109 protein-coding genes and 2 pseudogenes are annotated in these 112,157 nt (G+C 62.9%); 54 read left to right on the forward strand and 57 right to left on the reverse strand.

Annotated features, from left to right (window positions below; all coding sequences use genetic code 11):
• The 3 genes from NCS02_RS11085 to NCS02_RS11095 all read right to left on the reverse strand — a co-directional run.
• The coding region (locus tag NCS02_RS11085; RefSeq protein ID WP_250523091.1) for an IS630 family transposase at window positions 1-830 on the reverse strand (830 nt) is incomplete at its 3' end.
• A gap of 699 nt (window positions 831-1,529) precedes the next feature.
• Window positions 1,530-2,636: a class I SAM-dependent methyltransferase gene (locus tag NCS02_RS11090; RefSeq protein WP_250523092.1), complete on the reverse strand. Its 1,107-nt coding sequence runs from the start codon at window positions 2,634-2,636 to the stop codon at window positions 1,530-1,532.
• A 441-nt stretch (window positions 2,637-3,077) separates the two neighbouring features.
• A complete protein-coding gene (locus NCS02_RS11095; protein WP_250523093.1) occupies window positions 3,078-3,341 on the reverse strand; it encodes a hypothetical protein in 264 nt (87 codons plus the stop codon).
• Window positions 3,342-3,795: 454 nt separating this feature from the next.
• On the opposite strand from NCS02_RS11095, the gene NCS02_RS11100 reads away from it, so the two are divergent.
• The 14 genes and pseudogenes from NCS02_RS11100 to NCS02_RS11165 all read left to right on the forward strand — a co-directional run bounded on the left by NCS02_RS11100 (window position 3,796) and on the right by NCS02_RS11165 (window position 18,709).
• Window positions 3,796-4,869, forward strand: a complete 1,074-nt coding sequence (locus NCS02_RS11100; protein WP_250523094.1) for a hypothetical protein — start codon at window positions 3,796-3,798, stop codon at window positions 4,867-4,869.
• Window positions 4,866-5,705, forward strand: a complete 840-nt coding sequence (locus NCS02_RS11105; protein ID WP_250523095.1) for an acyltransferase family protein — start codon at window positions 4,866-4,868, stop codon at window positions 5,703-5,705. Before NCS02_RS11100 ends, NCS02_RS11105 begins: the two co-directional genes overlap by 4 nt.
• Window positions 5,706-6,173: 468 nt before the next feature.
• Window positions 6,174-6,578, forward strand: a pseudogene (locus NCS02_RS11110) (helix-turn-helix domain-containing protein); the annotation flags it as partial.
• Between the two features lie 283 nt (window positions 6,579-6,861).
• Entirely contained in the window at window positions 6,862-7,044 is a 183-nt protein-coding gene (locus NCS02_RS11115; RefSeq protein WP_250523096.1) for a hypothetical protein, read from the forward strand.
• 109 nt (window positions 7,045-7,153) lie between these two features.
• Entirely contained in the window at window positions 7,154-7,639 is a 486-nt protein-coding gene (locus NCS02_RS11120; protein ID WP_250523097.1) for a hypothetical protein, read from the forward strand.
• 73 nt (window positions 7,640-7,712) lie between these two features.
• Window positions 7,713-8,555 (forward strand): glycosyltransferase family 2 protein, encoded by an 843-nt coding sequence (locus tag NCS02_RS11125; RefSeq protein ID WP_250523098.1) that lies wholly within the window; start codon window positions 7,713-7,715, stop codon window positions 8,553-8,555.
• Window positions 8,542-9,456 (forward strand): lysylphosphatidylglycerol synthase domain-containing protein, encoded by a 915-nt coding sequence (locus tag NCS02_RS11130; protein WP_250523099.1) that lies wholly within the window; start codon window positions 8,542-8,544, stop codon window positions 9,454-9,456. Before NCS02_RS11125 ends, NCS02_RS11130 begins: the two co-directional genes overlap by 14 nt.
• Window positions 9,453-10,928 (forward strand): capsular biosynthesis protein, encoded by a 1,476-nt coding sequence (locus NCS02_RS11135; RefSeq protein ID WP_250523100.1) that lies wholly within the window; start codon window positions 9,453-9,455, stop codon window positions 10,926-10,928. Before NCS02_RS11130 ends, NCS02_RS11135 begins: the two co-directional genes overlap by 4 nt.
• 10 nt (window positions 10,929-10,938) lie before the next feature.
• A complete protein-coding gene (locus NCS02_RS11140; RefSeq protein WP_250523101.1) occupies window positions 10,939-11,337 on the forward strand; it encodes an HAD family hydrolase in 399 nt (132 codons plus the stop codon).
• Between the two features lie 2 nt (window positions 11,338-11,339).
• Complete coding sequence (locus NCS02_RS11145) at window positions 11,340-12,077, forward strand: glycosyltransferase family 2 protein (RefSeq protein ID WP_250523102.1); 738 nt, start codon at window positions 11,340-11,342, stop codon at window positions 12,075-12,077.
• 40 nt (window positions 12,078-12,117) lie between these two features.
• A complete protein-coding gene (locus tag NCS02_RS11150; RefSeq protein WP_250523103.1) occupies window positions 12,118-15,072 on the forward strand; it encodes a hypothetical protein in 2,955 nt (984 codons plus the stop codon).
• A 1-nt stretch (window position 15,073) separates the two neighbouring features.
• Window positions 15,074-15,448 (forward strand): GtrA family protein, encoded by a 375-nt coding sequence (locus NCS02_RS11155; protein ID WP_250523104.1) that lies wholly within the window; start codon window positions 15,074-15,076, stop codon window positions 15,446-15,448.
• A 47-nt stretch (window positions 15,449-15,495) separates the two neighbouring features.
• On the forward strand, window positions 15,496-16,698 hold the full coding sequence (locus NCS02_RS11160) for a class I SAM-dependent methyltransferase (RefSeq protein ID WP_250523105.1): 1,203 nt from the start codon (window positions 15,496-15,498) through the stop codon (window positions 16,696-16,698).
• 4 nt (window positions 16,699-16,702) lie between these two features.
• Window positions 16,703-18,709, forward strand: a complete 2,007-nt coding sequence (locus NCS02_RS11165) for a glycosyltransferase (RefSeq protein WP_250523106.1) — start codon at window positions 16,703-16,705, stop codon at window positions 18,707-18,709.
• Window positions 18,710-18,770: 61 nt separating this feature from the next.
• Here NCS02_RS11165 and NCS02_RS11170 read toward each other — a convergent pair whose 3' ends face one another.
• The 5 genes from NCS02_RS11170 to NCS02_RS11190 form a co-directional block, all read right to left on the reverse strand.
• Window positions 18,771-20,954 (reverse strand): glycosyltransferase, encoded by a 2,184-nt coding sequence (locus tag NCS02_RS11170; RefSeq protein WP_250523107.1) that lies wholly within the window; start codon window positions 20,952-20,954, stop codon window positions 18,771-18,773.
• Window positions 20,955-20,965: 11 nt separating this feature from the next.
• Window positions 20,966-22,969, reverse strand: a complete 2,004-nt coding sequence (locus NCS02_RS11175) for a methyltransferase domain-containing protein (protein ID WP_250523108.1) — start codon at window positions 22,967-22,969, stop codon at window positions 20,966-20,968.
• Between the two features lie 84 nt (window positions 22,970-23,053).
• Window positions 23,054-25,231: a glycosyltransferase gene (locus NCS02_RS11180; protein ID WP_250523109.1), complete on the reverse strand. Its 2,178-nt coding sequence runs from the start codon at window positions 25,229-25,231 to the stop codon at window positions 23,054-23,056.
• 46 nt (window positions 25,232-25,277) lie between these two features.
• On the reverse strand, window positions 25,278-25,991 hold the full coding sequence (locus NCS02_RS11185; protein ID WP_250523110.1) for an ABC transporter ATP-binding protein: 714 nt from the start codon (window positions 25,989-25,991) through the stop codon (window positions 25,278-25,280).
• Between the two features lie 3 nt (window positions 25,992-25,994).
• Window positions 25,995-26,813, reverse strand: a complete 819-nt coding sequence (locus NCS02_RS11190) for an ABC transporter permease (RefSeq protein WP_250523111.1) — start codon at window positions 26,811-26,813, stop codon at window positions 25,995-25,997.
• A gap of 725 nt (window positions 26,814-27,538) precedes the next feature.
• Here NCS02_RS11190 and NCS02_RS11195 point away from each other — a divergent pair.
• Window positions 27,539-29,386, forward strand: coding sequence for a glycosyltransferase family 2 protein (locus tag NCS02_RS11195; protein WP_250523157.1), 1,848 nt, complete (start codon window positions 27,539-27,541; stop codon window positions 29,384-29,386).
• A gap of 20 nt (window positions 29,387-29,406) precedes the next feature.
• Here the strand turns inward: NCS02_RS11195 and NCS02_RS11200 are convergent, their stop codons facing one another.
• The 5 genes from NCS02_RS11200 to rfbB are packed head-to-tail and all read right to left on the reverse strand — an operon-like array spanning window position 29,407 to window position 33,734.
• Window positions 29,407-30,342, reverse strand: coding sequence for a glycosyltransferase family 2 protein (locus NCS02_RS11200; protein WP_250523112.1), 936 nt, complete (start codon window positions 30,340-30,342; stop codon window positions 29,407-29,409).
• Window positions 30,324-31,235 (reverse strand): dTDP-4-dehydrorhamnose reductase, encoded by a 912-nt coding sequence (rfbD, locus tag NCS02_RS11205; protein WP_250523113.1) that lies wholly within the window; start codon window positions 31,233-31,235, stop codon window positions 30,324-30,326. Before rfbD ends, NCS02_RS11200 begins: the two co-directional genes overlap by 19 nt.
• The gene (gene rfbC / locus NCS02_RS11210; protein WP_250523114.1) at window positions 31,232-31,783 is read right to left on the reverse strand and encodes a dTDP-4-dehydrorhamnose 3,5-epimerase; all 552 of its coding nucleotides are present in this window, start codon (window positions 31,781-31,783) and stop codon (window positions 31,232-31,234) included. Before rfbC ends, rfbD begins: the two co-directional genes overlap by 4 nt.
• Complete coding sequence (rfbA, locus tag NCS02_RS11215; RefSeq protein WP_250523115.1) at window positions 31,768-32,661, reverse strand: glucose-1-phosphate thymidylyltransferase RfbA; 894 nt, start codon at window positions 32,659-32,661, stop codon at window positions 31,768-31,770. Before rfbA ends, rfbC begins: the two co-directional genes overlap by 16 nt.
• 11 nt (window positions 32,662-32,672) lie before the next feature.
• A complete protein-coding gene (gene rfbB, locus NCS02_RS11220) occupies window positions 32,673-33,734 on the reverse strand; it encodes a dTDP-glucose 4,6-dehydratase (protein ID WP_250523116.1) in 1,062 nt (353 codons plus the stop codon).
• Window positions 33,735-34,074: 340 nt separating this feature from the next.
• Between rfbB and NCS02_RS11225 the strand changes: the two genes are divergently transcribed.
• Window positions 34,075-34,911, forward strand: a complete 837-nt coding sequence (locus NCS02_RS11225) for a symmetrical bis(5'-nucleosyl)-tetraphosphatase (protein ID WP_250523117.1) — start codon at window positions 34,075-34,077, stop codon at window positions 34,909-34,911.
• On the opposite strand, the gene NCS02_RS11230 is transcribed toward NCS02_RS11225, so the two are convergent.
• From NCS02_RS11230 to NCS02_RS11255, 6 genes are read right to left on the reverse strand one after another with little or no spacing between them, the layout of a single operon-like run.
• On the reverse strand, window positions 34,880-35,680 hold the full coding sequence (locus NCS02_RS11230) for a lysophospholipid acyltransferase family protein (RefSeq protein WP_250523118.1): 801 nt from the start codon (window positions 35,678-35,680) through the stop codon (window positions 34,880-34,882). The genes NCS02_RS11225 and NCS02_RS11230 overlap by 32 nt on opposite strands.
• A gap of 2 nt (window positions 35,681-35,682) precedes the next feature.
• Window positions 35,683-36,960: a dihydroorotase gene (locus NCS02_RS11235; RefSeq protein WP_250523119.1), complete on the reverse strand. Its 1,278-nt coding sequence runs from the start codon at window positions 36,958-36,960 to the stop codon at window positions 35,683-35,685.
• 10 nt (window positions 36,961-36,970) lie between these two features.
• A complete protein-coding gene (locus NCS02_RS11240; protein WP_008342662.1) occupies window positions 36,971-37,981 on the reverse strand; it encodes an aspartate carbamoyltransferase catalytic subunit in 1,011 nt (336 codons plus the stop codon).
• A gap of 43 nt (window positions 37,982-38,024) precedes the next feature.
• Complete coding sequence (pyrR, locus tag NCS02_RS11245) at window positions 38,025-38,540, reverse strand: bifunctional pyr operon transcriptional regulator/uracil phosphoribosyltransferase PyrR (RefSeq protein ID WP_250523120.1); 516 nt, start codon at window positions 38,538-38,540, stop codon at window positions 38,025-38,027.
• Window positions 38,527-38,973, reverse strand: coding sequence for a Holliday junction resolvase RuvX (ruvX, locus tag NCS02_RS11250; RefSeq protein WP_175980440.1), 447 nt, complete (start codon window positions 38,971-38,973; stop codon window positions 38,527-38,529). The genes pyrR and ruvX overlap by 14 nt, the downstream gene beginning before the upstream one ends.
• Complete coding sequence (locus tag NCS02_RS11255; protein WP_008342667.1) at window positions 38,970-39,548, reverse strand: YqgE/AlgH family protein; 579 nt, start codon at window positions 39,546-39,548, stop codon at window positions 38,970-38,972. Before NCS02_RS11255 ends, ruvX begins: the two co-directional genes overlap by 4 nt.
• 30 nt (window positions 39,549-39,578) lie before the next feature.
• Here NCS02_RS11255 and NCS02_RS11260 point away from each other — a divergent pair, with 30 nt between their 5' ends.
• A complete protein-coding gene (locus NCS02_RS11260; RefSeq protein WP_250480650.1) occupies window positions 39,579-41,075 on the forward strand; it encodes a cryptochrome/photolyase family protein in 1,497 nt (498 codons plus the stop codon).
• Here the strand turns inward: NCS02_RS11260 and NCS02_RS11265 are convergent.
• Complete coding sequence (locus NCS02_RS11265) at window positions 41,072-42,466, reverse strand: hypothetical protein (protein WP_250480651.1); 1,395 nt, start codon at window positions 42,464-42,466, stop codon at window positions 41,072-41,074. The genes NCS02_RS11260 and NCS02_RS11265 overlap by 4 nt on opposite strands.
• Window positions 42,467-42,818: 352 nt before the next feature.
• The gene (locus tag NCS02_RS11270; RefSeq protein ID WP_008342674.1) at window positions 42,819-42,989 is read right to left on the reverse strand and encodes a rubredoxin; all 171 of its coding nucleotides are present in this window, start codon (window positions 42,987-42,989) and stop codon (window positions 42,819-42,821) included.
• A gap of 309 nt (window positions 42,990-43,298) precedes the next feature.
• Here NCS02_RS11270 and thiD point away from each other — a divergent pair, with 309 nt between their 5' ends.
• Together thiD and NCS02_RS11280 are read left to right on the forward strand one after the other, a co-directional pair.
• A complete protein-coding gene (gene thiD / locus NCS02_RS11275) occupies window positions 43,299-44,174 on the forward strand; it encodes a bifunctional hydroxymethylpyrimidine kinase/phosphomethylpyrimidine kinase (protein ID WP_034471621.1) in 876 nt (291 codons plus the stop codon).
• 31 nt (window positions 44,175-44,205) lie between these two features.
• A complete protein-coding gene (locus NCS02_RS11280; RefSeq protein WP_250480652.1) occupies window positions 44,206-44,985 on the forward strand; it encodes a DUF72 domain-containing protein in 780 nt (259 codons plus the stop codon).
• Between the two features lie 298 nt (window positions 44,986-45,283).
• Here the strand turns inward: NCS02_RS11280 and NCS02_RS11285 are convergent, their stop codons facing one another.
• A complete protein-coding gene (locus NCS02_RS11285; protein WP_250523121.1) occupies window positions 45,284-46,225 on the reverse strand; it encodes an RNA-guided endonuclease InsQ/TnpB family protein in 942 nt (313 codons plus the stop codon).
• A 54-nt stretch (window positions 46,226-46,279) separates the two neighbouring features.
• Window positions 46,280-46,672, reverse strand: a complete 393-nt coding sequence (locus NCS02_RS11290) for a helix-turn-helix domain-containing protein (protein WP_250523122.1) — start codon at window positions 46,670-46,672, stop codon at window positions 46,280-46,282.
• A 122-nt stretch (window positions 46,673-46,794) separates the two neighbouring features.
• Here NCS02_RS11290 and NCS02_RS11295 point away from each other — a divergent pair.
• Window positions 46,795-47,007 (forward strand): annotated as a pseudogene (locus NCS02_RS11295) (hypothetical protein); the annotation flags it as partial.
• A gap of 96 nt (window positions 47,008-47,103) precedes the next feature.
• On the opposite strand, the gene groL reads toward NCS02_RS11295, so the two are convergent.
• Window positions 47,104-48,744, reverse strand: coding sequence for a chaperonin GroEL (gene groL / locus NCS02_RS11300; protein WP_008342681.1), 1,641 nt, complete (start codon window positions 48,742-48,744; stop codon window positions 47,104-47,106).
• Between the two features lie 95 nt (window positions 48,745-48,839).
• Complete coding sequence (locus tag NCS02_RS11305) at window positions 48,840-49,130, reverse strand: co-chaperone GroES (RefSeq protein WP_006999126.1); 291 nt, start codon at window positions 49,128-49,130, stop codon at window positions 48,840-48,842.
• 384 nt (window positions 49,131-49,514) lie between these two features.
• Between NCS02_RS11305 and NCS02_RS11310 the strand changes: the two genes are divergently transcribed.
• Complete coding sequence (locus NCS02_RS11310) at window positions 49,515-49,865, forward strand: DUF4148 domain-containing protein (RefSeq protein WP_034471613.1); 351 nt, start codon at window positions 49,515-49,517, stop codon at window positions 49,863-49,865.
• A 171-nt stretch (window positions 49,866-50,036) separates the two neighbouring features.
• On the forward strand, window positions 50,037-50,795 hold the full coding sequence (locus NCS02_RS11315) for a DUF2242 domain-containing protein (RefSeq protein ID WP_250523123.1): 759 nt from the start codon (window positions 50,037-50,039) through the stop codon (window positions 50,793-50,795).
• A gap of 4 nt (window positions 50,796-50,799) precedes the next feature.
• Here NCS02_RS11315 and NCS02_RS11320 read toward each other — a convergent pair whose 3' ends face one another.
• Both NCS02_RS11320 and NCS02_RS11325 read right to left on the reverse strand, forming a co-directional pair.
• Window positions 50,800-52,947 (reverse strand): D-(-)-3-hydroxybutyrate oligomer hydrolase, encoded by a 2,148-nt coding sequence (locus NCS02_RS11320; protein ID WP_250457461.1) that lies wholly within the window; start codon window positions 52,945-52,947, stop codon window positions 50,800-50,802.
• Between the two features lie 226 nt (window positions 52,948-53,173).
• A complete protein-coding gene (locus tag NCS02_RS11325; RefSeq protein ID WP_061162774.1) occupies window positions 53,174-53,545 on the reverse strand; it encodes a BON domain-containing protein in 372 nt (123 codons plus the stop codon).
• A gap of 628 nt (window positions 53,546-54,173) precedes the next feature.
• Here NCS02_RS11325 and NCS02_RS11330 point away from each other — a divergent pair.
• The 4 genes from NCS02_RS11330 to NCS02_RS11345 all read left to right on the forward strand — a co-directional run bounded on the left by NCS02_RS11330 (window position 54,174) and on the right by NCS02_RS11345 (window position 58,548).
• On the forward strand, window positions 54,174-55,649 hold the full coding sequence (locus NCS02_RS11330) for a TAXI family TRAP transporter solute-binding subunit (RefSeq protein ID WP_250523124.1): 1,476 nt from the start codon (window positions 54,174-54,176) through the stop codon (window positions 55,647-55,649).
• A gap of 140 nt (window positions 55,650-55,789) precedes the next feature.
• Window positions 55,790-56,449 (forward strand): 2-hydroxychromene-2-carboxylate isomerase, encoded by a 660-nt coding sequence (locus NCS02_RS11335; protein WP_008342696.1) that lies wholly within the window; start codon window positions 55,790-55,792, stop codon window positions 56,447-56,449.
• A gap of 133 nt (window positions 56,450-56,582) precedes the next feature.
• On the forward strand, window positions 56,583-57,569 hold the full coding sequence (locus NCS02_RS11340; RefSeq protein WP_250523125.1) for a LysR family transcriptional regulator: 987 nt from the start codon (window positions 56,583-56,585) through the stop codon (window positions 57,567-57,569).
• 58 nt (window positions 57,570-57,627) lie between these two features.
• The gene (locus NCS02_RS11345) at window positions 57,628-58,548 is read left to right on the forward strand and encodes an AraC family transcriptional regulator (RefSeq protein ID WP_250480654.1); all 921 of its coding nucleotides are present in this window, start codon (window positions 57,628-57,630) and stop codon (window positions 58,546-58,548) included.
• Between the two features lie 14 nt (window positions 58,549-58,562).
• On the opposite strand, the gene xdhC is transcribed toward NCS02_RS11345, so the two are convergent.
• From xdhC to xdhA, 3 genes are read right to left on the reverse strand one after another with little or no spacing between them, the layout of a single operon-like run.
• On the reverse strand, window positions 58,563-59,069 hold the full coding sequence (gene xdhC / locus NCS02_RS11350) for a xanthine dehydrogenase accessory protein XdhC (protein ID WP_250507491.1): 507 nt from the start codon (window positions 59,067-59,069) through the stop codon (window positions 58,563-58,565).
• Window positions 59,066-61,429 carry a xanthine dehydrogenase molybdopterin binding subunit gene (xdhB, locus tag NCS02_RS11355; protein WP_034471603.1) on the reverse strand — a complete coding sequence of 788 codons (2,364 nt, stop codon included), beginning with the start codon at window positions 61,427-61,429 and terminating at the stop codon, window positions 59,066-59,068. Before xdhB ends, xdhC begins: the two co-directional genes overlap by 4 nt.
• Before the next feature lie 18 nt (window positions 61,430-61,447).
• Complete coding sequence (gene xdhA, locus NCS02_RS11360) at window positions 61,448-62,971, reverse strand: xanthine dehydrogenase small subunit (protein WP_250457458.1); 1,524 nt, start codon at window positions 62,969-62,971, stop codon at window positions 61,448-61,450.
• A gap of 335 nt (window positions 62,972-63,306) precedes the next feature.
• On the opposite strand from xdhA, the gene NCS02_RS11365 reads away from it, so the two are divergent.
• From NCS02_RS11365 to NCS02_RS11380, 4 genes are all read left to right on the forward strand, one after another.
• Window positions 63,307-64,521 carry an MFS transporter gene (locus NCS02_RS11365; protein WP_250523126.1) on the forward strand — a complete coding sequence of 405 codons (1,215 nt, stop codon included), beginning with the start codon at window positions 63,307-63,309 and terminating at the stop codon, window positions 64,519-64,521.
• Window positions 64,522-64,747: 226 nt separating this feature from the next.
• Window positions 64,748-65,494 (forward strand): GntR family transcriptional regulator, encoded by a 747-nt coding sequence (locus tag NCS02_RS11370; protein ID WP_008342704.1) that lies wholly within the window; start codon window positions 64,748-64,750, stop codon window positions 65,492-65,494.
• A gap of 8 nt (window positions 65,495-65,502) precedes the next feature.
• Window positions 65,503-66,936: a multidrug transporter subunit MdtD gene (gene mdtD, locus NCS02_RS11375; protein ID WP_241814291.1), complete on the forward strand. Its 1,434-nt coding sequence runs from the start codon at window positions 65,503-65,505 to the stop codon at window positions 66,934-66,936.
• Between the two features lie 227 nt (window positions 66,937-67,163).
• Window positions 67,164-68,435, forward strand: a complete 1,272-nt coding sequence (locus NCS02_RS11380) for an EAL domain-containing protein (RefSeq protein WP_241814292.1) — start codon at window positions 67,164-67,166, stop codon at window positions 68,433-68,435.
• Between the two features lies 1 nt (window position 68,436).
• Here the strand turns inward: NCS02_RS11380 and NCS02_RS11385 are convergent, their stop codons facing one another.
• From NCS02_RS11385 to xseA, 4 genes are all read right to left on the reverse strand, one after another.
• Window positions 68,437-68,589 carry a hypothetical protein gene (locus tag NCS02_RS11385; RefSeq protein ID WP_033537310.1) on the reverse strand — a complete coding sequence of 51 codons (153 nt, stop codon included), beginning with the start codon at window positions 68,587-68,589 and terminating at the stop codon, window positions 68,437-68,439.
• A 79-nt stretch (window positions 68,590-68,668) separates the two neighbouring features.
• Window positions 68,669-69,799 (reverse strand): acyltransferase family protein, encoded by a 1,131-nt coding sequence (locus NCS02_RS11390; RefSeq protein ID WP_250523127.1) that lies wholly within the window; start codon window positions 69,797-69,799, stop codon window positions 68,669-68,671.
• 217 nt (window positions 69,800-70,016) lie between these two features.
• Window positions 70,017-70,598: a superoxide dismutase [Fe] gene (gene sodB, locus NCS02_RS11395; protein WP_008342714.1), complete on the reverse strand. Its 582-nt coding sequence runs from the start codon at window positions 70,596-70,598 to the stop codon at window positions 70,017-70,019.
• 209 nt (window positions 70,599-70,807) lie between these two features.
• On the reverse strand, window positions 70,808-72,175 hold the full coding sequence (xseA, locus tag NCS02_RS11400; protein ID WP_250523128.1) for an exodeoxyribonuclease VII large subunit: 1,368 nt from the start codon (window positions 72,173-72,175) through the stop codon (window positions 70,808-70,810).
• A 494-nt stretch (window positions 72,176-72,669) separates the two neighbouring features.
• Here xseA and lpxK point away from each other — a divergent pair, with 494 nt between their 5' ends.
• The 5 genes from lpxK to NCS02_RS11425 all read left to right on the forward strand — a co-directional run bounded on the left by lpxK (window position 72,670) and on the right by NCS02_RS11425 (window position 76,594).
• Complete coding sequence (gene lpxK, locus NCS02_RS11405; protein ID WP_250435112.1) at window positions 72,670-73,686, forward strand: tetraacyldisaccharide 4'-kinase; 1,017 nt, start codon at window positions 72,670-72,672, stop codon at window positions 73,684-73,686.
• Entirely contained in the window at window positions 73,667-73,873 is a 207-nt protein-coding gene (locus tag NCS02_RS11410) for a Trm112 family protein (protein ID WP_008342720.1), read from the forward strand. Before lpxK ends, NCS02_RS11410 begins: the two co-directional genes overlap by 20 nt.
• A 10-nt stretch (window positions 73,874-73,883) precedes the next feature.
• Window positions 73,884-74,675 (forward strand): 3-deoxy-manno-octulosonate cytidylyltransferase, encoded by a 792-nt coding sequence (gene kdsB, locus NCS02_RS11415; RefSeq protein ID WP_250435114.1) that lies wholly within the window; start codon window positions 73,884-73,886, stop codon window positions 74,673-74,675.
• Window positions 74,676-74,971: 296 nt separating this feature from the next.
• The gene (adk, locus tag NCS02_RS11420; protein WP_008342724.1) at window positions 74,972-75,637 is read left to right on the forward strand and encodes an adenylate kinase; all 666 of its coding nucleotides are present in this window, start codon (window positions 74,972-74,974) and stop codon (window positions 75,635-75,637) included.
• Between the two features lie 198 nt (window positions 75,638-75,835).
• Window positions 75,836-76,594, forward strand: a complete 759-nt coding sequence (locus NCS02_RS11425) for a 3-hydroxyacyl-CoA dehydrogenase (RefSeq protein ID WP_239295099.1) — start codon at window positions 75,836-75,838, stop codon at window positions 76,592-76,594.
• A gap of 27 nt (window positions 76,595-76,621) precedes the next feature.
• Here NCS02_RS11425 and NCS02_RS11430 read toward each other — a convergent pair whose 3' ends face one another.
• Both NCS02_RS11430 and murJ read right to left on the reverse strand, forming a co-directional pair.
• Window positions 76,622-77,464 carry a SirB1 family protein gene (locus NCS02_RS11430; RefSeq protein ID WP_239295100.1) on the reverse strand — a complete coding sequence of 281 codons (843 nt, stop codon included), beginning with the start codon at window positions 77,462-77,464 and terminating at the stop codon, window positions 76,622-76,624.
• Window positions 77,464-79,014: a murein biosynthesis integral membrane protein MurJ gene (murJ, locus tag NCS02_RS11435; RefSeq protein WP_249798771.1), complete on the reverse strand. Its 1,551-nt coding sequence runs from the start codon at window positions 79,012-79,014 to the stop codon at window positions 77,464-77,466. The genes NCS02_RS11430 and murJ overlap by 1 nt, the downstream gene beginning before the upstream one ends.
• A 369-nt stretch (window positions 79,015-79,383) precedes the next feature.
• Between murJ and rpsT the strand changes: the two genes are divergently transcribed.
• The gene (rpsT, locus tag NCS02_RS11440; RefSeq protein ID WP_008342733.1) at window positions 79,384-79,662 is read left to right on the forward strand and encodes a 30S ribosomal protein S20; all 279 of its coding nucleotides are present in this window, start codon (window positions 79,384-79,386) and stop codon (window positions 79,660-79,662) included.
• Window positions 79,663-79,825: 163 nt separating this feature from the next.
• On the opposite strand, the gene NCS02_RS11445 is transcribed toward rpsT, so the two are convergent.
• Window positions 79,826-80,164 (reverse strand): DUF3579 domain-containing protein, encoded by a 339-nt coding sequence (locus NCS02_RS11445; RefSeq protein WP_008342735.1) that lies wholly within the window; start codon window positions 80,162-80,164, stop codon window positions 79,826-79,828.
• Between the two features lie 518 nt (window positions 80,165-80,682).
• On the opposite strand from NCS02_RS11445, the gene argF reads away from it, so the two are divergent.
• Together argF and NCS02_RS11455 are read left to right on the forward strand one after the other, a co-directional pair.
• On the forward strand, window positions 80,683-81,612 hold the full coding sequence (argF, locus tag NCS02_RS11450; protein WP_008342737.1) for an ornithine carbamoyltransferase: 930 nt from the start codon (window positions 80,683-80,685) through the stop codon (window positions 81,610-81,612).
• Between the two features lie 163 nt (window positions 81,613-81,775).
• A complete protein-coding gene (locus NCS02_RS11455; RefSeq protein ID WP_250523129.1) occupies window positions 81,776-83,005 on the forward strand; it encodes an argininosuccinate synthase in 1,230 nt (409 codons plus the stop codon).
• Window positions 83,006-83,060: 55 nt separating this feature from the next.
• Here NCS02_RS11455 and murB read toward each other — a convergent pair whose 3' ends face one another.
• Complete coding sequence (gene murB, locus NCS02_RS11460; protein WP_239295101.1) at window positions 83,061-84,077, reverse strand: UDP-N-acetylmuramate dehydrogenase; 1,017 nt, start codon at window positions 84,075-84,077, stop codon at window positions 83,061-83,063.
• 103 nt (window positions 84,078-84,180) lie between these two features.
• On the opposite strand from murB, the gene NCS02_RS11465 reads away from it, so the two are divergent.
• Entirely contained in the window at window positions 84,181-84,666 is a 486-nt protein-coding gene (locus NCS02_RS11465) for a YajQ family cyclic di-GMP-binding protein (protein WP_008342740.1), read from the forward strand.
• Between the two features lie 60 nt (window positions 84,667-84,726).
• Here the strand turns inward: NCS02_RS11465 and plsY are convergent, their stop codons facing one another.
• From plsY to queG, 5 genes are all read right to left on the reverse strand, one after another.
• Window positions 84,727-85,353, reverse strand: a complete 627-nt coding sequence (gene plsY / locus NCS02_RS11470) for a glycerol-3-phosphate 1-O-acyltransferase PlsY (protein ID WP_008342743.1) — start codon at window positions 85,351-85,353, stop codon at window positions 84,727-84,729.
• Between the two features lie 36 nt (window positions 85,354-85,389).
• The gene (gene ybaK / locus NCS02_RS11475; RefSeq protein WP_239295102.1) at window positions 85,390-85,881 is read right to left on the reverse strand and encodes a Cys-tRNA(Pro) deacylase; all 492 of its coding nucleotides are present in this window, start codon (window positions 85,879-85,881) and stop codon (window positions 85,390-85,392) included.
• Window positions 85,882-85,978: 97 nt separating this feature from the next.
• Window positions 85,979-86,908 (reverse strand): site-specific tyrosine recombinase XerD, encoded by a 930-nt coding sequence (gene xerD, locus NCS02_RS11480; RefSeq protein ID WP_250507498.1) that lies wholly within the window; start codon window positions 86,906-86,908, stop codon window positions 85,979-85,981.
• Window positions 86,905-87,381, reverse strand: coding sequence for a methylated-DNA--[protein]-cysteine S-methyltransferase (locus NCS02_RS11485; protein WP_250523130.1), 477 nt, complete (start codon window positions 87,379-87,381; stop codon window positions 86,905-86,907). The genes xerD and NCS02_RS11485 overlap by 4 nt, the downstream gene beginning before the upstream one ends.
• On the reverse strand, window positions 87,378-88,619 hold the full coding sequence (gene queG / locus NCS02_RS11490) for a tRNA epoxyqueuosine(34) reductase QueG (protein WP_250523131.1): 1,242 nt from the start codon (window positions 88,617-88,619) through the stop codon (window positions 87,378-87,380). The genes NCS02_RS11485 and queG overlap by 4 nt, the downstream gene beginning before the upstream one ends.
• Before the next feature lie 18 nt (window positions 88,620-88,637).
• On the opposite strand from queG, the gene tsaE reads away from it, so the two are divergent.
• Both tsaE and NCS02_RS11500 read left to right on the forward strand, forming a co-directional pair.
• Window positions 88,638-89,210 carry a tRNA (adenosine(37)-N6)-threonylcarbamoyltransferase complex ATPase subunit type 1 TsaE gene (gene tsaE, locus NCS02_RS11495; protein WP_250435130.1) on the forward strand — a complete coding sequence of 191 codons (573 nt, stop codon included), beginning with the start codon at window positions 88,638-88,640 and terminating at the stop codon, window positions 89,208-89,210.
• Entirely contained in the window at window positions 89,192-90,694 is a 1,503-nt protein-coding gene (locus tag NCS02_RS11500; RefSeq protein WP_250523132.1) for an N-acetylmuramoyl-L-alanine amidase, read from the forward strand. The genes tsaE and NCS02_RS11500 overlap by 19 nt, the downstream gene beginning before the upstream one ends.
• A gap of 19 nt (window positions 90,695-90,713) precedes the next feature.
• Here NCS02_RS11500 and NCS02_RS11505 read toward each other — a convergent pair whose 3' ends face one another.
• Both NCS02_RS11505 and NCS02_RS11510 read right to left on the reverse strand, forming a co-directional pair.
• Complete coding sequence (locus tag NCS02_RS11505; RefSeq protein WP_008342753.1) at window positions 90,714-91,592, reverse strand: O-acetylserine/cysteine exporter; 879 nt, start codon at window positions 91,590-91,592, stop codon at window positions 90,714-90,716.
• Window positions 91,593-91,757: 165 nt separating this feature from the next.
• Window positions 91,758-92,024, reverse strand: a complete 267-nt coding sequence (locus NCS02_RS11510) for a hypothetical protein (protein WP_008342754.1) — start codon at window positions 92,022-92,024, stop codon at window positions 91,758-91,760.
• 180 nt (window positions 92,025-92,204) lie between these two features.
• On the opposite strand from NCS02_RS11510, the gene NCS02_RS11515 reads away from it, so the two are divergent.
• Window positions 92,205-93,104, forward strand: coding sequence for a pirin family protein (locus tag NCS02_RS11515; protein WP_250523133.1), 900 nt, complete (start codon window positions 92,205-92,207; stop codon window positions 93,102-93,104).
• Between the two features lie 68 nt (window positions 93,105-93,172).
• Window positions 93,173-94,021, forward strand: a complete 849-nt coding sequence (gene trxA / locus NCS02_RS11520) for a thioredoxin (protein ID WP_175980465.1) — start codon at window positions 93,173-93,175, stop codon at window positions 94,019-94,021.
• A gap of 64 nt (window positions 94,022-94,085) precedes the next feature.
• Here the strand turns inward: trxA and NCS02_RS11525 are convergent, their stop codons facing one another.
• Window positions 94,086-94,931 carry a tRNA threonylcarbamoyladenosine dehydratase gene (locus tag NCS02_RS11525; RefSeq protein ID WP_250523134.1) on the reverse strand — a complete coding sequence of 282 codons (846 nt, stop codon included), beginning with the start codon at window positions 94,929-94,931 and terminating at the stop codon, window positions 94,086-94,088.
• 286 nt (window positions 94,932-95,217) lie between these two features.
• Between NCS02_RS11525 and pdxH the strand changes: the two genes are divergently transcribed.
• Together pdxH and NCS02_RS11535 are read left to right on the forward strand one after the other, a co-directional pair.
• Entirely contained in the window at window positions 95,218-95,859 is a 642-nt protein-coding gene (pdxH, locus tag NCS02_RS11530) for a pyridoxamine 5'-phosphate oxidase (protein ID WP_250523135.1), read from the forward strand.
• A 101-nt stretch (window positions 95,860-95,960) separates the two neighbouring features.
• Window positions 95,961-97,175, forward strand: coding sequence for a class I SAM-dependent methyltransferase (locus tag NCS02_RS11535; protein ID WP_008342762.1), 1,215 nt, complete (start codon window positions 95,961-95,963; stop codon window positions 97,173-97,175).
• A gap of 60 nt (window positions 97,176-97,235) precedes the next feature.
• On the opposite strand, the gene NCS02_RS11540 is transcribed toward NCS02_RS11535, so the two are convergent.
• Window positions 97,236-97,667 (reverse strand): DUF29 domain-containing protein, encoded by a 432-nt coding sequence (locus NCS02_RS11540; protein WP_250523136.1) that lies wholly within the window; start codon window positions 97,665-97,667, stop codon window positions 97,236-97,238.
• A 127-nt stretch (window positions 97,668-97,794) separates the two neighbouring features.
• Here NCS02_RS11540 and NCS02_RS11545 point away from each other — a divergent pair, with 127 nt between their 5' ends.
• Window positions 97,795-98,904, forward strand: coding sequence for a DUF72 domain-containing protein (locus NCS02_RS11545; protein ID WP_250523137.1), 1,110 nt, complete (start codon window positions 97,795-97,797; stop codon window positions 98,902-98,904).
• 14 nt (window positions 98,905-98,918) lie between these two features.
• Here the strand turns inward: NCS02_RS11545 and msrA are convergent, their stop codons facing one another.
• Complete coding sequence (gene msrA, locus NCS02_RS11550; protein ID WP_008342768.1) at window positions 98,919-99,467, reverse strand: peptide-methionine (S)-S-oxide reductase MsrA; 549 nt, start codon at window positions 99,465-99,467, stop codon at window positions 98,919-98,921.
• Between the two features lie 323 nt (window positions 99,468-99,790).
• Between msrA and NCS02_RS11555 the strand changes: the two genes are divergently transcribed.
• Window positions 99,791-100,303: a flavin reductase family protein gene (locus NCS02_RS11555; protein ID WP_239295111.1), complete on the forward strand. Its 513-nt coding sequence runs from the start codon at window positions 99,791-99,793 to the stop codon at window positions 100,301-100,303.
• 1 nt (window position 100,304) lies between these two features.
• Here the strand turns inward: NCS02_RS11555 and NCS02_RS11560 are convergent, their stop codons facing one another.
• On the reverse strand, window positions 100,305-100,808 hold the full coding sequence (locus tag NCS02_RS11560) for an Lrp/AsnC family transcriptional regulator (RefSeq protein WP_008342772.1): 504 nt from the start codon (window positions 100,806-100,808) through the stop codon (window positions 100,305-100,307).
• 133 nt (window positions 100,809-100,941) lie between these two features.
• On the opposite strand from NCS02_RS11560, the gene kynB reads away from it, so the two are divergent.
• From kynB to kynA, 3 genes are read left to right on the forward strand one after another with little or no spacing between them, the layout of a single operon-like run.
• A complete protein-coding gene (gene kynB / locus NCS02_RS11565) occupies window positions 100,942-101,568 on the forward strand; it encodes an arylformamidase (protein WP_250523138.1) in 627 nt (208 codons plus the stop codon).
• 26 nt (window positions 101,569-101,594) lie between these two features.
• Window positions 101,595-102,845 (forward strand): kynureninase, encoded by a 1,251-nt coding sequence (kynU, locus tag NCS02_RS11570; RefSeq protein ID WP_250523139.1) that lies wholly within the window; start codon window positions 101,595-101,597, stop codon window positions 102,843-102,845.
• A gap of 13 nt (window positions 102,846-102,858) precedes the next feature.
• Window positions 102,859-103,734 (forward strand): tryptophan 2,3-dioxygenase, encoded by an 876-nt coding sequence (gene kynA / locus NCS02_RS11575; protein ID WP_008342777.1) that lies wholly within the window; start codon window positions 102,859-102,861, stop codon window positions 103,732-103,734.
• Window positions 103,735-103,738: 4 nt separating this feature from the next.
• Here kynA and NCS02_RS11580 read toward each other — a convergent pair whose 3' ends face one another.
• Entirely contained in the window at window positions 103,739-104,524 is a 786-nt protein-coding gene (locus NCS02_RS11580; RefSeq protein WP_239295113.1) for an IclR family transcriptional regulator, read from the reverse strand.
• A gap of 134 nt (window positions 104,525-104,658) precedes the next feature.
• On the opposite strand from NCS02_RS11580, the gene NCS02_RS11585 reads away from it, so the two are divergent.
• The 4 genes from NCS02_RS11585 (at window position 104,659) to NCS02_RS11600 (ending at window position 107,539) form a co-directional block, all read left to right on the forward strand.
• Window positions 104,659-105,849 carry an acyl-CoA dehydrogenase gene (locus NCS02_RS11585; protein WP_241814132.1) on the forward strand — a complete coding sequence of 397 codons (1,191 nt, stop codon included), beginning with the start codon at window positions 104,659-104,661 and terminating at the stop codon, window positions 105,847-105,849.
• Between the two features lie 296 nt (window positions 105,850-106,145).
• A complete protein-coding gene (locus NCS02_RS11590; protein WP_008342781.1) occupies window positions 106,146-106,448 on the forward strand; it encodes an ElaB/YgaM/YqjD family protein in 303 nt (100 codons plus the stop codon).
• A 182-nt stretch (window positions 106,449-106,630) separates the two neighbouring features.
• Window positions 106,631-107,011, forward strand: coding sequence for a phage holin family protein (locus NCS02_RS11595; protein WP_034471543.1), 381 nt, complete (start codon window positions 106,631-106,633; stop codon window positions 107,009-107,011).
• Window positions 107,012-107,032: 21 nt separating this feature from the next.
• Complete coding sequence (locus NCS02_RS11600) at window positions 107,033-107,539, forward strand: DUF3318 domain-containing protein (RefSeq protein ID WP_008342783.1); 507 nt, start codon at window positions 107,033-107,035, stop codon at window positions 107,537-107,539.
• Between the two features lie 8 nt (window positions 107,540-107,547).
• On the opposite strand, the gene NCS02_RS11605 is transcribed toward NCS02_RS11600, so the two are convergent.
• From NCS02_RS11605 to glyA, 7 genes are all read right to left on the reverse strand, one after another.
• Window positions 107,548-108,000: a type IV pilin protein gene (locus NCS02_RS11605; protein WP_239295115.1), complete on the reverse strand. Its 453-nt coding sequence runs from the start codon at window positions 107,998-108,000 to the stop codon at window positions 107,548-107,550.
• Between the two features lie 8 nt (window positions 108,001-108,008).
• Window positions 108,009-108,488, reverse strand: a complete 480-nt coding sequence (locus NCS02_RS11610; protein WP_034471539.1) for a pilus assembly PilX family protein — start codon at window positions 108,486-108,488, stop codon at window positions 108,009-108,011.
• The gene (locus NCS02_RS11615) at window positions 108,485-109,273 is read right to left on the reverse strand and encodes a PilW family protein (protein ID WP_239295116.1); all 789 of its coding nucleotides are present in this window, start codon (window positions 109,271-109,273) and stop codon (window positions 108,485-108,487) included. Before NCS02_RS11615 ends, NCS02_RS11610 begins: the two co-directional genes overlap by 4 nt.
• The gene (locus NCS02_RS11620) at window positions 109,270-109,653 is read right to left on the reverse strand and encodes a type IV pilus modification PilV family protein (protein ID WP_051996481.1); all 384 of its coding nucleotides are present in this window, start codon (window positions 109,651-109,653) and stop codon (window positions 109,270-109,272) included. Before NCS02_RS11620 ends, NCS02_RS11615 begins: the two co-directional genes overlap by 4 nt.
• A complete protein-coding gene (locus NCS02_RS11625) occupies window positions 109,650-110,198 on the reverse strand; it encodes a GspH/FimT family pseudopilin (RefSeq protein ID WP_239295117.1) in 549 nt (182 codons plus the stop codon). Before NCS02_RS11625 ends, NCS02_RS11620 begins: the two co-directional genes overlap by 4 nt.
• A 159-nt stretch (window positions 110,199-110,357) precedes the next feature.
• A complete protein-coding gene (nrdR, locus tag NCS02_RS11630) occupies window positions 110,358-110,840 on the reverse strand; it encodes a transcriptional regulator NrdR (RefSeq protein ID WP_250496991.1) in 483 nt (160 codons plus the stop codon).
• An 18-nt stretch (window positions 110,841-110,858) separates the two neighbouring features.
• The gene (gene glyA, locus NCS02_RS11635; RefSeq protein WP_250523140.1) at window positions 110,859-112,106 is read right to left on the reverse strand and encodes a serine hydroxymethyltransferase; all 1,248 of its coding nucleotides are present in this window, start codon (window positions 112,104-112,106) and stop codon (window positions 110,859-110,861) included.
• Between the last annotated feature and the right edge of the window lie 51 nt (window positions 112,107-112,157).

Here is a 112,157-nt window from a genome sequence, read left to right on the forward strand (position 1 = left end):
TGCGCGTTGAGGAAGGTGGCCACCCGCTCCGTCTTATGGCTACTCACGTTGTCACAGATGACATGGATTTCTCTGCGTTTGGGCTGGCTGGCCACGACGTCGGTTAGGAAGGCCACAAACTGTTCGCTGGTGTGGCGCGGCGCTGTTTTGCCCAGCACCTCGCCGGTCGCAGTATTGAACGCCGCGAACAGGCTGAGCGTGCCGTTGCGCTTGTACTCGAAGCCGTGACTCTCGGCGCGCCCCGGCGACAGCGGCAGCATCCGGTCCTTGCGCTCGAGTGCCTGAATCGCGGTCTTCTCGTCCACACAGAACACCGCTGCGTGCGCCGGCGGGTTCAGGTAAAGCCCGATCACGTCGGCTGCTTTGGCCTCGAAGTCCGGGTCGTTGGAGACCATGTGCCGCTCCAACTTCTGCGGCTTGACCCCATGCTTGCGCCAGATGCGCTGCACGGTCGAGACCGACACGTCGCCGAGCTCTGCCGCAAGCTTATAGCTGCTCCAGTGTGTCGAGCCGTCGGCGGGTTTGTGCTTGAGAGTACGGTTGAGCACACGCGCCTCAAGTCTGGCTGGCGGCTGCTTGGGAGCGCGCCCGGGATGTCGGGCGTACATGCCAGACAGTCGCTCGCTAAGAAAGCGCCCCGACCAGCGCGCGATGAAGCGCGAGTCGCAACCCAGTGTGCGCATGATGCTGTCGCGCGATTCGCCGTCCTCGAGCATCAGGATCAACTTCGCGCGTCGTACGTCCGCCGCACGCACCGTTCGGCTGCGCGCCGCCGACAGCAGTTGCTCGCGTTCGGTATCGGTCAGATTCATTTTGCCCATGACCTGCATCTGAACACACTTGGGGTGCCAATTCAATGATGCAATGCACTAGTCCGTTCATAGCGACGCCCGAGCCGGTCGCGAAGGACATCGTGCGCGCGGTCCAAAGGAAGCGGAGCACGCTTTATACGCCGCGGTTTCGGTGGGGCATCATGCTCGTGATTCGCTGCGTGCCGCGGATCGTGTTCAAGCGGGTGACGCTATAGGTAGACGCGCGGCGACGTACGGAACACCTAGTGCTAGCCGAGCCGATGCTTAACGATGTAGCCGATCGCAAAGCCCATGCATCCACCGATGTAGCGCGTTCGCACCGTCCGGAAAGCGACAGTCGCAGCAGAGCTTTATAGCTAATAACTTCGTTATCGCGAAGAGGCCGATCGTCATGGAGAGCGTGAGCACGGCCGCGTCGTGGCGCGCGCTTCGACGTGGACGAGAAATATTGTCGGTGCTATCGAGTAAATCGCATTGCTCATTTACCCGCCTCGCGTGATGCCCGGCGGCGGCCCCCGCGGTTATGATGAGCGCGACGATCTCGTACGGCGCCCAGATTTGAAGAGGCGGCTGATGGCGATCCCGAGGTCGAGCGAACACTCAGCTCACGAGGCTAGCACCCTGTTTAGAACTCGGGCATCTAGTTTCTACTCGAAATTTCGCAAGTCATACGGACATAGAAGAGCCGCACGGAAGCGGCTCGGCGGATAAGCCGAGTTACTGGAAATGGCCAGGTTTGCGCATGACAAAATGAAGATTGTGACGCGTGAAAGCGCGGTGCGCCGGTATATTGTAGCGATCGAAAGCAAGTCGAAGCAATGCATCGTCCGTTCGATCATAGAAACGCGCGAGAATGGCCTCCTCATACCCGTCGAGCACAATGTAGTCGTGGCAATCCCGACCTATCGCAAGCTCGAAATCGTGATAAGAAATGCCAAAACCCCAGCGCGCAAGTGTTTCGCCGATCTTCTCGGGCGCCGTAGACCCGATCGAATTCCGGAAGTCTGCACGCGGCGAGAACTGCGCGTAGTCGCGCTGGATTTCTAGTGGAAGCGCCGAATAGAAATGCATGAGGCTCGTGTGATCTTCGAGCACATTGAATCGGTTAGGCGTATCCGCCACGGCGAGCAGGCCGCCGGGCGCCAGCGTTTTCCACGATGCGCGCAAAGCCTCGATACGCTCCCCGTACGTCATATGTTCGAGCACAGCGCACAGCACAACGAGATCGATTTGACCGACGAACGCCTGGGCTTTTTCTTCCGTCAGTTTCTCGTTGACGAACTGGACATTGTCGTATCCGAAGAAACGCAGTCTCTCCGCTGCGGCGGCGCTCGCCTTTAGGTCGATCTCGAAGCTGGCGACGCTCTTGACTCGACTTGCGACGGCGAGCGTGGAACTGCCTGTCCCAGATCCGATTTCAATGGCCCTCAACTTGCTCATGTCTGGGACGATCTGTGCAAGCCATTTGCAAATCCAGTATTCGAAATCGCGGAAACGATGCACGACATGGGCATCCAAATCTCGTTCGAAGGACTCATCTTGCGTAACATTAGCCCTATAAAACGTGCGAAGCAGTACGTCCTTGAAGAACGGCCTAAAGTCGTCCGGGATTGGCAAGGGTGAGAACGCTGGAAGATACGATACAGCAGGAGATATCGGAGTTCTGAGAGCGCTGAATTGCTGAGCTTCCGAGATCAGCCTGATATTTTCCTCCTCGAGAGCCTGACAGCGCGCCAGAGCCGCGTCGAGGTCGGCCGAGTTTGGATTGTCGACCGGCTTGGCGACTGGAACACGAATGCCGCGCAGCGCCTGAAAGATCTTCATCTTTCACCCGTTCGTTAGCTCGAAGGATCAATATATCAGCGCCGCGTGTTGGCGCAACAAGATCTGCGTCAATTTGCACCCAGCGGGGCGGCAGGTTAGCTTGTCGCGTTCTTGCCTTAGGTCGAGGCAATTAACGGCCACACGATATTGTTTCCGCTGTTTTAGCCGGGCGGTTTCCCCTGTCAGTCAGACTGTCGACTTCCACAGCATCGTGAAGAGGGGCTGAAGCTGTCGCTCCCGGTCAGCACCTGATAGTCCAACAGATGGCGTGCCGGACCCCCGATGCAGATATCGTAGCAAGCTTTTGAATGCTAAGGCCTTTTGCGGTCCTGCGGTCCGGCCAAATCGCTACTCAGCAGGCTGATCATTGCGAACTCCGATAGGGGCACGAAAGCGTGTATGCGTTTCGCGCGCAACGTCGCACCTAGAAGCAGTGATGCCCTACACCGACGACTTGCGACATTCGATGCTCAGTAGTGTGCTATGAAGGCGCGATAGTGCGAGGCCCGGTCGACGTTCGGCGGCAAATAACCTTCCAAATGCCAGCCCGTGCTTCAGCTCTGGACTGGCGTCGAAATTGCGTTCCAATACATGGAGCAACATCATCACTTTCCTGGAAGAAAAATCCGTCTCCATTGCCGCTGACTCGTCGCGATAGCCCGTTCGCAATGAGTCGAGCAGTAAAAGCGCCTCGGAGGTCTTCATCTGAAAGATTGGACGCGTAAGCGGTTGACGCGCGCACGATGGTTCGATGCAATCGAACACGCGACTTCTGTCCAGAATTTGAATCCGTTGCAGTGTAAATCGTTTCGAACGAGCGGACAACAGGGGTCATGAAGGGCCAGCTACGCCTGCTCTCTCGACGGCTGGTGACGGGTCATACCGGCACGATGCATCGGCGGCGCAAGCGCTCGATGAAATTCAATGACACATTCGGCGGAATCAGACTTCTTGGAACTCTGCCATCGACCCGCCCTTTTGGACGTATAATAATACAAAAGACGTAAATTCTGCTGGCGCAGCAACGTGGTAATCCTTCGCGGTCACGTAGTCATTGCGATCCCGACCTGCAGCGATCGGAGAGGATCCACCACGACGGCTGCGCGGCGACATTCTAATGCCGCGGCATTAACGGGTAAATATTACTGTGAACATCTTGATGTCCGCGTTCACTAACCGCTGCTTGATGAACTGGATCCCAATCGCAACGAAGATCAGAGCTAGCGGCGGCACGTGCAATTTCCTTCTGTTTCCCCGACTCTCTGATCCGGACCATAAAGGCCTTTACAGCCACGAGATCCAGTCGCATGCCGTGCTCACCGCACCGATCGACGCATCATTCGAACTCTGCGAGACGACGGAAGCCGACTGCAAAGCCGCCATCCAGCACATCGTCAAACGGAAGCGATACGACGGAGTGCTGATGACGACTTGCCATCTCGGGCCGGAACTGACACTGCGCAGTTGGGTGCAGGCCGTATCGCCAGCGACCCAGTTCGTCGGACTGCAGCATGGATTCGTTCAACAGTGGCCGAATTTCGAAGCCCGATTCAGCTCGTACGACTATCTCGGCGTTTTTGGACGGGCGTTCAGGCATCGCCTCGTTCCCGAGTTTCGGAAGCGAACGGTGGCGCTTTCTCTTCCCATCCTCGACTCTTACGCGTCGAACGCGCGGCCTGAGGGCAACAGAATACTGTTTGCGCTGCAAAGGGATATCTCGCCGGGAGAGGTGCAACGACTTGCTCAGGACATAGAAATTTTGTCGGGCAGGAAGATGGTGCTTCGCGCTCATCCGGAACACGTGTCGCACTATGATGTGCTTCGCCCGACCTTCGAGTTTTCCGATCCAGCCGAGCCGCTTTCGCGCGCGCTGGCGCGTACCTCTGCCGTGATCACGTCCGGAAGCACGCTCGCACTCGCATCGCTCGCGATGAAGCGGCCGACAGCGATATTGCGTCATCTGGGCGGCGAGGAATATGAACCGTTTGGAATCGTCGCCGACGCCATGGAGGCTGAACCGATACTGCAAATCCTCGATCGATTTCGAGAACCGTCCTTCTGGCCGGGGATGGACGAGATTTTGGAAAACTACGCGGGCCGAGCGGGTCGACGTGTCGACGATGCCTACGAGACTCTGGGCACGTTGTTTGTTCGGTCGAAGATGGACGCAAAAAACGCAGCGAAAACGATCAACGGGTGGTTTCGGCGCGTCGTTGGCGGGTTCAGTGCATGAGGCAGCTGTATGCCTTCGGCGCCAGAACCAGCCCGTCGATGGGAGCGATACCTGAACGCGTTCATTTTCTGGATGGCATGAGGGGCTGGGCGGCGCTTGCCGTCGTCCTCTACCATCTGGCGCCGACCTTCCTGATTCCGCCACACTATCTGAAAAGCATTGGCTGGTTGATGTTGCCAATGGACGGCGCTCTCGCGGTATACGTTTTCTTTGTCGTTTCCGGCTTCTCGCTCTCGATAGGTTTTGTGCGACGTCGCGAGCGATCCGGCCTGTTTTCGCTCGCCATACGACGATATCCGAGACTTGCGATCCCGGTTTTGGCGGCCACTCTAATCACACTTGTCATGCTGCTCACGGGCGCCAATCGAGCGCCGAATGCTGCGGCACTTCTGGGCCGAACGAATTGGCCCGCTAGCGCCTTTCGATTCGAGCCGGGCTTAATAGACGCGCTGAAGTTCGGTCTGTTCGACGTCTTCTTCCACTACCGCTGGGACCACAGTTACAACCCGGTCCTATGGACCATGAGTTATGAACTGATCGGAAGCGTCATGGTGTTCGCGCTTCTGATCGTGATGGGCACGTCGCGCATCCGCTGGGCCGCATATGGGCTCGGCTGGCTGGCGCTTGCGCATTTCGATAGTCCGCTCTCCTCGTTCATTGCGGGGACAGTGCTGGCTGAATGCCACGGTTCAATTTGGATTCGCGTGCTTCGTAAGCCAGCGACCGCATGGCTGATCTCAACGACACTCTTTTCATCGTTTTCTATGTTGTCAGCTTCGAGCGGCAGGCGTACGACAGTTTTACCGTGCGCTCCTTATGCGGGACAGCGTTGGTGATCGCGGTGGTCGTCAACCTTGCATGGTCCCGTGCGATGGAGTTGCCGATATCCCGCTTTCTCGGGCAAATTTCCTTTCCGCTGTATCTGACGCATATTCCTGTCATTTGCACCCTCGGCGCGGGCACAGCGCTAATGCTCCATGACAAGGGGCTTTCGTTCCCTTGGATTACGCTAATCGAACTGGCGATCTGCGTCCCCGTCGCTGTGGCAGTGGGCGTCATTTTTTCTCCCATCGAGACCGCGTCTATTACATTCGGTCAGTGGCTCGCTCGAGTGCTCCTGAAACCGGTCTGCCGCTCTCACGTTTAGGTCAGGTGAAAGCGGCGGGTGTGGTCTCTAACGACCCGGACCTCAAGACCGAAGCACCCGACGTGATCGGGCTTACTTAATCGCGCCGGCGCAGGCAGCGGTGTTCTGTGTCGACTAGTCCATTGCGTCATTGAAAAAGCACCCGATTTGGTATTCAATGAAACGCATGGAAAAGATGAATTTGAGCGCGCTCGAGCGCGAACAATTGCTGTCAGCAACTCGTAGCCAGACGGTGCGCGCAGCTGACGCCCGGCGCGCTCGGCTGATTCTGATGCTTGACAACGGCGAAACACGCGAGGCGATCATGCAGCGGCTACGATGTGACTCGCGCTTCATTTCGCGATGGTCGAGTCGGTTCTTGGCCGAGCGGCTGGCAGGCCTGTATGCGCGCCATCCTGGACGAGCTCCCGTGCATCCGCCTGATAAGCTCGAGGCGCGCGTGCTAAAGCTCACGCTCACGCGCCGGCCCTCGGACTTGTCGCGCTGGCCTGCGCCGTCGCGGCCTGGACCATGGAACTCGGCGGCATCCGCTTCGCGCAGCAGAATCTCGGCTTCAGCGATTCCCCACGCTCGGGCCGGTTCAACCGAACGACGGTTCATACTTCGGCATCGCGTCGGTCAACTACAACGACCTGCCCCCTTCGAAGGCGTGGGCCTACTATGTCACTGCGCATCTTGTCTCGCGCAGCGATCGGGCCGGCCCGAGCGCAGCCGACAGCCTCATTGCCAACCTGGACGCCTATCGTCGATTCGGCGCGCGCTATGTCCTCGTGCCGCGAAACTTTTGAAGGAAGTCCCGCCTTTGCATCGTTCATACAGCAGTCGGGGAGCCACACGCGCGGCTCGTGCAGGTTTTCGCCGATGACGGCATGCGATCGGCGGACATATCCCCGTTCAACAATAAATCCGCCGACAACACGGACGAAGCCGCGCGCGCCGCCGGCGCCCAAGTGACCGACGTACCGCTGCACGGCAAGGGGAACGTGGTGTGCACCGCATGTTCGCGGACGTTGCCGATGTCGACGTGATGGTGGACGGCGACGCGACCTACGACGCGCGGCCGCGCCAACGCTGATCGACGCGCTCGTCTAAAACCGTCTCGATATGGTCGTGGGGTCGTGCCTCAGCGACGAAGAGATGGCATACCGGCTCGGACATCGCTTCGGCAACGTATTGCTAACCCAATGCGCCGCAACCATCTTCGCCCGCACGCTCAAGGACATCTTTGTCGGGCGACCGAGTTTTTTCCCGGCGCTATGCAAAGACCTTTCCCGCGCACTGGACCGGCTTCGAGATCGAAACCAGGCTCGCCGCGTATGCTCTCAGCATGCGCATGCCGGTGGTCGAGACCGAGGCCGACTACAAATCCCGCCCCAAGGGCTCGAAAGCAAGCTGGATACATATCGCGACGGACTTCCGCGCTTGCCGGCTACGCCCGCGCTCGCGGTCGCTGCCGGATCCATCGCCGGCATGTTCATTAATTTTCTTTCCGCGAAGCTGTGGTATTCCGCAATGGGCGCGCGAATTCCCGCCGATGACGGTACGTTTCTCGACTCCGCCATTAATGCTGCGGAGTCGTTTGGGTTAGACCGATGGGTTAAAATGCGGCTCATAATCCGCTAGACGCCCGTTCCGAGCCTGTCCGGCACGGCCCCGAGCAGCGGCACTCAGCACCTTTCCCGAGGCATCCAGCAAGATGGGCACAATACCGAATCGCGAGGACATCCTCGTCTTCATCCCTGCATATAACTGCGCGCGACAGATCGGCCGCACACTATTGCAACTCAAAGGATGCGAGGCGCTCTTTCGCGAAGTGATCGTCGTCGATAATCGCAGCACCGACAATACAGTCGACGTCGCCATTTCAGCCGCGGCGCAACTGGCTTTGCCGACGCGGGTGGTGCGGAACTGGGATAACCTGGGGTTGGGCGGATCTCACAAAAGCGCGTTCGCCTATGCGGCGCGTGAGGGATTTGACTATCTCGTAGTCCTCCACGGCGATGATCAGGGCAACATACGCGAGCTCGTGCCCCAAATCGAGCGCGGCGAACATCGTACTGTTGACTGTCTGCTCGGCGCCCGGTTCATGCCTGGCTCGCGGCTCGAAAACTATTCGACGTTCCGGACCCTCGGCAACGAAGTGTTCAATCTGCTGTTCTCTGCAGCGAGCGGAAAGCGCCTTTACGACCTGGGCTCAGGCCTCAACATGTATCGCGTCAATGCGGTGAAGAAACTGCGTTATCAAGGCTTCGCAGACAACCTCACGTTTAACTACTATATGATTCTGGCGACCGTCTGGCACCGCTGGAACATCCGTTTTTTCCCGATCAGCTGGCGCGAAGACGATCAGGTATCCAATGTCAAACTGACGCGCCAGTCGTTCCAGGTCCTGAAGCTGCTCGCAACGTTCGTTTTCCGCCGCCGTTACTTCCTCGACGGGCAGCACACCCCCCGCTCGCCTGAAGACTACCGTTTCGATACCGTGTATGACAGCACGGCGTCGGCACAGCCACTGGGGCAGCCGGATGTCCCTCGTTAATCAAGCGCGGCTGTTTCTTTGGGCATTTGGTGTTTCGGCCGTCCTGTTCATCGGCTCCCTAGTGCTCTGGCTTCCGGTCGGCTGGTCGCGCATGGGCTTCCCGACGGGCAGCGCCCTTGTCTGGCCGGTCGTCCTCTATGCGATGGCGCACGGCGCCCGCATGTTGCGGCTCGGTCTGCTTCTCGGCAGCATCCGGATTCGCAAGCTTCTGGGACTCTATCTCTATACCGCCGCCTGTTCGGCGGTCGTTCCCTTCAAGCTCGGCGAGCTGGTGCGAGTCAATGAATTCGCATGGCAACAATCTGGAAGCCTCGCACGGGGCGTAGTGATCGTCTGGGTCGAGCGTGTGTTCGACATGGTCGCGCTCGGCGCCATCATTCTCGTCATCCTGACGCGCTCGGATGTGGAAGTCGCGCCCATCGCTCCTGTGCTCTGGCTCAGCACGGCATTCGTGCTGACCACGCTGCTGTTTTTCTTTGTGCTGCCGGAACAGTTGGCCACCTTGAACCTGCACGTGATCCGGACCTATCGCGATGAAAAGGCGGTGCGCGTACTGAAGATTCTGGAGCGCATCAACGATTTGTCGCATATGGCGAGACCGCTGCTGAACGGCCGAATCCTGACGCTCGCCTTCATCACCCTCTTCATCTGGTGCTTCGAACTCCTCGCGCTGGGCTTGCTCACGCGCGAATTGGACAGCTGGAACCCGCTTTACAGGCTCGTCAGCCAGTTCGCCGACATCATCATCCATCGGTCGGCGCATGGGGCATCGAATGACGCGTTGGTTTCCGTATTCGATCAGTGGAAGGTTCTGATTTTGTGTGCACCCGGCCTTATCGCGCTTGTGCTCTTTCGCAAATGGCGCCGCACCACATCTCAAGCTGAAGGAATCACGCGGTGAAGAAGATTCTGCTCTACGACAACACTCAACCTCCGCCGAGTGACGTCTGCAACCTGCTGGGTATCGAACGATTCTCGGACGTTTACTACCGCAAGCGCTCGCTGGACCGCTGGATCTCGGACCTGGCCGCGCAGGCGGATCTCACTTTCGTTGATCTGGAATCGCTCACGCATTCTGACACGCTGGCGAAGCCGCCGCTGTCCGGCCCCGGCAGGCAGACGCTCATCTACATCCCGGCGTGGGTCGCTTTCGGATGCGCGGAAAAAGAGGCCGCACTTTTTCTTCAGAAGCTCAGTCTGACGCGCAACAACCTGCGCGTGACGACCGACGCTCACCAGTTCGATCCCCTCGCGCCGCATATGATGGTGCTGGTGGACGATCTGGCCCAGTCATTCATGCGGACGATCGCATCCGGAGAGTCGGCGGAGTCGTTCTTCCGGGAGGTGGGCGAGCAACTGCAACCCGTGCCCGATCATGCCGGCATGATCGACTTGCGCGATCCGCTTCGCTTCACGGATTACCTGACCAGCAATTTTGACGCGCGTTTCTTCAACTCCGTTCAGACGGTCAACGATTTCGTTCTGCTGAAGCGGTCAACCGACGCGGCCAAGCTGAAGCGCGAGCATGACTTCTATCATCTGCTGCCTGCGTCGATGCAGATGTTCTTCGTGCAGCCTTACGACTTCAAGCGCGAGGCACAAGGCGCGAGCTACAAGATGGAACGCCTGTTCGTGCCCGACATGGCGCTGCAATGGATTCACGGATCGCTCAACAAGATCCATCTCGAGCGCTTCCTCGACAAGGTGCTTTTCTTCGTGCGATCGCGCCCGACCCGGGCGGCGCCGCGCGAAGTCGCCGCTCGCGCACGAGACGAAGCGTACCGCTCGAAACTGCTCGCTCGTCTGGAGCAACTCGAAGCGCTTCCCGCCTATGCGTCGATCGAGCCGTATGCACGCGCGACCTTCGGCGGCATCCGGTCTCTGCTGGATCGCTATCTGGCGTTGTTGAGCAGGTCGAAGCCGGCAGAGATCGAGAAAAGCCTGTGCATCGGACATGGGGATCTGTGCTTCTCGAACATTTTGTACAGCAAGACGACCGGGCTCATGCGTTTCATCGACGCGCGAGGCGCCGAGACCGAGGACGAGCTGTACGTGAATCCCTACTATGACATAGCCAAGCTGTCGCACTCGGTCGTCGGCAACTACGACTTCATCAACTACGGCCTTTTCCGGCTGGACATCGACACGGACCTAAAGGTTCGGCTGCACATCGATGCAAAACCCCAGCCGTGGGCCACCGGGATGTTCATGGAGAAGCTCGCGGACAACGCTTTCGATCCGTGGTTGACGCGACTCTACGAGGCTTCGTTATTCATCAGCATGGCGCCGCTGCACATCGACGTTCCGAAGAAAGTCATTGCCTTTCTCGTTAACGCGGCGGACATCCTCGACGAACTCGAGCGCAATTACTGAGGAGGCTCAGATGCTGGTAAAGCAAAAGTGCATTGTGATGGACATCGACGGTACGTTGTGTCCCAAGAAGCTTCCCGACGAATCGTATGGCGATCTGCTGCCGATTCCAGAGATGATGGAGCAACTCGTGCGCTATCGGGAGCAGGGCTTCTACGTGATCCTGTTCACCTCACGCAACATGAACACGCACGACGGCAACATCGGGCGCATCGTCGCGAATACGGGAAAGCTGCTGATGGAATGGCTCGACAGGCATCAGGTGCCCTATGACGAACTGCATCTCGGCAAGCCGTGGCCGGGACGCGGAGGCTTCTATGTCGACGACAAAGCCATTCGTCCCGACGAATTTCTCAAGCTCTCTTACAACGAGATTCTCAAACTTGTCGGCGACGAGCCGGGCGGAGAATGACAATGGTGAACGTGATTATCACGATGGGCGGCCTCGGCAAGCGCTTTCGGGATGCCGGCTACACAGTGCCCAAGTATCAAATCGAGGCGCACGGCAGGACACTCTTCACCTGGTCGATGCTCAGCCTTTCGAGCTTCATAGCGCAAGGGGCGCGGTTCATCTTCATCGTCCGCAAGGAAGATGGCGCGCGCGAGTTCATCGAGAGCGAGGCCACGCGGCTCGGCATCGCCAACCGACAGGTGCTCGAAATCGGCTATCTCACGGACGGACAGGCAACCACCGCGACGCTCGCGCGCGATCTCATCGCCGATCCGTCGCAGCCGATCCTCGTATACAACATCGACACTTTCGTGCATCCGTCGTCGCTGCAGGCAGACGCGACGCGCGGCGACGGCTGGGTACCGTGCTTCCCCGGCGAAGGCGACGGCTGGAGTTTTGCCGCAGCGGAGCCGGACGGCCGGATCACGGAACTGCGCGAAAAGGTGCGCATCTCGCCCCATGCGACGATCGGCCTGTACTGGTTCTCGTCGTTCTCGCTGTATCGCGACGCCTACGAGCGCTATTACAGCGATGCGAGTCGCATGGAAAAGGGTGAGAAATACATCGCGCCGCTCTACAACGAGCTCATCTCCGCCGGCCGCCCGGTCTATCTGCATGAGGTGCCCAAAGGCGCCGTTTATCCGCTAGGGACACCCGCGGAAGTCGAACGATTCCTGCAGGACGAGCCGCCATCGCTCTGACACGTTGCACCCGTCCCACGTTTCCACCCGGGCTCTTCATTTGATCTCCGATCCGCCATCCGTGCGCACTGGCCGTCCGATTCTGGCTCCGGTCCTTGCCGGCGTGTTCACCGCGCTGTTGACCGCGCTCGTCGTCGCGTTGTTTCTGCGGGCGCACGTCCTGCCTCGTGTCGCCTGGTTCACGACGCCGGTCGGGCTCGCGTCGGGTGCGTCGATGGCGTTGTTCGTGCGCCGCGGATGGCGTTCCGTTCGGATGTGGGAGCTGGCTGCGCTCGTCGTCGGCGCAGCGTTCGTGGCCGCGCTCGTTCATCCGGTAGCGCAGCATTATCCAAAGATCAGTGTCACGGCGACGGGACAAAAAAATCCTGCGGCGGCTTCGTCGGAAGTCTGGGTTGGACTGGAGTCCGGCGCGCAGCCGGTCGAAGGTCACTGGTCCGGCGGCGGCGATGCGTGGGAGCCGCGCGGTCAGCGCTACGTGTCCTATCGAAAACAGCCCGCGACACTGGCCTGGGACGGCACCTGGGGTGACGGCGCGAGGCTGGAACTCGCGCGCCATCCGTGGTCGGGCATCGCTCGGGTGGACATCGGCGGACGGGAACAGACACTCGACCTCTATGCGCCCGTCGCGAGCACGTGGACCATTCCGTTGCCCAGTCCTTCCCCCTCGTGGAGGGACAAGGCGCTGTGGGCAGCGTTCGCGGCCTCAGTCGTTTTGGCTGTTTCGGTGCTCGTTCACTTCCTCCCGACGTTGCCGGCACCCTGGTCCGGCAGTCTCGCCATCGCGTTTCTCGCGGCCTGTCTAACGCTCTTTGCCGTCCGCGACCGATCGTACGCGGGCGATTTCAATGTCGTCGCCTTCGAAGCGGGCGCGCCGGTGACCACGGTAGAGCTGAACGCGGGGCAAGGCTTCGCTCCCGAGTTGAATCACGCTTTGAGAGCCAGCGCGCCGGGCCAGTTCGAGACCGCCGCTGCGTCCGACGCCAGGTGGAACATCGAGGCAACGGACGGTACGCTCATCGACGTTCCGATCGCCGCCGACGCGGCGCCGCACGACGCCGCCGGCCCGAGCGAGCCCCGGTCCATCGATGACCCTCCGAACGGGGTTCAGGTCGGCCACACCTCGCTGTACATGCTCGAGGGGAAGAACAATCCGACGCTGGCGATCATCGGTCCCGACTCGCGGAAACACGCGCTTCCTGTCCCGCAACCGGGATCGGACCAGATTTTCGTGCTCGTTCAACGCGATGCCGCGACTCTGCGCGTCGCGGTGAGTCGGTCGTTCGCGTCATTGCCGATCGGCTCAGATTTTTCGGGGCATGTCACGAAGGTGCGGATGCGCGCCGCAAATGGCGATGCCGCCGCCAGGCTCTTTCGAATCTCCTTCGGGGCCCCCCTTCAGGCATTCGAATTGAGGCCGGACGGCAGTCACGCCTATGCCGTCGCCGGCGTCAGTCGGCCCGACAACCGCATGTTCATCGCCGTCAAGCTCGTGGCCGCGGCAGAGATCTTTCTGCTCACCATGCTGATACCGGTCGCCGCATGGACGGTCCGATCGCTGACGCAACTGGCGAGGGCCGGCAGGCCTGTCAGCGTTGTACTCGGGATTGTCGGCATCCTGGGCTCGATGGGACTCGCCGCGCTGATCACATGGCCCGCCGTCGTCGGCTGGGACGGCACCATGCCTTACGTCGTATTCGACGCCGGATCCTACGACACATGGTATGGCGTCGGATACCCACTCCTGGTCAGCGGACTGCTCCTTTTGCAAGGACCCGGACTCGTCACGGCGATTGGCGTCGCAGGCACGACGCTTCTGTTGCTGGTCGCGCTCGCCATTGGACTCGGCGCGGCGCGCCGGGGCGTTCGCGCGCTGATCGCCGCTCTTTGCCTGGTGTGGCTGCCGCTGACGATCATTCCCTATGCAAGCGCCGTACACCTGCGCGACGCAATGAACGGCCTCGTCATGGCAGCTTCTGCCGTAACCGCGTTCGTGATGCTGCGCAAATGGAGCGGTTGGTCGACCGGTCAGCGATGCGTCGTCGTCGCGGCGCTCGTTGCGAACGGACTCGTGGCAGCGCTGCTTCGCGTCGACAACGTTCCTACGCTCGGCATCTGGATCGCCGGCGCGTGTTTGCTTTTGAGCGGCAGCCGCGCGCGACGGCTCGGTATCGCAGCGATCGCCGGGGCGGCGTGGCTGTCGATCAATCCGCTGGCCGAGCGAGTCCTCTTTCCCGATCAGGCTGCGCTCACCGCGGCGAAGCGGTTGTACGCCAGCACGGCGCTCGTCAACCCGATCACCGGCGTGCTCAAGCTCGGGCAGGACCGCCTGCCGGCGAGCACGGCGGCACAAACGCGTGAGGTGCTGGACCGGCTGGTCGATGCGGACTACTCACTCGCGCGTTGGTCGCCCTACGATATCGTCTACTGGCATCAGACATTCTCCCAACGGCCCGCTCCAACGGATGCCGCCGTGCGAAACCTGCAGAAGACCTACGTGCGGCTGGCGCTCGAGGCCCCCGCGCTATTCGTCAAGGTTCGCCTCGCAACCTTTGCATCCAATCTCGGTTTCCGGGGCTCGGTCGGCGGTCTGGAGATGTCGCGGGGGGACTTCGAATCTCAGTCGTTCTACGATCATCTGACGGATCCGGGCAGCTCATTCAGGAAGTTCCGGTGGCTCTATGGCTTTGCTCCCGACGGCCATCGCTGGATGGAGAGCGCCCGGCTCCTGCGTCACTGGACGGCAACCGTCGCCACGCATATTCCGCAGTTGATCGTCTGCCTCGTTGCACTTGCCTGGTGTCGGCGCTATCCGCCCTGCGCGGTGCTCGCCGCAGGGGTGGTCGCGCGCGCGTGCGTGTTCTTCCTTTTCGCGCCGGCGTCCGTCTTCCTCTACCTCTACGACCTGCAACTGATCGGGTTCTGCCTGCCTTTCCTGATGGCGGGCTGGCCGAGCCAGCAGGAGTCGCTGCCCAACCCTCTTTCTGGAGCCGCCTAGCATGCTGATGCGTTTCGGAGTCGTATCCGGTCTTGGTTGGCTCATTGATTTCTGCCTGTTCGCTACGCTGAACGTGTTGAAATCACCCGTATGGCTTGCCAACACAGTGAGTGCGACCGCCGCGGTCCTGTTCGTTTTCTTCGTGTCGGTGCGGCGCGTCTTTCAATATCACGGCCACTACCTGCTCGGGAAACTGCTGCGCTATGCCGTCTATCAGGCCATCGCGATTCTGAGTGCTTCGATCGCCATCGACCTGATCACGCGTCATTTGGGTTTCGCGCCCATCGTGTCCAAGATCATCGTCACGCCAGTCACGTTCTATTGCAATTTCCAGTTCATGTCCTTCATTACAACAGGCCGGTTGCGGCTGCGGTAAGCAGGTAACCCGGCACAGCCAATTCACGGAGATATCCGAGGCATCAGATGGAAAGACTCGCATTGTTTGAGGAAAGCGCACCTTACAGCGCACTCGAGGCATCCATTCATATGGCGCGCTATCTGTCCGCCCGCGAAGCATGCAAAGGTCAGGATGTGCTAGACATCGCCTGCGGCGAAGGCTACGGCTCCTGGCTCATGCGGCAATGGGGCGCCGTCTCGGTGCTCGGTATAGATGTTTCCGACGATGCGGTGCGGCGCGCGCAGACTCGTTTCAAGGACGCCGCGGTAACCTATCGCGCGGCGCAGGCCGAAGATCTTCAGGCGATCGTCGGCGAGAAGCGATTCGGACTGATCGTCTCGTTGGAGACGATCGAGCACCTGAAGGATCCGCGGGCGTTCCTGGAAAATCTCAAGGCGGTTGCGGCTCCCGGCGCGACTATCATCGTCTCCGCACCTAACGACCATTGGTATTTCAAGGACGGTGGGACGAATCCGTATCATCTGCACCGGTTCACGCGGGAAGAGTTCCAGCAGCTCGCGGAAGACGTGCTCGGACCGGCCACCTCGTGGCACCTGGGCACGCTTGCCGTCGGTTTCGGGATGTTCGATGAAGCGGGCGGAGCGAGACTCGCGCGTCGCGACGACAAACAGGATCGCATGCTCGAATATGTTGATCTGGCGCCGGGCATCTTCGTGCCGATGCAGGAGGATGTCGCGCCGGTTCCCGAAGAGACGTCCTATTACGTCGGTGTTTGGGGGCCTTCGAAAATTGGACCCGCGCTGTTCGCGGGCTATCCGGTGTCGATGGACATCGGCAAGCAGGAGCTCTTTCCGGGCGACGGATTGTGGGGAGCGCGAATCAGCGCTGACCGCTCGCGCATGGCGATCACCGCTCAGTTCCAGAAGAGCCTGGAAACGGCCGAGAACAACCGCGCGCAGCTTCAGACGTTACTGGAAACGGCCGAGCAGTCGCGAAGCGCGATCGAGGCGCAGCTTCACTTCTGCGAGCACGAGAACGAAGCGCTGCGCGTCGGCGTTCGCGCAGCGAAAGCCGAGAATCAGCTCCTTTGGGACGCGATCGCGCGCCACGAAGACCAGAATCGTATCCTGCAGGATGCGCTGGCTCAGACGAACGAGCGGTTAGCCGCGGTCCCGTGGCGTATCGTCCGCATCTGGCTCGCGATTCGCCGCCGCCTGCCGAAGCCCCTGCTTCGCTTCATCGGTGCCGTGCTGGCAAGAGGGCGTTAATACGATGAACACCATTTCAGCGCTCGAACTGGAACTCGAGACGCGCGCGTACCTCGGCCACCGTCTGCACGAGTTCCTGGCGGCCGATTCGGGAAAGCCGGACGGCGCCAATATCGGCGAAAACGGGCTCCATCTCACCATCGCCATGTGCATCGACGGCGACAGCGCACCAGCGCTCGCGCTTTGTCAATCCATCGCCCAGCATTTGCCCTACTTCGCGGGCAAAGTGTTGATCCTGGTCAACGGCGAAGATGCTGCGGCGCTCGACAAGTTGCAGCAGTTCCGGAGCGAATCCAGCCTAAAGTCCCGCGTGGAATTCACAGGTGCGAAGATGAACAGGGCCGCGTGCCGGAACCGGATGGCGAGCATCGCGCAAACGGGCTGGATCATGTTCGTCGAGCGCGGCGTGTCGTTCACGCGCGACTTGATGCGCGACGCGCAGCGCGACATCGCGAGCCTTGGATGCCACTTCCTCGCAATGTCGGCCGCCGACAAGACCACCGAAAACGGCAGAACGGGCATCGGCTATCTGGTGCCCCGGATCGCGCCTGGCCGGCTCGAGATCGCGCGCGAGATGCTGCTCTCGACGAGGCCGCACATGCACGGCGGCGGCTTTCTCGTTACGCTGCTGTCGGGACCGGCGGTGTTCGTCAGGATTGCCTCGTTGCAGGCACTCGGCGGATATGACGAAGCGCTGTCGGAGGGGCTCGACGAAACCGACTTGTCGCTGCGACTTTTTGAGGACGGTCGGAAGGTCGGAATGAGTGATGCGCCAGGCCTGACGCTGACGCGCACTCCCGCACCCGCGCATTCCGCCGATGCCGATTCCAACGTTCTGCGCGCAGCAAGCATCCATTTTGATTGCAAGCATCATCTTCGCGCGCCGTGGGTCGAGCCTGCTTCTGCTCAGGCAGCGCCTCAAGCCGCGGTCGTTGCGCCACCCGCCGTGACGACGGACGCGACGCCGCGGCCGCGCATCGCGCTGATGGTCGATACGGGCACCTGGGCGCTCGCCAACATTGCACGTCAGATCATGCGTTATACGTCGGACGAGTTCGAGTTCGACCTGATCACGCTCAAGGACATAGGCAATCCGGTCCTCGTCCTCGAGATGACGCGCGCGCACGACCTGGTGCACATGTTCTGGCGCGAGCCGTTGCATCATCTGGACAAGGACTGGGGACTTCCGTACGTCGAACGCCTGTGCGGCGGCTGGGAGCCGTTCGTCGAGCGGCTCGTCGCGCCTCGTCCGATTACGTTCACCGTGTTCGATCACCTGTTCCTTAGCCAGGAGGAAACGCTGGCGCGCGCGCCCATGTATCACCTGGCAAGCGGATACACGGTCAGCTCCGATATTCTCAAGCGCATCTACGAGAACATTCCTCACTACCCCAAGCCGCAAGGCGAAACGCCGGACGGTGTTGATCTAACGCGCTTCAGCCCGTCGAATCTGGCGCGTTTTTCCGGCGCGAGTACACGCGATCTGCGCATCGGCTGGTCTGGCAACAGCGCCTGGGGGAGCGCCGGCGCGGGCGGCGAGCGGCTGGACCCAAAGGGGTTCCATACCATCCTGAAACCCGCGCTCGAGATCCTGCGCGCGAAAGGTCTTCAAGTCAGCGAGCACTTCGCCGATCGTCAGGTGCGGCACATTCCTCACAGTCAGATGCCGGCTTACTACAACTCGCTGGACGTTCTGGTCTGCTGCTCCGAAGCCGAAGGCACGCCGAACCCGGTTCTCGAAGCAATGGCCTCCGGCGTTCCGGTTATTTCGACGAACGTAGGGATCGTGTCGGAAGCGCTCGGACCGCTTCAGCGGGAGTTCATCTTGAAGGAGCGGTCGGCCGTCTGCCTCGCGGAGGCAATCGAGAAGCTCATCGTCGACCGATATCGTTTGCAGCAGTTGTCGGCCGAGAATGTGAACAGCATCAAGAACTGGGACTGGAGTGTCCGAACACAAGCGTATCGCAAGTTCTTCCGCGAAACGCTCCTACGGTTCAAGGCTCAACGTTGAGACACGGGCTGGACATTCGGGCTGGTGTGCCCAGCCTAGCCAGCCATGCTCGCTGGCCCCGTTATACGCGCAAACGCCGCCTGACTGCACGAGCCACCCTCGTCCCCATCGACAGCGCAAACACCGCCCACGGCGCGACCCGACGCAGCTTCTCGTTGAGTCGCACCGCGATAAACACCGCGCGGCTCCGCTCGAAGTAAGCGAGCCGCGCGCGCGCCGCGTGAAGCTCTTCCTGCAACGCCTCCGCATCCCCGCTGGGCGACGCGCCGGCCTCGACGACATAAAGTGGCAGTTGGGCCTGTCCCAGTTTGAACGACTTTTTGCGCAGAAGATCGTGGTAGAGCGTGCGATGTCGGGCCAGTCGCTCGGGTGAATGAAACATCGATTCGCTGCGCCGACGGTAGAAGAAATGGATGCCGCTCGTCACGATGAAGCGCTTGCCCGCCATCACGGCGCGCATGTAAAAATCCCAGTCCTCGTACGCTTCCAGTTCTTCGCGATATCTCAACTCACGCAGCACGCGTGTGCGGGTCATGCATGTCGCCGTCGAGAAACGATTTTCGAACGTGCCGACCGCGCGCGCCTCGCCGTAGAACACTGCGTAATCCGCGAATGCAACTTGTTGTCCAATCTGGCTTTCCTCCGAATCGTGGAAGAATCCGGTCTGCGGCACGACGAAGTCGTAATCCAGCTGATTCTCCAGCGCGCGCACCGACAGCTCGATGAAGCCAGGGCCAATCAGATCGTCCGCATCGAGCGTCAGCACGTAATCGCCGCGGACGTGCGCGAGCCCGGCGTTGCGCGTCGCCGCAAGACCCAGGTTCATCGTATTGCGCACGATGCGCAGACGTTCATGCACGCCTTCCAGGCGCTCGATCGTGAGTCGGCTAAAGCCGTCCGTCGAACAATCGTCGATTACGATGATCTCGACGTTTTCATATGTCGACGCAAGGACGGAATCGACCGTCCGGAGAAGGTAGTCGCCGAGGTTGAAGTGAGGCACGATGACGGACACGAGCGGCCGGGTCGCCTGATTCGTTCGCGCGCTTCCGCGCCCACGCATGCCGGCAGTCCACGGGGCCGGCGTCTCAGGAACCCGGACGACTTCGCGCGCACCGCCCTTAACCGCACGCACGAGCGCTGCCGCAAGGCTTTCCGCGCTGCCGTCGAACTTGACGCAGTTGACGTCGTCGATCCATGGCGAGTTCTCGCCGAACGCGGGATTCGATCCGTTGAGCACGCTGATCGAGCCGGCCAACGAGGCTTCGTAGGCGGAAAGGCAGAACGATTCGAACGATGACGCCGTCACGCACACTGCGCGAGACACGACGGCGTGGCGCTCGGTCACGCTGAGGTCGTTCAGGAAGCTGAAGCGGCTCTTTAGGTTTTCCGGAATCATGCGCCTGATGCGCGCAAGGAACTGCGGGTCTGTCGCATGCGCAGCGAGGATGACCGAGCCTCGATAGTCCGGCGTCGCGCGAAGAAAGCCGCAGCATCCGCGGATGAAGAGCTCTGGTCGCTTGAGATGCTGGATCTTCGACGAAAATACGATGTTCACATCGAGCGAAGGCTCGATGGAGCGTGTGGCGACCGTGCCTGCGTCGAGCAACACGGGCGACGCGTGCAGATATAGGCGCTGCGACCACGCTTCGTCGGAGAACGAAAAAAAGGTTTGAATAGCCTTCGCGACCTCGGGCAACTGGGCAACGATCAGATCGCAATCGGCCAGCGCCTTGCGCTCGAGATCGAATACCACCAGCGTTTGCTTGTCGGCCGGCCGGTTGTCGACGTCCGCCAGCAAGCTATCCGCCGTATGCAGTCGGACCGCAAGCACGGTGTCTTGGAACGCAGATCCGAGCAGCTTTTCCTGGATGCTCGCAAAGCCTAGACCGCCCCAATCGTGAAACTCGACGTAATCGAGTTGTCCCACTTCATCAGCGAGCCGTCGCAGCCCTTGCATCGCCCGCACGGAATGCCAGTGCCATTCGGAGTCCGTGAATGCCCATTCGGGCGGATAGCTCGTGCCGTCGCGGTCCGACAGGCTGTAGTTCTGCCGAGACGCGATGACCAGCCGGACCTTCGGATAGAGCATCGCGAAGGAGCCGGTGTCGAACTCGTCACCCACCCAGACGATGGCCGTGCTGTTCAACTCTGCTTCTGTCGACACCGACAGCATGTTTGCGATGGAACGGCCGATACCGCCATGCGTGAAAGGGAACAGTTCCCTAGTAACGAATACTCTCATTGGCACCGGCTTCAGAGTTCAAGAAATTCCAGATAGCGCTGACGCGACAACTCGAGCAAGCCGCTCTTGTAATCGGACATCATGGCGTCCAGTGTACGCGTCTCAATGTTCAGCACTCTTTCGATGCACTGACTGATGTCTTCCACACTCATCGGATTGTCGACGGAGGTCGCCCGCACGTATTCGTGATCCTCGAGCCCGTCGAGGAACAACGGTCCACGCACGCAAGGCGTGCCGACCGACATCGCTTCGAGATCGACCATCGGATGACAGTCGATCGTGGTAACGTTCAGCACGATGTCCATCGACGCCATCATTTCGAGCATGCCGGTGTGATCGCGATATCCCACCTTTGTCAGCTTCGTCGTGAGCCACTTCGGCAGGTCGAAGTCCTTCGCGACGACATGGACCTTGCCGATGCGATCGACACATTGCGCCGCAAGCACATTGGTCGCGAGATTCTTGCGCAAGTCGTTCCATGAAGGCGCGAGCGCATGGCAATCCTCGCGTCGCGGCGAGCGGCGCGCGAGCGTGCGATGCGAGAACAGCGGCGGCATGTTGAGAAGCTGCGGCGCAAAATTGCGCTCCCCGACGACTGGTCCGAGGCCCCGTCGTATCGCGCTGAAGCGCCGGACCTTGCCTTCGCGCGCCATTTGGATGGCGCGATGCGCGAAGCGGCGCTCGTCTTCCCAGACCCATTGCGTCGTGGTACCGTGCCACACGAGGTATTGCCGGTCAAAACCGACTCGTGCTAGCGCGAGAGACAGCGCGTACATCGGATCCGAAATGCCGTGCAGCACGAGCTTGCGAATGCCATGCTGCTGGAGGAGCGTGACGATGCGCTCGATGTCTGGCACAGGGATGCCATGCGCGGACGGAATCGAGAGTTTCCGGCCGGGCAAGGCGCCAACTGCCGAGCGCATGCCCATCCAGTCATGATGGAACACGTGGCAGACCTGATCGAAGCGTGCGTCCTGATTGGCATACATGGTGTCGCGCGCGGCCTGCCACTCGAATGAGTGTTCGGGCGGGAACGCGCGAACGAAGCTCTTCTGTGCGAGGTCATCGCCAGCATCCGGAAGAACGTGAACGGCCTGCGACTCGGCATGGACCTGCGCGAGCGTCTGATGGATACGCGCGCGCAATTGCTGCACATTCCTGAGCGTATCCCGCTCGGCGCTCATCTCGTCGATGATGCGTTGCCGTGCATCAAGCGCGCGGCGCTGCTCTTCAATGACTCGCGCCTGCGTAGCGTTCGTTTCGACTGCATCGCCATATTCCCGCTCGCTTTGCCGCCCTTTCAACGCCGCCTGCACGCGAGGAAGGCTCATGAGCAACCGCTCGTCGTCGGCGAGCGGACGCGCTACACCGTTGCCCTCGACGAGCGTCACGGTTCGCTGCGCGCCGCGCATGGTCCGCACGAGATAGATGTCGTGACCCGAAATGCGCTCGCGGATCACTTCGACATCGAAGTCGCGGGCCAGGTCGCCCGCAAAATCGTGCAGCCAACAACCGCCGTGCCCGGCATGCTCCCTGAGTTCAAACGGAACCAGTTGATTCTCGATCAGCACGAGGTATCCGTCGGGGCGCAGCACTGAAATCATGTCGGACAACAGTTGCGCCGCGGCCTCGGGCGGATGGTGGATCAGCGTGGAAACCGTGAAGACGATGTCGAAGCGGCGATCCGCGGACGCCTCAGGCGCACTCAGCGCCGCACGACCGCGTCTCTCGGTCGAGCCGGGACCGTAAGCCGGACCGTCCAGCATGCCCCTCACCGTCGCGTCCGAAGCGTCGTAGCCCTGGTACACAACCGACGGGCAACTCGCGAGCACGCCCGCCATGCGCCCAAAGCCGCATCCGACATCGAGGACTTCCACCGGCCGGCCCAGGGACTCGCTGCGCTGCTTCAAATGGGCGACGAGCCAGAGCTCCTGCTCCCGATGTTCCATGTCGCCGTGTCGTCCCTTCGGTTCAGCGTCCTGACGCTGCCCATAGTCCTGGTTAAAGCGTGACATTTCGATTTCCCGTGCCGGGCGCAACTGTATTTCGAAGGTCGCGCCCGGAGTGTTTTCCAACGAAGCGCCGCTCAAGTCGCTGCTTCACACTCCGCGGCGTATCGCGCGCATCGAGCGAATAACGTTGACGAGCCGTCTCAGAGGCGAATGCATCCAGTCCGGAAGGCTATTCAGTCGCGCGCGAACCGCGAGCGCGGCCTGCACGAGCGTGCTGTTGTCGTAGTTCGCAAGGCGTGCGCGCAAATGATCCACAGATTCGCCGTGACCGATTCCGCTTACCGCCCCTTCCAGCAGATAGAGCGGGAGTTGATTGTCGCCGACTGTAAGTTCTTTACCGCGAAGCACGTCGTGATAAAAAATGCTCATTCGCTTAATTGCTGACTCATTGTGAATCATCGAGTCATGCCGCCGGCGATAGTGAAAATGCACGGCATTGGTTACGACGAACCGATGGCGCTGCATCGCCGCGCGCATATACAGATCCCAGTCTTCATACGCGCGCAATGACTCGTCGTACCGCAGCGACCGCAGAAGCGCCGTGCGCGTCATCATCGTCGCGGTCGAAAAGCGATTGATGAAGAACCCCGAAACGCGCGCCTCGCCGACAAAGGTCATATAGCGCGGCAGACCGACGACGCTAGGGCCGTCATCGAAATACGCCGTCTGAGGCACGACGAACGATACCTCTGGATGCCGCACCAAGGCTTTCGCTCCGATGCCGATGAACCGGGGTTCGATGAGATCGTCCGCATCGAGCGTCAGAGCGAATTCACCGCGCGCGTGCGACGCCGCGACATTGCGCGCGCCGGCCAATCCGACGTTATTCCCGAGTCTCACGATACGCACCCGAGGGTCGCCGCCCGACTCCCATCCGGCAATGACATCGATGCTTGCCGGATCCGTCGAAGCATCGTCCACAATCACGACTTCCAGAGGAGTGTAGTCGGAGGCCAAAACACTCCTGACTGTTTCGTTCAAATATGAGCCGAGGTTGTAATGCGCGATAAGCACACTCACGAGTGGCGCGGCGCCATCGTCCACGTTCGCCGGACCAGCTGGCGGGGGGCTCTGCCAGGAAGGCGGCGCGGACAGATCCAGAGAAACCGGCCGAAGGGACTGGGTCGTCGTGAACGCCCGCGTCAACGCGCCGCTCAACCCGCTCGCGCTGCCATCGAACTTCACGCAATTTATCGCGTCGGCCCATGCGGAGTCTCGGGAGAACGCGGGATTGGAAGCGTTTAGGATGCATAGTGCGCCCGCCATGGAGGCTTCGAATGCCGCGAGACAGAACGATTCGAACGAACCCGGAAATACGCAAACCGAAACGCCGATCACCTTTGCGCGCTCCTCTGGCGTCGCTTCCTGCAAGAAGCTGAACCGTTCAGCGAGATCGGGCGGCACGAGGCGCTTGATTTCCTCGAGATAGTTGACGTCCTCGGCAACGGCGGCGAGGACGATCTTACCGATATAAGCGGGGTTGGACTTGACGAATTCGCAGCATCCGCGCACAAAGACATCGGGCCGCTTGATGCGCTGAATCTTCGACGAAAAGACGATCGGCGTGTTCGCGTTCGGAACGATCGATGCCGCGGCCAGCGCGCCATGCTCTAGATTCACGGGCGGCGGCCGGATGCGAAGACGTGGTAGCCATTCCGGATCGGAGAAGTCGAAGAAGCGCTGCATCCAGCGAGCAGTGGCAGGCACCTGCCCGATCAGCAGATCGCAATCCGCGAGCGCCTTGCGTTCCAAGTCAAAGAGGATCAACGAAGGCTGATCGACCGGCTTCGACTCCGTCGCGCTCAGCACGCTATCGGAAGTATGCAGCCTAATGGCCAGGGTCGTGTTCAAAAACGCGAGACCGAGCCGCTTTTCCTGCAACGACGCGAAAGCCACGGCGCCCCAGTCGGAAAACTCGACGTACTCCAGCGGGCCTTGCTCGCTCGCGAGCCGCTTGAGCGCCTGCATCGCGCGAATGGACTCGGCATGAAGGGGATGCGTGGAGAACTGGTCGGCCGGCGTATAGTGGAATCCTTCGCTATCCGATTCGACATACGACAAAGGCGAAGCGTCGACCAGCATGACGCCGGGATAGCGCGTGCGAAAGCGTGCTTCGTCGAGCGGCATCCCGAGATACACCACGGCGAACTCGCGACCAAGGTCAGCCCCGGCATGCGTGTCGAGCAGATTCGCAATGGCACGGCCGATCCCGCCGCTCGTAAAGGGATAAAGCTCGCGGGTGACGAATACCTTGAGGCCGGCCATGCGCGCTCCGATCTTCTTCTATCGTGACTGGGTGCGGAGCAGGCAATCAGACCCTTCGGGCATCCTTGACCGTGCCGTGCTCCAGCTCGACAATCACATTGCACAGATCCTCAATGATCTGAGCGTTGTGAGAGGCCAAAACGAGAATGTCGGCCTTGCCGACAAATTCCTTCATATGTTTCTCGGCCTTCTGAATGAAAGAGGCGTCGCCGACACTCAGCCATTCGTCCATCAGCAGGATGTCGGCATGCACACTCGTCACGATCGCAAACGCTAGCCGCAGCACCATGCCGCTCGAGTACGTCCGAACCGGCATGTTGAGATAGTCGCCCAGCTCGGAGAATTCCGCGATGGCCGGGGTGAGCCGGGTCATTTCGGCCTTCGACGCACCAAGGATCAACCCGCGCAAGACGATGTTCTCGTACCCGGTGGCCTCGTAGTCGAGGCCAAGCGTCAGGTCGAGCAGGCTCGTCACCCGGCCTTCGCAGAAGAACGAGCCGATGCTCGGTTCGTAGATACCCGCGAGCAGGCGCAGGAGCGTCGTCTTGCCCGCGCCGTTATGCCCTACCAAGCCGACGCGGTCCCCAGCCTTGACGTCCAGGCTCACGTCGCGCAGCGCCTCGACGACAGTGAGCTTGCGGCTGTCCGCGGCAATTCGGCCGCCGGTGGCTGCCGACAGCATCATCTGCTTGAGCGACCGGTTGCCCGCGCCGTAAACCGGCAAGTTCAGACTGCAGTTTTCGAGTTTGAGAAACGCCATAACCTAGATCCAAAACGCGATGCGAGAACGGAAGCGGATGAAAAGCGGAATCGCCATCACATAAAGAATCAGCGTCGTGATGCCGGCGCCGATATACACGTTCGGATTGAGTCCTTCGCCGTAGATCGGCGCCCGCACGAGCTGGACGAACATATATAGAGGGTTCCAGTCCGCGACGTAAGCCCGATGGCCGAGCGCGCTGGGCTTCCAGAAGATCGGCGTGAGGAAGAACGTCAGTTGCACCACGCTGCCGATGATCGGTTGCATGTCGCGAAAACGCGCACAGAAAATGCCGAAAATAATGTTGAGCGGCACGGCGGCGAGCACGATGATGAGCAGGCCCGGAATCGCCATCAGCCACTCGACGCGGGGAGCGAGCTTCAGGAAGAGCATCACCGGCAAGTACGCCAGGATGTTGTGCGCGAAAAAAAGGACGTTCCGGTAAACCGTGCGAAATACGTGCAGCATCATGGGCAGGCGTACCGACCTCACGATGCTGTCCGAGCCGATGAAGACCATGCAGCCGTCCAGAATGAGCGTAGAAATGAGGCCCCACGTGATGATCCCGAGCGCAAGGTAGGGAACGAATTCTTCCGTACTGATATTTAGCAGTGCGCCGTACAGCGGGCCCATGCCCGCGATCGTCACGATCATCGTGAGCGTGATCCAGAATGGCCCGAGCACCGAGCGCCGGTAGCGCTGGCGAATGTCCTGCCATGCGAGCGCCGACCACACCGGGTAAGCACGAATCCCATCGATCACATCGCGAGCGGCGAGGACGGCTTTTGTCTCGCCGCCTCGTACCGAAATTCTTGGCTGCATCTTGTTGTTTGAACCTTTTGGTTCCAGATTGTGATTGGGCAATGGGCCGGGGTGCCTCTACGCCGGACGCAGGGGCCGCTCTCGCGCGGAACCGTAATGAAACGCAGCCTGCCCTGCCTGATCGAACGCCCTGAAGCAGAGCGATTCCAAATATCGAGGCCGTATTGTAATGGTCGCGGCCCCGAAGTTCCAACGTTTGGCCCGGAGACACAGGGCGGTGGGAGAGGCCGCCTGCTCAACGCGGAACACTCGGACCGCCCGCGCGTAGTTAAGGTTCGTATCGTTACTTTTGGATGCAACTTTCTGAGTCACAGCGGACCGAAGACCGAGCGAGCGCGTCCGATATAATCCGGAATCAGCTTCCAATGGTACAGGCCTTCCCCAGATAGCCGCCGGCATCTCGAATGACCCCACAAACCCCGCGCGACATACCGCCCCAGCAGAACAGTGACACCGCGCCGGAACGCGATAGCCGGCTCCCGCCGGACGCCAAGCGCATCGCAGCACTCGAAGCGGCGGTCGCCGACCTTCAGCGCAAGCTCGCGTCGTCGGTGCGGCCGGGTCCGTCCGGCGAAGATGCTCAGAAAACCATCGCGTTGCTCGAGGCGGAACTGATGGCCCTGCGCACTTCAGTGTCCTGGCGCGTCACAACGCCGCTGCGGGCCGCGTCCGTGCGGGCGCAGCAGGCGAAGCGGTCGTTCGGATCGGTCAGGCGCGCCATCCGTATGCGCGGCGGACTACGCGCCGCGCTCGCGCATTATTATGCAATTTGGCGCAAGGAAGGCATCGACGGCATCGTGCGGCGCGGCCGCCGTATTCTCGCGAGCGAGCAATTCGAATCCAGCCCCGAAGCTTACCGGCGCTGGATCGAGCAACACGACGCGATCGACGACGCGAAGCGCGCCGCCTTGCGCCAACGGTGCAGCACGCTGCCTAGGCAGCCGCTGATCTCGGTCCTCGTCCCGACATACAACAGCGACGTTGCGCTTTTGCGGGCGATGATCGAATCGGTACAGGCACAGATTTATCCGCACTGGGAACTCTGCATCGCCGATGACGCGTCGACACGTCCTGACGTCGCCGAAACGCTGAAAGACCACGCCGCGCGCGACTCGCGCATCAAGATCGCCCTGCGCAAGCAGAACGGCCACATTTCCGAAGCGAGCAACAGCGCGCTCGCGCTCGCCACCGGCGAATTTGTTGCCCTGCTCGATCACGACGACATCCTGCCGGAACACGCGCTCTATCACGTCGCCGCCGCAATCAATGCGCATCCGGACGCCCGCCTCTTCTACAGCGACGAAGATAAGCTCACGACCGACGGCGAGCGCATCGCGCCGTATTTCAAGAGTGACTGGAACCCAGAACTGTTCCTTGTACAAAACCTCTTTTCGCATCTCGGCGTGTACGAGACCGCGCTCGTGCGGCAGGCCGGCGGCTTTCGTAAGGGTTTCGAAGGCAGTCAGGACCATGATTTGGCGCTGCGCTGCGTGGCCATCGCCGGTCACGGCGCGGTGCATCACATTCCCCATGTGCTCTACCACTGGCGCATCGTGCCGGGCAGCACTGCGGGCGCTGGCACCGAAAAACCCTACGCACTGACCGCCGGCATACGCGCCGTAGAAGAGCACCTCGCGCGGACCAGCGTGCGTGGAACGGTCGGGCAGCTTTCGAGCGATGTCGGCATCCTGAGGGTGCGCTACGCACCGCCTTCGCCGGCGCCGTTGGTTTCCATCGTCATTCCGACGCGCGACGGCGTCGACCTGTTGCGCCAGTGCATCGAAAGCATCTTCGCCAAGAGCACGTATCCGAACTTCGAAATCATCGTCGTCGACAACGGCAGCGTGAGGCCGGAGACGCTCGCCTATTTCAACACGCTGCGCGCGCGCGCCAACGTGCGCGTGTCCCGCGATGACCGTCCGTTCAACTTCTCGGCGCTCAATAATGCCGCCGTGGCTCTGAGTGGCGGCGAATTCGTCTGCCTGCTGAACAATGACATCGAAGTGATCACACCCGACTGGCTCGAAGAACTCGTGTCGATTGCGGCGCAGCCGGGGAACGGAGCGGTCGGTGCTTGTCTCTGGTATCCCAACGAAACCCTGCAGCACGGCGGAGTCGTGCTGGGCCTCGGCGGCGTCGCAGGGCATATGCACTACAAGATCCGCCGCGGCACGTTCGGTTATTTCGGACGCGCGGTCGCAACGCAGAACATTTCCGTCGTCACGGCCGCCTGCCTCGTCATTCGCAAGGCGATCTACGAAGAAGTCGGCGGACTCGACGAAACTTTTGCCGTCGCCTTCAACGATGTCGATTTTTGTATCCGCGTGCGAGAGGCAGGGTACCGCAACGTATGGACGCCGCACGCGGAGCTCTATCATCACGAATCGGCGACGCGGGGTTCGGACATGGCGCCCGAGAAGTTCCAGCGCTTTCAGCGCGAAGTCCGTCTGATGGAGAGTCGTTGGGGCGACACACTCCTGCGCGATCCCGCCTACAACCCAAATCTCTCGCTCGACACGTCGAAGGCCCCTTTTGCGCTCGCTGACGACCCGCGCATCGGGCAGTTCGACTGAGCAGGCATGGCGCTCGCGCGTCAGGTCAACGGGCCCAGGCGCCCGATCAACCCGTGCCACAGGCCTCGAAGCGACATCTTCACATGTGTCCGGCCATCCGGCACGAAGCACGCGTAGATGACGAGCCGCACCGGCAACTTGATCAGTTCCGTGGACTTCCACGTACATGGAACATACGCGCGCTTGATGAGAGTGACCGCGTTCCTGAACAGGTAGTAATGGCGCACGGCGCTGTGCATCGGATAGTTGCGACCAAATGCGCGAACCGGCTCTTCGCCGAGTTCATGCGTCATGCTGATCCACGGCACGCCCAATACGCGGAAGCCGCGCGACCTGGCGCGGATGCACCACTCGGTATCGACGAAATCGATGAAAAGGGCGTCGTCCATCGGACCGACATCGCGCCAGCAGGCCAGGTTCACGCATGAACCTGAACTGATGAGAAAGTCGACGTCGAGCGGCACGTCGCCGGCCGGCATCACGCGCTCGAGCCTGAAGTATCCGAAACGGACAAAAGGAGCGAGACCGCGCAGACGCGCATCCTCATACGCCGGTCCGACGAGCGCCACCCGCTCGCGCCGCGCAATGCACGACTGCATCACGCTCGCGAGCCCACTGATGAGTTCGAGCGTCGACTCGCTGTCCTGGTCGAACAATATCGCGAGTTCGAAACCGTCCGCGATCAGCCGCTCGACACCCTGATTGAGAGCCGTCGCTATGCCTACATTCGCGTGATTCGGCAGATACACGACGGACGCGTCGAGCAGCGCCACTGTCCGTTCGCCGCCATCGCCTGGGGGCGTGTTGTCCACGACAACGCATCGGCACCATTGCGCGAGCCGATTCGCCCTGTCTATGCAGCTCGCATCCGGGCGATAGAACACGACGACAGCGCCCACCCGCGCCACTCCAGCATTCGAAGCCTCCGGGCGCACGTTTAGTTGGACGCCAGACACAGCGCGAGCGCTTCACGCCAGTCGGGCGGCACCAGTCCGAACTCGCGTGCCAGCCTGGACAGATCCAGACGCGAATTGGACGGGCGCCGAGCGGGCGTCGGATAGTCGGACGAAGGAATGGGAATCACGCGCGGCGGCTTCTCCAGCCGTGCCTCGATGAAGATCGCTTCGGCGAAGCCTGCCCAAGATGTCGAACTGCTCGACGTTAGGTGATAGATGCCGCCCTTCACGCGCGCCCACTCGGCGATCCCGGCCTCGTTCGCGACGCCTTGCGCAACGACCGATGCAGTAAGGGCGGCGATCGTCGCCGACCAGGTCGGCGCGCCGATCTGATCGGCGACGATACGCAGTTCGTGGCGTTCACGCGCGATCTTCAGCATTGTCAGCAGAAAATTGCGGCCGCGCCGACCGTATACCCAACTCGTCCTGAAGATCAGATGCGATGCGCCCGATGCGGCAATGGCCTGCTCTCCTTCCAGCTTGGTGGCGCCGTAGACATTCTGCGGATGAGTGGCGTCGGCTTCGCGGTACGGCTCGGTGCCAGTGCCGTCGAAGACGTAATCCGTGGAGTAGTGGACGAGCAACGCGTTGAGCTGCTTCGCTTCCTCGGCCAGTATTGCCGGCGCCTGCGCATTTATGGCGCGCGCGGCCGCTGCGTCGCTCTCGGCCTGATCCACCGCGGTATAGGCGGCCGGATTCACGATGATGTCAGGTCTCAGCGACCGGACGCACGCACGGATACCTGCCGGGTCGGCGAGATCGAGCGTGGCGCGATCCGCCGCCACGATGCGCCCGAGTCCCTGTAAACTGCGCGCGAGCTCGAAGCCGACTTGACCGTTGACCCCAGTTAGCAGGATCGTGCGTTGCGCATCTCCAGCCATCGTCCCTTTCATTCGAAATGCTCCGCTTCGGCAAGCCGCTTACCCGCCGCATCCTTCGCCGCAAGCATCGGCTCGAAGCCGATCGGCCATTCGATACCGATCTCCGGATCGTTCCACACGATGCTGCGCTCGAACTCGGGAAACCAGTAATCCGTGGTCTTGTAAAGGAACTGCGCCGCATCCGACAGCACGACGAAGCCGTGCGCGAATCCCGGCGGCACCCACAATTGCCGATGATTCTCCGCCGAAAGATTTACCCCGACCCATTCGCCGAACTTCGGGGAGCTCTTGCGGATGTCGACGGCGACATCGAACACTTCGCCTTCCACCACGCGCACGAGCTTGCCCTGCGCATGCTGGATCTGATAGTGCAGCCCCCGCAACACGCCCTTGGCCGAGCGAGAATGATTGTCCTGCACGAACTCGACGCCGCCTTGGACGTGCTCCGCGAATTCGCGTGCGTTGAAGCTCTCGTAGAAGAAGCCGCGTGCATCACCGAACACCCTGGGTTCGATGATCTTGACTTCGGGCAGCGCGGTAGCTGTTACTTGGATAGCCATGCGACTTGGTCCATCGGAAGATTGAGCAGATATTGACCGTAGGCGTTCTTCGAGAGCGGCTTAGCGAGTTCGAGCAGCTGCTCTTCGCCGATCCACTTTTTGCGAAACGCGATTTCCTCCGGACACGCGACCACGAGTCCCTGACGCTTCTGCAGCGTCGCGATGAAGGTGGCCGCTTCGATCAGCGAATCGTGCGTACCGGTGTCGAGCCACGCGTAGCCACGTCCCATGATCTCGACATTGAGCTTGCCGCCCGCCAGATACCGCAAGTTGACGTCGGTGATTTCGAGCTCCCCGCGCGCCGACGGCTCGATGTCCGCCGCGATGTCGCAAACCGTGTTGTCGTAGAAATAGAGACCCGTCACCGCGTAGTTCGAGCGAGGATTTGCGGGCTTTTCTTCGATCGAAAGCGCTCTGAATTGCTGATCGAACTCGACCACGCCATAACGCTCGGGATCCTGCACGTGATAGGCGAACACCGTTGCGCCATCGGTGCGGGCACTGGCCGCGTCCAACTGCTTGACGAGATCGTGTCCGTAGAAGATGTTGTCGCCGAGAATCAGCGCCGACGGATCATTGCCAACGAATTCCCGCCCGATGATGAACGCCTGCGCAAGCCCGTCCGGCGACGGCTGCACCGCGTACTGAATGTTCATGCCCCACTGACTGCCGTCGCCGAGCATCGACTCGAAACGCGGCGTGTCCTGCGGGGTCGAGATGACGAGCAGGTCGCGGATGCCGGCGATCATCAGCGTCGACAGCGGGTAGTAGATCATCGGCTTGTCGTAGACCGGCAGAAGCTGCTTCGACACCGCGTGCGTGATCGGGTAAAGCCGCGTGCCGGACCCGCCGGCCAGAATGATGCCCTTGCGCGCCATGATTCAGTCCCTCACGCTCGCTGCGCGTAGTTCGTCTCGACCCATTTCCGGTATTCGCCGGAAGCGACTTCGTCGGCCCACGCCTGGTTGTCCAGATACCACTGAACCGTCTTCGCAAGACCCGTCTCGAAGGTCTCCGCAGGCTTCCAGCCGAGTTCGCGCTCGAGCTTGCGCGCGTCGATGGCGTAGCGGCGGTCGTGGCCCGGACGGTCCTTTACATATGTGATCTGATCGCGATACGAACCGCTCGACTTCGGCTTTGCGCGGTCGAGCAAGTCACACAGCGTGTGCACGACTTCGAGATTCTTTTTCTCGTTCCAGCCGCCGACGTTATACGTCTCGCCGGGCACGCCGCGTGCGAGCACCTCACGGATCGCGGAGCAGTGATCGCCCACGTACAGCCAGTCGCGCACGTTCTGGCCATCGCCGTAGACCGGCAGCGGCTTGCCGCCGAGCGCGTTGGCGATCATCAGCGGAATCAGCTTTTCAGGGAATTGATACGGACCGTAATTGTTCGAGCAATTCGTGGTCAGGACCGGCAGTCCGTAGGTGTGGTGATACGCGCGAACGAGATGGTCGGAGCCGGCCTTGGTCGCGGAATACGGGCTGTTCGGCGCGTACGGCGTGGTCTCGGAGAACTGCGGATCGGTGGCCGACAGCGATCCGTACACTTCGTCGGTCGATACGTGCAGGAAGCGGAACGCCTGCTTCTCGTCTTCGGGTAGCTTGCTCCAGTACATCCGCGCGGCTTCGAGCAGCGTGAACGTGCCGACGACGTTCGTTTGCACGAAATCGGCCGGGCCGTGGATCGAGCGATCGACGTGGCTCTCGGCAGCGAAGTGCAGAATGGCGCGCGGCTTGTGCTTGGCCAGCAGCGCATCGATCGCGGCGCGGTCGCAAATATCGGCGCGCTCGAAGATGTGGCGCGGGTCGTCCTTCAGAGACTTGAGCGTTCCCAGATTGCCCGCATACGTCAGCTTGTCGACGTTGAGCACGGGTTCGTCGGAACCATTGAGCCAATCCAGCACAAAATTGGCGCCGATGAAACCGGCGCCGCCCGTCACGAGAATCATACGTGGCCCTCTTTATAGCTTTCCGTCATGTTATTACGCCGCGCGGAAAGCTTGAATATGCGAAAAAATTGCGACAGTTGCGGTGGATGGAAGCAGAATCCGAAGTATGACGATTTTCGTGCATTCCCGCGCCAGTTTGGTCAACGCTAAATTATAAGGCTCTGCCATTCGAAAACTTAGGCGGATAACAACTTGATACGCGATTTATGGTTGTACATGTGGCAGCGGGTAATGCCTGCCTGTGCACCCGTCGGATGGAGGCACAGTGTTTGCCCGCTGTTCCATAATCTTCGCTCACCCGGATTTCCTCCTAGAAGAAGCCTGACAATAAATCTCCCAGATGACCATCGCCACCTCCCCCGCTCCCCTCGTCTTCGGCGATCTCCAGGGCTGTTGCGACCCCTTCCAGCGCCTCCTCAAAAAAGCCGCGCCATCACCCGACACACCGCTCTGGTTCGCGGGCGATCTCATCAACCGTGGGCCGAAGTCGTTGCAGACATTGCGCGAGATCATCGCCCTCGGCTCGCGCGCAACTGTCGTGCTTGGCAATCACGATCTGAACCTGCTCTCCGTCGCCGCCGGCCTGCGCAAGCCGAAAAAAGGCGACACGCTAGATGAAATCCTCGAAGCGCCCGACGCCGCCGATCTCATCGAGTGGGTGCGTCACAAGCCGGTCGCGCACTTCGAAAACAATGTGCTGATGGTTCACGCGGGCGTGTTGCCGCAATGGGACGCGACGATGACGATGGAACTCGCGCACGAGCTTGAGCAAGCGCTGCGCGCACCGAACTGGAAGGAAACGCTCGCGTCGCTCTACGGCAACGAGCCGCATCGCTGGGACGATTCACTGAAGGGCGCCGACCGGCTGCGCGTGATCTATAACGCGTTGTCGCGCATCCGCTTCTGCACACCCGAAGGCGCGATGGAGTTCGCCAACAACGGCGGCCCCAACGCCGCGCCGCCCGGCTACATGCCGTGGTTCGACGTGCCGGACCGCCGCACGCAGGACGTGACGATCGTCTTCGGCCACTGGGCCGCGCTCGGTCTCATGATCCGCGACGACGTTCTCTGCCTCGATTCGGGCTGCGTGTGGGGCAACAAGCTGTCGGCGGTGCGCCTGACGGCCGATCCCGCGCAGCGCGTCGTCACGCAGGTGAGCTGCTCGATGAAGAAGTGAGCGGCACTTCCGTCATCGCATCGGCGACGGCGGGCAGGCCACGCATCCGCTGAAGTGCGGCGTCGACGGAAGCCTGCGCCTCGCTCGCGAGCAACCGCCGGTCCGCGCCCGGTGCGAGCGGATCGCACACGTAAAGATGCGCGGTGAGCGGCCGCGCGCGCAAGAGCGCATCGAGCGAATCGTTGAGCGACATATCGCCGATATACGCCGGCGCGGTCGATTGCCTTCCTTGCGCATCCGCGTACATCAGGCAGATCGGCTGCACCGGGCACGACGCCGACACCGCCGCCTGAAACATGTTCGCGTGAAACGGCAGCAGCGCTTGCCCGTCCGAGGTCGTGCCTTCCGGAAACACGCACATCTTTTCGCCGGCGAGCAGACGATCCGCGAGCTCGTGCATGATGCGCTTCGCGTCGCTGCGCTTCTCGCGCTGCACGAACACCGTATCCAGTTGATGCGCAAGCCAGCCGACCACCGGCCATTTGCGGATCTCCGCCTTCGACACGAACGGCGTCGGACGCCACGCGTTGATGACGTAGATATCGATCCACGAGATGTGATTGCCGACGACGAGCACGCCGCTATCGAGCCGCGCCTCGTCGTTATGCACGACGAGCTTCATCCCCGAAAGCCGCAGCATTTCGAGCGACCACAGTCGGTTCATCTCGGCGCGTTCGGCCGCCGACGCGCGGGCAAAGCGCGTCGCGACGATCCACATGCCGTACAACAGATGCGCGACGAGCCGAAGCTTGCGCCATGCGAAGCGCATGTTCAGCGGCTCTCGTAAGCGACGTGACCGCCGACCACCGTCGCACGCACGCGCGCCGGCAATTCGTAGCCACGAAACGGCGTATTGCGGCCCTGGCTCTTCAGCTTCAGCGGATCGACGCGCCATTCGCTCGCCGCATCGAACACGCACAGATCGGCGAGCGCGCCCGTCGCAATGCGGCCGGCGGGGAGCTTCAGCACGTCGGCGGGCGCGCACGTGATGCGCGACAGCGCCTTCGCGAGCGGCACGTTCGCTTCGCGCGCCCACTTCACCGTCAGCGACAGCAGCAATTCGAGGCCGGTCGCGCCGGGCGTCGCTTCGGCGAAGGGCAGCAGCTTTTCGTCGTCGTCGAGCGGCGTGTGATCGGAGCAGATCGCGTCGATGGTGCCGTCGGCGAGACCCGCGCGGATCGCATCGCGGTCGCGTTGCTGACGCAGCGGCGGATCGAGGCGAAATTGCGAATCGAAATAGCCGATGTCGATGTCCGTCAGATGCACGTGATTGATGGTCACGTCGCACGACACGGCGATTCCTTCGGCCTTCGCCGCGCGCACGAGCGCGACGCCCGCCGCCGACGACAGATGCGACAAATGCACGCGCGCGCCCGTCACGCGCATCAGTTCGAAGATGGTATGCAGCGCGATCGTTTCCGCCGACACCGGCACGCCCGACAGCCCCAGCCGCGACGCCACCGCGCCGCTCGCCGCCACGCCGCCCTTCGACATGTACGCATCCTGCGGACGCAGCCACGCGGTATAGCCGTACGTGGTCGCATACTGCAGCGCGCGCTGCAGCGTGCGCGTATCGACGATCGGGTTATCCGCCTGCGAAAAGCCGACGCAGCCCGCTTCGGTCAGCTCGACCATCTCGGTGATGGTCTCGCCCTTGAGCCCGACCGTCAGCGCGCCGAGCGGATACACGTGCGCGAGATGCAGTTTCTGCGCGCGAAACTTGAGCATTTCGACAAGACCGGGTTCGTCGAGCGTCGGATCGGTGTCGGGCGGGCACACGAGACTCGTCACGCCGCCCGCCATCGCGGCGGCCATCTCGGATTCGAGCGTCGCCTTGTGTTCGAAGCCCGGTTCGCGCAGACGCGCCGACAAATCGACGAAACCCGGCGCGACGTAAAGCCCCGAAGCGTCGATGACCTTGGCCGCGTTGAAATCCGCGGGCGCCTCGCCGATGCCGACGATCCTGCCCGCCGCGATGAACACGTCCTTGCGCTCTTCCGTGCCGGCCGCCGGATCGATGATCGTGCCGTTCTGAATCTGGATCTTCATGTCGTCTTTGTCAGTCAGTGTTGCCGGCCACGATGCCCATCACCGCCATGCGCACGGCGATGCCGAAAGTCACCTGATTCAGGATGACCGACTGCGGGCCGTCGGCCACTTGCGAGTCGATTTCCACGCCGCGATTCATCGGACCCGGATGCATGACGATCGCATCGGGCGCGGCGAGCGCGAGACGCTCGGGCGTCAATCCCCAGCTCTTGAAGTACTCCTGCGCGGACGGCAAGAGCGCGCCGCTCATGCGCTCGTTCTGCAGGCGCAGCATGATGATGACGTCGACGCCCTTCAGCCCTTCGTCGAGATTGTGATAGACGTGCACGCCCATCTGATCGAGATTGCCCGGCAACAGCGTGCGCGGTCCGATCGCGCGCACTTCGGGCACGCCAAGCGTCGTCAGCGCGTGAATGTCGGAGCGCGCTACGCGCGAATGCAGGATGTCGCCGACGATCGCCACGCGCAGCTTCGTGAAGTCGCGCTTGTAATGGCGGATCGTGTACATGTCGAGCAGGCCCTGCGTCGGATGCGCGTGACGGCCATCGCCCGCATTGATGACGTGCACGTGCGGCGCGCAATGCTCGGCGATCAGATACGGCGCGCCGCTCGATGCGTGACGCACGACGAACATGTCGGCGTGCATCGCGGAGAGATTGTTGATCGTGTCGAGCAGCGATTCACCTTTGCTCGTCGACGATGCGTTGATGTTCAGATTCAGCACGTCGGCCGAAAGACGCTTCGCCGCGATCTCGAACGTGGTGCGCGTGCGTGTCGAGTTCTCGAAGAAGAGATTGAACACCGACTTGCCGCGCAAAAGCGGCACCTTCTTCACTTCGCGATCGGTCACGCTGACGAACTGCTCGGCGGTATCGAGAATGTGCGTGACGATCGAGCGCGGCAATCCTTCGATGCTCAACAGGTGCTTCAGCTCGCCGTTCTTCGTCAGCTGCGGATTGCCCTTGAGAAAGCCGTAGCGAAAGGTGTCGGGCGCGGCGGCGCCTTCGGTGGCGGTATTCATGTCGATCCCGGATGTACTTTGAAAAGACGTCGAAGCGCTCGCTTCAGCTGGCGCGCGGTTCCGTCCTGAAGTCGAATGCGCCGTCTTCGCGACGCGCGAGCACGAGATTCTGATTCGCGGGCACATCGAGCGTCGCGCCGGTGAAACGCGCGCCGATCGGCATTTCGCGCCCGCGGCGATCGGCGAGCACCGCGAGATCGATCGATGCCGGACGGCCATAGTCGTACAGCTCGTTGATCGCCGCGCGCACGGTGCGCCCCGTGGACAGCACGTCGTCGACCAGGATGATGCGGCGGCCGTTCACATCGAAGGGGAGCGAGGTCGGGCTCGCCTGGCTGTGCAGGCCTTTCTTCGCGTAGTCGTCGCGATGCAGCGCCACGTTCACCACGCCGAAGCGCGGCGCGTTCAGATCCTTCGCGAGCCGCTCGGCAAGCCACACGCCGCCGCTGAAAATGCCCGCGAGAACGGCGCCGTCGGGCGCGGCGAGCGATTGTCCGTAGGCAGCGCGAATCTGGTCGACGAGCGCGCGATAAAGCGCCTCGGCGTCAATGGAACTCATGATCGTCGGCAAGTCCGTCGAGATATTGTTGAAGGATGACGCGCGCGGCTTCGGCGTCGATTTCGTCGAAGCGGCCGCGCGCATTGGCGCGCACGCCGCGCTCGCGCAAATCGGCTTTGGCGTCGACGGACGAGTAGCGCTCGTCCACCCATTGCACCGGCACGTTGAAACGTCCGTTCACCTGATTGCCGAAGCGCTTCGCAAGCGCGCTCATTTCGTGCGGCGTGCCGTCGGGATGCATCGGCATGCCGACGACGATAGCGTCGGGCTTCCACTCGTCGAGCAGTTTGCCCACTTCGACGAAGCGATAGTCGCGATTGCGGTTTTCCAGCGTGACGAGCGCGCGCGCGTGGCGGGTGAGCGTATTGCCGACGGCGACACCAATGCGTTTCTCGCCGTAATCGAATGCCAGCAGCGTGGCTTCGCGGCTCATGCGTGCCCTGCTTCGCCGGACAACATCGAGCGCGACACGCCGAGCAGCGAGAGCGCCGCTTCAAGGCGGTCTTCGGCTGGTACGTCGAAGATGATGCGCGGATCGGCTTCGACGGTCAGCCAGCCGTTCTTCGAGATTTCCTCTTCGAGCTGGCCCGCGCCCCAGCCGGCATGACCGAGCGTAAGCAGGAAGCGCTCGGGGCCCTTGCCGCTCGCGACAGCTTCGAGCACGTCCTTCGACGTGGTCATGGCGAGTCCGCCGGGCACGCTCATCGACGAGCTATAGGGTTCGCCCTCGCCCGCTTCGTGCAGCACGAAGCCGCGCTCGGTCTGCACGGGACCGCCGAAATAAACGGGCAAATGGACGAGCGGCTCGATTTCGAGCTTGAGATCGATGCGATTGAAGAGCGATTGAAGGTCGATGTCGGTCGGCCGGTTGATGACGAGACCGAGCGCGCCCTTCTCCGTGTGATCGCAAAGGTAGACCACCGTTCCTGAAAACGTCGGATCGGCCATGTTGGGCATGGCGATCAGGAACTGATTCGTCAAATTGATGCGATCGGAAGTCTTGGACATAATTCAGAATTTTAACAAAGGCGCTGCGAGATGGCCGACTTTGATGTGGCTCTGGTCTGGTTTCGGCGGGATCTGCGCGCGGCAGACAATGCTGCACTCTATCACGCGCTTACAAGGTGCCGTCGGGTGCTGTGCGCCTTCGTTTTCGATCGCGATATTCTTGCGCCGCTCGACAAAAAAGACCGGCGCGTGCCGTTCATTCACGCGAGCGTCGTCGAGCTGGATCGCACGCTGCGCGAGGCGGGCGGCGCGTTGATCGTGCGGCACGGGCACCCCGTGCACGATATTCCTTCGCTCGCACGCGAATGCGGCGCGAACGCCGTGTTCGTCAATCGCGATTACGAGCCGGCGGCGAAGGCGCGCGACGAAGCCGTCGCGCAGAAGCTCGCGAGTCAGGACATCGCGTTCTTCTCTTTCAAGGATCAGGCCGTCTTCGATCACGACGATGTGATGACAGGCGCCGCAAAGCCCTACACCGTCTTCACGCCGTACAAGCGCAAGTGGCTCGCGACGCTCACGCCCGATGCGCTTGCGCCCTACGCATCCGAAGAACATCTGGACGCGCTCGCCAAGCCGCCGTCGAACGTGAAGCATGCGATTCCATCGCTCGATGCGCTCGGTTTCGGCGATGCACCCGCGCCTGCGTTTCCCGCCGGCACGCGCGGCGCCTATGAACTCTTCGACGATTTCCGGGACCGCATGATCGACTACGGCCGCACGCGCGATTTCCCCGCGCTAAAAGGGCCGAGCTATCTCGGCGTTCATCTGCGGCACGGCACGATGTCGATCCGCGCGCTCGCCCGCAGCGCCCACGATGCGCAGCGTCACGGCGACAAGGGCGCTGAAACGTGGCTAGGCGAGCTGATCTGGCGCGAGTTCTATTTCTCCGTGCTGCACCATTTTCCGCACGTCGGCGTGGCTGGCGATCATCGCGCGTTCAAGCCGGAGTACGACCGCATCGGCTGGGAAACGGGCGATGCCGCCGACGCGAATTTCGCCGCGTGGTGCGCGGGTCAGACGGGCTATCCGCTCGTCGATGCGGCGATGCGGCAGATCAACGCGTCGGGATACATGCATAACCGTCTGCGCATGGTTGTGGCGAGCTTTCTGACAAAGGATCTCGGCATCGACTGGCGACGCGGCGAGGCGTACTTCGAAGCGCATCTGAACGACTTCGAGCTCTCGAACAACAACGGCGGATGGCAATGGGCCGCGTCGAGCGGCTGCGATGCGCAACCGTACTTTCGCATCTTCAATCCGGTCACGCAGTCACGGAAATTCGATTCGGCGGGCAAGTTCATCCGTCATTACGTGCCAGAGATCGCGGCTCTTTCCGATCGCGATATTCACGCGCCGTGGCTTGCAAAACCGGATGCGCTGAAAGCGGCGAAGATCTCGCTCGGCGCGGATTATCCGCAGCCGATCGTCGATCACGAAGCCGCCAGAAAACGCACGCTCATGCGTTATGACGTCGTGCGCGCGCCGGGCCCGAAGCAGCTTCCGCCCGACGACGACGGCGAAGACTAGCGCGCAAACGGCGCAGGTTTTTCGATCATCGACGTCAGCGCGACGATCGATCCGCGCCCTTCCGAAGGCGCGATGCCGGCTGCCGCCTGATGCAGCATCGAACGCAGCATTTGCGCGGCGCGCTCGGGCACGGTCGCGTCGATGCCGCGTGTCGCGCCTTCGGCGCCATCGGCGTGCGTTTCGCCGTGATGCGCGACGCGCCGCCATGCGAGGCCGAGCGTATCCGCCAAGAGCGCGACATGCCCGAGGCCCAGCGCGCAAGCCGCCGCGCCCAGCCGATGCGACGCGTCCGCCGCCGACAGCGCCGCCGCTTCATCGACCATGCCGGTTTCGTTCGCCTGCGTGCCGCGCTCGACGAGCGCGTCGATCGACGTTTCCGCGCTCTGCAGGAAGTCCTCGTAAGCACTCGCGTTCACGCGCAGCACGCCGAGATCGCGCGTCGCGGCGTCGCGCGAGGCTTCCTCGCCCGCCTGCGCGGCGCTCTCTTCCCACGCCGCTTCCGATTCGGGCGTCGCGGCGACGTGCCACGCGACCGTCAGGCCGTAATCGCGCAAAACATCGACGTGGTCGGCATCTTCCGGCCGCGCGCCGTACAGCGCGAAATCGCGCCACAGCAGCGCGAGCGTCGCGCGCACGAGCGAGCGCGGCGCGTACGACAGCGCGTGCGCCTGATCGGCCAGCACGAGGTTGAAGCGCGCGTAGAGACGCTTGACGTCGGCGATGTAGTCCAGCTCGCCGCCGGTGCGCTGCGCGCGCTCGCGTAGCGCCACGACCGCCGACGACGCGAGCCGCCAGAAATCGTAGGGATCCGGGCCGCGCAGTTCGTCGAGGCAGGCGTCGAGGCGCGCGAAGGTGTCGGCGGAGCCTTCGGCCGGTCCGCGCAAGAGTTTCAGCAACGTTTCCTCATAGCGCGCCCGCGTATGCGCGAGCCGCTCGGGCGCGATGCCGCGCAGCGTCGCCGGCGCGATCGCGCGGCCCGCGAGGGCGAGGTCATCGTAGGAAACCGGCGCGATGCGCGTATGCGATGCAAGCAACGCATGCAGGCCGCGATAGTGATCGAAGAGCGCCGTCGAGCACGAGAGTTCGCGCAGATTGCGCCGCTCGACCGCGCCGCGAAAAACCGCGATCGCATCGGCGATGCGTGCGTGGCTACCTTCCGATTCCTCGCCGAGCGGCGCGACGAGCGTCAGCGCCTCGGCGAAGCGCTGCGCGGGAAGCCACCCCGCCGAATGCAGCGCGGCGATCGCGCGCTTGAGCGCCGCCCCGGTTTCGCCCTGACGCTGGAACGCGTGCAGCGCGTCGGTCAGCGCCATTTCTGCGAGTCGCACCGATCCGCCGCGCGGATTGGGCAAGGCTTCGTACGGAACGGGCAGATCGGGACGAGATGTCATAACAAGCGCTCACAAGCCGGTTCGCGGGCGCGGCGACGGAAGGCCGCCGTCACCCGCCGTTTATATGCGTCATCGACAGGCGGGAGACGGCGTCGCCGCGCCTGCTTCAAGCGTATGCCTTAACGGGCCAGTGCGGGAACCGAACCTGCAAAGGCTTTTCGCATCTTTGTTCGCCAACGTCGGTCGACGCCGGAATCGCCGCAACGAACTCATCTGACGCTGCAAAATCCGAAAAATCGGACGGGCCGCCCGACGGCGGCCCATGCGTGGCACGCGCCGTCAGCGACGTACGCGGTCCGCAAAAAACGCGCGCCGCATGACGCGAGTCATGCGGCGCGGCAGAACGACAAGATCAGATCTGGACCATCTCGAAATCTTCCTTGCGGGCTCCGCATTCGGGACAGGTCCAGTTGATCGGAACGTCCTCCCAGCGCGTGCCCGGCGCGATGCCCTCGTCAGGCAATCCCGCCTCCTCGTCGTAGATCCAGCCGCAGATCAGGCACATCCAGCTTCTGTATTCCATACTTATGCCGAGTCGATTGGTCGTTTAAAAATAGGACATGATGGTACCGTGTTGCCGTGCCGATGCCTAGCAAGCCGCCCGCCTGCGGTGCGCGCATCGTGACATGGGTCGAAACGGCCGTCACGCCGGGTCCGGTGAAGAAGGCTAGCGCACCGGAAAAAAGTGCGCAAAGAAACATTCCTGGCGGCGTTAGGCCGCATAATCAGACATGACCGAGCGGGCATTCGCTCACGCGCCGAGGCGCGCACGAGTTCGCTTAGAGCCGATCGTCCATCCAAGCAATCCAATACCATAATGTCCGTTTTTGCCATGACCGGCGATTCCCCACCGATCGTACTCACCTTCGGCCTTTCCGATCCAACGGGCGGCTCCGGCCTGCAGGCCGACTTGCTGACGCTCGCCAGCATGGGCTGTCACGGCGCGACCGTGCTGACGGGCTACGCGGTGCGCGACTCCGCGACCTGCGATGAAGTGACGGGCCTCGATCCGGACACCGTCGCGACCCAGGCGCGCATGTTGCTAGAGGACATGCCGATCGCCGCCTTCAAGATCGGCGCGGCGACGCGCGCGGAGCTCGTGTCCGCCATCGCCGAAGTCGTCTCCGATTACGACGACGTGCCGCTGATCCTCGCGCCCGATTTCACGCTCGACGACGAACACGTCCTGTCCGCCGATGAACTGCGCGAATCGCTCGCCGATCTGCTCGTGCCGCAGACCACCATGCTGATTGCCGATCACGCCACGCTACTGCAACTCGCGCAGCCCGACAGCGACGCGGAATCGCCGACGCTCGATTCCGCGATTTCCCACATTCTGGCGCAGGGCTGCGAGTACGTGCTCGCAATGGAAACCGGCACGCATCGTCACGTCAACACGCTCTACAGCGAAGAAGGGCTCGTGCGACAGGACACGTGGGAGCGCAGCGTGCAACGCATCATGGGCCTGACCGATACGCTCGGCTCGGCAGTCGCCGCCCTGCTCGCCAACGGCCAGGAACCTGCCGAGGCCGCGCGTGAGGCGCAAGAGTATGTGTTTCAGGCCGCGCGCGCCGCGTTCCGGCCCGGCATGGGCGCGTATCTGCCGGATCGCTTCTTCTGGGCGCGCTCGAACGATGCCGACGAAGAAGGCGACGCATCCGCGCTGCCCGACGATCCAACGGGATTGCCCGGAGAAGCCCGACACTGACACACAACAAGAAGGGAGGCGACGCGAGCGCATGCCATACCGACTGCCCCATCTGCACAAGCCCGGCCCGCAAGGCGCGATCCGCATCGGCTGCGCGGGCTGGGGCCTGTCGAGCGGTGTCTCCGCGAGCTTTCCGCATGAAGGCACTCATCTCGAACGCTACTCGCACGTTCTGACGTGCGTCGAGATCAACTCCAGTTTCCACAAGCCGCATCGCGAGCAGACCTACGCGAACTGGGCGCACAGCGTGCCCGAGTCATTCCGGTTCTCGGTCAAGCTGCCGAAGGCGATCACGCACGACGCGCGTCTCGTCGATATCGAATCGCTGCTCGACGACTTTCTCCGCGCGGCCGGCCAACTGGGCGACAAGCTCGGATGCTGGCTCGTGCAATTGCCGCCGAGCCTGCCGTTCGATCACGACATCGCCGACGCGTTTTTCAAGGCGCTGCGCGAGCGCACGACGTTGCCGGTCGCGTGCGAGGCGCGCGAACATAGCTGGTTCACGACGCACGCGGCAGCGTTGCTGAAGTCGCATCACATTGCATACGTCGACGCCGACCCGATTCCCGACGAATGCGAGATCAAGCATCGCGCGGACGCATCGCTCGTGTACGTGCGGCTGCACGGCTCGCCCGAGCTATACAAGTCCTCGTACGACTACACCTATCTCGACGAACTCGCGCGCACGCTGCACAACCGCGCGAAAAAGACGGCCGAAGTCTGGTGCATCTTCGACAACACCGCCGAGGGCCACGCGCAGCCGAACGCGCTGCATCTGATGGAGCGGCTGCGGATTCATCACAAGGTCTGATTCTCTGGAGATTGTTCGATGCAAAGTCCGCGGGACGAATTGCCCGTTTGCTTGCAGCCATGCTGCTCGCCTCGCTGCCGAGTTCGCCGTCCCGAGCAGAAGCAAAAACGTCGCGCTCGCGGGCGACCGCACACCGCTGCTGACGATCTTCTTCGAGCAGAATGAATCGAAGACACGGCGGCAGGTCGTTCGGCAGAAGTTGAAGGAACAAGGCTACGTGAACTCTCATCGGCCTGAAGACGCGATGCTTCTGTGCCTCGCGGCGCATGATTCCTGCTTCGCGGCGGACTGCCTTGACCTACGCAGCTAGGCGTGGATCAGGACTTACATTCGCTCCACAGGCAACTTCCGGCGTCCCACCGGTCGGAATTCTGTCCATCCGTCGAAACGCAATGCGCTTTTTAGACTTCTCGACGAAGAAAGCTCCGTCGCGCAATGCTCGGATACCGAGGGTCTTGATGTTGATCCCCGCGTTATGGTCAGCATGCAGCGACAAACCGCAGCGTAGACAGACAAAGCGACGGGCATCCCTGTTGTCTGCATGGATGTGCCCGCACCGGGAACATCCTCTTGACGAATTTTGTGCTGGCACCTTGCCGACTAGCTTGTTCTTTTTCGCGGCCTTGTAGCGCAAATATACGTCGATTCTGCCCCAGCACGAGGCGAGGATCTTCCGGTTCAAGTGAGCCTTCGCCTTCGCACGGTTTTCGAGCCACTTTCCTGTGCGCTCGTCTTTGACCACCTTCGGACGACGGCTCATGTTCCTGACCTTAAGATCCTCGAGCACAAAGAAACGCGCTTCGCTGTTGACGAGCCGATAAGTGAGTCGGTGAGCGAAGTCGTTGCGCACGCGCGCTGCGTACTCCAGCCGTCGAGCAATCCGTCTGGCCAGTTTGCGGCGGTTCGCCGACCCATCCTGCGATCGCGCTAAGCGCCGCTGATATCGCTTGGCACCGATCTCCTTGCGCTCCATACGTTTCACGGTCACAGGATCGAAGCGCAACTGCTCACCAGCGCTCGTGGCAACACAGTTGTCTGCCACGTTGCGGTCAAGGCCGAGCGTGACCCTAGCCAGCGTCGCGTCGTCGAGCGTATCCAACTCGTACGCCAATTCGTGCGGCATGCGCACAATGAAATTGCTCTCGTGCTCGTAGCAGAAACTCAAAAACCATTGACCAGCAAGCTCGCGGAGGACGATGCTCTTTGGCTCTCCAAACGGGCGATGCGCCTTGAATGGCAACCTGCCGATGGGATCGGCCTTCGTGCCCAGTTGGATGGCCGGCCCTGCAGCAGTCTAGACAAGGCGGAACAGTTCCGCGGTCACGTGGACGCTGTTGAAGTCTCTCCGTGTGCGGCGTCGCGGTGCGTTCGCGAGCTTTTTCAACTGTCGTTGCTTAGCGTTCATCCAGCGCACTGCGCCGTTGCGCAGGATTTGACTTGGCACCTCGTACAGCCACGGTGTCAGTTCCCGGTCCTTGAACTGCGCGTAAGCCTGATCAAGCGGGGCTTTGACTTCCACGTTACCCGAGACTACCTCAAGCCTGCGTTGTGCTGCGAAGAGCCGATCTTCGTCTACTTTTCCGTTGTAAATGAAGCGCTGACAGCCAATCCATCGCGCGAGCGTCGACGCCAATTCCGCATCAGGATAGGCTCTGAATCGAACGCCAGATTGGAGTGTGATAGGCATATTGATACTGTACATCCATACATAGAAGTGTCAAGGAAGTTCGATCCGCATCGGCTCGAAAGCGAACCATCGGTCCGCCACCTATACTTCCCGCGTGACGGAAGATCGCCGATGTTTTATCCAAGAATGTTCCATCGCCGGGCGTCGAAGTGGTGTCGTGGTACGTGATGATGGGCATCGGCCAGGTCGTGACGCTGCGCGTGCCCGCCGACCGGTTGCGCGAAGTGAATCGCGCGATCGAAAGCACCGCATGGGGCGGATATCGGACGGAGTTCTATCCGACGTACGACTACAAGGCCGCCGCGCAGAAGTTGCGCGAGGAGATGAACAAATAGTCCGGACGAAAAAAAACCCGCATCGCTGCGGGTTTTTCTTTGGCATGACGCGAGCCTCTTTCGAAGCCCGCGCCGATGTAATCGGCTTTCGCCAGATTACATGTCCATGCCCATGCCGCCCATGCCGCCGGGCATGCCGCCAGGCATCGGAGCATCTTCCTTCGGCAGTTCGGCGACAGCTGCGTCGGTCGTCAGCAGCAGGCCAGCCACCGATGCCGCGTTTTGCAGCGCCGTGCGCGTCACCTTCGTCGGGTCGACGACACCGGCTTCCACCAGGTCACCGTACTCGCCGGTTGCCGCGTTATAGCCGTAGTTGCCCGTACCTTGAGCAACTGCTGCCACCACGACCGAAGCTTCTTCGCCGCCGTTCGTGACGATCTGGCGCAGCGGCTCTTCCATTGCGCGCAGGACGATCTTGATACCGGCGTCCTGGTCTGCGTTCGCGCCCTTCAGGCCGTCGATCGCCTTGCGTGCGCGGATCAGCGCAACGCCGCCGCCTGCCACGATGCCTTCTTCCACAGCTGCGCGCGTTGCGTGCAGTGCGTCTTCGACACGTGCCTTCTTTTCCTTCATTTCGACTTCGGTCGCAGCGCCGACCTTGATCACCGCAACGCCGCCGGCCAGCTTGGCCACGCGCTCTTGCAGCTTTTCACGGTCGTAGTCCGACGTCGCTTCTTCGATCTGCTTGCGCACTTGCTTCACGCGCGCTTCGATGTTCACGGCTTCGCCAGCGCCGTCGATGATCGTCGTGTTTTCCTTGCCCACTTCGATGCGCTTCGCCTGGCCCAGTTCAGCCAGCGTTGCCTTCTCGAGCGTCAGGCCGGTTTCTTCCGCGACCACTTGACCGCCGGTCAGGATCGCGATGTCTTCCAGCATGGCCTTGCGGCGGTCGCCGAAGCCCGGAGCCTTGACAGCAACCGTCTTCAGGATGCCGCGGATGTTGTTGACGACCAGCGTAGCCAGCGCTTCGCCTTCGACGTCTTCAGCGATGATCAGCAGCGGACGGCCAGCCTTCGCGACTTGTTCCAGAACCGGCAGCAGATCGCGGATGTTCGAAACCTTCTTGTCGTGCAGCAGCACGAACGGGTTTTCGAGGACGGCGACTTGCTTGTCCGGGTTGTTGATGAAGTAGGGCGACAGGTAGCCGCGGTCGAATTGCATACCTTCGACGACGTCCAGCTCGTCTTGCAGCGACTTGCCGTCTTCGACGGTGATGACGCCTTCCTTGCCGACCTTGTCCATCGCTTCAGCGATGCGCTCGCCGATCGACGTGTCGCTGTTCGCCGAGATCGAGCCGACTTGCGCGATTTCCTTGTTCGTCGTGCAGGGCTTGCTGATCTTGCGCAGTTCTTCGATTGCTGCAGCCACGGCCTTGTCGATGCCGCGCTTCAGGTCCATCGGGTTCATGCCCGATGCGACGTACTTCATGCCTTCGCGAACGATGGATTGCGCGAGCACGGTAGCGGTCGTGGTGCCGTCACCTGCGTTGTCGCTGGTCTTGGAAGCAACTTCCTTGACCATTTGCGCGCCCATGTTCTGGAGCTTGTCCTTCAGTTCGATTTCCTTCGCGACCGACACACCGTCCTTCGTGACCGTCGGGCCGCCGAAAGAGCGCTCGAGCACGACGTTGCGGCCCTTCGGACCCAGCGTGACCTTGACCGCGTTGGCCAGGATGTTCACGCCTTCGACCATCTTGGCGCGTGCGGAATCGCCAAAAGTGACTTCTTTAGCTGCCATATCCAAACTCCTTGATTCGATTCGGTTTGCTGGCTTCGCTGCGGCGCTCGGAGGAGCGGCTCAGGCAGACGAAGCCAAACGTGCAGGAAGGATGCTTACTTGACCAGAACGGCCATGATGTCTTCTTCGCGCATGACGAGCAGTTCCTGCCCGTCGACCTTGACGGTCTGGCCAGCGTACTTGCCGAACAGAACACGGTCGCCGACCTTCACGTCGAGGGCGATTTGCGCGCCCTTGTCATCGCGCTTGCCCGGGCCGATGGCCAGGACTTCGCCTTGATCCGGCTTCTCAGCGGCTGCTTCAGGGATCACGATGCCCGATGCGGTCTTGGTTTCCTGGTCCAGACGTTTGACGATGACGCGATCGTGCAAAGGACGAAGGTTCATACACACTCCTCTCTTGATTGAGACTGAAAACGCGGGAAAACCCGTCCTTTGAGAAGGATCTCGCCGGACGGCAATCTTGTTAGCACTCTCGTGCAGTGAGTGCCAATTATATGGAGCGACTTTGACAATTTCAAGGACGCAAAGGCCGGGAAAACGCTAAAGCGCTTGACTCTTGAAAAACGGCACTGCGTCCATAAGCGGAAAATCGGATCAATGGAAACCAAAAACCGATTGACAGAATTAATGCCGATTCGACAAAAGTGATTTCGTCGGATTAGGGTTTTTCCTAGGTCGTCCGGAGCCTAGACTGCATCTCAACGACGAAGCAACGGAAAGACACACACTCCGCCGCGACGTTCCTTAAAACAGCATCCGGAGGTCATCATGTTCAAGTTCAAATCAATCGTTCCCGCCATCGCCATTGCAGCCGTACTCGCCGCGCCGGCTTTCGCGCAAGCGCGCGAAGACGGCCCTGCCACCCGTGCGCAAGTGCGCGCCGAGCTCGTCCAGCTCGAACGCGCCGGATACAAGCCGATGGCCGATCAAGCCACGTATCCCGCCGAGATTCAGGCTGCCGAAGCGCGCGTGGCCGCGCAACAAAGCGCCTCGAACGCGTCGTTTGGCGGCGTGAGCGATGGCGCGTCGGCATCGGGGAAACCGGCGCGCGTCGGCTTTTTGAGCCGTATCGTCCGCCCCGCCGCCGATGCCAATCCGGTCGACTTCAATCGTCCGTAAGCGAACGCAAAGCGGCGCGCGACGCCGCATCCGACGAAGCCCGGCCTCGCGTGCCGGGCTTTTCGCTTGCTGAAGGAACTAAGACCCCTGCTTTTTCGTCGGTGATACCGCTGGCACTACAATCTTCACCTGCCTCTCTTCGTTCCTCTCGCTCTCCGTCTTAAGCCGCTCATGTCATCTCTCGCATCGTCGCGTCTCGTGTTCGTGTCGCTCGCGCTGACCGCCCTTGTCGGGTGCGGCGGCCGCGCCGCCACCACGCCGAGCTATCAGCAGGAGCTGTTCAGCACCGGCGTGAGCCCGTTCGCGCACAATTTTGACGCCACCGTCAACGAAACCTGCGAGGCCGCGCGCCGCGCGCTGCTGTCGCAAGGCTTTCTCACGACGATGGGCCAGCCCGACACCGTCGACGCGACCAAGAATTTCCAGCCGAGCGCCGAAACGCACGTCGTCGTCTCGTTCCACGTCGTTTGCACGCCCGGCGAAAACGCGACGAACCAAAGCATCGCGTACGTGAACGCCGTGCAGGACGGCTATGCGCTCAAGAAAAGCGACACGTCCGCGAGCGTGGGCTTGAGCGTGCTCGGCTCGCTGTCGCTGCCGATCCGCTCGAACAGCGACGCGATGGTCAAGATTTCCAGCGAGACCGTGCCCGCCGGCAAGTTCTATGACCGCTTCTTCGGTCTGATGGACCACTATCTGAACACGGTGCCGCGCAGCGCGCCCGTCGCCGGCGACGAAGTGAAAAGCAAGCCGCTCGCGCCGTCGATCATCGTGAGCTCGCCCGAGCTGACGCCGACGCCGATCGTCGTGCAGGCGCCCGCCGCCGCGACCGCGATCCAGAGGCCGAATGCGGATGCGGCTGCGGCTGGCGCATCGGAAGTCCCGGCGGCGTCGGCGGCCGCAGTGCCCGCGGCCACCGTGACGCACTGAACCGTCAGTTCGGCACGTTGACGATGCCGCCCGCCACCGAGATCGCGTTCGCGCCGGGATCGGTCGCGATGGGCGGCAGATTCGACGTCGTGAGGGCGGGCGCCGAACCCGCCTTGCCGCCGCGCGCGACCGTTCGCACCACCTGCGACGGCGGCAGCGGCGCGTTGTTCTTCAGGTGGTTCCACATCAGGTTGAGCGCCTGAATGTCGTAGTAGTGGAGCGGAATGAAGCGCGTGTCGAAGCCCGCCACGCTCAGGAACGCGTCGAAGTGCTGACCGTTCGTGATCTCATACAGCGAAAGCTGGCTCTTGCTTCCCTCCGCCACGCGATTCGCACCCAGATACGGCCGCGACGCATGATTGATCGGCACGAGCGCATCCGCCCGGCCCTGCACGATGATCGCGGGCTTGCCGCGAAGATTCGCGTTCACGCGGATCGCATTGACGCTACCGGCCATCGTCGCGTTGCCGTTCGTCCATAACGCGCGCAGGCAGGCGGCGCCCGCGTAGCTCGCATCGGGCGTCGCCAGCCGATGATCCGCCGCGCCCGTCGTTCCCGCGTTGTAGACCAAGTTGATGCCGTTGGTCGGCGGCACGCCGTTGCCGTTGCCGAAGATCGTCGGCATCGGCGAGACGAGCGGCGTGACGCCGGCCGCGCCCGTCGCCGCGCTGGTCGTGCCGAAGCTGAACTCGCAGAGATTGTCGAGCACGCTCGCTTTCATGTACGCATCGGCGTAAGTCACAGCTACGGCCGGCACCGCCTGCGAATCCCACATCGGCGCGTGCAGCGTGTCGGAATCGCTCTCGTAGCCTGCCTGATGCAGACGGTTCAGCGCATCGGTCGCCTGCTCCGTCGTCGTGCCGCCCGAGACGAAGCCGTTGGCGGCAAGCGTCGCACAGCGCGCCGTGCGGATCGCGTTGGTCGTGGCGGGCAGAAGCGTCGTCAGATACGGCGCGCCTGCCGCAGCGGGCGCGAGCGCCGCGCACGGCTGCAGCAGGTTCGCGAGCGTCATGTAATCCGCGAGCGGCCTGCCGAACGAGCCGACCGGCACGCCGCCCTGCCGCACCGAAACCTGCGACGGCAAATTCAGATTGATCTGCGGCTCGCCGACGACGACCGCCGTGATCCAGCCATCGGTGTCCTGTTCCGCCGCCGCCAGCGATGCGCCGCCGCCGTTGCTCACCGATGCCGCGATCGTCGTGATGCTGCCCTTGCTGTAGCGCACCTGATGCGTCGATCCGCTGACCGGCCCGAACATGTCGTTGAGCGCCCAGTACGCGAACTGGATCGCCTGCAGCGTGTTCTTGCCCCAGTCCTGCTCCGGGTTTTGCTGCGAATGCGCGTGCTTGTACGCGTAGCGATTCGGGAACGCCGAATTGAACGACGACAGCGCCGACGCGCTCACGTTCGCCTTGAAGATCGCCTTGGTCCCGGCGATGTCCGCACTGGCGAGCGTGCCGTCGATGAGCGTCACGAGCGTCGTCGAAATTTCCTGCGCGCCGTTGCCGCTGCCCTTGTCCGTGTAGGCGACCGCGCAGCCGCGCTTGAGGCCCCACTCGCCCGCCGCCGAAATCGCACCGTAGACGCCGCGCGATCCCGATGACGTCGCCGTGACGATGCACGGCTGGTCCGGATTGAAGCTCGTCGGGATCTGCACGAGCAGGCTCACGTTCTGCCTGCCGCTGCCATCGTCCGCGTAGGCGATGTACTCCTTGCCCGCAATCTTGCCTTCGCCGAGCGAGTCGTTGCCGTTCAGATCGACATTCGGCCCCCAGAAGCGGCCGTAGCCGCCGTTCGCCGACATGTCGACGAGCGCGCGGTAGTTCGAATAGATCGCGAGACGGCGCAATTCGGCTGCCGTCGGCGCGGCGGGCTTCGCGAACGTCGGCGCGGTCGCCGACGCGAGGCCCGTCTTGCCGAGACCGGCCGTGAGCAAATCGTCGGAGACGCCGTCGTAAGTCTGGGTGTTCACCGAGCCCGAGATGAAGCTCGGCAAGCTGTTGGCCGGCTGGCCGCCGCCGCCGTTGTCGTCATCGCCGCCGTGGCATGCGGCTAGTGTCGCCGCCGCCAGCAACGCCAGCGCGCCGAGCGCGGCCGTTCGCGGCACATCCTGCAAAGCCTGCAACCTCGGGAAACGCGCGAGTCTTTTCATTTGAATCTCCGCCATCGGTTCCGATTGAGTGATGCGATTTTCAAGCGATCGACAATGCGAGTATCGCGCCGATCGAACGCCAGTCACAGCCGATTTCAGGCGCGCCGGCTGCAAAAGCTCCAAACGACAACGGGCCCCGGCGGCGACGCCGGAGCCCGTTCAAACGCCCGCCAGACGAGCGAAGCTTGCGGCATCGCGAGATGCCGCCCACTGCCTGTGATGCGTGTTATTGCCCGCCGCCTTGAACGCCGAGCGTAATCTTGTTGGAGACCGACTTCACGCCCGGCACGCCCTTCGCGACTTCTTCGGCCTGAGCGATCTGGCCGCCTTCCGGCACCGTGCCGGTCAGCGTGACCGCGCCGCTGCGCGCGCGCACGAACACGTTCGACACGTCGAAGCCCTGTGCCTTCGACAGCGCGCGGCGCACGTCGTAGCCGAGCTTGCGGTCGGTTTTCTTGGTCGCGGATTTCTGAGCCTTGGCCGCCGCTGCCGAGTCGGTGCTCGTGGCCGCCGCGTCGCTCGATTGCGCATAGGCGCTCGATGCCACGGCCACGCACACCACCACGCCCAGCGCCTTCAACAGATCGACTGCTTTCATGATTTCTCCTTTTGTTTCGCTTGTTGACTTCGCACAGTTGCTACTTCGCTCGTTTTGCACTTCAAAAGCGGGCCGCATTCCCAGCGGCTGGGCAACGACATCGAGCGGCTGACCGTGACCGCGCGCGCCCGGCGCCTGAAACTGACGCGGGAATAGCGGCGGCAAGCCGGCGGATGCGGCTCACGGTGCTGCGAGAGACTGGCGATCGAAACAAATCACGGCCGGTTTTTTCGGGCGATGACGCCCGCCGGCTCGAATATGACCTGCCGCATGGCGCCTGCTTGGCGGTCCGCGAACCCACATTCCGGGCTGCGGCGGCGCGAGGAGCCTTGTCGTGCGGCGGCGAACGTCAATTTAGCCCAGCGCGGCCATTAGCGCAAAGCTTTTAACAATGCGGCCATATGCGACGCCGTTCGCAAGCAACAGCGCGCGCGCTTTCTACACACGCCTGTCACACGGCGCGCCGGGCCCGCGGTCATCCGGGCGACGCGCGATCTCATGTACCATCGACGCCATGCTGGCCGTCCGGACGCGCCGCTCGCGCGCCTCGCCGAACACGTTCGGGCAGACGTGGGCGCATCGCGATCGGGTAAGCTCGCACGCACGAAGTTTCAAGATTACCGACGAGATGACCCACCCTTCAGGAAACAATCCGGGCCACGATCCGGACGTCCCGCCCAAACGCAAGCCCCTGCCGAGAATCGGCGCGCGCTTCGTCGCGATCTCATGGCGCGATCTCGCGCTCACCTTCGGCCCGATCCTGCTCGTGTGCGCGGCCGCGCTCTATGCCGCCGTGCGGCTGATCCAGCCCGCGCCGCCGAGCACGCTGACCATCGCCGCCGGCCCGAAAGGCAGCTCGTTCTGGACGAGCGCGCAGAAATACAAGACGATCCTCGCGCGCAACCGCGTGACGCTGAACATCCTCGAGACGCAAGGCTCGCTCGATAACCTGACGCGCCTCGAAGACCCGAAATCGAACGTCGACGTCGGCTTCGTGCAGGGCGGCCTGACCAAGCCGGGCGCGACGCACGACAATCTGGAATCGCTCGGCAGCGTGTCCTACGTGCCGCTCGCGGTGTTCTATCGCTGCGCGACGGTCGTCAGCCGATTGTCGGAGCTGAAGGGCAAGCGGCTCGCGATCGGCGCGGAAGGCAGCGGCACGCGCGTGCTCGCGCTGAATCTGCTGAAGGCGAACGGCATCGAGCCGGGCGGCGACACCGAACTGCTGCCGCTCGCCGGCGACGAAGCCGCGAAAGCGCTCGAAGACGGCCAGATCGACGCAGCCTTTCTGACCGGCGACTCCGCGCAGCCGCCGACGATGGCGAAGCTCCTGCGCACGTCCGGCATCCGCTTCATGGATTTCGCCCAGGCCGACGCCTACGCGCGCCGCTTTCCGTATCTGACGGAAATCGACTTGCCGATGGGCGCCTTCGATTTCGCCCGCAACCTGCCGCCGCGCGCGGTCCACATGATCGCGCCGACCGCCGAACTGGTCGCGCGCGACAGCCTGCATCCGGCGCTCTCCGATCTGCTGATCGAAGCCGCGCGCGAGGTGCATGGGCGCGCGAATCTGCTGCAGCGGGCGAACGAATTCCCCGCGCCGCTCGTGCACGAATTCCGCATCAGCGACAACGCCGAGCGCTATTACAAATCCGGCAAGAGCTTTCTGTACCGTTCGCTGCCGTTCTGGGTCGCGAGTCTCGCGGATCGCGTGCTGGTCGTGCTGGTGCCGCTGATCGTCGTGCTGATTCCGGGCTTGCGGCTCGTGCCGGGGCTGTATCGATGGCGCGTGAAATCGCGCATCTACCGCTGGTATGGCGCGCTGATTGCGATAGAGCGGGAAGCGATCAGCGGCCCCGACACCGCGCAGCGCGACGCCCTGCTCGACCGCATCGACGCGATCGAAACGGCCGTCAATCGCATGAAGATGCCGCTCGCGTTCGCCGATCAGTTCTACGTGCTGCGCGAGCACATCGGTTTCGTGCGGGAGCGTCTCGCGCACGCGCCGGTCGCCCCGGCCGACCAAACCCGCGCGCGCGACATGGCGCAACAGCATGCGGCCGGTGTCGTTCGCCAAGCAGACACGGAGCAAGGCAGCACGTAATATCTGTTGGAGAAACGTTAAAAAAGGATGCGACGCCGCGCGCTGCCTCCGTCATGCAGGACACGACAAAAAACGAACAGATGCGGCTCAGAGCGCGCCGCCGCGCGAGCAAAGCCACGGAATCTCAGGGAGAAGGGAACATGAGTGCCCCGCATTCGACCAGCACCGGTCATCCGTACTTTTTCTTCGACTTCATATCGCCGTTTTCGTACTTGCTGCTGGAGCAGCATGAGAAGTGGCCCGACATGCCGTTCGAGCTCGTGCCCGTCCAGTTGATGAAGCTGCTCGACCGCTGGGGCCAGCCGCACGCCGCGACGATTCCGTCCAAGCGCGTCTTCACCTACCGGCACGCGCTGTTTCGCGCGGAGCAGCTCGGCATTCCGTTCAAGATGCCGCCCGCCCATCCGTTCGATACGAGCAAGGCGCTGCGTCTTGCCGTGCTCGCTGACGGCGACATCGCCCGCGTGCGCGAGATCTTCCGCTACATCTGGCGCGAAGGGCGCGATCCCGCGACGCCGGAAGGCTTCAAGGCGTTGTGCGAGCACGTCGGCATGCCGGAGGCCGTGACGCGCATCGAGGATGAGGACGTCAAGGCGAAGCTGCGCGACAACAACGACCGCGCCGTAGCGATGGGCGTGTTCGGCGTGCCGACTTTCCTCGTCAACGACCAGATCTTCTGGGGCGAAGACACGCTGCCGATGGTGCTCTACGTCGCGCGCTCGCCGAACTGGCTCGACGGCGCGGAAGTGAAGCGCATCAGCGCGCTGCCGATCGCGCCGAAAGACGCCGATTTCAGCTGACGGCGGCCGGATGGCGGACGCGCCTATGCCGTGCATAGCGCGCCTGCTATGGCGTCAAAATTGGATCAGCGGTTTACTTCGGCTTTAGGGCTCGCGAGTTCGCGCCCGCGCGTCCTGAATTCACTTGCTTGCCATGAACGATCCCGCCGACTCACTCGACATCTGGCTCATCCGCGTGCTGCGCACCTTGCTGCTGGAGCGCAGCGTGACGCAGACCGCGCAGCGGCTGAACCAGACGCAACCGGCGATCAGCACCGCGCTGCGCCGTCTGCGCGAGATCCTGAACGACCCGATTCTCGTGCGCGGCAAACAGGGCATGGTGCCGACCGAATACGGCGAATCGCTGCTCGCGCCCGCGCAACGCGCATTGCGCGAAGTGGAATTCGTCGCGACGCCGCACGGCGATTTCGACCCGCAAAGCTCGCGCCGCACGTTCCGCGTGGCCGCGCCTGATTATCTGAACGATTTCTTCATGCCGACGCTCGTCGCCGCTTTTCGCGACGCAGCGCCCAATGCGCGTCTGGAGATCGAGTCGCTGAATCCGATGCGCGATCACGAGCGCATGCTTGACGGAGGCGAAATCGATCTGATGGTCGCGAACTGGACGAAGCCAGAGCCGCGCTTCGAACGCCAGGATCTTTTCAGCGACGTATTCGTCTGCCTGATGCGTGCGAATCATCCGCTCGCGCGCGAACCGCTGACGGCGGAACGCTACGCGCTCGCCGCGCACCTCGCGCCGACGCCGTATAGCGGCGGCCGGCGTCATCCGATCGACATCGGGCTCGCGCGCGCGGGCATCGAAAGGCGCATCGTCACGACGATTCCGTACTTCGGCCTCGTCCCGCAGGTGCTGTTGCAGTCGGACCTCATCTTCACCGCGCCGCGCCGCTTCGCGCAGCACTATGCGGCGATGCTGCCGCTCGCCGTGCTCGATTCGCCGGTGCCGTTTCCACGCATCAAGTGCTATCAGCTTTCGGTGCCACAGCCCGATCAGCCGACGGACATCGCCTGGCTGCGCACGCTGATGTCGACCGTATCCGACTCGCTCACGGGCAGGAAGCAAGTTGCGGCGGCGGCATCGGGCGATGAAACCGCCGAACTGGGCGAAGCCGCGAAGTAACGCACGCGCGGCGGGACTTCGGTACTATCCGAACGACACCTTCTGCCCGCCCGCTCACATGGATGCTCTCGACAAACTGATTCAGCTTGCGAGCCTTGCCGGCGCGCTCGATCTGCGCTGCCTGCTGCGCGGCCCGCTGGAACTGGATCACGCGCCCGCGCCCGCCGGCGAAGCGGTGTATCACGTCGTGCTCGACGGCGCGTGCACCGTCGTGCGCAAAGGTCACGCGCCGCTCGAACTGACGGCGGGCGACATCTTCTTTCTGCCGCGCGGAGACGCGCATGTGCTGAGCATCAAGGCGCGCGAAGGCGGCTCGTCCAAAGTCGAGATGGAAGCGCGCGACAACGGCGCGGTCACGGTAAGAAGCAATTGCGGCGGGCAGCCGCCGGGCGTGGACTTGCTGTGCGGGCGCTTTCTCTACGCGCCGCGCGCGCTTCTGATCGACGTCCTGCCAGATGTCGTGCACGTATCGTTCTCGAACGCGTCGGCTTCCTATCTCGCGCCGCTCGTCCAGACGATGCGCCGCGAAGCGGAAGATGCGCAACTGGGCGCGCCGTCGATCGTCACGGCGCTATCGACCGCGCTCTTCACGATGGTGCTGCGCGCGTGGCTCGACGGACAGCCGTCATTGGCGGGCGTGCTCGGCTTGCTGGCGAACCGGCGGCTGGGCGCATCGATCATCGCGATGCTCGAGCGCCCCGCCGAACCGTGGACGCTGGAGATGCTCGCCAAGGAAGCGGCGATGTCGCGCGCCACGTTCATGCGCGCGTTCTCGGCGCATTCGGACAGCTCGCCGCTCGCGTTGCTGAGTCACGTGCGGATGCAGCTCGCCAGCACGATGCTCACGCATACGAAAAAGAGCATCGCGGATGTCGCGGCCGATGTGGGGTATCAGTCGGAAGCGGCGTTTTCGAAGCGGTTCAAGGAGCTTTATGGCGTCGCGCCGGGACGCTTCAGACAGACCAACGGCATCGCTTGAAGCGTCATCGTGGCTCAGGCGGAAAGATGCGCTGCGTTCACCGCCGGCGTTCCGAACCTCGCCGTCATCTCCCGCACGCGCAGCAGTTGCGCGGCAACGGCGAGCCCGATCGACCACGGCGCCTTGTCGACGATCCCTTCCACGCCGATCGGACACGTGATCTCCGGCAGCCGGTCCGCCGCCACACCACGCTCCATCAATCGCCGCTCGAACTTGACGCGCTTCGTCTTCGAGCCGATCAGCCCGAAGTAAGCGAAGTCGTCGCGCCGCATGATGCATTGCGTCAGCGAAAAGTCGAGCGAATGATCGTGCGTCATCACGATGAAGTACGCGCCCGGCGGCGCTTCGTCGACGATCGCGTCGGGCAGATCGGTCGCTTCGATCTGCACGTTCGCCGGCACTTCGTCGGGGAAAAGTTCGTCGCGCGCATCGACCCATTGCACGACGCACGGCAACGTGCCGAGCACCTTCACGAGCGCGTGGCCGACGTGGCCCGCGCCGAACAGGACGACGTGCATCATGAGCGCGCGCTCCTCACCGCATTCACCGCCTTCAGGATTTCTTCGGCCGTCGCGGGCGCGTTGAGCGGCGGATTGATCTTGTGATCGCCGACAGCGGAAACGGCATCGCGGATCGCGAAGAACACCGAGAACGGCAGCAGCAACGGCGGTTCGCCGACGGCCTTCGAACGATGGATGCTGTCCTCCACGTTGCGATTCTTGAAGAGATCGACGCGGAAATCGGCGGGCATGTCGTTGGTCGTCGGAATCTTGTAGGTCGACGGCGCGTGCGTCATCAGCTTGCCGTTGTCGTCCCACCACAGCTCTTCCGTCGTCAGCCAGCCCATGCCCTGCACGAACGCGCCTTCCACCTGGCCCTTGTCGAGCGCCGGATTCAGCGACGCGCCCACGTCATGCAACGCATCCGCGCGCAGCACGCGCATTTCGCCGGTGAGCGTGTCGATCACCACTTCCGACACTGCCGCGCCATACGAGTAGTAGTAGAACGGACGGCCTTGCATCGTCGCTGCATCCCAGTGGAGCTTGGGCGTCGCGTAGAAGCCGTCGGACCACAACTGCACGCGCGCGAGATATGCCTTCTGGACGACTTCGCCGAACGGAATGGCATCGTCGCCGACGATCACGCGGTCGTTCGCGAAGCGCACTTGCGCCGGCGTGACGGTGCCGCCGCCGAACTTCTCCGCCGCGAACTTCGCGAGCCGCTCGCGCAACTGGCGCGCGGCGTCCTGCGCGGCCTTGCCGTTGAGATCGGTGCCGGTCGATGCCGCCGTCGCCGATGTATTCGCGACCTTGCTCGTATCCGTCGCCGTCACGCGCACGCGCTCGAAGTTCACGCCGAGTTCGTGCGCGACGACTTGCGCGACCTTCGTGTTCAGGCCCTGGCCCATTTCGGTGCCGCCGTGATTCACGAGCATCGAGCCGTCGGTGTAGATGTGAACCAGCGCACCCGCCTGGTTGAAGTGCGTCACGTTGAACGCGATGCCGAACTTCACCGGCGTCAGCGCGAGGCCCTTCTTCAGGATTGCGTTGTTCGCGTTGAATTCGTCGATGGCCGCGCGGCGCTTGCGATATTCGCTCGTCTCTTCGAGTTCGGCGATCAGTTCGTGGATGACGTTGTCCTCGACCGTCTGGCCGTAAGGCGTCTTGTTGTTTTCCGTCTTGCCGTAGAGATTCGCGCGGCGCACGTCGAGCGAATCCTTTCCGACCGCACGCGCGACGTTATCCAGAATGTATTCGATCGCGAACGCGCCCTGCGGCCCGCCAAAGCCGCGAAACGCGGTGTTCGACTGCGTGTTGGTCTTGCCGCAATAGCCTGCGATCTTCACGTCCGAGAGCCAGTACGCGTTGTCGAAATGGCAGACGGCGCGCGTCATCACCGGGCCCGACAAATCCGCGGAGAAACCGCAGCGCGACGTCATGTCGACGGACACGCCTTCGATCTTGCCGTCGTCGTCGTAGCCGACTTCGAAGTCGTACACGAAGTCGTGACGCTTGCCGGTGATCATCATGTCGTCGTCGCGGTCCGGACGCAGCTTGACCGGACACAGCAACTTCCATGCGGCGAGCGCCGCGCAGCACGCGAAAATGCCCGACTGCGATTCCTTGCCGCCGAATCCGCCGCCCATGCGACGGCATTCGACCAGCACGTTATGCGAATGCACGTTCAGCACATGCGCGACGAGATGCTGCATTTCCGTCGGATGCTGCGTCGAGCAGTAGACGTGCATGCCGTCGTCCTCCTTCGGCACGGCATAGGCGATCTGGCCTTCGAGATAGAACTGTTCCTGGCCGCCGAGCTTCATCGCGCCGCGCTCGTGATGCGCGGCTTTCGACATGCGGCTCTCGGCGTCGCCGCGCGCGAGCTTCAGCGGATTGAGCACGTACGATTCCGCTTTGCGCGCGTCTTCGGGCGTGAGAATCGGCACGAGGTCTTCGAATTCGATGGTCGCGCGACGCGCGGCCAAGCGCGCCGTATCGTGCGACGTCGCGACGACGATGAACATCGGCTGGCCGACGAACTGCACGATGCCCTGAGCCAGGACCGGATCGTCGTGGATGATCGGGCCGCAATCGTTCACGCCGGGAATGTCCTCGGCGGTGAAGACGGCGACCACGCCCGGCGTCGCGCGCACGGCGTCGAAGTTCATCGATACGATCTTCGCGTGCGCCTTCGGGCTCGTGCCGAGCGCGGCGTGCAGCGTGCCCGCGACGAGCGGAATGTCGTCGGTATAGCTCGCGCGCCCGCTCACGTGCAGATGCGCCGACTCATGCGGACGCGATACGTGGACCTGCTTGAAAGCGTCGATTTCGTTCGCGAGCGACTGAGCGTCGGCGATGAATGCTTCTGCTTGCTGATTCATGTTTTTTTGCTCCTTCGCTTACTTCGCTTCGACGAGTTCGATTGCGCGCACATCCAGCTTCGATTTGTCCAGCGGATCGTGCGGGCGCGTCTCCAGCCAGAAGCGATACAAGAGGCTCTTTGCGGTGTCGAGGCGATAGTCGCTGCTCGCGCGCATGTCGGTGAGCGGCTGGTAATCCTTGGAAAGCGCGATCATCGCGGCCTGCGCGGTGGCTTCGTGCCAAAGCGCATCGTTGAGAATGGCTTCGGCGTGTTCCGCGCGCTTCGGCGTCGCGGCCATGCCGCCGTAGGCGAGGCGCGGCTCGCGGATCGTGTCGCCATCGGCGATGAAACTGAACGCGGCGTAGACGGCGGAAATATCGGAGTCGAAACGCTTCGACAGCTTGTACGCGCGGAACTTAAGGTTCGCGCGCTTGCCCGTGCGCGTCGGCACGCGGATCGCGGCGACGAACTCGTTCTCGCGCATGTCCTTCTTCTGATACGCGATGTACAGATCCTCGAGCGGCATCTCGCGCAGACCATCGACGCTTTGCAGGACGACGCGCGCATTCAGCGCGATGAGGCCGGGCATCGAATCGCCGATCGGCGAGCCGTTCGCGACGTTGCCGCCGAGCGTGCCGGCGTTGCGGATGGGCAGCGACGCGAAACGCAGACGCGTCTCTTCGAGTTCGGGATAGAGCTTCACGAGTTCGTCGTACGCGCGCTCGACCGACACGCCCGCGCCGATCTCGATCCATTCGTCCGTCGTCTCGACGCGCTTGAACGAGTCGATCTGCCCGACATAGACGATATCGCCCAGATCGCGCAACTGCTTCGTCACCCACAAACCGACGTCCGTGCTGCCCGCGAGAATCCGCACGTTCGGGTTTTTGTCCTTGATCGCGGCGAGCGCTTCGGTCGTGCGCGGCGCGTCGAACTGGCGGCCGGCGTGCTCGTAGTGGAACGTGTCGTCGCGCTTCAGGCTTTCGAGCGTGCGCGCGAGCGCCGGCACGTTGACGGGCGCGAGCGGCGCGCGGTCGAACATCTGCTCGGCAGCGTCGATGATCGGCCGATAACCCGTGCAGCGGCACAGATTGCCCGTCAGCGCATCGCTGATCTCCTGGCGCGAGGGCTTCGTCTTCTCGCACGTTCCCGGGCAGCCGGTCGTCGCATGACCGTGCTTTTCGTAGAGCGCGAACATCGACATCGCGAAACCGGGCGTGCAGAAGCCGCATTGCGAGCCGTGACAATCGACGAGCGCCTGCTGCACCGGATGCAGCGTGCCGTCCGGCTGGCGCAGGTCTTCGACGGTGAAGAGCGCGCGGCCGTCGAGCGTCGGCAGAAACTGCACGCACGCGTTGACGGCCTTGAACGCGACGCCGCCCGCGCCGTCCGGCTCGCCGATGACGACCGTGCACGCGCCGCAGTCGCCTTCCGCGCAGCCTTCCTTGGTGCCGGTGCAGCGCGCGTCTTCGCGCAGATATTGCAGGACGGTGCGCGTCGTCGACGCGCCGCTCACTTCCTGGATCGCGTTGCGGTGATAGAAGCGGATCGGCTCAGTCATGGATGTCTCGGGGCTCTTCGATGCTTTTTCGCTGGTTGCGCGGGATGCGCAGCCGGTGGCATTCGCGATTTCGGACCTTTTCAGATTAGTCCTGTCGCTTCGATGGTTCAAAAGCTATCACCGCCAAAATCGATAACCCATAGGCGGCATTGCATGAACGACATATTCTTCGTCCGATATGTGCTGCGAGCCTTATGCAGCAAGGGTTCCCTCGGCGGCGCCCGATGACTCGGACAGGCGATTTGTCCTAGCTGGTTACAAAACGACTGCGACGTTGCGCCGCAACATATGGGACAATCACGCCTTCGCGCCGAATTCAACCCCGCAATTTCCCTATGTCCACCGAGTCCCGCATCAAGCCGCAAAGCGACTTCGCCGTCACGCTGCGGATTCTGCCCGTCGTGCTGTACACGTTCCTTTGCTACCTGACGATCGGCATTCCGCTCGCGGTGCTGCCGGGCTTCGTGCACACCGATCTCGGCTACGGCTCGGTGATGGCGGGCGCGGCGATCAGCGTCCAGTACTTCGCGACGCTGCTGTCGCGGCCGCTGGCGGGCCGCACCGCCGATACGCTCGGCCCCAAGAAAACCGTGCTCTACGGTCTCGCGGCGTGCGCGGCAAGCGGCGTGCTGCTGCTCGCCTCGGCGCTCGCCGCGCAGTGGCACGCGGTGAGTCTCGTGCTGCTGGTGATCGCGCGGCTCGTGCTCGGCTTCGGCGAGAGCTGGGTCGGGACGGGATCGATCACATGGGGCATCGGGCGCGTCGGCGTGAACAACAACGCGAAGGTGATTTCGTGGAACGGCATCGCCACTTACGGCGCGCTCGCGATCGGCGCGCCGCTCGGCGTCGCGATCGATCATTCGCTGGGATTCGCGTCGCTCGGGCTGATCGTGATCGCGCTCGGCGGCTTCGGCTACTGGCTCGCGATGCGCATGGCGAGCGTGCCGATCGTGCACGGCGAGCGCATGTCGTATCGGAGCGTGTTCTTCCGCGTGTTGCCGCATGGACTGGGACTCGCGCTCGGATCGGCGGGATTCGGCTCCATCGCGACGTTCATCACGCTTTACTATGCCGCGCACAACTGGCCGAACGCGGCGCTTTCGCTCACGGTGTTCGGCACGATGTTCATCGGCGCGCGGCTTCTGTTCGCCAACACGATCAAGGCGTATGGCGGGTTTCGCGTGGCGATCGTGTCGTTTGCGTTCGAATGCGCGGGTCTGCTGATGCTGTGGCTCGCCGCCGAGCCGACTTTCGCGCTCGCGGGCGCGGCGCTGACCGGCTTCGGATTCGCGCTCGTGTTTCCGGCGCTCGGCGTCGAGGCGGTCGGGCTCGTGCCGCCGGCCAGCCGGGGCGCGGCTTTGTCGGCGTATTCGGTGTTTCTCGATCTGTCGCTCGGGTTGACCGGGCCGCTCGCTGGGTATGTCGCGGGTGAGTTGGGGTACGGGTCGGTGTTTCTGTTTGCCGCGCTGGCGGCGGCGGCGGCGGTGGCGTTGTCGGTGGCGCTTTATATGCGCGGTGGGCGTGGGGTGGGTGGGGCGGCTACGGCTTGAGCTCAGTGCTTTCGTAGCGTCGCGTCGGGCGCGTTTTGCCGGATCCCGTTTCCGTGTCGGTCGATCGGCACTGCCCCTGTGCGGGGCAATGCTGATGGACCACCAAGAAAACGGGATCCGACGAGAAAAAGGCCAAGCAACCAAAACCCGCCTCAAAGCGAAACACGGAGCGACCACCTTCAGCGTTTGTCTTAAAATCCCCGCTTGGCCCATTAGCGTCCGCTTTATGAACCCGACCTCGGAAGACCGCTGGCGCGATTTGCGCCCGGACCCGGACAGCGACACTCCGCTCTACCTTCAACTCGCCCGCAAGCTCGCCAACGCTATCCACGACAATCGCTGGAACGCAGGCGAAGCGCTGCCCTCCGAGCGCGTGCTGTCGGAAGCACTCGGCGTCTCGCGGATCACCTCGCGAAAAGCGATCGCGCTGCTCGTCGAACAAGGGCTCATCCGCCGCGAACAAGGCGCGGGCAGCTTCATCACGCCGCGCTACGAAGACCCGCTCTCGCGTCTGTCGAGCTTCTCCGAAATGCTCCGGCGCCGCGGCTTCAAACCGAGTTCCAAATGGCTCTCGCGCAGCATCGAGCCGGCCAATCGCGAGGAAGTCATCCAGCTCGGCCTCTCGCCCGCCGCGACCGTCACGCGCCTGAAACGCCTGCGTCTCGCCGATGACATCGTCATGGCCGTCGAGAATTCCACCTTTCCGGCGTCGTGCATTCCCGATCCGCAGACCATCGGCGATTCGCTCTACAGCTATCTCGATGCACGCGGGCTTTCGATCGTGCGCGCGCTTCAGCATTTCCGCGCCGTGAACGCGAGCCCGGAGATTGCCGAGCAGATGGGCATCGCGCCACACGACGCGCTGCTGCTCATCACGCGCGTCGGCTACACGGCCGATCAGCGCGCCATCGAGCTCACCGATACCTACTGCCGCAACGACTACTACGACTTCGTCGCCGAGCTGCGAAAGTAACCCGCCCAATGACCGACACGCCCACAGCCCAGACGTCCGACCGATCGCTCTCCATCATGCTGTGGCTCGTCGCCACGGGCTTCTTCATGCAGACGCTCGACTCGACGATCGTCAACACCGCGCTCCCCGCGATGGCGCGAAGTCTGGGCGAGGCGCCGCTGCGCATGCAGGGCGTCGTGATCGCCTACTCGCTGACGATGGCGATGATGATCCCCGTCTCCGGCTGGCTCGCCGACAAGCTCGGCACGAAGCGCGTGTTCTTCAGCGCGATCCTCGTGTTCACGATCGGCTCGCTGCTCTGCGCGAACGCGCAATCGCTGACGGCGCTCGTCGCGTATCGCGTCGTGCAGGGCGTCGGCGGCGCGATGCTCCTGCCGGTCGGACGCCTCGCCGTGCTGCGCGTGTTCCCGGCGGAGCGCTATCTTTCCGCGCTCGCGTTCGTCGCGATTCCGGGGCTGATCGGCCCGCTCATCGGCCCGACGCTCGGCGGCTGGCTCGTGCAGATCGCGTCATGGCACTGGATTTTTCTGATCAACGTGCCGGTCGGCGTGATCGGCTGCATCGCGACGAACCTGTACATGCCCGACAGCCGCAATCCGGCGACCGCGCGCTTCGATCTGGCGGGCTACCTGCTGCTCGCGATCGGCATGGTCGCGCTCACGATTTCGCTCGACGGACTCGCCGATCTCGGCCTCGCGCACGCGATCGTGATCGTGCTGCTCGTGCTCTCGTTCGGCTGCTTCGTCGCTTACGGTCTGCACGCGACGCGCGCCGCCCAGCCGATCTTTTCCCTCGATCTCTTCAAGATCCACACCTTCAGCGTCGGCTTGCTGGGCAATCTCTTCGCGCGTATCGGCAGCGGCGCCATGCCTTATCTGATCCCGCTCCTGCTGCAAGTGAGCCTCGGCTACACGCCGTTTCAGGCCGGCATGATGATGCTGCCCGTCGCGGCCGCGGGCATGGCGTCCAAGCGCGTCGTCACGCGGCTCATCGAAAAGCACGGTTATCGGCGCGTGCTGGTCGTGAACACGGTGCTCGTCGGGCTGATGATGGCGAGCTTCGCGCTCGTGAGCGCGCATCAGCCGCTCTGGCTGCGGCTCGTGCAGCTCGCGATCTTCGGCGCCTTCAATTCGATGCAGTTCACCGCGATGAACACGCTCACGCTGAAGGACCTCGGCACCGGCGGCGCGAGCAGCGGCAACAGCCTGTTCTCGCTCGTGCAAATGCTGTCGATGAGCCTCGGCGTGACCGTCGCGGGCGCGATCCTGTCGACGTTCACAGGACTGCTGCCGCAGGTCACGGAGACGAACTCGCTGCCCGCCTTCCACGCGACGTTCCTGTGCGTCGGCATCATCACGGCCGCGACGGCGTGGATCTTCGGACAGCTCGCGCCCGAAGTGCGCGCGGCCGCGAGAAAGCCCGACCCGTCCGAATCGAACTGAGAACCCGGACGACGCACCGCGCCGGTGCCCGCACGCACGTTTGGACGGCGCGCGCTCCCGCGTCTGCGGCATGCGAGCTTCAATCCGCACACGAATAGGCGCAACGAAGCGCGCGATACCCGGCGAGCGCCGCTTGGATATTGAATTTGCACGCTTTTTGCTCGAACGGTCGGGTGCCGATCCGGTAAACTATCTCGATAAAGTTACTTGCCCTGCGCCCCGACACCATGAGCATGGTTGATCTCGACCCTCCCCGCTTCCAGCCGCCGCGCCCCGTCGCCGGTGACGATGGATCGCGTCGCACCGTGTTGTACGGCGAGTACACCGTTTTCAGCGTGTTCCAGCCCGTGTTTTCGGTGTCGCACCGGCGCGCGATCGGCTATCACGCGTCCTTGCGCGCGCGCGACGATTCACATCGTCACGTGCCGTCGCACGAGGTATTCACGCAGGCCGCGCGGCGCGGCGATCTGCTCGAACTCGGCCGGCTCGCGGAATCGCTGCATCTGGGCAACTTCAATGCCTTCGACAGCCACGACGAATGGCTCTTCCTGAGCCTGCACCCCGCCGCGCTGATGGACACGAGCTACGGCGATGCGCTGCTCGCGTCGCTGAAGGACATCGGTCTGTCGCCGCAGCGCGTCGTGCTCGAAGTGCCCGAGCAGGCGGGCGGCGAGACGACGCGTTTCGCTGAAATCATCGATTCGCTGCGCAAGTCGGGCTTTCTGATCGCGCTCGACGGCTTCGGCGTGAAGCATTCGAACATCGATCGCGTGTGGCATCTGCGGCCGGATATCGTGACGCTCGACCGCTGCATCCTTCAGCAGGCGACCGAGCATTCGCATATCGAGCGCGTGCTGCCGCGCCTCGTCTCGCTGCTCCATGAGTCCGGCCAGCTCGTCTTGATGGGCGGCCTCGCGACCGAACGCGACGCGCTCATCGCGCTGGAGTGCAATGTCGATTTCGTGCAGGGCGCGTACTTCGCGCAGCCGAGCGTCGAGGCGGTGCACAGCGAAGTCGCCGCTGGCGTGATGGATGCGTTGTCGGCGGCATCGCGCGAACGCGTCGCTGCCCGCGAACGGGCGCAAGTCGCGCGCCTCGAGCCGTATGTGAGCGGGCTGGAGCGCGCCTCGGTCAAGCTGATGGAAGGCGAGACGCTCACGGCCGCGACGAGCGAACTGCTACAACTCGCCGACACCGCGCGCTGCTTCCTGCTCGATCAGGCCGGACGGCAGATCGGCGACAACGTCGTGCCGATCGTGCGTACATCGCAGCGCGCGAAGCGCTTCAGTCCGCTGCTGCATTCGGAGGGCGCAAGCTGGGAGCGCCGGCCGTACTTCATCGAGGCGCTGCGCGCGCCGGGGCGCATGCATCTGACGGCGCCGTATCTGTCGATCAACGAGGCGCACCTTTGCGTGACGGCGTCGATCGCCGCGCAGACGCCTTATGGCTTACAGGTGCTGTGCGTCGATATCAACTGGGAAGGCGCGAAGCAGCGGTAGGCTACGCGCTGTTTTCGGATTCCGGACGGAGCAGATCGAAGCCGGCAAGCACCAGCACGCCGGAGAGCACGATGAGCGCGGCAGAATGGCGGCCGAAATAGAGCAATGCGGCGGCCGACCAGGCCGCGAGGCACAAGCCTGCGAAGCGTTTCATGATGGCGATGCGATTTCGATCGTTGCGGCGAGCCGATATTTTAGGCTCGCGCTCCGATGCGCGCAGCGACGGCTTATCGTCACGCACGCTGCGTCACTCTGCTCCGCTGCTTTCCGCGCGTCAGATATCGTCCCAGTCGAATCGACGGCTTTTCGACCGCGTAATATCCCGCGATGCTGACGGGAAGAATCAGCACGGCGGCAATGATCAGCGACATGCCTTGATAGGTTTCGCCAAAATAATGCAGCACGCCCAGCAACACGATGCAATGCAGCAGATACAGGCTGAATGAAATCTCGCCGAGGAAAATCAATGGCCGCACGGTCAGAAACGCGGCGAACGGCCTGAGCGCAATCGCCAGAACGAGAATGCCGGTCACGGCTGGAAGAATGATCCAGTCGTCGGCGAAACTGCGCAGCACGTCGTTGGATATCGAATGGCGAGTGATCGAACCGACGAGGACGTAACAGGCGAGACAAATCAGCAATGCGCCGAAAAGCGTTCGTGCGGAATAGGCGCCGAGTTTCGACGAAATGGCTTCGCGATATCGCGCAATCAGGGCGCCGAGGAAGAACATCGACATGTAATGGATGGTCGGCATCCATTCGCCCTGAATGCTCGCGTCCAGGAGGGTCCGCTGCAAATGATGGTAATAGCCGAATGCAGCGAGAGAGAAACACATGCTTAGTGCTACGGAAAACCAGACGGGCGTGGCAAATACCACGACGACGAGAAGCGGGAAGATCAGCGAGATACGCATCTCGTAGACGAGCGACCAGAGCACCGGATCGAGCGTGCTGTTGCTGAACGGAATCACAAAGTAGAGGTGATCCAGCAAATCATGCCGATCGATGCCCGCGTGCCATGCCTGATTGACCCATTCGCCGGTCCAGGAGAGATTCGAGCGGTAGAGCAAGCAATACGCGGTATAAGCGGCCAGAACCGCGATCAGATAGGGGATGTAAATGCGGCACACGCGCTTCACGATGAACTCGGCGAAGCCCGGTCTGCTGTCGCCGGTAATCTGCATGGCCAAGGCGAAACCGCTCAGCGCAAAGAACAGGATCACGGCGGAATGCCCTTCGGCGATTGCGCGCCATGGAACGTGCTGCAGCCAATGCGTGAGCGTGATCTGTGAATAGTGACTGAATACGACTGTCAAAGCGGCAATGCCGCGCAGCGAATCCAGTTGATGATAGCGTGTCGTCATTATTCAGCTCGCGTCTGTGTTGGCAAAGCCAACATGGAAATCGGAAGCCGATTGGGCGACCAGAATCCCGTTAGACCAAGTGAGACTTCGACGTTCCCCAAAAATAGCTCACGCCGGACGCTTCAACGAAAAAAGCCCTCTCGCGAGGGCTTTCATTTTGATTGCGGCATTCGGAATTCATTTCGGAATGCGGCAATCGAGTTTCACGCGCGCTTACTTACGCACCGAAATTCTTCGACGCGAAATCCCAGTTCACGATATTCCAGTAAGCCTCGATGAACTTCGGACGCGCATTGCGATAGTCGATGTAATACGCATGCTCCCACACGTCGATGGTCAGGAGCGCCTTCGCGTCCGTCGTGAGCGGCGTGGCGGCGTTGCTCGTCGACACGATATCGACGGTGCCGTCGGTCTTCTTCACGAGCCACGTCCAGCCCGAGCCGAACGTGCCGGTCGCGACCTTGGCGAATTCTTCCTTGAACTTGTCGTAGGAACCGTACTTTGCGTTGATCGCATCAGCCAGCGCGCCGGTCGGAGCGCCGCCGCCGTTCGGCGACAGGCTGTTCCAGAAGAACGTGTGATTCCATACTTGCGCCGAGTTGTTGAACACGCCGCCCGACGACTTCTTGACGATTTCTTCCAGCGGCAGGTTTTCGAACTCGGTGCCGGGAATCAGCTTGTTCAGGTTCGTCACATAGGTCTGGTGGTGCTTGCCATAGTGATACTCGAGCGTTTCTTCCGACATGTGCGGAGCGAGCGCGTTCTTGTCGAACGGCAGCGGCGGGAGCGTATGTTCCATGATGCGAGCTTCCTTTCTATGTGGATTGTGGGATTGTGTGGCGTCCAGCAGTGGAGCACTGGATTGTAGGCGAGTTGGGATAACCCAGCAAACCGTGTGCTCTTTATGAGCAAGATTGCTTTCCAATCGCCTCACGCGGCGTAAAAAGTGCTCTGAGGAGCCTCGTCAGGCACGTCAAATGTACGCCGATTCCGCGCGCCGCGCCGGGCTCAGAATTCGTCCGACAGACGCGCCTGGACATCGGCGAGCAGCACATCCGCCGATCCTTCCGCGAGATGCACCGTGAGCGGCCGCTTGGGTTTCAATGCGTTCGGTGCACGCACGGCGCGGCCCGTCTGCGCGTCGATCAATGCGGCATAACCGCGTTCGAGTGTGCGCTGCGGGCTCAGCACCTGCAAGCGCGCCGCCAGTTCCGAAACGCACGCTTTCTCACGGTCGGCGCGCCGCTCATGCGCGCTGCCGATACGCTGCGCGAGCCGCAGCAGATGCTCGCGCTCGGCGGCGACATTCGGACGTCTGCGCTGCCAGCGGTAGTGCACCAGCGCGAAGTGCGCGCGCGCATCGCGCACGGGGCGCGCGCCCGCCGCGGCGAGCCGGCTTGCCAGTTGCCGCAGATGCGCGCGCTGCCGCGCCAGCCGTTCCGCGGGGCTCACGAGCCGGCGCGCGAGCCAGTCGAGTTGCTGCGCGCGGCGCTCCATCATCCGGCCGAAGCCGCGCGCGAGCGCCGCATGTCGATGATCGAGCTCGCGCAACAGCAGCACGCGCTGCGGACTGACGAGCTCGGCGGCGGCGGTCGGCGTCGGCGCGCGCACGTCGGCGGCGAAATCGGCGATGGTGAAATCCGTCTCATGCCCGACGCCGCTCACCACCGGCACCGCGCTCGCCGCGATCGCGCGTGCGAGCACTTCCTCGTTGAACGCCCAGAGATCCTCGATCGAGCCGCCGCCGCGGCACACGATCAGCACATCGACCTCGCGGCGCGCGTTCGCGGCTTCGACCATCGCCGCCAGCCTCGCGCCGACGCCCGCGCCCTGCACCGGCGCCGGATACACGACGATCGGCACATGCGGCGCGCGGCGCGCGAGCGTCGTAAGGACATCGCGCAATGCGGCCGCCTGCAACGACGTGACGATCCCGATGCCGCGCGGATGCGAAGGCAACGCGCGCTTTCGCTCGGCCGCGAAGAGCCCTTCGCTTTCGAGCTGCGCCTTCAGCCGCAGAAACGCTTCGTAGAGCCGACCCTGCCCCGTGCGCCGCACCGCTTCCACGTTGAGCTGCAGTTCGCCGCGCGGCTCGTACATCGTGACGAGCGCGCGCACTTCGATCTTGTCGCCCTCGCGCGGCGTGAACTCGGCGTATTGCGCGCGGCCGCGGAACATCACGCAGCGCATTTGCGCGTTCGCGTCCTTGATCGAGAAGTACCAATGGCCGCTCGCCGCGCGCGCGAAATTCGACACCTCGCCCGATACCCATACGAGCGGAAATGACCGTTCGAGCATCGAACTGATCGCGCGATTGAGCGCGGAAACGGGGATGACGGCATCGCCGCTTTGCGACTGCAGTGAATCGGGAGTCATGGCTGGACGAGAAAAATCTTCAGGCGCGGCGCTGTGCGCGATGGACAAACGCCGCTGAACGAGGTACGCAAGTGTAACAAGTGTCCACACAGAAAGACTTACCGCCGCGTGCGGAGCGGCATCGCCAGAGGCTGGTGAGTTCGTTTCAAGCCATTGATTTTTCGACGATAAATTTTTATGGATACTGTCAGCCCCGGAGCAACTCTTTCCTGACGCGCGATCGCGGTGTGTCGGCTGGAAGTTCTTCACAGAGTTATCCACAGGCGTGCGGAGCGGATGGAGTCGCCTTTTCTCCCGCGCTCCTGACTGGCGCCCACGCCCCGCGCGCGCTAGAGTGCCGGGTTCCAGCACCGGCTGGCGCGGCCGAAACCTGCTCGTCCCGGGCCGCGAGAAGCCGGGCATCGTCCAACGCCGACCGTCATCCAAGGAGCTGCCGTTGCACGCCATGCCGTACCCGACTTGCCGCCCGCCAGCGTTCATCGCGAAGGCGGTCCATGTCTGATTTCAAACCGCCGCTCGAAAACTTCCTCGCCCGCGAATGGCGCCGGCGCGGCCCCGTCGCGTGGGCGCTGACGCCTTTCGCGTGCATCTTCGGCGCGATCGCTGCCACGCGGCGCGCCTTCTACGACCTCGGCTGGATGAAGCGCGTCGAAGTGGGCGCGCCGGTGGTCGTCGTGGGCAACGTGACCGTCGGCGGAACGGGCAAGACGCCGACCGTCATCGCGCTCGTCGAGGCGTTGCGCGCCGCCGGATTCCAGCCCGGCGTGATCTCGCGCGGTTACGGCGCGAAGATCGCCAAGCCGACGAGCGTCACGGCAAGCTCCGCCGCCGAGCAGGTCGGCGACGAACCGCTGTTGATCGCGCGGCGCACGCACGCGCCGGTGTTCGTCTGCCCGGACCGCGTCGCGGCGGCGAAGGCGCTGCTCGAAGCGCATCCGAACGTCGATGTCCTCGTTTCCGACGACGGCCTGCAGCACTATCGCCTCGCGCGCGCGTTCGAGCTCGTCGTGTTCGACGACCGTCTCGGCGGCAACGGCTTTCTGCTCCCCGCGGGTCCGTTGCGCGAGCCGATGTCGCGCCGCCGCGACGCGACGCTCATCAACAGTCCCTACGAGCGCACGCTGCCGCCGTGGCCGAACACGTTCGCGCTCGAACTCGAATCCGGCGACGCGTGGCTGCTCGACGATCCGCATCAGCGCCGCCCGCTCAATCAGTTCGCCGGCGAGAAAGTGGTCGCGGCGGCGGGCATCGGCTCGCCGGAACGCTTCTTCGCGACGCTGCGCGCGGCGGGCATCGCGCCGGCGACGCGCGCGTTTCCCGATCACTACGCGTATCGCGAGAATCCGTTCGCCGGCGTCGACGCCGATGCCATCCTGATCACCGAAAAGGATGCAGTAAAATTGGGCGCCTGGCGCGATGCACGCATCTGGGTCGTTCCGGTGCAAGCCGTGCTGCGGCCGCGCCTCATCGCTCTTGTTGTGGAGAAACTCCGTGGACGCACGTCTGCTTGAAATCCTCGTTTGCCCGATTTGCAAAGGCCCGCTCAGTTACGATCGCGCCGCGCAGGAACTCGTCTGCAGCGCGGACAAACTCGCCTATCCGATCCGCGACGGCATTCCCGTGATGCTCGTCGACGAAGCGCGTCAGACCGTCGAGGGCACGCCCGTCGAGCCGCTCAAACCCGTCGGCGACGCCTGAGCACGCTGAAATGTCCGTTCCGTTCATCGCGGTCATTCCCGCGCGCCTCGCTTCCACGCGCCTGCCGAACAAGCCGCTCGCCGATATCGGCGGCAAGCCGATGGTCGTGCGCGTCGCCGAGCGCGCGCGCGAATCGGGCGCTTCGCAAGTGCTCGTCGCGACCGACTCCGACCGCGTGGTCGAGGCCGCGCGCGATCACGGCGTCGAAGTCATGTTGACGCGCTCGGATCATCCCACAGGCACGGATCGGCTCGCCGAGGTCGCGACGCGTCTGAACTGGGCCGACGAAGCCATCGTCGTCAACGTTCAGGGCGACGAGCCGCTCATCGATCCGCAGCTCGTGCGCGATGTCGCCGATCACCTCGCGGCGCATCCCGAATGCGCGATCGCGACGGCCGCGCATCCGATTCACGATCCCGCCGACGTGTTCAATCCGAACGTCGTGAAGGCCGTGCTCGATGCGCAGAGCCGCGCGCTCTACTTCTCGCGCGCGCCGATTCCGTGGACGCGCGATCTCTGGCAACCGCACTGGCCGGACGTCGCCGCGCTTGGGGCACTGCCGTCCGTGCCGAAGAACGTGCTGCGGCATATCGGCCTCTACGCCTATCGCGCGAAATTCCTGCGCGACTTCCCGAACCTCGCGCAAGCGCCGATCGAAGAAGCCGAAGCGCTCGAACAACTGCGCGCGCTGTGGCACGGCGAGCGCATCGCGGTGCGCGTGACGCAAGACGCACCGCCGCCCGGCGTCGACACGCCCGCCGATCTCGCGCGCGTTCAGGCGCTCTTCCCGGAAGCGGACTGATCTCTATCTCTGTTCGACAACCCGTGTAAACCCCGCCGGATGGCCCATTCGGCGGGGTTTCTGGCGTTTTCTATCCGCGTTATTACGGTCGCAATCGTAAAGCGGCGTGGCATAATCAAGCGATTGCGCGAGCCTTCCGGTCAGCGCCACGCTCAACGTTGCGCCGCTGTCCGCAGGTGCCCGCCGTCTCCTTTTCGGCTGCGCGCCCTGTCGTCGACGCCGCACGAGCCTGGCCACCGGATGTCAAATCAGCCTCGCGGCTTGAAGCGGTTTATAGACGATTCGGAGAGATCACCATGCGTTTGATCCTGTTGGGCGCACCCGGTGCGGGCAAGGGCACCCAGGCAAACTTCATCAAGGAGAAATTCGGCATTCCGCAGATTTCGACCGGCGACATGCTGCGCGCGGCCGTCAAGGCAGGCTCGCCGCTCGGCGTCGAGGCGAAGCGCTTCATGGATGCGGGCGAGCTGGTGCCGGATTCGCTCATCATCAATCTCGTGAAGGAACGCCTGCAGGCCGACGACTGCAAGAACGGCTATCTCTTCGACGGCTTCCCCCGCACGCTGCCGCAAGCCGAAGCCATGAAAGACGCCGGCGTGGCGATCGACTACGTGCTCGAAATCGATGTGCCCTTCGACGAAATCATCACGCGCATGAGCGGTCGTCGCGTGCATGCGGCATCGGGCCGCACGTATCACGTCAAGTTCAATCCGCCGAAGGTCGACATGACCGACGACGTCACCGGCGAGCCGTTGATCCAGCGCGACGACGACAAGGAAGAGACCGTGAAGAAGCGTCTCGACGTGTACGTCGCGCAGACCAAGCCGCTGATCGCCTATTACAACGATTGGGCGAAGAGCGGCGCAGCGCCGAACGGACTGAAGGCGCCGGAATATCGCAAGATTTCGGGCCTCGGCGCCGTCGATGAAATCCGCACGCGCGTGTTCGACGCGCTCAAGTAACGCGCTGCCTGATTCGCGTTCGACGAAAACCCGCTCCCTGTGAGCGGGTTTTTTGTGTCCGTGAAATCGCATGACCGTCGTGCGAATTTGCAGCATGCGGCTTCGCTACAATCGACGCGTTTCCCAAAAGGAATGACATCGGCGCGAGCGGCTCAACCCTGCTCTCGCGCGCACGAATCGCACAAAAGGAGAAGAGACATGGAGATGCAAGGCAACACCTTTCTGATCACGGGCGGTGCGTCGGGCCTCGGCGCGGCGACCGCGCGGCTCATCGCGGCGCAAGGCGGCAAGGTCGTGCTCGCCGACATGAACGACGCGGCAGGCGAAGCGCTCGCGAAAGAGCTGTCGGGCGCGTTCGTCAAATGCGACGTGAGCCAGGAAAGCGATGGCCAACGCGCCGTCGATGCCGCGTTGAGTCTCGGCACATTGCGCGGCCTCGTGAATTGCGCGGGCATCGCGCCGGCGGCGAAGACGGTCGGCCGCGACGGTCCTCACGCGCTCGATCTCTTCTCGAAGGTGGTGTCGGTGAATCTCATCGGCACGTTCAACATGATCCGGCTCGCGGCGCACGCGATGTCGAAGAACGAAGCGAACGCGGCGGGCGAACGTGGCGTGATCGTGAACACGGCGTCCGTGGCGGCTTATGACGGGCAGATCGGCCAGGCGGCCTATGCGGCATCGAAGAGCGGCGTCGCGGGCATGACGCTGCCGATCGCGCGCGATCTGAGCAAGAGCGGCATCCGTGTGATGACGATCGCGCCGGGCCTCTTCGAAACGCCGATGCTGCTCGGCATGCCGAAGGACGTGCAGGACGCGCTCGGCGCGATGGTGCCGTTCCCGCCGCGCCTCGGCAAGCCCGACGAGTACGCTCTGCTCGTCAAGTCGATTTTCGATAACCCGATGCTCAACGGCGAAGTGATCCGCCTCGACGGCGCGATCCGCATGCAGCCTAAGTAACGCTCTGCACGGCGCGCGCGGCTTGGTTCAGTCGCCTTGCTGCGTGCGCTGCCGCAACTCGTGCAGCTCGGTTTCGACGACGGTCGCGTCCTCGGCATCCGGACGAGTCTCGATGTATCGCTGCAAATCTTCCACCGCCGGTCGCAGATAATCGAGCCGCGCATACGCGAAACCGCGATCGCGCACTTCCTCGATGCTGTTCGGCAACGCGATCACCAGTCGCTGCTGAACGGCGAGCAGACGCTGCCACCGCTCCGTTTGCAGATAGATACCCTTCAGATTGCGCAGCATGCGCGCGACGATCTCGCGCCGCGTCGCGGGTTGCAACAGCACGCGCAACGCGCTGCCGATCGACTCGCCCACACGCTGCACATACGGCTCCAGCATCTCGACCATCTGCGCTTCGGAGAGCGTCTGGCCAGTCGTCGGATCGAGCATCAGATCGTGGCCCGGCGTCGCGACACGCAAAAGGAAATGCCCCGGAAACGATACGCCGCGCACCGGCAGGCCGAGTTGCTCGGCCATTTCCAGATAGATGACGGCAAGCGAGATCGGAATGCCGCGCCGGCGACGCAGCACCACATTCAGATGGCTGTTATCCGGATCGTAGTAATCGTTGAGATTGCTGGAGAAGCCCAGCTCGCGGAAAAAGTAGCGATTCAGCGCATCGACTTTCTGCTTCGCGTCGGCGTCATCGGGCATGCGGCGACGGGCGCGCACGACGAGTTCGTCGATCTCCGCGAGCGCGGCCTGCATGTCGAGATCGGGATACGCGTCCTGCGCGAGCGACAAGGCGGCTTCCGTGAGCGGAAGGCTGTCGTCGTCCGCCATCAGCGAGGAGAAGTAGTCGAGGATACGCGTTGTCGTCATCAAAGCGTGCGTCTCTTGAAATAGGCGTACTTGAAGCCCATTGCGGCAAGAATACCGAAATATAACGCGGCAAACACGACGAGACTTGCACCGAGAAGCGCGATGCGCAGGACCGGCGTCGCGCGCATGCCGATCCAGTCGAAATTGATCGCCACCCAATGCATCGTCCCCGCAAGAATCAGGCACGCGCCGATCAGTTGCACGAAAAAGCGCAGCCAGCCCGCCGAAGGCTCATAGATCTTGCGGCGGCGCAGCCCCGCGAACAGCAGCAGCGCGTTGGCGAGCGCGCCGAGGCCGATCGAGAGCGTCAGGCCCGCGTGAGAAAAAATCGGCACGAAGATGTAGTTGCTCACCTGAGTCATGACGAGCACGAAGATCGCGATCTTCACCGGCGTCTTGATGTCCTGCTTCGCGTAGAAGCCCGGCGCGAGAATCTTGATGAGGATGAGGCCGATCAGCCCGATCCCGTATGCCGACAGCGCGCGGCCGACCATCACGACCGAATGATTGTCGAACTTGCCGTAGTGAAAGAGCGTCGCGGTGAGCGGCTCGGCGAAGAAAAACAGCGCGATCGCGCTCGGCGCGGCCAGCAGGAACGTGATGCGCAGGCCCCAGTCGAGCAGCGCGGAGTATTCGTCGTGATTGGCGTCGACGTGCGCTTTCGAGAGGCTCGGCAGCAGGATCGTGCCGAGCGCCGCGCCGAGCAGCGCGGTCGGGAATTCCATCAGCCGGTCGGCGTAGTTGATCCACGACACCGCGCCCGCCCCGATGTTCGACGCGATATTCGTGTTGATGATGAGGCTCAGTTGCCCGACCGACACTGCGAACATCGCCGGGACCATTTTCAGCAGCACGCGCTTGACGCCGGGATGCGCGAGCGCGGCGCGGAAGTTCAGCCCGATGCGCGGCGTCATGTCGATCTTCTTCAGGCCGGGCAGTTGCACGAGCAATTGCAGCACGCCGCCGACGATCACCGCATACGCGAGCGCATAAACCGGAATCTTCAGATGCGGCGCGACGAACACCGCCGCGGCAATGAACGACACGTTCAGCAGCACGGGCGCGAACGCGGGCAGCGAGAACTGCTTGTACGTGTTGAGCACGCCCGAGGCGAGCGTCGTCATCGAAATGAGGACGATGTACGGGAACATGATGCGCGTCATCGAGACGGCGAGGCCGTACGCCGCGCCCTCGTGCGACAACCCCGACGCGACCGCGTACACGACCCAGCTCGCGCCCAGCATGCCGAGAAGCGACAGCACGACGAGGAACCAGGTGAGGACCGTCGACATCGCGTCGACGAGCGCCTTGGTCGGATCGTGGCCCTTGCTGTTCTTGAACTCGGCGAGGATCGGCACGAACGCCTGCGCGAACGCGCCTTCCGCGGAGAGACGCCGCAGCAGGTTGGGGATTCGGAACGCGACGTAGAACGCGTCGGTATAGATACTGGCGCCGAAGGCTCGGGCGATCAGCGTTTCGCGGATCAGGCCGGTCACGCGCGACAGCAGCGTGAAGCCGCTGACCGTCAGCAGGGCTCGGAATAGATTCATGGGGCGCTTATTATACGGGCCGCGAGCGGCGCGCCCACGAGACTCGGGGCAATGCTGGCGGCCAATGCCGCACGTTTGACCGATGACAAGGCAGCCGCCCCGTGCCGGCGCGATCCACGCCGCGCTTGTCATGTCTCATATTCCCTTGCTATAATCGCGGGTTTCGAAGCTCCAAAAATCGCTCCGATTTTGCGGCTTCGCGTCTTTTCCGGCCCCGGCCGGCGATGTTTTAGAGGTTCTCGGGCAATCGTTCCCGGGATTTCAGATCAAAGGCAGCGCGCTCGATCGCCCGCGTCAGGGCTTTCATGGCCTTCGCCGGCCCCGCGCGCTCCGGACAAGTAACAGCGAAACAGGAAAAGGGAAACCGTCATGGCAAATTCCGCACAAGCTCGCAAGCGCGCCCGTCAGGCCGCCAAAGCCAACTCGCACAACTCGGCGCTGCGCTCGAAGTTCCGCACGGCCATCAAGGCAGTTCGCAAGGCTATCGAAGCCGGCGATCAGGCCAAGGCCGCCGAAGTGTTCAAGACGTCGGTCAAGACGCTCGACATCATCGCGGACAAGAAGATCGTCCACAAGAACAAGGCAGCTCGTCACAAGAGCCGCCTGGCTGCAGCCATCAAGGGCCTGCAAGCCCCCGCTGCCCAGTAATTCCGGCTCGCTTCCGGCGGGCGCTTTCCGGTTTCGCGAGTTTCGCGTTCGGGGCGTTCGCCGAAGCAGCTTCCTGTTTCCGCTGCGCAGTAACGAAAAAGCCCGCTTCGGCGGGCTTTTTTGCGTCTGTCGCTTTTCGTCTGTGGCTTTCGTCGCGCGGAGGTCAGGACTGAGGCTGCTGCGTCTGCGTGCCGTGATGCGGCGGCAATTCGCACGCCTCGGTCACGACCAGATCATTGTCTTTTGCGAAGTTCAGAACGAAGTCGAACGCCATCGGTTCGATGTCGCGCAGGCGGGAATCGACAATCACGACCTTGATGTCGCCGATCATCGTCGGACGCACGTAGATGGAATATTGCAGGCGGGCGTTGGGCCCTTTCGCCTTTGGGCCGAAGCCCGACATCACGCCGGCGAGACGCTCGGACCAGTCGCTCGGCCGAAATTTCCTCCCGCTCTTGGTGATGCCTTGAATGAAGTACTCGGTAGGGGATGATTCAGCCATGTAGCAATACCTTTTGACGGCCGGTGACGCGCACCGGAACGCACATGCCTGACGCAGGAACCGCAGGAGCCGGCTAGCGAAAAGCGCCGGGCGGTCTTGCGCGGGTCGATTCTGGCGGAATCGTCCGCGCCCGCGACAGGAAATGGCGGACTCGACAGCACTGGGCAATCCACCGCGAAATCGGAACGCGCAAAGTCACGCCGACCGGATTCTTGCGAACCCTTCGCCGCAGAAGCGCGTGAAACGGTGCTGAATGTTGCAGAACTGTTGAAACGAGCGAGCGTGATTATACCGCAGCGGCCTGTTTTCCGCAGCGCACACAGACATGGGATGCGTCCATCAGGGACAGCCCGAGGCCGTGAGACGGGCCTGCGCGCGCAGGCCTCGTCCTTTTGGCCAGCCTCGTCAAACATCGCAAAATCCTTTATGCTCAAAAGCGATACCCACTCCCGACGGCGGCGCCGTCCGGCCTCGACGCTCACGCGCGGCGGCCGGTTCGAAGCCGCCGCTTGCGTTTCATGACCGCCAAGAAAATTCGCCACTATCTTCAGTTCAAGGATTTTTCCCTCGACGACTATGAGTACGTGCTCGAACGCGCGCGCATCCTGAAGCGCAAGTTCAAGAACTACGAGACTTATCATCCGCTGCACGATCGCACGCTCGCGATGATCTTCGAGAAGAGCTCGACGCGCACGCGCCTTTCGTTCGAAGCGGGCATTTTCCAGCTCGGCGGCCATGCGGTGTTCATGAACACGCGTGATACGCAACTCGGCCGCGGCGAGCCGATCGAGGATTCGGCGCAGGTCATCTCGCGCATGGTCGACATCATCATGATCCGCACGTTCGGCCAGGACATCATCCGGCGTTTTGCGGAAAGCTCGCGCGTGCCGGTCATCAACGGGCTGACCAACGAATATCACCCGTGTCAGGTGCTCGCGGACATCTTCACGTTCTACGAGCATCGCGGTCCGATTTCCGGCAAGACCGTCGCGTGGGTCGGGGACGCGAACAACATGCTGTACACGTGGATCGAAGCGGCGCAGATTCTCGGCTTCAAACTGCGTCTTTCCACGCCGCTCGGCTACAAGCTCGATCCCGCGCTGGTTGCCGAGGAAAGCAAGCCGTTTTTTCAAGAATTCGACGATCCGAACGAAGCCTGCGCCGGCGCCGATCTCGTCACGACGGACGTCTGGACCAGCATGGGCTACGAAGCCGAGAACGAAGCGCGCATGAAGGCGTTCGCCGACTACTGCGTCGATGCCGAGATGATGGCGCGTGCCCATCCCGATGCGCTCTTCATGCACTGCCTGCCCGCGCATCGCGGCGAGGAAGTGAGCGCGGAAGTCATCGACGGTCCGCAAAGCGTCGTATGGGACGAGGCGGAGAACCGTCTGCACGTGCAGAAGGCGCTGATGGAGTATCTCCTGCTCGGCAAGCTGAATCACTGAGCGAATCTGCGCTGCCGATTCGCCGCGCATCCCAAATTTGCGGAGGCGCGGCTTTTTAATGTCAGAATAGTAGTTTTTCCGCGCACTTCATGCCCGTCGCGCGCCCGGCGGACGCGAAGCGGCGCACAACCGCCGCACCGGCTTTTCCGCACACGAGTTCACCATGAGCGATATCAAGAAAGTCGTGCTCGCCTATTCGGGCGGTCTCGACACCTCCGTCATCCTGAAATGGTTGCAGGACAACTACGACGCCGAAGTCGTGACCTTCACCGCCGACATCGGTCAGGGCGAGGAGCTGGAGCCCGCGCGCAAGAAGGCGCTCCAGCTCGGCATCAAGCAGGAAAACATCTTCATCGAAGACCTGCGTGAAGAGTTCGTCCGCGATTTCGTGTTTCCGATGTTCCGCGCGAACACCATCTACGAAGGCGAGTATCTGCTCGGCACGTCGATCGCGCGTCCGCTGATCGCGAAGCGCCAGATCGAGATCGCGCGCGCGACCGGCGCGCAGGCCGTCTCGCACGGCGCGACCGGCAAGGGCAACGATCAGGTGCGCTTCGAGCTCGGTTACTACTCGCTCGAACCCGGCATCAAGGTGATCGCGCCGTGGCGCGAATGGGACCTGCTCTCGCGCGAAAAGCTGCTCGCGTATGCGGAAAAGGCCGGCATTCCGATCGAAATGAAGCACAAGCAAGGCGGCGCGCCCTACTCGATGGACGCGAACCTGCTGCACATCTCGTTCGAAGGCCGCCATCTGGAAGACCCGAAGGCCGAGGCCGAAGCCGAAATGTGGCGCTGGACCGTGTCGCCGGAAGAGGCGCCGGATCAGGCGGAATATGTCGATATCGAATTCGAGAAGGGCAATCCGGTCGCGCTGAACGGCAAGCGCCTGTCGCCCGCCGAGATGCTGACCGAGCTGAACCGTCTCGGCGGCAAGCATGGCATCGGCCGTCTGGATCTGGTCGAGAACCGTTACGTCGGCATGAAGTCGCGCGGCTGCTATGAAACGCCGGGCGGCACGATCATGCTGAAGGCGCATCGGGGTATCGAGTCGATCACCCTCGACCGCGAAGTGGCGCACCTGAAGGACGATCTGATGCCGCGTTACGCATCGCTGATCTACAACGGCTACTGGTGGAGCCCGGAGCGCCGCGCGCTGCAGGTGCTGATCGACCACACGCAGGAGAAGGTCAACGGCTGGGTGCGCGTGAAGCTCTACAAGGGCAGCGTGTCGGTCGTCGCGCGCGATTCGAAGGAAACGCTGTTCGACAAGACCATCGCGACGTTCGATGACGACGGCGGCGCCTACAACCAGGCCGATGCCGGCGGCTTCATCAAGCTGAACGCACTGCGCATGCGTATCGCGGAGAACGCGCGCCGTCAGCGCGGGGACTGATCTTTCGTTGGAATCAGGCTCGAGAAAAAACCCGCCGCCGCGGGTTTTTTCGTTTTCAGACGCGCACCGGCTCCATCTCCAGTTCGACATTGAAACGTGCCAGCACGTCGCGCCTGATGGCTTCGGCGAGTTCGAGCACCTGCGCGCCCGTCGCGCCGCCGCGATTCACGAGCACGAGCGCCTGACGATCGTGCACCGCCGCGCCGCCGATGCCGCGCCCTTTCCATCCGCACTGGTCGATCAGCCAGCCCGCCGCGAGCTTCACTTGCCCGTCGGCTTGCGGGTACGAAACGACGCCCGGTTCGCGCTGCTTGAGCGCCTCGAACGCCTGCGCACTCACGACCGGATTCTTGAAGAAGCTGCCCGCGTTGCCGAGCGCGGTCCAGTCGGGCAGCTTGGCGCGGCGCACGGCGACGACCGCATCGAAAATGGCTTGCGCATCCGGCGTCGCGGCGCCGTCGAGCGCGCGGGCGACGTCGACGTAATCCGCGCGCGGCGTCCACGCTTTCGGCAGCCGGAACGTGACCGACGTAATCATGAAGCGCCCGCGCCCTGCCCGCTTGAAGAAGCTGTCGCGATAACCGAAGGCGCACGCGGCGCGATCGAATTCCGCGCGTGCGCCGGTCGCGAGTTCTACCGCCGTCAGCCGCTCGAAGCGCTCGCCCATTTCCAGCCCGTACGCGCCGATGTTCTGAATCGGCGCCGCGCCGACCGTGCCGGGAATCAGCGCGAGGTTTTCGAGCCCCGGCATGCCCTGCGCGAGCGTCCACGCGACGAAATCGTGCCAGTTCTCGCCCGCGCCGGCTTCGACGAGCCACGCATCGTCGTCTTCGCCGATCACGCGTTTGCCGCGAATGCCGACGATCAGCGCGACGCCGTCGAAATCGCGCGTCAGCACGATATTGCTGCCGCCGCCGAGCACGAGTTGCGGCATGTTTGCGATGCGCGCATCGGTGGCGAGCGCGGCGGCCGCATCGACGGAATCGATACGCATCGCGTGACGCGCGCGCGCGTCGAAGCCGAACGTGTTGTGGGCGAGCAGAGAGAAACCGGAGAGGAGCTGGAGCGACATGAACGAAGCGCGTCGGTAGAATGACGACAGGTCCGTGATTATAGCGATTGCGCGAGCCACGCCTGCCCGGCGCGCTCGTCGCCTCAATGAAGGAGAAAGACAGATGCCATCGTTTGACGTCGTCAGCGAAGCAAACATGATCGAAGTGAAGAACGCGATCGAGCAATCGAACAAGGAAATCTCGACGCGCTTCGACTTCAAGGGTTCGGATTCACGCGTCGAGCAGAAGGAGCGCGAACTCACGCTCTACGCCGACGACGACTTCAAGCTCGGCCAGGTGAAGGACGTTCTGCTGAACAAGATGGCCAAGCGCGGCGTCGACGTGCGTTTCCTCGACTACGGCAAGCAGGAGAAAATCGGCGGCGACAAATTGAAGCAAGTCGTCACGGTGAAAAAAGGCGTCTCGGGCGATCTGGCGAAGAAGATCGTCAAGATCGTGAAGGACAGCAAGATCAAGGTTCAGGCGAGCATTCAGGGCGACGCGGTGCGCGTGCAAGGCGCGAAGCGTGACGACCTGCAAAGCGCCATCGCGCTGCTCAAGAAGGAAGTCACGGACACGCCGCTCGACTTCAACAACTTCCGCGACTGATTCCTGATTGCTTCAGAAACGAAAAAGCCGTTCCGGTTTGCGCCGCAACGGCTTTTTGCATTATTCGGCGACCTTCTTTTTCTCGCCGATGCGGCTTTCCTTGCCGGCCAGCAGCTTCGAAATATTCGCGCGATGCCGCCAGATGAGCAGCAGGCTCATCGCCAGCACGGCGAGCGAGATGCGGCTCGGCCCGAACAGAAACACCTGAAAGAACGGTGCGAACACGGCCGCGACGAGCGCCGCGAGCGACGAATAGCGGAAGAAGAACGCGATGATGAGCCACGTGAGCAGCGTCGCGATACCGAGCGCCGGATGAATCGCGAGCAGCACGCCCGCCGCCGTCGCGACGCCCTTGCCGCCCTGGAACTTGAAGAAAACCGGGTACAGATGCCCGAGGAACACGGCGATGGCCGCGAGCGCCGTCGCCGTGTTGATGCCCGTTTGATCCCAGCCGAAGCTCGCGCCGAAGTGCGCGACGATCCACACGGGCAGCCAGCCCTTGAACGCATCGCCGATCAGCGTCAGGATCGCAGCCTTCTTGTTGCCGGTGCGCAGCACGTTCGTCGCGCCGGGATTGCCTGAGCCGTACGAGCGCGGATCGGCCAGTCCCATCGCGTGACTCACGACGACGGCAAACGAAATCGATCCGATCAGATAGGACGCGACGGCGACGAGCAGAAAAATCATGGTGTCTTTTCGGTTATGGCGAGAGCGGAACGCATTCTAATCGACGCTCGCGCACTGCACGGGTTTCGCGCCCAGCAACTCGGTCAGCACGCTCGGATCGATGCTCACGAGATACCCTCGCCGCCCGCCGTTCAGATAGATGCGATCGAGTTCGAGAATGCTCGATTCGACGTACACCGGCATCGCTTTTTTTGTGCCGAACGGCGACGTGCCGCCCACGAGAAACCCCGAATGCCGGTTCGCCACTTCGGGCTTGCAGGGTTCGACGCGCTTCGCGCCAATCTGACGCGCGAGATTCTTCGTGGATACCGTGCGATCGCCGTGCATGAGGACGATCAGCGGCTTCGCGTGCTCGTCTTCCATGACGAGCGTCTTGACGACGATATGTTCGTCCACGCCGAGCTGACGCGCGGATTCCTCCGTGCCGCCGTGCTCGACGTAATCGTAAGGATGCTCGCCGAATTCAACCTTGTGACGACGCAGGAATTGCGTCGCGGGCGTTTCGGACACGTGTTTTGCTTTCGACATGCCACGCATTGTAGCGGCGCGCCGTGGCGCTCACCATCGGCCATTCGGCCGAGTATGCAGCGCAACGCGGCCGTGGCACGATCGTTCGCAGATGACGCTATCCGCGCGGATGATGCTCCCGATGCAGCTTCTGCAGCCGCTCGCGCGCGACGTGCGTGTAGATCTGCGTCGTGGAAATGTCCGAGTGGCCGAGCAGCAATTGCACGACCCGCAGGTCCGCGCCGTGATTGAGCAGATGCGTCGCGAACGCGTGCCGCAGCGTGTGCGGCGAGAGCGGCGCGTGCACGCCGCCGTTCAGCGCATGACGCTTGATGATGTTCCAGAACTGCTGGCGCGTCATGCCTTCGCCGCGCGCGGTGACGAAGAGCGCATCGGCGGAGCGCGCGCCGAGCAGCACCTGACGCGCATCGCGCAGATAGCGTTCGAGCCAGTCGTGCGCCGTTTCGCCGAACGGAATCAGGCGTTCTTTCGAGCCTTTGCCCATCACGCGCACGACGCCTTCGTTCAGGCCGACTTCGACCGTCTTCAGCGTGACGAGCTCGGTCACGCGCAGGCCGCTCGCATACATCAGCTCGAGCATCGTGCGGTCGCGCAAGCCGAGCGGCGTCTCGATGTCGGGTGCGCCGAGCAGCGCTTCGACTTGCGACTCGTTCAGCGTCGACGGAAAGCGCGGCGGCTGCTTGGCCGAGCGCAGCTTGAGCGTCGGATCGGCGGACACGCGATGCTCGCGCAATGCCCACGCGTAATAGCGCCGAAAGACCGACAGACGCCGGTTCGCGGACGTCGCCTTGTCGCCGCGGCGCGCGGCCATGTAGCCGTTCATGTCGGCTTCGACGGCGGCATCGATCGACGCGCCGCGCGTCTTGCCGAGCCATTCCGCGAAGAGTTTGAGGTCGCGCCGGTACGCTTCGAGCGAGTTCTTGGCGAGGCCGTGTTCGAGCCAGAGCGCATCGCAAAAGAGATCGATCGCGTCCTGACTCGCGACGAGTCCCGGTGCTTGCATTGCTTCAGTCGTTGCGCTCGTCATGCGATCGATACACCTTCATGCGCCAGCAGCCAGCGCTTCACGTTGCGATAAAAACCTTCGCCGGGATGATGCGCGAAACCGCCGATCCCGCCCGAGGCCACTACCCGGTGGCACGGTATCACGATCGGCAGCGGATTGGAGCCGCACGCCTGCCCGACCGCGCGCGGCACGCTGCCGATCTCGCGCGCGAGCTGGCCATAGGTCCAGACTTGGCCCGCCGCGATGCCCGAGATGCCGCGCCATACGCGCTGCTGAAACGCGGTGCCGCGAAGCGCGAGCGGCAGGTCGAAGCGCATCAAAGGCGTCTGGAAATACGCGCGGATCTGCGCGGCGGCTTCCTTCGCGAGCGGCGTTTCAGGCTCAATGCTGCCGACATCGTCCGGCAGATAGACGATCTCGCGCACGCATTGCGCATCGGCGCGAATGCCGACCTTGCCGAACGGCGCGTCGATCACGGCATCGAATGGCTTCACGTTCTTGTCCCTTGTTCGAGCGCCCACAGCACATGCTCGCGCACCAACGCCGACGAATCGTCCGCACGCGCGCGCAATGCATCGACGATAGCCTCGCGTTCTCCCGCGCCGAGCGACGGATCGCGCAACGCATTGCCCATCGCGACCGCGATATTGCGCAGCCAGCGCTCATGCCCAATGCGCCGGATCGCGCTGCCCTGCATACGCGTGTCGAAATCCGCCGCGCTCCATGCGAACAGCTCGACGAGCGTCGCGCGATCGAGTCCGTGGCGCACGTCGAAATCCGCGACCGGCGCGGCCTGCGCGAACTTGTTCCACGGACAGACGAGCTGACAATCGTCGCATCCATACACGCGATTGCCGATCAGCGGACGCATCTCCTCGGGAATGCTGCCGTGCAGTTCGATCGTCAGATACGAGATGCAGCGCCGCGCGTCGACGCGATACGGCGCCACGATCGCGCCCGTCGGACACGCGCCGATGCAGCGCGTGCACTGCCCGCAATGCGCGCCTTCGTGCTCGGGATGCGGATCGACGGGCAACGGGACATCGACGAAAATTTCGCCGAGAAAGAACAGCGATCCGGCGTCGCGATCGAGCAGCAACGTATGCTTGCCGCGCCAGCCGGCGCCCGCTTTCTGCGCGAGCGCGACTTCGAGCACCGGCGCTGAATCCGTGAACGCGCGATGCCCGAACGGCCCGATCTCGCGCTCGATGCGCTCCGCCAGCTGCTGCAGGCGATTGCGCATGACCTTGTGATAATCGCGCCCGCGTGCGTAGATGGAGACCATCGCCTGCGACGGCTTCGCGAGCCGCGACCATTCGATCGCGCGCCAGTCGTTCTTCTGACCGTCGGCTGTCGCGACACTTTCATCGCCCTTTTTCGCGAGCGTTTCCGCAGGAAGATAGGCCATGCGCGCGGTGATGACACGTCGCGTGCCGGCCACAAGCTCGGCCGGTCTTGCGCGTTTCATCCCATGTTTGGCCATATAATCCATTTCGCCGTGATAGCCTGCTTCGAGCCAATCAGTCAGGCCCTTCTCGGCATCCGTCAGGTCGATATCGCTGATGCCGACCGCACCGAACCCCAACTCGCGCCCCCATGTCTTGATGCGCTGCGCGAGTTCTGCCAGCGCGTTTTCATCGAGATCGAAGACGCGAGACTCTGAATCGGATTCAGCGGCGGCGTCGCTGGACGCTGTCGTGATTTCAACGGAATGTTCCGGCAATCGGTTCATCACGACATTTTACGAGCAATGCCCGAAAGCCCCGCACGAACGACGCAAGACTTATCCGCCGCGCTTCTCGAACGCCGCTTCGACCTGCGCGACGAAGCCGCGACGCTCGCTTTCGGAGAACGCTTCGCGCGCGCCATCGACGCTACGCGTCTGTCCATATCGCACGCTTCGTCTGAACGTTTTCACGGTCTGCAAGTCCAGTTGATCGGTGATCTCGGCGCGGGCAAGACCACGCTCGTGCGCGCGACCTTGCGCGCGCTCGGCCACGTCGGCCGCGTGAAGAGCCCGACCTACACGCTCGTCGAACCGTATTCGCTCGTCACCGAAAGCGGTCCGCTCGACGTTTATCACTTCGATCTCTATCGCTTCGCCGATCCGGCCGAATGGGCCGATGCCGGCTTTCGCGAATATTTCGATGCGGGCGCGGTGTGCCTCGTCGAATGGCCGCAACAGGCGGGTGGCCTGCTCGGCGTGCCGGATCTCGTGTTTGCGCTGTCTCTGCCGGACGAAGGAACGTCGAACGATGAAGGCCGCGTGCTGACCGCGCGGGCATTTAGCGAAACAGGAAAGTCATGTCTCGAAAGATGTTGATCAAGCCATTTCATTCGATCGAATTGGCTGCCCAAGCGCCGCACAACTGGCGTCGCCGTCAGGTGTTGCGCGCAGGCGCTTCGACGCTCGTGCTCGCGCTCGTCGGACCGAAGCTCGCGCATGCGAGCAGCGTGCTCGGCGTGCGCGTGTGGCCCGCGCGCGACTACACCCGCGTGACGATCGAATCGGACCAGCCGCTTCAGAACGCCAATCAGCTATTGCAGGGGCCGGACCGGCTCGTGGTCGATCTCTCCGGCATCGATCTCGATCAGGCGCTGCGCGATCTCGTCTCGAAGATCACGCCGAACGATCCGCAGATTCAGGCGGTGCGCATCGGGCAATATCAGCCGCATGTCGTGCGCATGGTGTTCGATCTGAAAGGATCGGTGAAGCCGCAGGTGTTCACGCTCGGGCCGATCGGCAGCTACAAATACCGGCTCGTGTTCGATCTGTATCCGGCCGTCGCACCCGATCCGCTGATGGAACTGCTCGCGCAGACCGAGCGCAAGCAGGAAGCGCTCGACCGCGCCAATCCGAATCCGTCCGCGCCGCCGCCCGCGACGCTTTCCGGGCCGGCGACCGCGCAGAAACCGACGACGCCCGATTCCACCGACGAGTTCTTCCAAAAGTACGCGCAGAACGAAACGCCCGCCGAAACGCCGCCGAAACCGGCGGTCAAGCCGCGCGTGCCGGCGCCGCCGCCCGTCATCGCGAAGAAGGACGACGACAACGACGCCTACGCGTTCTCCACGCCCAAGCAAGGCGCCGGCACGACGCGCCTGCTCACCGTCGCGATCGATCCCGGTCACGGCGGCGAAGATCCGGGCGCGATCGGCGGCCAGGGCACGTACGAGAAGCACATCGCGCTCGACATCGCGAAGAAGCTGCGCGCGAAGATCGACGCCCAGCCCAACATGCGCGCGATGATGACCCGCGACGCCGACTTCTTCGTGCCGCTCAACGTGCGCGTGCAAAAGGCGCAGCGCGTCTCCGCCGATCTTTTCGTGTCGATTCACGCCGATGCCTTCACGTCGCCCGAGGCGCGTGGATCGTCGGTGTTCGCGCTGTCGGAGCATGGCGCGTCGAGCGCGGCTGCGCGCTGGATGGCGAACAAGGAAAACTCGTCGGATCAGGTCGGCGGCATCAACGTGAAGTCGCAGGACGCGAGCGTGAACCGCGCGCTCTTCGATATGTCGACGACCGCGCAGATCCGCGATTCGATGCGCTACGGCAGTTTCGTGCTGAACGAAATCGGCGGCATCAACAAGCTGCACAAGGGTTCGGTCGAGCAGGCGGGTTTCGCCGTGCTGAAGGCGCCGGACATTCCGTCGATCCTCGTGGAGACCGCGTTCATCAGCAATCCGGACGAGGAAACGCGCCTGAACGACGACGCCTATCGCGACAAGATGGCCAACGCGATCATGAAGGGCATCAAGCGCTACTTCGCGGCAAATCCGCCGCTCGCGAAGAGCCGCATGACGTAAAAATCCGGCCGGGTTTCGTTCAGCGCGCCGGCAGAATGCGCTGAACGAGCCGCGCGCCGAATACGTTCACCACGAGTCCCGCCATCACGAGCGCCGCGCCCGCCACCTGCGCCGAATTCAAACCCTCGCCGAGAAACAGCGCCGCCGACGCCAGCCCGATCACCGGGACGAGCAGCGAGAACGGCGCGACGCTTCCCGCCGGATAGCGCGCGAGCAACTTTCCCCACAAGCTGTAACCGACGATCGTCGCGATGAACGAAAGATAGAGAATCGCGAAGATCGAGATGAGCGGAATCGTCGCCAGACTGGATTCGATGCGCGCCGCGCCTTCGAAGATGAGCGAGAGCGCGAGGAACGGCAGCGGCGGAATCAGGCTGCCCCACACCACGAGCGAGAGCAGATCGACCTTGCCCATGCGCTTCGTCACGATATTGCCGAGCGCCCACATCGCGGCGGCGGCGAGCGTGAAGAGAAAGCCGGTGATGGTCATCGCGTGACCGCCGCGCATGCCGATGAGCGCAAGCCCCGCCGCCGCGATCAGCAGGCCGGCGACGTTCGCCGCGCGGATGCGCTCGCCGAGGAACATCGACGCGAAGATGAGCGTGAAGAATGCTTGCGCCTGCAGCACGAGCGACGCGAGACCGGCGGGCATGCCCACGTACATGCCGTAGAAAAGCAGCGCGAACTGCCCGAGAGAAATGGTGAGCCCGTAGGCGAAGAGCCAGCGCAGCGGTATCTGCGGACGCTTGACGAAGATTGCGGGCACGGCGGCGAGCGCGAAGCGCAGCGCGCCGAGCAGCATCGGCGGAACACCGTGCAGTCCCAGCTTGATGACGACGAAATTCACGCCCCACGCGAGAATGACCACCGATGCGATCAGCAGATCCTTTGGCGACATCGCCCCTCTTCCTTGTGTCATGTGCGTCGTTGGCGAGCCGTAAAGTGTAGCCGAGGGCGCGGCGGCAGGCTTGTCAAATCCTGCGCGGCATGACGATGCACGCAAAAAGCGCCCGCGCCTCGTGAAAGGCGCGAGCGCTTTCGCTGCGATGATGCGAAACGGCGCCTACTTCGACTGACCCGATTCCGTGTTGGCGTTGTTGCCGGTTTCGACGGCCGGCGTCTTCTTGGTCGCCGTCGATTTCGTCGTGTGCTTGTGCATCTTGTGCTTCTTAGGCGTCGTGGCGGCCGAACTATCGGTGGTTGCGCCGACCGTATCGTTGCCCATCGCCGCCGACGAATTGCCCGACGAGGTCTGCGCGAACGCGCCCGTTGCGGCGGTGGCCGTGAAAAGGCCAGCGGTGATGGCGATCAAAAGCTTGTTCTTGCTCATTTCGACTCCCTATCCAGATTGTCACGTTGCGAAAGTTGCGCCAAGCCGCGAGCGTGAAATCCACGCGGCACCAAAAAAACGAAAGTCTCGGCGGCAACGCCTGCGCCGCGCGGCATCGGCCGGTAGAATCGGCTGATCCACGCGCCATTCCGGCGCGCGATCTTCCTTCCGGAACCCGCCATGCCTTCGACGATCCGCGCATTGCTGAAGCCACACCAACATGACGTCGGCGGCCTCATGGTGCGGCGCGTGCTGCCCGCCCTCGCGGCGCGCACCGTCGGACCCTTCATCTTTTTCGACCATATCGGTCCCGCAACGCTCGTGCCCGGAAACGGCCTCGACGTGCGTCCGCATCCGCATATCGGGCTCGCGACGGTCACGTATCTGTTCGACGGCGCGATCATGCATCGCGATAGCGTCGGCTCCGTGCAGAAGATCGTTCCCGGCGACGTCAACTGGATGACCGCGGGCCGCGGCATCGTCCATTCCGAGCGCACGCCCGACGAGGAACGCGCATCCGGCCAGACGATGCACGGCATCCAAACGTGGGTCGCGATGCCCGCCGCGAGCGAGGACATCGAGCCGGCCTTCGAGCATCACGCGGCGGCGGCGTTGCCGCAGATCGAGCGCGACGGCGTCACGCTGCGCATCATCGCGGGCACGGCGTTCGGCGCGAAAGCGCCCACGCGCACGTTTTCGCCGACGCTTTATGTCGCCGCGCAGTTCACGCCCGGCAGCGCGATCACGCTCGATACGGAGCACGAGGAGCGCGGCGTGTATCTCGTGAGCGGCGATTTGTCGATCGACGGCGAACCGCTGCCCGAACAGCAGATGGCCGTGCTCGCGCCCGGCGCCGACGCGAAGCTGACGAGCGCGAACGGCGCGGTCGCGATGCTGCTCGGCGGCGCGCCGCTCGACGGCGCGCGCTTCATCGAATGGAATTTCGTGTCGAGTTCGCGCGAGAAGATCGACGCGGCCAAGATCGCCTGGAGCGAGCAGCGCATGGGCCACGTGCCCGGCGAGACCGAGTTCATTCCGCTGCCGCCGCAGCGCCGCGAGAATCGCGCGCCCGAAGCCTGACGCGCTTGAGAACCGGCTGTGTTGTCCCCACGTAATCGGGATCGACCGAAAGCATTAGGAGAAAACGCATGGATACGACCCTCGCCACATTCGAGAAAGATGTCATCAACGCGTCGATGCTCGCGCCCGTGCTCGTCGATTTCTGGGCGCCCTGGTGCGGCCCGTGCAAGACGCTCGGCCCGATGCTCGAGAAGCTCGAAGTCGAAGCGGCGGGCGCCTGGAATCTCGTCAAGGTGAACGTCGACGAAAATCAGGAACTCGCCGCGCATTTCCAGGTGCGCAGCATTCCGCACGTCATTGCGTTCGCGGAAGGACGGCCGGTCGATCAGTTCATCGGCGTGCTGCCGGAAGGCCAGTTGCGCGAGTTCATCGACCGTCTCGTGCCCGCCGGCGCCGATGCCGAGCGCCGCGCCGCGCAGAGCGCGTGGGCCGCGGGCGATCGCCAGCTCGCGATCGACACCATCAAGGCCGCGCTCGCGCTCGATCCCGGTTACGAGGACGCGCGTCTCGATCTGATCGAATGGCTGATTGCGGAACGCCGCATCGACGAAGCGAAGGAAGAAGACAAGCTGTTGTCGCCGAAGACGACGCAAGGCATCGACGCGCGCTACAACGCGTTGAAGACCGAGCTCGACGCCGCCGATGCAGCGGCCGATCTGCCGCCCGCCGACGCGCTCATCGACGCCGTGAACGCGAATCCCGACGATCTCGATGCGCGCTTCGCACTGGCCAATCGGCTGATCGCGGGCCGCGATTACGCTGGCGCGCTCGAACATCTGCTTGCGATCGTCGTGCGCGACCGCGCCTTCATGGACGACGTCGGCCGCAAGACGATGCTGTCGGTGTTCGAACTCGCCGCGAATCAGCCGGATCTCGTTTCGCAGTGGCGGCGCAAGTTAAGCGCGGCGATCAACTGATCGTCGATCGATCGCCGGCTTTGGATGAAACAATGGCCGGCTATCGAAGCTGGCCATTTTCGTTTCAGGCGGCGCGCTTCGCCAATTCCCGCAAGACATGCGCGGCCGCCGCGAAGCCGAAGCTCGCCGTCACGCACACGCTCGAACCGAAGCCCGCGCAATTCAGCCCGACGGGCCCCGCGTAATTCGCGCCGGTTTCGAGATGTTCGGCGCCTTCGCTGATGTCGCACGCGGGCGCTTCGGGATAGATCAGCGGCTCGTCCGAATACACCGCTCTCACCTTGAATCGCGCCTTCGGTCCGCGCGGAAAACCGTGCAGCTTGCGCAACTGGCCGCGCACTTTCGAGAGCAGCGGATCCTGAATCGTGAGCGCGAGATCGTCGATGCGAATGCGCGTCGGATCGAGCTGCCCGCCCGCGCCGCCGACCGTAATGAGCGCCTGCTTGCGCGCCACGCACCACGCGATGAGCGCCGTTTTCGTACGCACGCTGTCGATCGCGTCGATCACATAGTCGAAACCGCCGCCGAGCGTTTCATCGAAATTGCCCGGCTCCACGAAGTCTTCGATCTGCCGCACGTCGCACGCCGGATCGATCAGTTTGATGCGCTCGGCCATCGCCGTGACTTTCGCCTTGCCGTAGTTGCCGTCGAGCGCGTGAATCTGACGATTCGTATTGCTTTCGGCGACGTTATCGAGATCGATCAGCGTAAGCCGGCCGACAGCACTGCGCGCAAGCGCCTCGGCAACCCACGAACCCACGCCGCCGATGCCGATCACCGCGACATGCGCCCGTTCGAACGCGGCGAGCGCGGGCGCGCCGTAGAGGCGCGCGATGCCGCCGAAGCGCCGGTCGCGATCGGCGAGTTCGTGGACGCTGGGCGTCGCAGTGGTTTCGGATGAAGCGTTCATGTCGTGCGGATGGATGAAATCGGATGCATTGAAAGCAAACTAAAAGCTGCCGAAATGCACCGCACGTTGTGCGGCGTCAAGCAACGCTTACAGACGGCTATCGAGTTCGCGAACGTGGTAGTTCGATCATGCAAAATGCGGGCGAATTGCGTATTCTGCCTTATCGAAACCATGAACGTGATAGCCGCGACTGCCGCGCTCCCGGCACGCGGTGCGGGCATGGGTAATCAGGGCAAGATCGTTTCACCTTGGCTATACTGACGCGACTGTAGCGCTTGCATAAAAAATGACGACCCTCGCAGACCTTCGCAAAAACTATTCGCGCGGCGCGCTCGATGTGTCCGACGTCGACCCGAATCCGATAAGCCAGTTTCAAACCTGGTTCGCCCAGGCGCTCGATGCGAAGCTGCCCGAACCGAATGCGATGACGCTTGCCACCGTCGATGACCAGGGCCGTCCGTCCGCGCGCATCGTGCTCATCAAGGGCGTCGACGAACGCGGATTTGTTTTTTTTACCAATTACGATAGCCGCAAGGGCCGCGAACTCGCCGCGAATCCGGCCGCGAGCCTGCTGTTCCACTGGATCGAGCTCGAGCGTCAGGTGCGCATCGAGGGCCGCGTCGAAAAGACGAGCGATGAGGAGAGCGATGTGTATTACGCGTCGCGTCCGCTCGGCTCGCGCATCGGCGCGTGGGCATCGGATCAGAGTCAGCCGCTCGAAAGCCGCGAGGCGCTGGAAGCGCGCGAGCGCGAGATGATCGCGAAGTACGGCGACGCGCCGCCGCGCCCGCCGCACTGGGGCGGATATCGTCTGGTGCCGGACACCGTCGAATTCTGGCAGGGACGCCCGTCGCGCCTGCACGATCGCATCGTGTACACGCGGGACGGCGCGGGCGATCCGTGGCAAATCATGAGACTCGCGCCGTAAATCAATAAAACGCGGGCATTGGCAGCAACCGAGATCGCAACGGCAACGAACATGAAGGCGCGAGCCTTCACCTTGATTTTCTTTAGCGCGGAGAAACAAGCATGTTCTGGGAGAAGAAGCTGACGCAGTGGGTTGAGGAAGTGCGCGCGCGGGCGAATTTGCCCGCGCGTCTCGTGCTGTGGGATGGCCAGCAGCACGATTTCGGCCAGTTCGCCGCGCCTCAGGTGACGTTGCACGTAAAGAGCGCGACCGCGCTGCCCTATCTGCTCGAACCGAGTCTCGACAATCTCGGCGAAGCCTATGTGAAGGGCAAGATCGACATCGAAGGCAAGCTGTCCGACATCATCAACATCGGCTACTCGCTCGCGAAAAGCACGGTGACGAGCGCGAGCAAGCTCGCCCGCGTGCGACGCTACTTCAATCATTCGAAGACGTCGGACAAGAAAGCCATTCAGTACCACTACGATGTGTCGAACGAGTTTTATCAGCTCTGGCTCGACAAGAACATGGTGTATTCCTGCGCGTACTTCGAGAATGGCGACGAAGACATCGACACCGCGCAGTTGAAGAAGATCGACCACATTCTCACGAAGATCCAGTTGCAGCCGGGCCAGCGCCTGCTCGATATCGGCTGCGGCTGGGGCGCGCTCGTGATCCGCGCGGCGCAGAAGTTCGGCGCGAATTGCGTCGGCGTCACGCTTTCGGAGAATCAGTTCAAGCTCGCGACCGAGCGCGTGAAAGCCGCGGGCCTCGCCGACCGGATCGAAATTCGCCTTCAAGACTATCGCGATATTCCGGGGCAGTTCGACCGGATCACGAGCGTAGGGATGTTCGAGCACGTCGGACGCAAGAATCTGCCGGAATACTTCTCGAGGATTCGCGATCTGCTTGTCGATGACGGCGTCGCGATGAACCACGGCATCACGTCTTCCGATGCCGACAGCGGCGAGACATCGCTCGGCGGCGGCGAGTTCATCGACAAGTATGTGTTTCCGGATGGCGAGCTGCCGCACATCAGCCTCGCGCTCGAATGCATGCAGCGGGGCGGGCTGGAGGCGATCGACGTCGAAAGCCTGCGGCGGCATTACGCGCGCACGCTCGACATCTGGGCCGAGCGGTTCGAGGCCAACGCGGAGCAAGCGAAGAAGCTCGTCGACGATGAGCATTTCCGCATCTGGCGCGTGTATCTCGCGGGCTGCGCGTATGCGTTCGAGAACGACGACGTGTCGATCTATCAGGTGATCTGCCGCAAGGCGGGACGCAGCGCGACGACGCTGCCGTGGTCGCGGCGGTATATCTATGAGAAGGCGCTCTGAGACGGGGGCTGATGCTTGAATCAGGCGCAGCGCTTTCCGGTGCCGCGCCTGTTTTTTCGACTATCCGGGCAAGAATTCGCCGTCCATGATCTGCTCGATCGACCAGGGACAGCTTTCCGGAAAATCTTCCAGACCGGTTTCGTTCGAGGCTGCCACGACCGCTTTTTCCCATACGAACGCGAACCACTCCGAATCGCTGAACTTGCCTTTCAAGCTCGGCGCTTCATCGAGCACCAGGGCCACGTCCTTGCGTTGCACTGCGATCGTGCGCCTCCAGCTATTGCGACGCCGCCCTGGCTGATACTGCCATTCGAGCAAATGGGCTAACAACACAGTGAGACGACTCACCAGTTCTCGCTGTTCACTCTTACCCACGTCCTCGATCTCCTCCGCGATATGCTCGATGTCCAGAGCCGAGAGCTGCCCCGAGCGCAGCAATGCCGCTTGCTCTTTCGCCCAGAGCACGACGTCCTGTTCGTAGCGCGTTTCCACCTCATACTCCTGTCTCATCCCGGATTCCCTGCCCGGACACTCGGATATTCTATCCACTACACTGCGACTTCTTTCGCGCATCGTCGCTCAAGTCGCATCGATTTTTCTGAATTTCGGCTTGCCACTCATGAACACTCACAACCGTGTGAACAACGATGCCGAACCTCGAAAGCACGAAGTCACCATCGCGACGGATCAAGAGTTGGATCTTTTCGGCGAGTCCGCGCCAGCTTCTATCGAACCAGCCAAACCGCCGAGACAACCCAAACCGCGCGGCGTCCTTCCCGCGCCCTTGCAACCCGAGCTCGCAGCCCTCGCGAAGCGTCTTCCGGACGCGATCCATCTCGGCACATCGACGTGGTCGTTTCCCGGCTGGCGCGGCATCGTCTATGGCGATGACTACTCGAACACCAAACTCTCGCGCGACGGCCTCACCGCTTATAGCGCGCATCCGCTCCTGAAGAGCGTCTCCATCGACCGGTCGTTTTACGCGCCGCTGTCGCTCGCCGATTACGCGCGTCACGCGTCGCAAGTGCCCGCGCATTTCCGCTTCATCGTGAAAGCGCCCGCATCCGTCACCGATGCCTTCATCCGCGGCGAGCGCGGCACGCCGGACGCGGAAAATCCCGGGTTTCTGAACGCGCAGATCGCCATCGACGAGTTCGTGACGCCGTGCATCGGCGGTCTCGGCGAAAAAGCAGGCGCGCTCGTGTTCCAGTTCTCGCCGCTGCCCGACGCGATGATCGTCGAGCCGGCGCGCTTCATCGAGCGGCTGTCGGCGTTTCTGCAAGCGCTGCCGCCGCTCGAAGGCGACGCGTGCTACGCCGTCGAGATCCGCGACGCCGCGATGCTCACGCCGCGCTTTATCCGCGCATTGCGTGACGCGAACGTGCGGTATTGCATCGGCGTTCATGCGCGCATGCCGGACGTGCGCCGTCAGGCGAAAGCGCTGGCGCTGCTCGATGAAGAAAAAATGGGACCGCTCATCGTGCGCTGGAGTCTGCACAGCGGCTTCAAATACGAGCAGGCGAAAGCGAAGTACGAGCCGTTCGACAAGATCGTCGACGAAGACCTCGACACGCGCCAAGCGCTCGCCGAACTGGCCGCGCGATATGCGATCGCGGGCCAGCCGGTCGTGACCGCGGCGAACAACAAGGCGGAAGGCTCCGCGCCGCTGACCTGCTTCGAACTCGCGCGCGGCATCGCGCAGGAATGCGAGCGCGCGCGGATCGACTAGCGGCTAGACGCGCATCACGCCTTCAGGCGATGCACGAACTTCTTGCGAAACTTCGCGACCTTCGGCCCGACGACCGCCGCGCAATATCCCTGATTCGGATGCTGCGCGAAGTAGTTCTGGTGATACGCCTCGGCCGGATAGTAATCGTCGTCGAGCGGCACGACTTGCGTGACGATCTTGCCGCCGTAGACATCCTCGCGCTGCAACTCGTCGATGACTTCGAGCGCCGTCTTGCGCTGTTCGTCCGAATGCGTGAAAACGGCCGAGCGATACTGCGTGCCCACATCGTTGCCTTGTCGGTTGAGTTGCGTCGGATCGTGCGTCGCGAAGAAGATCTCGAGCACTTCGCGATACGTGATGACCGACGGATCGAACACGACCTTCACCACTTCCGCGTGACCGGTGTCGCCGCTGCAAACCTGCTCGTACGACGGATTCACCACCTTGCCGCCCGCATAGCCCGATTCGACCGACTCCACGCCCTGCACCGCGAGAAACACGGCTTCGGTGCACCAGAAACATCCGCCGCCGAGTGTCGCGGTCTCAAGTCCGGGTTGAGTCATAAGGCAAGCTCCTCATCAAGTGCATGCGGCCACGCCGCGGATCATGCATATGGATGCGTCCGGCCGGTTATTCAATCGCCCGGGCGCGATGAATCGAGCTTACTGGGTTTGCGCACGCCGCGCAGAAAGCCCTCGTGCGGCAGAGAACTTGCTGCCGCAGTACGGTCATTTGACGGCCGGCGGCAGCCGATTCCGATAGAATCGACACAAATCTCCAGCTTTTACATGGCTTCTGAAAAGGTTCTTCCGACTGAAGCGCGACGCGCGGCCGGCTCGGTAGCACACGACACACTCGACCGCCCATTTGCCTGCCGATCTGCCGAATGACACGCGCCAAAACCCCGAATTTCGATCCGACCGCGTTTCGCGCCGCGCTCGGCCAGTTTGCGACCGGCGTCACGGTCATCACGACGCGCACCGAATCCGGCCAATTGATCGGCATCACCGCGAGTTCGTTCAACTCGGTGTCGCTGAATCCGCCGCTCGTGCTGTGGAGCCTCGCGACGAAATCGGCGTCGATGCCGGTGTTCCGCGCCAATAGCCACTACGTGGTGAATGTGCTCGCGGCGTCGCAGATCGACCTGTGCAAGCGCTTCGCGACCGTCAAGGGCGACCGCTTCGCGGGCGTCTCGCACGCCGCCGGCGATACCGGCATGCCGGTGCTCGACGGCGCGCTCGCGTGGTTCGAATGCCACAATCGCAGCCGCTACGACGAAGGCGATCACGTCATCTTCGTCGGCGAAGTGGAGCGATGCGGCGTGCGCGAAGACGCAAGCGACGTCGCGCCGCTCGTCTTCCAGGCGGGCGCTTTTCACACGCTCGGACCGCTCGAATAACTTACGCCGTGTGGCCGCGCCCCGGCTGCTCGATCAGCGCGACCGGCACGCCCGCGTCGTCCTTCATCGTCTGCAACACGATGTTCGAGCGAATGTCGATCACGCCAGGCGCCTTGTAGAGCTTCGAGAGAATGAAGTCGGAGTAGTGCTTGAGGTTATGCGCAAGCACGCGCAGCACGTAATGCGTGTCGCCCGTGACGACAAACGCGCCGACCACTTCGGGCCATTCGCGCACGGCCGCGGCGAACTTCTCGTGCCAATTTTCCTGGTCATTGCGCATCGAAACGTGGACGAACGCCTCCAGTTCGATGCCAAGCCGCTCGCGGTCGAGGCACGCGCGATAGCTCGCGATCACCCCTTCCTCTTCCAGCAGCCGCATTCGGCGCAGACACGCCGACGGCGAGAGCGAGATGCGCTCCGCCAGGTCCAGGTTACTGATCCGTCCATCTTCCTGCAGTACCGCCAGAATTCGGCAATCCGTTGCATCGAGCGTGAATCCGGTCATTTTTGAGTCCCCTAGCCCGTTTCATCGAATTATGTTCTAAGCGCGACAGTTTTGGGTGGTTATTTCGCAAGCACTTTTCGAGATGACACGACTATGATTTGACGCATCTCCACGCTTTCTGCTAGGGCGCGTCATGACGCTTCTGGACATTTCTCCACCGATCAATCCCGCCACGCCCGTCTGGCCGGGCGATACGCCGGTCGGCATCGAGCGCGTGTGGCGCATGGAGGCGGGCTCGCCCGTCAACGTCGCGCGGCTTACGCTTTCGCCGCACACCGGCTCTCATGCCGATGCGCCGCTTCACTACGACGAACACGGCGCGCCGATCGGCGAAGTCGCGCTCGACACGTACATCGGTGCGTGCCGCGTCGTGCACTGCATCGGCGCGTCGCCGCTCGTGACGCCAGAGCACGTCGCGGCGCATCTCGCCGACTGTCCTCCGCGCGTTTTGTTGCGCACCTACACGAACGCGCCGCTCGACGCGTGGGACAGCGCGTTCGCCGCCGTCGCGCCCGAGACCATCGACTTGCTGGCAGAAAAAGGCGTGAAGCTCATCGGCATCGATACGCCGTCGCTCGATCCGCAAGACTCGAAGACGATGGATGCCCACAAGCGCATCCGCGCGCACGGCATGGCGATTCTCGAAGGTCTCGTGCTCGATGCCGTCGCGCCCGGCGATTTTGAACTGATCGCCCTGCCGCTCAAATTCTCGACGCTCGACGCGAGTCCCGTTCGCGCCGTCCTGCGTCCGCTTTCCTGATGATCTTCAAATTTATGGACTTTTCGATGAAACATCGTGACGAAGCCGCGGCGCTCGACCGCGACGATCCGCTCGGCGCGCTGCGCGACCAGTTCGCGCTCGCCGACGGCGTGATCTATCTCGACGGCAACTCGCTCGGCGTGCCGCCCAAGGCCGCCGCCGCGCGCGCCGCCGATGTGATCGCCGCCGAATGGGGCGAAGGCCTGATCCGCAGCTGGAACACGGCCGGCTGGTTCGCGCTGCCCAAGCGCCTCGGCAACAAGCTGGCGCCGCTGATCGGCGCGGGCGAGGACGAAGTCGTCGTCACCGATACGATTTCGGCGAATCTTTTCAAGATCCTGTCGGCCGCGCTCAAGCTCGCGAACGAGCGCGATCCGAAGCGGCGCGTGATCGTCTCCGAACGTTCGAACTTTCCGACCGATCTGTACATCGCGCAGGGCTTGATCGAGCAACTGGATCGCGGCTACGAGCTGCGTCTCGTCGATGACCCTTCCGAATTGCCGACGGCGATTGACGAAAACACCGCCATTGCGATGATTACGCACGTGAACTATCGCACCGGCTACATGCACGACATGGCCGCGCTCACCGAGAGCATTCATCGCGCGGGCGCGCTCGCGGTCTGGGATCTCGCGCATTCGGCGGGCGCGGTGCCGGTCGATCTGAACGGTGTGGGCGCGGATTACGCCGTTGGCTGCACGTACAAGTATTTGAACGGCGGGCCGGGTTCGCCCGCGTTCGTTTGGGTGCCGAAGCGCCATCAGAACGCGTTTTCGCAGCCGCTTTCCGGCTGGTGGGGGCACAAGAAGCCGTTCGAAATGAACCCGGTGTATTGGCCGGACGACGGCATCGGCCGTTTTCTTTGCGGCACGCAGCCGATCGTGTCGATGTCGCTCGCCGAATGCGGGCTCGATGTTTTCCTGCAAACCGACATGCAGGCTCTGCGTCGCAAATCGCTCGCGCTTTCGGACTTGTTTATCAAGCTCGTCGAGGAACGTTGCGGCGACTTTCCGCTGTCGCTCGCGACGCCGCGCGATCACGCGCAACGCGGCTCGCAGGCGAGCTTCGAGCATCCGAACGGCTATGAAGTGATGCAGGCGCTGATCGCGCGCGGCGTGATCGGCGATTATCGCGAACCGCGCATCTTGCGCTTCGGCTTCACGCCGCTCTACACACGTTTCGTCGATGTATGGGACGCCGTCGAAATCCTGCGCGACGTGCTCGCGACCGAAAGCTGGCGCGCGCCCGAGTTCGCCGAGCGCGCATCGGTGACTTGAGAGGAACGTCGACATGAGCACTACACAAGGCTGCCCTTTCGGCCACGGCGCGCAGAACGCGACGCAAGAAAAAGGCTGGCACGACGCCAAGCTCGATTTCTCCGATTCGATGAGCTACGGCGATTACCTCGGCCTCGATTCGATCCTCAACGCGCAGCGTCCGCTCTCGCCGGATCACAACGAGATGCTGTTCATCGTGCAGCATCAGACGAGCGAGCTGTGGATGAAGCTCGCGCTATACGAACTGCGCGCGGCGCTCGCGGCGGTGCATCGCGATGAATTGCCGCCCGCGTTCAAAATGCTCGCGCGCGTGTCGCGCATCTTCGAGCAGCTGGTGCAGGCGTGGAACGTCCTCGCGACGATGACGCCCTCCGAATACACCGCGATGCGCCCGTATCTCGGACAGTCGTCGGGCTTTCAGTCGCATCAATATCGGCAGATCGAGTTCATGCTCGGCAACAAGAACGAGCAGATGCTGAAGCCGCACGCGCATCGGCCGGAGATTCTCGCGCAGGTCCGCGAAACGCTCGAGGCGCCCTCTTTCTATGACGAAGTGATTCGCCTGCTCGCGCGACGCGGCTTCGCGATCGATCCGGCGCGCCTGAACCGCGACTGGACGCAGCCGACGACGCACGATCCGTCTGTCGAAGCGGCGTGGCTCGCGGTGTATCGCGATCCGTCGCAACACTGGGATTTGTACGAGATGGCCGAGGAACTCGTCGATCTCGAAGACGCGTTCCGGCAATGGCGCTTCCGGCATGTGACGACGGTGGAGCGCATCATCGGTTTCAAGGGCGGCACGGGCGGCACGGCAGGCGCGTCGTATCTGCGCAAGATGCTCGATGTCGTGCTGTTCCCGGAGCTTTGGCACGTCCGAACGGTGCTCTGAGTCGTTACGCGAGACGCGCGGCAAGCGCCTTCAGCTTCGGGCCGATCGTCTCGCGGAAATATGCTTCGCCCATCGAAGACGCCGGCCCGCTGCTCGACAGCACGAGCCAGCGTCCGTTGCGCAGATCGCGGACCGGCGCGGCGATGGCGTTCACATCGTCGTGCCACTCGCGAAACGAGTAGCAGCAGCCGTCGCGCGCGAAATCCTCGATCGAGCGGCGGGCCGCTTCGACCTTCTCTTCGCCTTCGTTCCTGCCGAGTTCCTCAAACAGAGCTTCGCGCGCCGCGTCGTCCTGCACGGCGAGATAGGCGCGGCCCATCGAACTCGTGAGCATCGACAGACGCGAGCCGGGCGCGAGGCCGAGCGTCAGCGCCGTCTCGCTGCGGATCGTTTCCAGATAGATCATGTCGAGCCCGTCGCGGCAGCCGAGCGACACCGCCGCGCCGATCTCCCGCGCCAGCGCGCGCATGTGCGGACGCGCGAGTTCGAGCGTGTCCGCGCCCGCGAGCAGCGTGAAGCCAAGCGACAGCACGCCGGTATCGAGCGCGTATTTGCCCGCGGGTTCGTCGAAACGCAGATAGCCGAGCGTCGTCAGCGTGTAGGCGAGACGATTGACCGTCGCCTTCGGCAATCCCGTGCGGTCGACGAAATCGCGATTGCCGAGCAGCGTCTCGCCGGGACGAAACGCGCGCAGCAGGTCGAGCCCGCGAGCGAGCGCGACGACGAACTTGCGCTCGTCGACATCCTCCGACGAGAGGCGCCCGGAATTTCGATTGGAATCTGTCGACATCGGGTGATAGACTCGAAGCTGATTTGCAAAACATTGTTCCGCTTAGCGGAACTCACGTCAAGCGCCACGCGCTTCGGCCGATCACGCGAGCCGGTCGGTGCACGGCGCTTCACGATGAAATCAGGAGATTGCACATGGCCGACGCCGCCCGTTTCAACTGGGAAGATCCGCTCTTGCTGGATCAGCAACTGACCGAAGACGAACGCATGGTGCGCGACGCCGCGCGCGCGTACGCGCAGGACAAGCTGCAGCCGCGCGTCATGCAGGCGTTTCGCGAGGAGAAGACCGATCCGGCGATCTTCCGCGAAATGGGCGAACTCGGTCTGCTCGGACCGACGATTCCCGAACAGTACGGCGGCCCGGGCCTGAACTACGTGTGCTACGGGCTGATCGCGCGTGAAGTGGAGCGCGTGGATTCGGGTTATCGCTCGATGATGTCGGTGCAGTCATCGCTCGTGATGGTGCCGATCAACACGTTCGGCAGCGACGCGCAAAAGGAAAAGTATCTGCCGAAGCTCGCGCGCGGCGAGTGGATCGGCTGCTTCGGTCTCACCGAGCCGAACGCGGGTTCCGATCCGGCCAGCATGACGACGCGCGCGAAGAAAGTGCAGAACGGTTTCTCGCTGTCGGGCACGAAGATGTGGATCTCGAACTCGCCAATCGCGGACGTGTTCGTCGTCTGGGCGAAGCTGGAGGAAGACGGGCGCGACGAGATCCGCGGCTTTATCCTCGAGAAAGGCTGGAAGGGTCTATCGGCGCCGGCGATTCACGGCAAGGTCGGCTTGCGCGCGTCGATCACCGGCGAGATCGTGATGGACGAAGTGTTCGTCCCCGAAGAGAACATGCTGCCGAACGTGCGCGGCCTCAAAGGTCCGTTCACTTGCCTCAACTCGGCGCGCTACGGCATTTCCTGGGGCGCGCTCGGCGCGGCCGAAGCGTGCTGGCACACGGCGCGACAGTACACGCTCGATCGCAAGCAATTCGGTCGGCCGCTTGCCGCGAATCAACTGATTCAGAAAAAGCTCGCCGACATGCAGACCGAAATCACGCTCGGCCTGCAAGGCGTGCTGCGCCTCGGCCGCATGAAGGACGAAGGCACGGCGGCCGTCGAGATCACGTCGATCATGAAGCGCAATTCGTGCGGCAAGGCGCTCGACATCGCCCGGCTCGCGCGCGACATGCTCGGCGGCAACGGCATCTCCGATGAATTCGGTGTCGCGCGTCATCTCGTGAACCTCGAAGTGGTGAACACGTACGAAGGCACGCACGATATTCACGCGTTGATTCTCGGACGCGCCCAAACCGGAATTCAGGCGTTTTTCTAAACAAGCTTCATTCACAATTGAAAAGGGCTGGCGCATGTTGCGCCAGCCCTTTTTGTTTTCACGCGTGCATTTGCGCATCGGCGTGTGTAACTTTCGATCTACGCCTGAAACTTTTACGGGCCAGATCGTATCAATTCGAAACGATGTCGATGAAATCACGAGGCGTCGGCTGTCGCGCACGGCCCGATGCGACTGGAACGGAAACTGCGACATTCAGCGCGGCAGGGCGCACGTCTCCTCGTCAGCGATCCCATCTTTGGTTACGATTCGCGTAACCTCACCGATTGGAGCCTTTAATGTCAGAAATCAACAAGGAGCGATTCATGTCGGATATCAAATCAGTACTCGCTGACGCCGAAGATCTCTTGAAGCAAGCAGCTACCGCCACTGGCGAACGCGCCTCCGAACTGCGCGAGACCGCACTCACCCGTCTCAAGCAAGCCAAGGAAAAAGCCGCCGACGCGCAAGTCGTCGTGATCGAGCGAGGCAAGAAGGCCGCCCGCGCCACCGACGATTACGTGCACGAGCATCCGTGGGCGTCCATTGGGATCGCGGCTGGCATCGGCATGGTGATCGGACTTCTGATCAACCGGAAGTAAAGCACCCGTCTTCGATTCAATGGCCCGCAGATTGCTAATCAGCTTTCTGTCGCGGTCCCCGCTGGACTGAACCGCGAGCGCCTCGCCCGGGCGCGCGGTTCGACACTCGCACCGGCCGGCTGCCTCGAGCGCCGACCGGACCCACCAACAGCGGCACCAAACGCGCCTCTCGCATTCAAGCCATGACGACAGAACGGCCAACGCAGCAATCGTCTCCCGGACCGTTGCGACGAATTCTGAGCTCCGCCTTCGCCATCTTCGAGACGCGCCTTGAACTCATCGGCATCGAGCTTCAGGAAGAAAAGGAGCGGCTCATCGGCGTGCTTTTCCTCGGGCTCGCCGCCATGATGCTCGCGATGATGGCGCTCATCTCCCTGACGGTGCTCATCGCCATCTTCTTCTGGGACACGTATCGCTGGCAGGCGCTCGGCGGCATCACCCTTCTGTACGCGCTGATCGCGGTCGGATGCGGCCTGCGTGCGCGCAGCAATCTGCGCGATGCGCCGAACATGTTCGACGACACGCTCGCCGAATTCCGCAAGGACCGCGATACCTTCCGTTGATTCCCGCGCCCAAATCAAGCCATGAGCCAACACGACGACACCTTCAAGCCTCCCAAGCGCGGCAAGATGCAGAAGCTGCGCACGCCGCACATGCGCGCGCTGCGCAAGGAACTGCTGATCGCCCGCGCGGATGTCGAGCGCATGGAGCTGCGGCAAGCCACCTATGATCTGCGCACGTCGGTCACGCATTTCAGCGTGCTGCGCTTCCTGATGCCTGGCAGCGGCGGCTCGCGCCGCTGGGGCAAGCGCGGCCGCGGCGGCTCGGCGGGCGGCATTGGCGGCATGCTCGCTTCGCTGCTCGGCTCGGGCAATGTCGGCTTGCTGTTCAAGCAGTATCCGGTCATCGGATCGCTCGCCTCGCTCGTACTCACCAAGCCGGTGCGGACGAAGCTGTTGCACAGCGCGAAGCCGGTGCTCAAATGGGGCGGTCTCGCGCTCGCCGGATGGGAAGGCTGGCGCATCTACACGCAGATGAAGAACGCCGCGCCCGAAACCTCCAACGACGCCGTCGATCCGACCGTTTTCTGACGCCCGCATCAACTCTTCCCCGCCCAGCATGACGCCGACTGTGCCGCATCGAGCGGCGTGGTCGCGTCAGGCGGGCGATTCCAGCGCAGCCCGGTGGCGTCGATGACGAACACGCCGCAGACATCGTCCTGCATCGCGCCCGCCGCGACCGGCACGGCTTCGATCGCATAACCGCCGTTTGTCGGCGTTTCCGGCAGCACGGCCACGCTGTACACGGCCGCCCCGCTCGACGGCGCGCGATCGAGCCCGGAAGCGAGCGCGATCACCTCGCCGCTTTCCGATGTTTGCGCAAGACGCGCGGTTTCCACGAACTGAACCGCGCGCAGCAAGGCCGACGCGGCGTCGAGCCGATGCGCCTTCACCACGTGCGCCCGATACGCCGGGATCGAGAAAGTCGCGATGATCGCGGCAACGCCCAGCGCGATCATCAGTTCAAGCAGACTGAAGCCCTTTTCGTTCATATCGATCCTCAAAACGGCCTGGCGACGACGCGCCGCCAATATTGGGTGCTCACGCCATCGGCGATATCGATCCTAAGTTGCAGCCAAGCCTCGGAATCGGCATTCGCGCCGAAGCCCCGCGCGGTAATCAAATACGACGCGTTGGCCCGCGATTCGATCAGGCATTGCGGGGCGCGGCGCGCGTACGGCCACGAAGCGAACGGCGCGATCGCGGCAGCGGACGGTCCGTCGAACGAGGATTTCGCGCGCCATCGCGACGGCTCGTCCTTCGAACTCGGCGTTGGCAACGCGAGGGAAAGCATTCGGCTGCATCGGATCAACGCGCTGTCCGCGGCATGAAACGCGTGGACGCGCTCGCGCGTCGCGACGGTCGCGCGCGCCGCTACGAGCGACGTTTGCAGCCATGCGGCAGCCGTGATCAACATCATCGCGGCGAGGATCAGCACGATCGGCAACGTGCTTGCGCGTGTCAGCGAACGTCGCTTCATTGCGCGCCTCCGGACGGCGACGCCACCGAATTCCGTATCGCGACGCGCCGCCAGAAGACCTGGCGAACGTGGCCATCCTCGACGGTTACGGGCAAGCCGTTGCAATCCACATAGTTCGCTTTCCGCTTGGCCTGTGCGATGAAACCGCGCACGACGATGCATACGTCCGCAGCATGGACATCGCGCCAGCGTTCGCGCGCGATAGCCGAAGCATCCGATGCGGACGGCGCCCCCGCGAGCCAATACATCACCCGCATTCGCTCGATGCCTTCGACGATCGGCTGCGCCTGTCTGCCGCCCCCTTCGCAGTACAACTCGGGCTCTCCGGTGGAACTGCTCGGCTTCGCGTAGAACCGGTTCGTGGCGATGGCGTCGGAGACCGCCTGGCCGAGGCAATCGGTCGGCGCGCCCGCGGTCGACGGCCAGGTCGAGAGGGCGTCGGCTGAATAGCGAACCTGCAGGCCGTCCGAATGGCTTGCGAGCGATTCGCACGATGCGGTTGTATCCGCTCCAATCACGCGGCCTTGCGCGCAACCGAACATCGACGCATCGACCGGCGATTCCACGCTCGATGCGAATCCGGCCATCTGGATCTGCTGGGCGAGCATTTCCAAAGCGCTGGACGCGGCGTCGTGAATGCGCGCGGCATCGGCGGCGCGGTCGAAAGCGGCGCGCTGCCCGCGATAGAGCGACAGCGAAGCGGTCACGATCAGCATGCCGAGCGCGAGCGCAATCGTCATTTCCAGCAGCGTATGGCCGCGCGATGAGAGCAAGCGCGGAGTCATCGCGCAAACGCCACGGCGATGCACGACGTGAGCGGCTTAGCCTGCGGTTCGGGGCACGGCTCGGAGCGGTCTTGCGCGCGCCAGCTCACGGTCGCGATGCGCACGCCATCGGCGCGATCGGATATTGCCACGTCGCCCGCAGGCAGCATCGAGGCCGCTCTCCCCTGCCATTGCGACACGATCGCCGCGCGGTCCGCATCGCTGCGAATGCCTTCTGCGACGGAATCTGCGATCATCGCGGCCCGTTCGTGCAGCAACGCCGCGCGTTCGCCGCGCGCGAGCGCGCTTTGCGTCGCGATGAGTCCGAGCGCGGTCACGGCCATCAGCGTAAGCGCGATCATCACTTCGATCAGCGAATCTCCACGTTGAACGTCTTTCATGCCGATGCTCCGCAGCCGCCTGAAGTCATGCGCGCCCGGCCGCCTGCCGCGAGCCGTATGCATCGACGTGACGACGGATTCGCGGCGGAATCTGCGCCGCGCGGACCGAATTCGAAGCTGCGGAATCCGCCTATCACCTGCCCCGAAGGCGGCGTGAACGAAAGCTCGGTCAATGTCCCGGCGATGGAAACCGATGTCATCGCCGGCTGCATGCGCAAAAGCGTCGAAACACCGTCGCGCTCGACGAACAAGCCCCATCCGCACGACCAGTCGGTGACACCGCTTTCGCAGCTTCGGCCCGATGCGAGGCAATGACGAGACGCATCGATCCTGCAAAGCGTGACGCGTGCACCGCGCCGCACGGCTTCGGCGCGCGCAAGCGACAGCGTGGAAAAGAGCGCGCGCGCCCGTGCATCGACTTGATCGCGCGTCTGCCACGCGACGAACGAAGGCGCGGCGAACGTCGCGAGGATCGCCATGACGGCGAGCACCACGCATAGTTCGACGAGCGTGAAACCTTGATTTGATGCGGGAATCGTCTGCATGCCTTATCGATCGAATCGAGCCGAAAAGCTCAATCTAGCGATAAGTCAGGCGCGCCGCCATTAGCCGAATGGCCGAGTGTTCGCGTTCTCCGATACCGGGCAGACTGCGCGAGCGAATGTCAGGAAACGAGGCTTGGGAAGGAAACGATGCGGAAAAGATCAGCGCTTGCGCGAACTCGACTTCTTCGGAGCGGTGCGCCGGAATTCATCGAGCACGTCTTCGAATTCGGAGACGTCTTCGAAACGCTTGTAGACGGAGGCGAAACGCACGTAAGCGATGGTATCGAGCTGTCGCAGCTCGCTCATGACGAGCTCGCCGAGACGCTCGCTCTGCACTTCGCGCTCGCCGCTGCCGAGCAACTGATACTCGATGCGCGACGCGGCGGCATCGATCGCATCGGCGGCGACCGGGCGCTTTCGCAGCGCAAGCTGCATGCTCGCGACGATCTTGCGTCGATCGAACTCGGTGCGGCTGCCGTCTTTCTTGACGACGCTCGGCAGCGCCAGTTCGACGCGTTCATACGTGGTGAAACGCTTGTCGCACGCGGGACAGCGCCGCCGCCGCCGAATGGCCGCGCCATCCTCCGACACGCGAGAATCCACGACCTGGGTATCTTCGTGTCGGCAAAATGGGCAGCGCATCGGCGGTGTGCTCGCGAATTAACGGTAGACCGGGAAACGCTTGGTCAGATCGGCCACTTGCGCGCGCACGCGCTCGAGGTTCGCCTGGTCTTCCGGATTGTCGAGCACGTCGGCGATCAGGTTGCCCACGATCTCCGCTTGCTTCGTGCCGAAGCCGCGCGTGGTCATCGCGGGCGAGCCGAGGCGCACGCCGCTCGTGACGAACGGCTTTTCCGGATCGTTCGGAATGGCGTTCTTGTTGACCGTGATGTGCGCGGCGCCGAGCGCGGCTTCCGCTGCCTTGCCGGTGATCTTCTTCGCGCGCAGATCGACGAGCATCACATGGCTTTCGGTGTGGCCCGAGACGATACGCAGACCGCGCTTCACGAGCGTTTCGGCCAGGACGCGCGCGTTATCGACCACGGCTTGCTGATACGCCTTGAATTCCGGCGACAGCGCTTCCTTGAACGCGACGGCCTTCGCGGCGATCACGTGCATCAGCGGACCGCCCTGAATGCCGGGGAAAATGGCCGAGTTGATCTGCTTCTCGAACTCCGCCTTCATCAGAATGACGCCGCCGCGCGGGCCGCGCAGGCTCTTGTGCGTGGTCGTCGTGACGAAGTCCGCGTGCGGCACCGGATTCGGATACACGCCAGCCGCGACGAGACCGGCGTAGTGCGCCATGTCGACCATGAAGTACGCGCCGACGCTCTTCGCGATCTTCGAAAGGCGCTCGAAATCGATCTTCAGCGCAAACGCCGACGCGCCCGCGACGATCAGCTTCGGCTTGTGTTCCTTGGCGAGCGCTTCGGTCTTGTCGTAGTCGATGTCCTCGGCTTCGTTCAGGCCGTAGCTCACGACGTTGAACCACTTGCCCGACATGTTGACCGGCGAGCCGTGCGTGAGGTGACCGCCTTCGGCAAGGCTCAGGCCCATGATGGTGTCGCCGGGCTTGAGCATCGCGAAGAACACGCCCTGATTGGCCTGCGAGCCGGAATTCGGCTGCACGTTCGCGGCTTCGGCGCCGAAAAGCTCCTTCACGCGATCGATCGCGAGCTGCTCCACCACGTCGACATATTCGCAACCGCCGTAATAGCGCTTGCCGGGATAGCCTTCGGCGTATTTGTTCGTGAGTTGCGAGCCCTGCGCGGCCATTACGGCCGGGCTCGTGTAGTTTTCCGACGCGATCAGCTCGATGTGATCTTCCTGGCGGCGGTTTTCCTGCTCGATCGCCTTGAGCAATTCGGGATCGACATTGGCGAGGGTACTTTCGGCTCTGTCAAACATACGTTTTCCGTGAGATCAAAACAGGTTGACCGGATCGCGCGTGCGCCACGT

This window comes from Caballeronia sp. NCF2, assembly GCF_023631205.1.
Classification (GTDB): domain Bacteria; phylum Pseudomonadota; class Gammaproteobacteria; order Burkholderiales; family Burkholderiaceae; genus Caballeronia; species Caballeronia zhejiangensis.

Bases quoted from the DNA above. Each gene is read 5' to 3' on its own strand.
- NCS02_RS11090 (WP_250523092.1), bottom strand. From the start codon at position 2,636: ATGAAGATCTTTCAGGCGCTGCGCGGCATTCGTGTTCCAGTCGCCAAG.
- NCS02_RS11095 (WP_250523093.1), bottom strand. From the start codon at position 3,341: ATGAAGACCTCCGAGGCGCTTTTACTGCTCGACTCATTGCGAACGGGC.
- NCS02_RS11100 (WP_250523094.1), top strand. From the start codon at position 3,796: ATGTCCGCGTTCACTAACCGCTGCTTGATGAACTGGATCCCAATCGCA.
- NCS02_RS11105 (WP_250523095.1), top strand. From the start codon at position 4,866: ATGAGGCAGCTGTATGCCTTCGGCGCCAGAACCAGCCCGTCGATGGGA.
- NCS02_RS11120 (WP_250523097.1), top strand. From the start codon at position 7,154: ATGGCATACCGGCTCGGACATCGCTTCGGCAACGTATTGCTAACCCAA.
- NCS02_RS11125 (WP_250523098.1), top strand. From the start codon at position 7,713: ATGGGCACAATACCGAATCGCGAGGACATCCTCGTCTTCATCCCTGCA.
- NCS02_RS11130 (WP_250523099.1), top strand. From the start codon at position 8,542: ATGTCCCTCGTTAATCAAGCGCGGCTGTTTCTTTGGGCATTTGGTGTT.
- NCS02_RS11140 (WP_250523101.1), top strand. From the start codon at position 10,939: ATGCTGGTAAAGCAAAAGTGCATTGTGATGGACATCGACGGTACGTTG.
- NCS02_RS11145 (WP_250523102.1), top strand. From the start codon at position 11,340: ATGGTGAACGTGATTATCACGATGGGCGGCCTCGGCAAGCGCTTTCGG.
- NCS02_RS11155 (WP_250523104.1), top strand. From the start codon at position 15,074: ATGCTGATGCGTTTCGGAGTCGTATCCGGTCTTGGTTGGCTCATTGAT.
- NCS02_RS11160 (WP_250523105.1), top strand. From the start codon at position 15,496: ATGGAAAGACTCGCATTGTTTGAGGAAAGCGCACCTTACAGCGCACTC.
- NCS02_RS11165 (WP_250523106.1), top strand. From the start codon at position 16,703: ATGAACACCATTTCAGCGCTCGAACTGGAACTCGAGACGCGCGCGTAC.
- NCS02_RS11170 (WP_250523107.1), bottom strand. From the start codon at position 20,954: ATGAGAGTATTCGTTACTAGGGAACTGTTCCCTTTCACGCATGGCGGT.
- NCS02_RS11175 (WP_250523108.1), bottom strand. From the start codon at position 22,969: ATGTCACGCTTTAACCAGGACTATGGGCAGCGTCAGGACGCTGAACCG.
- NCS02_RS11180 (WP_250523109.1), bottom strand. From the start codon at position 25,231: ATGGCCGGCCTCAAGGTATTCGTCACCCGCGAGCTTTATCCCTTTACG.
- NCS02_RS11185 (WP_250523110.1), bottom strand. From the start codon at position 25,991: ATGGCGTTTCTCAAACTCGAAAACTGCAGTCTGAACTTGCCGGTTTAC.
- NCS02_RS11190 (WP_250523111.1), bottom strand. From the start codon at position 26,813: ATGCAGCCAAGAATTTCGGTACGAGGCGGCGAGACAAAAGCCGTCCTC.
- NCS02_RS11195 (WP_250523157.1), top strand. From the start codon at position 27,539: ATGCGCGGCGGACTACGCGCCGCGCTCGCGCATTATTATGCAATTTGG.
- rfbD (WP_250523113.1), bottom strand. From the start codon at position 31,235: ATGAAAGGGACGATGGCTGGAGATGCGCAACGCACGATCCTGCTAACT.
- rfbC (WP_250523114.1), bottom strand. From the start codon at position 31,783: ATGGCTATCCAAGTAACAGCTACCGCGCTGCCCGAAGTCAAGATCATC.
- rfbA (WP_250523115.1), bottom strand. From the start codon at position 32,661: ATGGCGCGCAAGGGCATCATTCTGGCCGGCGGGTCCGGCACGCGGCTT.
- rfbB (WP_250523116.1), bottom strand. From the start codon at position 33,734: ATGATTCTCGTGACGGGCGGCGCCGGTTTCATCGGCGCCAATTTTGTG.
- NCS02_RS11225 (WP_250523117.1), top strand. From the start codon at position 34,075: ATGACCATCGCCACCTCCCCCGCTCCCCTCGTCTTCGGCGATCTCCAG.
- NCS02_RS11230 (WP_250523118.1), bottom strand. From the start codon at position 35,680: ATGCGCTTCGCATGGCGCAAGCTTCGGCTCGTCGCGCATCTGTTGTAC.
- NCS02_RS11235 (WP_250523119.1), bottom strand. From the start codon at position 36,960: ATGAAGATCCAGATTCAGAACGGCACGATCATCGATCCGGCGGCCGGC.
- NCS02_RS11240 (WP_008342662.1), bottom strand. From the start codon at position 37,981: ATGAATACCGCCACCGAAGGCGCCGCCGCGCCCGACACCTTTCGCTAC.
- pyrR (WP_250523120.1), bottom strand. From the start codon at position 38,540: ATGAGTTCCATTGACGCCGAGGCGCTTTATCGCGCGCTCGTCGACCAG.
- ruvX (WP_175980440.1), bottom strand. From the start codon at position 38,973: ATGAGCCGCGAAGCCACGCTGCTGGCATTCGATTACGGCGAGAAACGC.
- NCS02_RS11255 (WP_008342667.1), bottom strand. From the start codon at position 39,548: ATGTCCAAGACTTCCGATCGCATCAATTTGACGAATCAGTTCCTGATC.
- NCS02_RS11260 (WP_250480650.1), top strand. From the start codon at position 39,579: ATGGCCGACTTTGATGTGGCTCTGGTCTGGTTTCGGCGGGATCTGCGC.
- NCS02_RS11265 (WP_250480651.1), bottom strand. From the start codon at position 42,466: ATGACATCTCGTCCCGATCTGCCCGTTCCGTACGAAGCCTTGCCCAAT.
- NCS02_RS11270 (WP_008342674.1), bottom strand. From the start codon at position 42,989: ATGGAATACAGAAGCTGGATGTGCCTGATCTGCGGCTGGATCTACGAC.
- thiD (WP_034471621.1), top strand. From the start codon at position 43,299: ATGACCGGCGATTCCCCACCGATCGTACTCACCTTCGGCCTTTCCGAT.
- NCS02_RS11280 (WP_250480652.1), top strand. From the start codon at position 44,206: ATGCCATACCGACTGCCCCATCTGCACAAGCCCGGCCCGCAAGGCGCG.
- NCS02_RS11290 (WP_250523122.1), bottom strand. From the start codon at position 46,672: ATGCCTATCACACTCCAATCTGGCGTTCGATTCAGAGCCTATCCTGAT.
- groL (WP_008342681.1), bottom strand. From the start codon at position 48,744: ATGGCAGCTAAAGAAGTCACTTTTGGCGATTCCGCACGCGCCAAGATG.
- NCS02_RS11305 (WP_006999126.1), bottom strand. From the start codon at position 49,130: ATGAACCTTCGTCCTTTGCACGATCGCGTCATCGTCAAACGTCTGGAC.
- NCS02_RS11310 (WP_034471613.1), top strand. From the start codon at position 49,515: ATGTTCAAGTTCAAATCAATCGTTCCCGCCATCGCCATTGCAGCCGTA.
- NCS02_RS11315 (WP_250523123.1), top strand. From the start codon at position 50,037: ATGTCATCTCTCGCATCGTCGCGTCTCGTGTTCGTGTCGCTCGCGCTG.
- NCS02_RS11320 (WP_250457461.1), bottom strand. From the start codon at position 52,947: ATGAAAAGACTCGCGCGTTTCCCGAGGTTGCAGGCTTTGCAGGATGTG.
- NCS02_RS11325 (WP_061162774.1), bottom strand. From the start codon at position 53,545: ATGAAAGCAGTCGATCTGTTGAAGGCGCTGGGCGTGGTGGTGTGCGTG.
- NCS02_RS11330 (WP_250523124.1), top strand. From the start codon at position 54,174: ATGACCCACCCTTCAGGAAACAATCCGGGCCACGATCCGGACGTCCCG.
- NCS02_RS11335 (WP_008342696.1), top strand. From the start codon at position 55,790: ATGAGTGCCCCGCATTCGACCAGCACCGGTCATCCGTACTTTTTCTTC.
- NCS02_RS11340 (WP_250523125.1), top strand. From the start codon at position 56,583: ATGAACGATCCCGCCGACTCACTCGACATCTGGCTCATCCGCGTGCTG.
- NCS02_RS11345 (WP_250480654.1), top strand. From the start codon at position 57,628: ATGGATGCTCTCGACAAACTGATTCAGCTTGCGAGCCTTGCCGGCGCG.
- xdhC (WP_250507491.1), bottom strand. From the start codon at position 59,069: ATGATGCACGTCGTCCTGTTCGGCGCGGGCCACGTCGGCCACGCGCTC.
- xdhB (WP_034471603.1), bottom strand. From the start codon at position 61,429: ATGAATCAGCAAGCAGAAGCATTCATCGCCGACGCTCAGTCGCTCGCG.
- xdhA (WP_250457458.1), bottom strand. From the start codon at position 62,971: ATGACTGAGCCGATCCGCTTCTATCACCGCAACGCGATCCAGGAAGTG.
- NCS02_RS11365 (WP_250523126.1), top strand. From the start codon at position 63,307: ATGTCCACCGAGTCCCGCATCAAGCCGCAAAGCGACTTCGCCGTCACG.
- NCS02_RS11370 (WP_008342704.1), top strand. From the start codon at position 64,748: ATGAACCCGACCTCGGAAGACCGCTGGCGCGATTTGCGCCCGGACCCG.
- mdtD (WP_241814291.1), top strand. From the start codon at position 65,503: ATGACCGACACGCCCACAGCCCAGACGTCCGACCGATCGCTCTCCATC.
- NCS02_RS11380 (WP_241814292.1), top strand. From the start codon at position 67,164: ATGAGCATGGTTGATCTCGACCCTCCCCGCTTCCAGCCGCCGCGCCCC.
- NCS02_RS11385 (WP_033537310.1), bottom strand. From the start codon at position 68,589: ATGAAACGCTTCGCAGGCTTGTGCCTCGCGGCCTGGTCGGCCGCCGCA.
- NCS02_RS11390 (WP_250523127.1), bottom strand. From the start codon at position 69,799: ATGACGACACGCTATCATCAACTGGATTCGCTGCGCGGCATTGCCGCT.
- sodB (WP_008342714.1), bottom strand. From the start codon at position 70,598: ATGGAACATACGCTCCCGCCGCTGCCGTTCGACAAGAACGCGCTCGCT.
- xseA (WP_250523128.1), bottom strand. From the start codon at position 72,175: ATGACTCCCGATTCACTGCAGTCGCAAAGCGGCGATGCCGTCATCCCC.
- lpxK (WP_250435112.1), top strand. From the start codon at position 72,670: ATGTCTGATTTCAAACCGCCGCTCGAAAACTTCCTCGCCCGCGAATGG.
- kdsB (WP_250435114.1), top strand. From the start codon at position 73,884: ATGTCCGTTCCGTTCATCGCGGTCATTCCCGCGCGCCTCGCTTCCACG.
- adk (WP_008342724.1), top strand. From the start codon at position 74,972: ATGCGTTTGATCCTGTTGGGCGCACCCGGTGCGGGCAAGGGCACCCAG.
- NCS02_RS11425 (WP_239295099.1), top strand. From the start codon at position 75,836: ATGGAGATGCAAGGCAACACCTTTCTGATCACGGGCGGTGCGTCGGGC.
- NCS02_RS11430 (WP_239295100.1), bottom strand. From the start codon at position 77,464: ATGACGACAACGCGTATCCTCGACTACTTCTCCTCGCTGATGGCGGAC.
- murJ (WP_249798771.1), bottom strand. From the start codon at position 79,014: ATGAATCTATTCCGAGCCCTGCTGACGGTCAGCGGCTTCACGCTGCTG.
- rpsT (WP_008342733.1), top strand. From the start codon at position 79,384: ATGGCAAATTCCGCACAAGCTCGCAAGCGCGCCCGTCAGGCCGCCAAA.
- NCS02_RS11445 (WP_008342735.1), bottom strand. From the start codon at position 80,164: ATGGCTGAATCATCCCCTACCGAGTACTTCATTCAAGGCATCACCAAG.
- argF (WP_008342737.1), top strand. From the start codon at position 80,683: ATGACCGCCAAGAAAATTCGCCACTATCTTCAGTTCAAGGATTTTTCC.
- NCS02_RS11455 (WP_250523129.1), top strand. From the start codon at position 81,776: ATGAGCGATATCAAGAAAGTCGTGCTCGCCTATTCGGGCGGTCTCGAC.
- murB (WP_239295101.1), bottom strand. From the start codon at position 84,077: ATGTCGCTCCAGCTCCTCTCCGGTTTCTCTCTGCTCGCCCACAACACG.
- NCS02_RS11465 (WP_008342740.1), top strand. From the start codon at position 84,181: ATGCCATCGTTTGACGTCGTCAGCGAAGCAAACATGATCGAAGTGAAG.
- plsY (WP_008342743.1), bottom strand. From the start codon at position 85,353: ATGATTTTTCTGCTCGTCGCCGTCGCGTCCTATCTGATCGGATCGATT.
- ybaK (WP_239295102.1), bottom strand. From the start codon at position 85,881: ATGTCGAAAGCAAAACACGTGTCCGAAACGCCCGCGACGCAATTCCTG.
- xerD (WP_250507498.1), bottom strand. From the start codon at position 86,908: ATGACGAGCGCAACGACTGAAGCAATGCAAGCACCGGGACTCGTCGCG.
- queG (WP_250523131.1), bottom strand. From the start codon at position 88,619: ATGAACCGATTGCCGGAACATTCCGTTGAAATCACGACAGCGTCCAGC.
- tsaE (WP_250435130.1), top strand. From the start codon at position 88,638: ATGCCCGAAAGCCCCGCACGAACGACGCAAGACTTATCCGCCGCGCTT.
- NCS02_RS11500 (WP_250523132.1), top strand. From the start codon at position 89,192: ATGTCTCGAAAGATGTTGATCAAGCCATTTCATTCGATCGAATTGGCT.
- NCS02_RS11505 (WP_008342753.1), bottom strand. From the start codon at position 91,592: ATGTCGCCAAAGGATCTGCTGATCGCATCGGTGGTCATTCTCGCGTGG.
- NCS02_RS11510 (WP_008342754.1), bottom strand. From the start codon at position 92,024: ATGAGCAAGAACAAGCTTTTGATCGCCATCACCGCTGGCCTTTTCACG.
- NCS02_RS11515 (WP_250523133.1), top strand. From the start codon at position 92,205: ATGCCTTCGACGATCCGCGCATTGCTGAAGCCACACCAACATGACGTC.
- trxA (WP_175980465.1), top strand. From the start codon at position 93,173: ATGGATACGACCCTCGCCACATTCGAGAAAGATGTCATCAACGCGTCG.
- NCS02_RS11525 (WP_250523134.1), bottom strand. From the start codon at position 94,931: ATGAACGCTTCATCCGAAACCACTGCGACGCCCAGCGTCCACGAACTC.
- pdxH (WP_250523135.1), top strand. From the start codon at position 95,218: ATGACGACCCTCGCAGACCTTCGCAAAAACTATTCGCGCGGCGCGCTC.
- NCS02_RS11535 (WP_008342762.1), top strand. From the start codon at position 95,961: ATGTTCTGGGAGAAGAAGCTGACGCAGTGGGTTGAGGAAGTGCGCGCG.
- NCS02_RS11545 (WP_250523137.1), top strand. From the start codon at position 97,795: ATGAACACTCACAACCGTGTGAACAACGATGCCGAACCTCGAAAGCAC.
- msrA (WP_008342768.1), bottom strand. From the start codon at position 99,467: ATGACTCAACCCGGACTTGAGACCGCGACACTCGGCGGCGGATGTTTC.
- NCS02_RS11555 (WP_239295111.1), top strand. From the start codon at position 99,791: ATGACACGCGCCAAAACCCCGAATTTCGATCCGACCGCGTTTCGCGCC.
- NCS02_RS11560 (WP_008342772.1), bottom strand. From the start codon at position 100,808: ATGACCGGATTCACGCTCGATGCAACGGATTGCCGAATTCTGGCGGTA.
- kynB (WP_250523138.1), top strand. From the start codon at position 100,942: ATGACGCTTCTGGACATTTCTCCACCGATCAATCCCGCCACGCCCGTC.
- kynU (WP_250523139.1), top strand. From the start codon at position 101,595: ATGAAACATCGTGACGAAGCCGCGGCGCTCGACCGCGACGATCCGCTC.
- kynA (WP_008342777.1), top strand. From the start codon at position 102,859: ATGAGCACTACACAAGGCTGCCCTTTCGGCCACGGCGCGCAGAACGCG.
- NCS02_RS11580 (WP_239295113.1), bottom strand. From the start codon at position 104,524: ATGTCGACAGATTCCAATCGAAATTCCGGGCGCCTCTCGTCGGAGGAT.
- NCS02_RS11585 (WP_241814132.1), top strand. From the start codon at position 104,659: ATGGCCGACGCCGCCCGTTTCAACTGGGAAGATCCGCTCTTGCTGGAT.
- NCS02_RS11590 (WP_008342781.1), top strand. From the start codon at position 106,146: ATGTCAGAAATCAACAAGGAGCGATTCATGTCGGATATCAAATCAGTA.
- NCS02_RS11595 (WP_034471543.1), top strand. From the start codon at position 106,631: ATGACGACAGAACGGCCAACGCAGCAATCGTCTCCCGGACCGTTGCGA.
- NCS02_RS11600 (WP_008342783.1), top strand. From the start codon at position 107,033: ATGAGCCAACACGACGACACCTTCAAGCCTCCCAAGCGCGGCAAGATG.
- NCS02_RS11605 (WP_239295115.1), bottom strand. From the start codon at position 108,000: ATGAACGAAAAGGGCTTCAGTCTGCTTGAACTGATGATCGCGCTGGGC.
- NCS02_RS11610 (WP_034471539.1), bottom strand. From the start codon at position 108,488: ATGAAGCGACGTTCGCTGACACGCGCAAGCACGTTGCCGATCGTGCTG.
- NCS02_RS11615 (WP_239295116.1), bottom strand. From the start codon at position 109,273: ATGACTCCGCGCTTGCTCTCATCGCGCGGCCATACGCTGCTGGAAATG.
- NCS02_RS11620 (WP_051996481.1), bottom strand. From the start codon at position 109,653: ATGAAAGACGTTCAACGTGGAGATTCGCTGATCGAAGTGATGATCGCG.
- NCS02_RS11625 (WP_239295117.1), bottom strand. From the start codon at position 110,198: ATGCAGACGATTCCCGCATCAAATCAAGGTTTCACGCTCGTCGAACTA.
- nrdR (WP_250496991.1), bottom strand. From the start codon at position 110,840: ATGCGCTGCCCATTTTGCCGACACGAAGATACCCAGGTCGTGGATTCT.
- glyA (WP_250523140.1), bottom strand. From the start codon at position 112,106: ATGTTTGACAGAGCCGAAAGTACCCTCGCCAATGTCGATCCCGAATTG.